Origin of the sequence: Paenibacillus sp. RS8 (assembly GCF_041956825.1) — a bacterium.
Lineage (GTDB): Bacteria > Bacillota > Bacilli > Paenibacillales > Paenibacillaceae > Paenibacillus_AQ.
Genome location: NZ_CP168131.1, coordinates 2239794 through 2355136, shown reverse-complemented (window position 1 = coordinate 2355136; position 115343 = coordinate 2239794). Strand labels below are relative to the sequence as shown.

At 45.5% G+C, this 115343-nt stretch carries 94 protein-coding genes, 3 rRNA genes and 4 riboswitches (2 of these 101 cut by a window edge); of the genes, 16 read left to right on the top strand and 81 right to left on the bottom strand.

Annotated features, from left to right (window positions below):
* The 12 genes from brxC to ACDZ28_RS11870 form a co-directional block, all read right to left on the bottom strand.
* Positions 1-1511 carry the beginning of a BREX system P-loop protein BrxC gene (gene brxC, locus ACDZ28_RS11925; protein ID WP_375104758.1) on the bottom strand. The gene continues 2110 nt to the left of window position 1, outside the view, so only the first 1511 of its 3621 coding nucleotides appear in the window; the start codon lies at positions 1509-1511; the stop codon falls past the left edge of the window.
* A 3-nt stretch (positions 1512-1514) separates the two neighbouring features.
* Positions 1515-2093, bottom strand: a complete 579-nt coding sequence (locus tag ACDZ28_RS11920; RefSeq protein ID WP_375104757.1) for a DUF1788 domain-containing protein — start codon at positions 2091-2093, stop codon at positions 1515-1517.
* Between the two features lies 1 nt (position 2094).
* The gene (locus ACDZ28_RS11915; RefSeq protein ID WP_375104756.1) at positions 2095-2697 is read right to left on the bottom strand and encodes a DUF1819 family protein; all 603 of its coding nucleotides are present in this window, start codon (positions 2695-2697) and stop codon (positions 2095-2097) included.
* A gap of 9 nt (positions 2698-2706) precedes the next feature.
* Entirely contained in the window at positions 2707-2961 is a 255-nt protein-coding gene (locus ACDZ28_RS11910; RefSeq protein ID WP_375105341.1) for a helix-turn-helix domain-containing protein, read from the bottom strand.
* A 989-nt stretch (positions 2962-3950) separates the two neighbouring features.
* Positions 3951-4196 (bottom strand): hypothetical protein, encoded by a 246-nt coding sequence (locus ACDZ28_RS11905; protein WP_375104755.1) that lies wholly within the window; start codon positions 4194-4196, stop codon positions 3951-3953.
* Positions 4197-4449: 253 nt separating this feature from the next.
* Positions 4450-4599 (bottom strand): hypothetical protein, encoded by a 150-nt coding sequence (locus ACDZ28_RS11900; protein WP_375104754.1) that lies wholly within the window; start codon positions 4597-4599, stop codon positions 4450-4452.
* 192 nt (positions 4600-4791) lie between these two features.
* A complete protein-coding gene (gene scfB, locus ACDZ28_RS11895; RefSeq protein WP_375104753.1) occupies positions 4792-6186 on the bottom strand; it encodes a thioether cross-link-forming SCIFF peptide maturase in 1395 nt (464 codons plus the stop codon).
* 122 nt (positions 6187-6308) lie between these two features.
* On the bottom strand, positions 6309-6458 hold the full coding sequence (scfA, locus tag ACDZ28_RS11890; RefSeq protein ID WP_076098734.1) for a six-cysteine ranthipeptide SCIFF: 150 nt from the start codon (positions 6456-6458) through the stop codon (positions 6309-6311).
* 475 nt (positions 6459-6933) lie between these two features.
* Entirely contained in the window at positions 6934-7503 is a 570-nt protein-coding gene (locus tag ACDZ28_RS11885; RefSeq protein ID WP_375104752.1) for a hypothetical protein, read from the bottom strand.
* 351 nt (positions 7504-7854) lie between these two features.
* Entirely contained in the window at positions 7855-10875 is a 3021-nt protein-coding gene (locus ACDZ28_RS11880) for a DUF4855 domain-containing protein (protein WP_375104751.1), read from the bottom strand.
* Positions 10876-11274: 399 nt separating this feature from the next.
* Positions 11275-12063 carry a response regulator gene (locus tag ACDZ28_RS11875; RefSeq protein ID WP_375104750.1) on the bottom strand — a complete coding sequence of 263 codons (789 nt, stop codon included), beginning with the start codon at positions 12061-12063 and terminating at the stop codon, positions 11275-11277.
* Positions 12032-13669, bottom strand: a complete 1638-nt coding sequence (locus tag ACDZ28_RS11870; protein ID WP_375104749.1) for a sensor histidine kinase — start codon at positions 13667-13669, stop codon at positions 12032-12034. The genes ACDZ28_RS11875 and ACDZ28_RS11870 overlap by 32 nt, the downstream gene beginning before the upstream one ends.
* Before the next feature lie 224 nt (positions 13670-13893).
* Here ACDZ28_RS11870 and ACDZ28_RS11865 point away from each other — a divergent pair, with 224 nt between their 5' ends.
* A complete protein-coding gene (locus ACDZ28_RS11865) occupies positions 13894-15684 on the top strand; it encodes a flavocytochrome c (protein WP_375104748.1) in 1791 nt (596 codons plus the stop codon).
* A gap of 230 nt (positions 15685-15914) precedes the next feature.
* Here ACDZ28_RS11865 and rlmD read toward each other — a convergent pair whose 3' ends face one another.
* The 4 genes from rlmD to ACDZ28_RS11845 form a co-directional block, all read right to left on the bottom strand.
* The gene (gene rlmD, locus ACDZ28_RS11860) at positions 15915-17405 is read right to left on the bottom strand and encodes a 23S rRNA (uracil(1939)-C(5))-methyltransferase RlmD (protein ID WP_375104747.1); all 1491 of its coding nucleotides are present in this window, start codon (positions 17403-17405) and stop codon (positions 15915-15917) included.
* A gap of 140 nt (positions 17406-17545) precedes the next feature.
* Positions 17546-18436 carry a diacylglycerol kinase gene (locus ACDZ28_RS11855; protein ID WP_042124069.1) on the bottom strand — a complete coding sequence of 297 codons (891 nt, stop codon included), beginning with the start codon at positions 18434-18436 and terminating at the stop codon, positions 17546-17548.
* A gap of 232 nt (positions 18437-18668) precedes the next feature.
* On the bottom strand, positions 18669-19436 hold the full coding sequence (locus ACDZ28_RS11850) for a sirohydrochlorin chelatase (RefSeq protein WP_375104746.1): 768 nt from the start codon (positions 19434-19436) through the stop codon (positions 18669-18671).
* Between the two features lie 3 nt (positions 19437-19439).
* Positions 19440-19730: a YerC/YecD family TrpR-related protein gene (locus ACDZ28_RS11845; RefSeq protein ID WP_019913624.1), complete on the bottom strand. Its 291-nt coding sequence runs from the start codon at positions 19728-19730 to the stop codon at positions 19440-19442.
* Between the two features lie 360 nt (positions 19731-20090).
* Here ACDZ28_RS11845 and ACDZ28_RS11840 point away from each other — a divergent pair, with 360 nt between their 5' ends.
* The gene (locus tag ACDZ28_RS11840; RefSeq protein WP_076120156.1) at positions 20091-20660 is read left to right on the top strand and encodes a hypothetical protein; all 570 of its coding nucleotides are present in this window, start codon (positions 20091-20093) and stop codon (positions 20658-20660) included.
* 105 nt (positions 20661-20765) lie between these two features.
* Here the strand turns inward: ACDZ28_RS11840 and corA are convergent, their stop codons facing one another.
* Entirely contained in the window at positions 20766-21725 is a 960-nt protein-coding gene (gene corA, locus ACDZ28_RS11835) for a magnesium/cobalt transporter CorA (protein ID WP_076120157.1), read from the bottom strand.
* Positions 21726-22542: 817 nt separating this feature from the next.
* Between corA and ACDZ28_RS11830 the strand changes: the two genes are divergently transcribed.
* Positions 22543-23724 (top strand): IS256 family transposase, encoded by a 1182-nt coding sequence (locus ACDZ28_RS11830; RefSeq protein WP_375102427.1) that lies wholly within the window; start codon positions 22543-22545, stop codon positions 23722-23724.
* Positions 23725-24244: 520 nt separating this feature from the next.
* Here ACDZ28_RS11830 and ACDZ28_RS11825 read toward each other — a convergent pair.
* From ACDZ28_RS11825 to ACDZ28_RS11805, 5 genes are all read right to left on the bottom strand, one after another.
* The gene (locus ACDZ28_RS11825) at positions 24245-25237 is read right to left on the bottom strand and encodes an inorganic phosphate transporter (RefSeq protein ID WP_042184776.1); all 993 of its coding nucleotides are present in this window, start codon (positions 25235-25237) and stop codon (positions 24245-24247) included.
* Between the two features lie 13 nt (positions 25238-25250).
* Complete coding sequence (locus tag ACDZ28_RS11820; protein WP_042124056.1) at positions 25251-25868, bottom strand: DUF47 domain-containing protein; 618 nt, start codon at positions 25866-25868, stop codon at positions 25251-25253.
* 202 nt (positions 25869-26070) lie between these two features.
* Positions 26071-27168, bottom strand: a complete 1098-nt coding sequence (locus ACDZ28_RS11815) for a DUF3048 domain-containing protein (RefSeq protein ID WP_375104745.1) — start codon at positions 27166-27168, stop codon at positions 26071-26073.
* 143 nt (positions 27169-27311) lie between these two features.
* Positions 27312-28088, bottom strand: coding sequence for a class III extradiol ring-cleavage dioxygenase (locus ACDZ28_RS11810; RefSeq protein WP_042124054.1), 777 nt, complete (start codon positions 28086-28088; stop codon positions 27312-27314).
* Between the two features lie 85 nt (positions 28089-28173).
* Positions 28174-29004 (bottom strand): alpha/beta hydrolase family protein, encoded by an 831-nt coding sequence (locus ACDZ28_RS11805; protein WP_375104744.1) that lies wholly within the window; start codon positions 29002-29004, stop codon positions 28174-28176.
* Positions 29005-29299: 295 nt separating this feature from the next.
* Between ACDZ28_RS11805 and ACDZ28_RS11800 the strand changes: the two genes are divergently transcribed.
* Entirely contained in the window at positions 29300-29452 is a 153-nt protein-coding gene (locus ACDZ28_RS11800; protein ID WP_375104743.1) for a hypothetical protein, read from the top strand.
* 120 nt (positions 29453-29572) lie between these two features.
* On the opposite strand, the gene ACDZ28_RS11795 is transcribed toward ACDZ28_RS11800, so the two are convergent.
* Positions 29573-29776 carry a hypothetical protein gene (locus ACDZ28_RS11795; protein ID WP_042124052.1) on the bottom strand — a complete coding sequence of 68 codons (204 nt, stop codon included), beginning with the start codon at positions 29774-29776 and terminating at the stop codon, positions 29573-29575.
* Between the two features lie 182 nt (positions 29777-29958).
* On the opposite strand from ACDZ28_RS11795, the gene ACDZ28_RS11790 reads away from it, so the two are divergent.
* Both ACDZ28_RS11790 and ACDZ28_RS11785 read left to right on the top strand, forming a co-directional pair.
* A complete protein-coding gene (locus ACDZ28_RS11790) occupies positions 29959-30621 on the top strand; it encodes a DUF1129 family protein (protein WP_375104742.1) in 663 nt (220 codons plus the stop codon).
* A gap of 47 nt (positions 30622-30668) precedes the next feature.
* Positions 30669-31610 carry a hypothetical protein gene (locus ACDZ28_RS11785; protein ID WP_375104741.1) on the top strand — a complete coding sequence of 314 codons (942 nt, stop codon included), beginning with the start codon at positions 30669-30671 and terminating at the stop codon, positions 31608-31610.
* 102 nt (positions 31611-31712) lie between these two features.
* Here ACDZ28_RS11785 and ilvA read toward each other — a convergent pair whose 3' ends face one another.
* From ilvA to ACDZ28_RS11695, 18 genes are all read right to left on the bottom strand, one after another.
* On the bottom strand, positions 31713-32975 hold the full coding sequence (gene ilvA / locus ACDZ28_RS11780) for a threonine ammonia-lyase IlvA (RefSeq protein WP_042124049.1): 1263 nt from the start codon (positions 32973-32975) through the stop codon (positions 31713-31715).
* A 194-nt stretch (positions 32976-33169) separates the two neighbouring features.
* The gene (locus ACDZ28_RS11775; protein WP_375104740.1) at positions 33170-34465 is read right to left on the bottom strand and encodes an SEC-C metal-binding domain-containing protein; all 1296 of its coding nucleotides are present in this window, start codon (positions 34463-34465) and stop codon (positions 33170-33172) included.
* A 286-nt stretch (positions 34466-34751) separates the two neighbouring features.
* Positions 34752-36017 (bottom strand): phosphoribosylamine--glycine ligase, encoded by a 1266-nt coding sequence (gene purD, locus ACDZ28_RS11770; RefSeq protein ID WP_375104739.1) that lies wholly within the window; start codon positions 36015-36017, stop codon positions 34752-34754.
* A 23-nt stretch (positions 36018-36040) separates the two neighbouring features.
* Complete coding sequence (gene purH, locus ACDZ28_RS11765) at positions 36041-37588, bottom strand: bifunctional phosphoribosylaminoimidazolecarboxamide formyltransferase/IMP cyclohydrolase (RefSeq protein ID WP_375104738.1); 1548 nt, start codon at positions 37586-37588, stop codon at positions 36041-36043.
* 161 nt (positions 37589-37749) lie between these two features.
* Positions 37750-38367, bottom strand: a complete 618-nt coding sequence (gene purN, locus ACDZ28_RS11760) for a phosphoribosylglycinamide formyltransferase (RefSeq protein WP_375104737.1) — start codon at positions 38365-38367, stop codon at positions 37750-37752.
* Positions 38367-39407 carry a phosphoribosylformylglycinamidine cyclo-ligase gene (purM, locus tag ACDZ28_RS11755; protein ID WP_375104736.1) on the bottom strand — a complete coding sequence of 347 codons (1041 nt, stop codon included), beginning with the start codon at positions 39405-39407 and terminating at the stop codon, positions 38367-38369. Before purM ends, purN begins: the two co-directional genes overlap by 1 nt.
* Before the next feature lie 357 nt (positions 39408-39764).
* On the bottom strand, positions 39765-41261 hold the full coding sequence (gene purF, locus ACDZ28_RS11750; RefSeq protein WP_042124038.1) for an amidophosphoribosyltransferase: 1497 nt from the start codon (positions 41259-41261) through the stop codon (positions 39765-39767).
* Entirely contained in the window at positions 41246-43492 is a 2247-nt protein-coding gene (gene purL / locus ACDZ28_RS11745; RefSeq protein WP_042124036.1) for a phosphoribosylformylglycinamidine synthase subunit PurL, read from the bottom strand. The genes purF and purL overlap by 16 nt, the downstream gene beginning before the upstream one ends.
* Positions 43470-44159 carry a phosphoribosylformylglycinamidine synthase subunit PurQ gene (gene purQ / locus ACDZ28_RS11740; RefSeq protein WP_042124034.1) on the bottom strand — a complete coding sequence of 230 codons (690 nt, stop codon included), beginning with the start codon at positions 44157-44159 and terminating at the stop codon, positions 43470-43472. Before purQ ends, purL begins: the two co-directional genes overlap by 23 nt.
* Before the next feature lie 5 nt (positions 44160-44164).
* Positions 44165-44410, bottom strand: a complete 246-nt coding sequence (purS, locus tag ACDZ28_RS11735) for a phosphoribosylformylglycinamidine synthase subunit PurS (protein WP_036680912.1) — start codon at positions 44408-44410, stop codon at positions 44165-44167.
* 133 nt (positions 44411-44543) lie between these two features.
* Positions 44544-45434 carry a phosphoribosylaminoimidazolesuccinocarboxamide synthase gene (locus ACDZ28_RS11730; RefSeq protein ID WP_375104735.1) on the bottom strand — a complete coding sequence of 297 codons (891 nt, stop codon included), beginning with the start codon at positions 45432-45434 and terminating at the stop codon, positions 44544-44546.
* Between the two features lie 312 nt (positions 45435-45746).
* A complete protein-coding gene (gene purB / locus ACDZ28_RS11725) occupies positions 45747-47042 on the bottom strand; it encodes an adenylosuccinate lyase (protein WP_042124027.1) in 1296 nt (431 codons plus the stop codon).
* Between the two features lie 5 nt (positions 47043-47047).
* Positions 47048-48283 (bottom strand): 5-(carboxyamino)imidazole ribonucleotide synthase, encoded by a 1236-nt coding sequence (purK, locus tag ACDZ28_RS11720; RefSeq protein ID WP_081390081.1) that lies wholly within the window; start codon positions 48281-48283, stop codon positions 47048-47050.
* Positions 48280-48765: a 5-(carboxyamino)imidazole ribonucleotide mutase gene (gene purE / locus ACDZ28_RS11715; protein WP_042184739.1), complete on the bottom strand. Its 486-nt coding sequence runs from the start codon at positions 48763-48765 to the stop codon at positions 48280-48282. The genes purK and purE overlap by 4 nt, the downstream gene beginning before the upstream one ends.
* Positions 48766-48975: 210 nt before the next feature.
* Positions 48976-49077, bottom strand: a riboswitch (purine riboswitch).
* Positions 49078-49305: 228 nt separating this feature from the next.
* The gene (locus ACDZ28_RS11710; protein ID WP_042124024.1) at positions 49306-49740 is read right to left on the bottom strand and encodes a universal stress protein; all 435 of its coding nucleotides are present in this window, start codon (positions 49738-49740) and stop codon (positions 49306-49308) included.
* 40 nt (positions 49741-49780) lie between these two features.
* Positions 49781-50044: a DUF1294 domain-containing protein gene (locus tag ACDZ28_RS11705; RefSeq protein ID WP_042124022.1), complete on the bottom strand. Its 264-nt coding sequence runs from the start codon at positions 50042-50044 to the stop codon at positions 49781-49783.
* A 112-nt stretch (positions 50045-50156) separates the two neighbouring features.
* A complete protein-coding gene (locus ACDZ28_RS11700; RefSeq protein ID WP_375104734.1) occupies positions 50157-51395 on the bottom strand; it encodes an MFS transporter in 1239 nt (412 codons plus the stop codon).
* A 139-nt stretch (positions 51396-51534) separates the two neighbouring features.
* Positions 51535-53670: a DNA topoisomerase III gene (locus ACDZ28_RS11695; protein WP_042124020.1), complete on the bottom strand. Its 2136-nt coding sequence runs from the start codon at positions 53668-53670 to the stop codon at positions 51535-51537.
* 127 nt (positions 53671-53797) lie between these two features.
* Here ACDZ28_RS11695 and tsaA point away from each other — a divergent pair, with 127 nt between their 5' ends.
* Positions 53798-54241 carry a tRNA (N6-threonylcarbamoyladenosine(37)-N6)-methyltransferase TrmO gene (gene tsaA / locus ACDZ28_RS11690; RefSeq protein ID WP_375104733.1) on the top strand — a complete coding sequence of 148 codons (444 nt, stop codon included), beginning with the start codon at positions 53798-53800 and terminating at the stop codon, positions 54239-54241.
* Between the two features lie 54 nt (positions 54242-54295).
* A complete protein-coding gene (locus ACDZ28_RS11685) occupies positions 54296-55222 on the top strand; it encodes a helix-turn-helix domain-containing protein (RefSeq protein ID WP_375104732.1) in 927 nt (308 codons plus the stop codon).
* A gap of 66 nt (positions 55223-55288) precedes the next feature.
* Here the strand turns inward: ACDZ28_RS11685 and ACDZ28_RS11680 are convergent, their stop codons facing one another.
* The 24 genes from ACDZ28_RS11680 to ACDZ28_RS11565 form a co-directional block, all read right to left on the bottom strand.
* Positions 55289-56440, bottom strand: coding sequence for a DUF4179 domain-containing protein (locus tag ACDZ28_RS11680; RefSeq protein ID WP_375105340.1), 1152 nt, complete (start codon positions 56438-56440; stop codon positions 55289-55291).
* Positions 56418-57002: an RNA polymerase sigma factor gene (locus ACDZ28_RS11675; RefSeq protein ID WP_375104731.1), complete on the bottom strand. Its 585-nt coding sequence runs from the start codon at positions 57000-57002 to the stop codon at positions 56418-56420. The genes ACDZ28_RS11680 and ACDZ28_RS11675 overlap by 23 nt, the downstream gene beginning before the upstream one ends.
* 185 nt (positions 57003-57187) lie before the next feature.
* Positions 57188-57940 carry an acyl-[acyl-carrier-protein] thioesterase gene (locus tag ACDZ28_RS11670; protein WP_375104730.1) on the bottom strand — a complete coding sequence of 251 codons (753 nt, stop codon included), beginning with the start codon at positions 57938-57940 and terminating at the stop codon, positions 57188-57190.
* A gap of 238 nt (positions 57941-58178) precedes the next feature.
* Positions 58179-58295: ribosomal RNA gene (gene rrf / locus ACDZ28_RS11665) — 5S ribosomal RNA — on the bottom strand.
* Between the two features lie 128 nt (positions 58296-58423).
* Positions 58424-61351, bottom strand: a 23S ribosomal RNA gene (locus ACDZ28_RS11660).
* A 232-nt stretch (positions 61352-61583) separates the two neighbouring features.
* Positions 61584-63141, bottom strand: a 16S ribosomal RNA gene (locus ACDZ28_RS11655).
* Together the 16S, 23S and 5S rRNA genes form the textbook arrangement of a ribosomal RNA operon.
* Positions 63142-63554: 413 nt before the next feature.
* Positions 63555-64364, bottom strand: coding sequence for a transglutaminase family protein (locus tag ACDZ28_RS11650; protein ID WP_081389696.1), 810 nt, complete (start codon positions 64362-64364; stop codon positions 63555-63557).
* A gap of 13 nt (positions 64365-64377) precedes the next feature.
* Positions 64378-64458: riboswitch (cyclic di-GMP riboswitch) on the bottom strand.
* Between the two features lie 108 nt (positions 64459-64566).
* Positions 64567-64647, bottom strand: a riboswitch (cyclic di-GMP riboswitch).
* A gap of 124 nt (positions 64648-64771) precedes the next feature.
* Positions 64772-65422 (bottom strand): class D sortase, encoded by a 651-nt coding sequence (locus tag ACDZ28_RS11645; protein WP_375104729.1) that lies wholly within the window; start codon positions 65420-65422, stop codon positions 64772-64774.
* A 34-nt stretch (positions 65423-65456) separates the two neighbouring features.
* Entirely contained in the window at positions 65457-65861 is a 405-nt protein-coding gene (locus ACDZ28_RS11640) for a GtrA family protein (RefSeq protein WP_042124006.1), read from the bottom strand.
* Positions 65851-66831 carry a glycosyltransferase family 2 protein gene (locus ACDZ28_RS11635; protein ID WP_375104728.1) on the bottom strand — a complete coding sequence of 327 codons (981 nt, stop codon included), beginning with the start codon at positions 66829-66831 and terminating at the stop codon, positions 65851-65853. The genes ACDZ28_RS11640 and ACDZ28_RS11635 overlap by 11 nt, the downstream gene beginning before the upstream one ends.
* A gap of 98 nt (positions 66832-66929) precedes the next feature.
* Positions 66930-68708 carry a phospholipid carrier-dependent glycosyltransferase gene (locus ACDZ28_RS11630; RefSeq protein WP_052414444.1) on the bottom strand — a complete coding sequence of 593 codons (1779 nt, stop codon included), beginning with the start codon at positions 68706-68708 and terminating at the stop codon, positions 66930-66932.
* Entirely contained in the window at positions 68698-70752 is a 2055-nt protein-coding gene (locus tag ACDZ28_RS11625) for a glycosyltransferase 87 family protein (RefSeq protein ID WP_375104727.1), read from the bottom strand. The genes ACDZ28_RS11630 and ACDZ28_RS11625 overlap by 11 nt, the downstream gene beginning before the upstream one ends.
* 48 nt (positions 70753-70800) lie before the next feature.
* On the bottom strand, positions 70801-72390 hold the full coding sequence (locus ACDZ28_RS11620) for a hypothetical protein (protein ID WP_375104726.1): 1590 nt from the start codon (positions 72388-72390) through the stop codon (positions 70801-70803).
* A 156-nt stretch (positions 72391-72546) separates the two neighbouring features.
* Positions 72547-73947 carry an NCS2 family permease gene (locus tag ACDZ28_RS11615; protein WP_042123999.1) on the bottom strand — a complete coding sequence of 467 codons (1401 nt, stop codon included), beginning with the start codon at positions 73945-73947 and terminating at the stop codon, positions 72547-72549.
* A 122-nt stretch (positions 73948-74069) separates the two neighbouring features.
* A riboswitch (purine riboswitch) is annotated at positions 74070-74169 on the bottom strand.
* A gap of 187 nt (positions 74170-74356) precedes the next feature.
* A complete protein-coding gene (locus ACDZ28_RS11610) occupies positions 74357-74821 on the bottom strand; it encodes a hypothetical protein (protein WP_042123997.1) in 465 nt (154 codons plus the stop codon).
* 166 nt (positions 74822-74987) lie between these two features.
* Positions 74988-75140, bottom strand: coding sequence for a type II CAAX prenyl endopeptidase Rce1 family protein (locus ACDZ28_RS11605; protein ID WP_375105339.1), 153 nt, complete (start codon positions 75138-75140; stop codon positions 74988-74990).
* A 282-nt stretch (positions 75141-75422) separates the two neighbouring features.
* A complete protein-coding gene (locus ACDZ28_RS11600; protein WP_375104725.1) occupies positions 75423-76166 on the bottom strand; it encodes a GntR family transcriptional regulator in 744 nt (247 codons plus the stop codon).
* A 128-nt stretch (positions 76167-76294) separates the two neighbouring features.
* Positions 76295-77473, bottom strand: coding sequence for a phosphopentomutase (gene deoB / locus ACDZ28_RS11595; RefSeq protein WP_339289091.1), 1179 nt, complete (start codon positions 77471-77473; stop codon positions 76295-76297).
* 14 nt (positions 77474-77487) lie between these two features.
* Positions 77488-78885: an MFS transporter gene (locus tag ACDZ28_RS11590; protein ID WP_375104724.1), complete on the bottom strand. Its 1398-nt coding sequence runs from the start codon at positions 78883-78885 to the stop codon at positions 77488-77490.
* A 158-nt stretch (positions 78886-79043) separates the two neighbouring features.
* On the bottom strand, positions 79044-79760 hold the full coding sequence (gene deoD / locus ACDZ28_RS11585; RefSeq protein ID WP_375104723.1) for a purine-nucleoside phosphorylase: 717 nt from the start codon (positions 79758-79760) through the stop codon (positions 79044-79046).
* Positions 79761-80004: 244 nt separating this feature from the next.
* On the bottom strand, positions 80005-81543 hold the full coding sequence (gene guaA / locus ACDZ28_RS11580; RefSeq protein ID WP_042123987.1) for a glutamine-hydrolyzing GMP synthase: 1539 nt from the start codon (positions 81541-81543) through the stop codon (positions 80005-80007).
* A gap of 160 nt (positions 81544-81703) precedes the next feature.
* The gene (locus tag ACDZ28_RS11575) at positions 81704-84079 is read right to left on the bottom strand and encodes a transglutaminaseTgpA domain-containing protein (protein WP_375104722.1); all 2376 of its coding nucleotides are present in this window, start codon (positions 84077-84079) and stop codon (positions 81704-81706) included.
* On the bottom strand, positions 84048-85478 hold the full coding sequence (locus ACDZ28_RS11570) for a DUF58 domain-containing protein (protein WP_339289086.1): 1431 nt from the start codon (positions 85476-85478) through the stop codon (positions 84048-84050). The genes ACDZ28_RS11575 and ACDZ28_RS11570 overlap by 32 nt, the downstream gene beginning before the upstream one ends.
* Before the next feature lie 58 nt (positions 85479-85536).
* Positions 85537-86949 carry a polysaccharide deacetylase family protein gene (locus ACDZ28_RS11565; protein ID WP_375104721.1) on the bottom strand — a complete coding sequence of 471 codons (1413 nt, stop codon included), beginning with the start codon at positions 86947-86949 and terminating at the stop codon, positions 85537-85539.
* Positions 86950-87056: 107 nt separating this feature from the next.
* On the opposite strand from ACDZ28_RS11565, the gene ACDZ28_RS11560 reads away from it, so the two are divergent.
* Positions 87057-87725, top strand: coding sequence for a DedA family protein (locus tag ACDZ28_RS11560; RefSeq protein WP_375104720.1), 669 nt, complete (start codon positions 87057-87059; stop codon positions 87723-87725).
* Here ACDZ28_RS11560 and ACDZ28_RS11555 read toward each other — a convergent pair.
* Positions 87700-88989: an MFS transporter gene (locus ACDZ28_RS11555; RefSeq protein ID WP_375104719.1), complete on the bottom strand. Its 1290-nt coding sequence runs from the start codon at positions 88987-88989 to the stop codon at positions 87700-87702. The genes ACDZ28_RS11560 and ACDZ28_RS11555 overlap by 26 nt on opposite strands.
* A gap of 148 nt (positions 88990-89137) precedes the next feature.
* Between ACDZ28_RS11555 and ACDZ28_RS11550 the strand changes: the two genes are divergently transcribed.
* Both ACDZ28_RS11550 and ACDZ28_RS11545 read left to right on the top strand, forming a co-directional pair.
* A complete protein-coding gene (locus ACDZ28_RS11550) occupies positions 89138-90088 on the top strand; it encodes a helix-turn-helix transcriptional regulator (RefSeq protein ID WP_375104718.1) in 951 nt (316 codons plus the stop codon).
* Positions 90089-90178: 90 nt separating this feature from the next.
* Entirely contained in the window at positions 90179-90490 is a 312-nt protein-coding gene (locus tag ACDZ28_RS11545; protein ID WP_076116843.1) for a zinc ribbon domain-containing protein, read from the top strand.
* A 75-nt stretch (positions 90491-90565) separates the two neighbouring features.
* Here the strand turns inward: ACDZ28_RS11545 and ACDZ28_RS11540 are convergent, their stop codons facing one another.
* The 4 genes from ACDZ28_RS11540 to bcp form a co-directional block, all read right to left on the bottom strand.
* On the bottom strand, positions 90566-92077 hold the full coding sequence (locus tag ACDZ28_RS11540) for a DHA2 family efflux MFS transporter permease subunit (RefSeq protein ID WP_042123972.1): 1512 nt from the start codon (positions 92075-92077) through the stop codon (positions 90566-90568).
* Positions 92074-92526, bottom strand: coding sequence for a MarR family winged helix-turn-helix transcriptional regulator (locus ACDZ28_RS11535; RefSeq protein ID WP_042123971.1), 453 nt, complete (start codon positions 92524-92526; stop codon positions 92074-92076). Before ACDZ28_RS11535 ends, ACDZ28_RS11540 begins: the two co-directional genes overlap by 4 nt.
* Before the next feature lie 235 nt (positions 92527-92761).
* On the bottom strand, positions 92762-97045 hold the full coding sequence (locus tag ACDZ28_RS11530; protein WP_375104717.1) for an acyl-CoA dehydratase activase-related protein: 4284 nt from the start codon (positions 97043-97045) through the stop codon (positions 92762-92764).
* A gap of 123 nt (positions 97046-97168) precedes the next feature.
* Positions 97169-97636: a thioredoxin-dependent thiol peroxidase gene (bcp, locus tag ACDZ28_RS11525; RefSeq protein ID WP_042123969.1), complete on the bottom strand. Its 468-nt coding sequence runs from the start codon at positions 97634-97636 to the stop codon at positions 97169-97171.
* Positions 97637-97741: 105 nt separating this feature from the next.
* Between bcp and ACDZ28_RS11520 the strand changes: the two genes are divergently transcribed.
* Both ACDZ28_RS11520 and ACDZ28_RS11515 read left to right on the top strand, forming a co-directional pair.
* On the top strand, positions 97742-98794 hold the full coding sequence (locus ACDZ28_RS11520; protein ID WP_042123967.1) for an LCP family protein: 1053 nt from the start codon (positions 97742-97744) through the stop codon (positions 98792-98794).
* Between the two features lie 122 nt (positions 98795-98916).
* A complete protein-coding gene (locus tag ACDZ28_RS11515; RefSeq protein ID WP_375104716.1) occupies positions 98917-100233 on the top strand; it encodes a glutamate-1-semialdehyde 2,1-aminomutase in 1317 nt (438 codons plus the stop codon).
* A gap of 72 nt (positions 100234-100305) precedes the next feature.
* On the opposite strand, the gene ACDZ28_RS11510 is transcribed toward ACDZ28_RS11515, so the two are convergent.
* The 9 genes from ACDZ28_RS11510 to ACDZ28_RS11470 all read right to left on the bottom strand — a co-directional run bounded on the left by ACDZ28_RS11510 (position 100306) and on the right by ACDZ28_RS11470 (position 108094).
* Positions 100306-100926 (bottom strand): hypothetical protein, encoded by a 621-nt coding sequence (locus ACDZ28_RS11510; RefSeq protein WP_375104715.1) that lies wholly within the window; start codon positions 100924-100926, stop codon positions 100306-100308.
* Between the two features lie 180 nt (positions 100927-101106).
* Positions 101107-101658: a peptide deformylase gene (def, locus tag ACDZ28_RS11505; RefSeq protein WP_339291225.1), complete on the bottom strand. Its 552-nt coding sequence runs from the start codon at positions 101656-101658 to the stop codon at positions 101107-101109.
* A 99-nt stretch (positions 101659-101757) separates the two neighbouring features.
* Positions 101758-103050 (bottom strand): stalk domain-containing protein, encoded by a 1293-nt coding sequence (locus ACDZ28_RS11500; RefSeq protein ID WP_042123961.1) that lies wholly within the window; start codon positions 103048-103050, stop codon positions 101758-101760.
* A 127-nt stretch (positions 103051-103177) separates the two neighbouring features.
* Positions 103178-103438, bottom strand: coding sequence for a hypothetical protein (locus tag ACDZ28_RS11495; RefSeq protein WP_042123959.1), 261 nt, complete (start codon positions 103436-103438; stop codon positions 103178-103180).
* A 15-nt stretch (positions 103439-103453) separates the two neighbouring features.
* Positions 103454-104338 carry an inositol monophosphatase family protein gene (locus tag ACDZ28_RS11490; RefSeq protein ID WP_042123958.1) on the bottom strand — a complete coding sequence of 295 codons (885 nt, stop codon included), beginning with the start codon at positions 104336-104338 and terminating at the stop codon, positions 103454-103456.
* Positions 104339-104579: 241 nt separating this feature from the next.
* Entirely contained in the window at positions 104580-105587 is a 1008-nt protein-coding gene (uvsE, locus tag ACDZ28_RS11485; protein WP_076116826.1) for a UV DNA damage repair endonuclease UvsE, read from the bottom strand.
* A complete protein-coding gene (locus ACDZ28_RS11480) occupies positions 105584-105901 on the bottom strand; it encodes a hypothetical protein (protein WP_042123954.1) in 318 nt (105 codons plus the stop codon). The genes uvsE and ACDZ28_RS11480 overlap by 4 nt, the downstream gene beginning before the upstream one ends.
* A 47-nt stretch (positions 105902-105948) precedes the next feature.
* Positions 105949-107040: a D-alanine--D-alanine ligase gene (locus tag ACDZ28_RS11475; protein ID WP_339289072.1), complete on the bottom strand. Its 1092-nt coding sequence runs from the start codon at positions 107038-107040 to the stop codon at positions 105949-105951.
* A 22-nt stretch (positions 107041-107062) separates the two neighbouring features.
* Positions 107063-108094 (bottom strand): amidase domain-containing protein, encoded by a 1032-nt coding sequence (locus ACDZ28_RS11470; protein WP_081953979.1) that lies wholly within the window; start codon positions 108092-108094, stop codon positions 107063-107065.
* Between the two features lie 270 nt (positions 108095-108364).
* Here ACDZ28_RS11470 and acnA point away from each other — a divergent pair, with 270 nt between their 5' ends.
* Complete coding sequence (gene acnA, locus ACDZ28_RS11465) at positions 108365-111106, top strand: aconitate hydratase AcnA (RefSeq protein WP_042123947.1); 2742 nt, start codon at positions 108365-108367, stop codon at positions 111104-111106.
* 480 nt (positions 111107-111586) lie between these two features.
* Here the strand turns inward: acnA and ACDZ28_RS11460 are convergent, their stop codons facing one another.
* Positions 111587-112330, bottom strand: a complete 744-nt coding sequence (locus ACDZ28_RS11460) for an IclR family transcriptional regulator (protein WP_375104714.1) — start codon at positions 112328-112330, stop codon at positions 111587-111589.
* A 273-nt stretch (positions 112331-112603) separates the two neighbouring features.
* On the opposite strand from ACDZ28_RS11460, the gene ACDZ28_RS11455 reads away from it, so the two are divergent.
* Both ACDZ28_RS11455 and ACDZ28_RS11450 read left to right on the top strand, forming a co-directional pair.
* Positions 112604-113644, top strand: a complete 1041-nt coding sequence (locus ACDZ28_RS11455) for an alpha/beta hydrolase (RefSeq protein WP_339289070.1) — start codon at positions 112604-112606, stop codon at positions 113642-113644.
* Between the two features lie 194 nt (positions 113645-113838).
* Entirely contained in the window at positions 113839-115017 is a 1179-nt protein-coding gene (locus tag ACDZ28_RS11450; protein ID WP_375104713.1) for a Fe-Mn family superoxide dismutase, read from the top strand.
* Between the two features lie 120 nt (positions 115018-115137).
* Here ACDZ28_RS11450 and folE read toward each other — a convergent pair whose 3' ends face one another.
* Positions 115138-115343, bottom strand: the 3' portion of a protein-coding gene (gene folE, locus ACDZ28_RS11445; RefSeq protein ID WP_375104712.1) for a GTP cyclohydrolase I FolE. The gene runs 388 nt beyond the window's last position; only the last 206 of its 594 coding nucleotides appear in the window; its start codon lies beyond the right edge, outside the window; the stop codon is at positions 115138-115140.

Here is a 115343-nt window from a genome sequence, read left to right as displayed (position 1 = left end):
GCGGTGATTTCGTTGACGTATTTAATCATAAACAACGTTTTCAAGACATTGACAGCAAAACAATCATTCAACTTATCCGGGTTGATGATATTATTGTCAACAGCCTTAAGAATAACGCCTTTGTGACTATGATCCAAAAACTGATGCAGGGCATCATAGAATACGTTGAAGGGAACTAGTGTCCCAGCTGGAAGATCCATTAATTTCACCGCAGATTCTTTAAACAGCGCAATCATGGAACGTTCGCCCTCGGAGAGATGTTTGCCTGAAGCACCGTGGGTTCTAATGGAGGTCAGAACACTTCCTAGCAAGTTAAACTGATACGGAACAAAAGGATACACGTTGGCAAAATCACTTTCGTCTGTATATAGTTTCTTTTCAACCCCGTCATTGAAGACAATCAGATTTTTTATAATCGTAGCTTTCTGTTCATATAGTAATTTTAGTGTCTGCTCCGCTGTTATATTTTTATCCAGAATTCTCTTCTTAATAACCTCATCTACATTGGCAGAGGAAAGGGAGAGGCGAGTATCAAACCGCCCCTGAATCTTGGAGAAGTCATTGCCTTTCGTCTGGGTAATAGAGTCAATATCCTGTTGGCTGGTCACAACAATCCAAACCTTGCCCTGGCAAGCAGTCCCTAAATCCTCAGTTACGGTTTGCAAGTTTAGCATCAACCTGGAGTCATCACCAATGTATTGACCGATCTCATCCACTAAGAAGACAACATGATGATTATTCCCCCGACGATCTATGTAGGCTTTCACTAATCGCGCAAAATTCTCGATACTAATATTGTAAGGCTCAGTGGCCCTTTCACACCAGTTGCGAGCAGCAGCCTCACTCATAAAATCCATTCCATTCAGCACGTCAACGATACTATCCTGTATAAAATCGAACTTGTGCCTTGAATCTTCCCAGACTTTACCGAAATCCTGCGCAAATAAGCTTTTGAATTCCTCGTAGCGACCTTCTTCTGCAAGCTGCCTTTCCAGATCCGCAAGAAATGGAATGGAGCCACAGAAACCCATCATTTCATTAAAAACTTTAAGAAAAACAGATATGATAGCATCCTTAGAATTCTTACCAGTCATCTCACTTTTGGAATCGATATTGAAGAGGACCACATCGGTTGGGACACTGGCAGCCAGCTTCATATCTGCGAGTACCATACTATCGTTAATTTTGTTATCCTCGATAAAATAATCAAGCGCCCTTTTTCCATCAACTTCTTTATTGTCAAGCAGGTAGGAGAGAATCTTCAGAAAGTGAGACTTACCACTCCCAAAGAAACCGGAAATCCAGACACCCATTTTATCGGTATGACCATTAATTCCTTTCCTGTAGCTGGAAAAGAAGTCCGCAAAGTAATTTTGTAGTTCCCTCGTGACAACATATTCTTCAAGCTCCTGCTTGATATTGACTTCATCGCCCTGGCCCACTTTGATAACACCTTTAATGTCCCGATCAATCGGTTTTGCGAACATATCATGTATATTCAATACGTACACTCCTCAATCTACAAGCCTGAATGCTCTGTAGTAGTTATCATCTTTGATTTCAGAAAACAGAACTAATTCCTGACCATCATATTTACCAGGAAAAAACATCACCACTGGTACGCGATCAATCGCTTGATGCAGGTTGTTCAATATTTTGTGCGACCGCAGCAATGGGTAGCACTTCCCAATTCCAGTCAGCAACACTACAGCATTCTGTGGTGTCCGTTCCTGAATGTACTGTACAATGACACTTGCATCATCGTTGATCTGCAATAAACGTCCAACTGCATTGATAATTCGCACCATACCTTTTCTTTTCTCGAATTGGAAACATTGTTCCATAAAGTCTTCCTGCTCTAATAAATCAATGATCACGTCATATAGATCAAAAACTGCAAGTTCAAAACCTTCATGCGCTTTAGAAATCCTGTTCTTCATCTCTTCGATCCGTTCTCTTACGACAAGTTCTTTCTCTGCTGGATAATCGAACACATAATAGCCAACTTCGTTTCCAAGACCTTTGTTTTGACGAAAACCCGGCGTCCTAATCATTCGCTCCGCTTCGTCCAATCTTTCTTCCAAGCTTGCCATTTCACCTTACCCCCGTAAGGGCATGAAGCATTAAATCCATGCCATTGTTCTTCAGACATTCCACCAGTTTCTGGTCCAAGATTGGTTTCAAAACTTTTCTATTGCCCACTGCACGATCTGTTAAACCGGATTCCATCAGCAGTGTTTTATAACAAGTACTCAGCCTCTTTATGGTATAGTCCGTCCATTTCGCAACCTTTTCACTTTGTATCTGCTTGTCCTTAAAGAAAATTCGGATCTCACTATCGGCTAACTCCTGGCTGCCCATAATTAGTTTCTCCCGATAAACCTCATAAACAAAATCAAAGAAAAGACTGTCCGTTTGCATAATTGCCATAAGCGTAATAATCTTTTGTGTGGAAACATCACTTTGTTCAAATAGACGATAAAAGGATGGGTCCAAGCCTTTTACACGATTGACCATTGCATTGAAAATCTGAGTAGCTCTTGCCTGCGACGGAGCAGCAAAAATATTCTCCTCCATATTTATCCTTTTAATTTCTTCAAATGAATTCCCATTATTCATCAAGTAAATTACTTTACGAAACTCGGAAAACCAGAAGGAAAGCTTCACCATTCCTGCACTATATTTTGTTCTCTTCATCTCTTCCATTCACCTAATACTCTCTCGTTTTTGTTGAAAAGAACTTCTCATTCCATGTTCAGAACTTATTACCATCTCTACGATATCCCCGAAGTCACATTCTAATGTACGACATACTTTTACCAATACCTCCATCGAAACAAACTCATTGTTTGAGAGCTTCGTTAAGGTATTTGGGCTTATTCCAGTCATTTTTCGCAAGTCTGTTTTCTTCATATTCTTGTCAATTAGCAGCTTAAATAGCTTGTTATAGCACACTTCCATCATGAACACCTCGATTACACCTATCTATAATTCCCTATAGAACACTTTAACATATTATTTCTTATATTTGTATTAAATATGTATAGAAACTTGCGATTATTACTCACACATCAGAGTGCTTGATAACAATGACGATTATATCCAGCATTTATGCATACTCAAGATAAACTAAGCCCTGTACAAAGAAACCTAATTACCAAAAATCCAAAGGAGCTGAATTCTTTTTTTAAAAATGTATTCCTAATTACTGGAAAATCAAATCCGTTCCAACTCCACAATTCCACATAAGCAGAACACAAAACCTCCAAAAGGATAACAAAATCACACCCTTTACCTCTATCAAGGAATAGTTGTTTGAAGAATTAATCCATGTGCACTAAGGCATTATTAGTTGATCTGTATGCTGGAAAAGCCTTCAGATCAACCTAGTTTTCATAATAAATAAAAGGCCCACCATGGTCTGCATTGTTAAGAAGCGTGGCGGAATCTACTACTATAACAATATACGAATTGTAAGATATGGTCATTTTATAATACATCATACAAACTATCTCTAATATTCGGCACCGTTTGGACACTCAGCTCAGATTCCAAAAAAATCACAACGAAAAAATATATAGTCTTCCCCTATCTGCTTTTTCAAGTTTGCTCACAAAAATGCTGAAGAAATCGAGAATAACCGCATCATAAAACCTGAAAAAACAAGTAGTGTCTGCCCCTTTGCGGTCATGACCGCATATGGAATGACTTTTTTCAGATCAAGCAGATAAATGCCGCTCAACTAATCAATAACAAAATTAAGACCTTCTTAGAAATACACCCTCTTTCTTTTGCCTTCCACAGCGAAAGGGATGCTTGAAATCAGGTATACAGGATTCCCTTTAATCCGCAAACTGTTGATAAGATTACGCAAACCATGTGCCGAATCCCCACACATCGAAAATAATGGTTACAGCTGCGCACAATTATTCATTTACTAATGCAACAATTTAATCATTTAACTTTGCCATTCCATATTGAGCATGTGTCGTACCGCCATCCAGATCTCCAAGGCTACTCTTTTCTGTATAATTAAATCTGCGGTCTACGCAGACAGAGGCTGATACAGAATCGTTATTCATGAAAAAAGCTTTAACCCAATCCTTGCTGTTGGGAAGCTGATCAAAACATGACCTTGCACCACTTCCCCCTCTTTCATCTTCAACCCAAACACCCTCTCCAGCTCTTTCCGACAAATTTACACTTGCAGCCCTTTTTATACACATCTGCCTTAAATTCAACAACAAACCGTTCTCCTCTTCGACGAGGAAGTCTATGACATATTTCAAATACAAGGGATTTGCAGTGGAATCTACTCCAACAACTCAATACCATTCTGCGGCGTATGCAACGACAACTCATGGATCCGTCGCCTCAACCTAGCGCATGTAGCTATAGCCGATGATTCATCACATCCTCCAACATCACACACCATTCAGAACCAGTGCTTTATCCATACCCTCTTTTTCGTCGTTCCAGCTCAGTGCAGCCATGAACCATGCTGCCGAGCACCATACTCCATGCCTCTGCAAGGGGCGGGGTGACTATGAACATCACATCGTCATTATCGATCAACGTGTATGAATATTCATCTTTCAAGATTTATTATTAATTTAACTTGAAAACCAGGGATTTTCGCATTAAAAAACCTCTCTGTCCACTAAACAGATTAGACTTGAATTCCTTTCCTACACCACCGACTAAAGACTCTAGTTCATACAAAAAAACCGAGAAAGGCACTTTATTTAAAAGTGTCTTTCTCGGTTATAGTTTATTCGTCCGTTACGTTAACTAGCTAGATTGCCCTTCCATCGCTCTAATAGATTCATCCACCTTCACCATCATGGAACATTCGACTCTTTTACGGAAGACGTCACAGCTGAAGTCATATGTTCCGACCAGAGAACCCGTCGCGTGCAGTGCATTGGCAGGACAACCACCGCTGCAGTAGAGTTTAGCCCAGCAGTCCTTGCATTCCGGCTTCGAGTAGCAGTTGCTCTCTTTGAATTGACATTGCAGCTCAGGCTTTGTGATGCCATCCCAGAGGTTCCCCATGCTATACTCTTCATCCCCTACGAACTGGTGGCAAGGAAAAAGCTCTCCCCAAGGGGTGACGGCAAGATATTCCGTTCCTGAACCACAGCCAGTGATTCTCTTCTGGATGCAAGGCCCTTCTGAGAGGTCAAGCATGTAGTGATAAAAGGTAAACCCCTTGCCTTGTTCACCGCGACCGATCATTTCCTTGGCGAGAATTTCGTACTGGTTGTATATCTCCGGCAGGTCCTCCTCGGTAAGTGCATAGGGCTCCTTTGGATCACAGATGACCGGTTCCATCGAGATTTTGTCAAAACCAAGATCTGCGATATGAAATATATCGTTGGTGAAATCGACATTGTTACGAGTGTAGGTTCCTCGAACATAGTACTCTTGGTCCCCGCGCTTACGAACGAATTCCTTGAACTTCGGAACAATATGATCGTAGCTGCCTTTTCCGTTAACCGTTTGGCGCAGCCGGTCATGAACCTCTTTTCTTCCATCCAGACTCAATACGACATTGTACATTTCCTGATTTAAAAACTCGGTGACCTCATCGTTCAGCAGCATCCCGTTCGTCGTGAAGGTGAAGCGGAACTTCTTTTTGTATTCTTGTTCTTTACTTCTTGCATAAGCTACGATCTGTTTAACCACTTTCCAAGCTAAAAGCGGTTCCCCGCCGAAAAAGTCGATGTCCAGGTTTCGATGATGACCCGAATTTTCAAGCAGGTAATCGATAGCTTTTTGTCCAACCTCATAGCTCATGATTGCCCTATCTCCGTTGTATTTCCCTTGGCTAGCGAAGCAATAGTCGCATGACAAATTACAGGTATGCGCAACATTGAGGCAGAGTGCCTTAACATAAGTTTTCCGTTTTTTTAAATCGAGCGAGAGGTTCTCATACTCATCTTTTGTAAAGAGCTGTCCATCATTTTTAAGTTCCTCGATATCCGCGATGGTTTCTCGAATGTCGCTCTCGGAAATGCTGGAATCATCTTTATATTTATCCAACAGCGTTGTCACGATTTTTTCGGCAGAAGCTTTCTCATAATCCGCTATAATTTCATATGCTAGGTCATCAACAACATGCACCGAGCCACTATAGGTATCGAGCACAATATTGTATCCGTTTAGTTTATATTGATGAATCATACTTACTAATCAAGCTCCTTTTGCACACAAGTAGAAACGGCTTTGCCATCCTTTAGGGATAGTATCCATTTCTTAAAAATAGCCGCCCATCAGCAGAGCAATGGGCGGTAACATTCCGAATCCTATCTGTTCATTGCATTTTCACACTTCTGGTTTGCAACGCCGCAGGAAGTTTTACAAGCGGACTGGCAAGATGTCTGGCATGCGCCGCATCCGCCGTGTTTTGCGGTATCCATCAGTTTGCGGGTGCTCAGTGTTACGATTCTTTTCACGATAAATAACTCCTTCTGTAATTTCTTGTGTTCACTTTCACTTAATTTCCATGGAACATCGTAGCAACATCACGTAAGTACGTCTATGATTCCCGTCACCTAGCAGAGCAGAGAGAGGTTAAACATAAGCATCAACGTTAATTTTCGTGCAGTCGTTCATGCTTGTGATCATAGGATGCGGTAGCGGGAACCAGAGTAAGTGCAATGCTAAAAAAGTGAAACAAAAAAGAGACGGCAATGATGCCCTCTCTTCAATAACATTTTTTCTCATACTTGTCCTTAAAGTCCAATAAATATAAGGATTCATCATACTGTATCCTTCCTTACCAGTAGAGCGACACTCTCCGATTCCATATGCACCCTATGCGAACATCCCTCTCATTATCATGGCTATTGTTATGGTGGGAAGAAGTCGCGTAGAATTAGGGATTTTTGTAGGGAGTGTTTCTTGAATATTCAATGAAGTTATTTATTTTTATAATGTACTACGCCTTAGTTCATAAAAATATTGTACAATTGGATGCTTTAACTTCATCTTCTCGCTCATGTTTAAAATTCGCTTTTTCCCAACTCGTCTGTCCACTAAAGCTAGAATATTCAATAAGATATCATCGCTTTCTAAGCTCTCCTCTATGGAAATAGATAAATACTTAGTAGCTACAACAATAAAGTTCGATTTACTTAATGATGTCTGTGCTGACAAAAGCTCCTTTGCAACTTCTGATATTTTTCTGCTTCTTGCAATGACTATTAGCCGATCCTCCGGGATGATCCCCTTACTATCTTTTCTAACCGCTTCAATGTCTTCATGGTTAATAGGAATTTGAAGATCGGAATCATTCTTAATCTCCTGCTCCGTCTGATACCATCTAATTGAGCTAGTTCTATCATTCATATTAAGTACGTTCTTTTTATCTACCGAAATATAACAATCCCCTGATTTATCAGGTAAATAACGGTAACTGCTCGCGCGATATTCAACCCTGCCGTATAACGCAGGACAGAGAAAACTCTCCAGTTGTTGCTTCAATTTGCTCCAGGACATGTATCCTCCTATGTTTTATGTTATAAATACCTGCTCAGGCAGTCGTTCTATTATACAATACATAATACAATCCCACTAAAACCTGAATCATATCTTGATATAAAAACAGAGGTAACTTGAAATATTTGTTTTTTTCCTAATTCCCATTCATCTAATTCTCTATTTGTCACGTCTACATAGAAACAAGCCGATTAGGTATAGACCCCGTGGTCTGGCACCTAATCGGCTTGTTATGTTACGCCTCAAACGTTTTTACTTCGGTTATTAGTCTTACTCGGACAGATAATTCTATAACCAGTACAGGAAGTTTCAGAGCGGGTCGTATTGCTGCTTGGATGAATTATTTCTCCATTACTTATCGTGACCTTTACCCGGGTTTTCTTTTGAGTATTCAAAGGTCACTTTTACAGGCTCGCTCATATAACCAGTCGATAGATACGCCTCATTGGTTCCCTTTAAATTACCCGTAAGTTTGAATGTGAATTGGAAGCTTCCCGCGACTGTACTCTTCGTCTCATCTTCGAGTTGAACCTTGCCTTTCGGATCAAGCACCTTCAACTTCACATTTGTAAGGACGCCATTCATCAGCAATCCATCAATCGTTACTTTTTTCGCTTCCTCGTCAACCTTTACTTGTATGCCCTCAATGCCCTTCACGTCTACAGCGCCCGAGAGGTTATAGACACCAAACTCGTAGATGGAATATCCGTAATCGGTTGCTCTTTTTATGCCTTGTAACTTCATGTATCTTGCCTTGACCGGGTTGAACTGAATCGTTTCTTTGCCATCATGCGCGGTAATAATTCCGTCATTTGGCATGACATTGATCCAGTTCTGCTTATCGTTCGACACAAGAAGTTTGTATTTATCGGCACGAGCATATTCCCAATCGATTCGAACCGTATCCATTTCCTTCACTTCATCGAGATCGACCAGGAACCAAGTATTGTCCACGTATTCACTCGCCCATCTTGAAGCAGGGAATCCATCAACGGCTTTAGCCGGTGCATAATTCGCATTATTGCCTTCGGTCGACGAAGCTTCTACCGTTTTATTCTGCGCCAAATTGCCTATTAGGTAATAGACGCTTTCCTTCAGCGTATTGTACGCCTCATCTTTTATCGTACCCGCCTTCTTGAATTCATCCAGCTTTGCGTTAAAGCCTTGGAGATATTTGGTGACTTGCGCTGCATCGTTCCCTTCATAGCGCATCATCATTTCCAAATAGTTGTTCAAAGAACGCACCGTTGCAGAATTCGTAAATTGCTTCGCTTTTTCGAAGCGGTCGACTAGCGCTTTCATACCAGATGCATTCGTCGTTGCTTCGATAACATATGACTTTGTCACCATACGCCCCGCGGTAACGGTAATGTTAAGCTCATGTTTGCCAAGCTTGCCTGCAAGCGGAATAAGAGTACCCGCTGTATAAAGCTTGCCGTCATACGTCGCCGTCACTTTCGTCAGACCATCATCCGTTCTAAGCTTCCATGTAAAGGATACAGATTCTGAATCGGGCAGCTTCATCCCGCTCTGGAACGGATTGCCGTTCATCTGCACGTCTACCTCGGAAGGCGGAGCCTCATTGACCTGATACGTTCCTTTAACAAATTGATACAGCCAGTCGTAAAGAACGCGTGTCGCTGGATCTTTACTTACCGCAGTGTTATAGACTGCATTGTTGCCTTGATAATACGATTTGAAGCCATCCTTCATGAGCCCAGTCTTCGCACCACTGTTCAAGTAATCAATATACCGCTCGCGGAACACGCCGTCCGTCAGCATCCGATCATCGAACTCGAGTTCATTGGACATGCCATACTGCTTTGCCAGATTCGCAGAATCCTCCAAGCGCTCGATATCCGTTGGCTCGAAGAAGTAGTTAGGTTGGATCGTCACCGCATCGAAGCCGACATCCTTCCACATGAATGCTTTATAAGCGAAGAAGTGCGGAATCCAGAAGAACTTCAGGTCCTTGCCGCTAATTTGCATGTCATGCAGGGTGCTGCTCACCGAACGAATCAGATCCGGTCCGGATTGGCTTGTGCTGATTTGCTCTTCGAACCAGTACATACCTACAAGCTCGAGGTTAGCGTAACCTCTTGCTTCCCATCTCGATTTGACTTGCTGCAGCCACCATTGAACTGCTTTTTCACGGTTCGCAAGGGCTTTCTCTTTGCCAACGGAATCATTGAAGTTCAGCGATTCTCCACCTTGTTCAACAGCTCCGAAATTAGTGATCGATTCACCTGGATCCGGAATCATGAGGACAACCTTTTCCTTCACGCCAGACTCGTTCAGCGCATCGGATACTTCCTTAGCCGCTTCGTTTAACGCATCCATATCGCCGCCTACCGCAAAGGTTTTATCCAGATACCATTTCCAATCTTCCATATAAGCCCGCCCGCCGAAATCACGACCTGGATTTGGAGAGTTAATGCCAAGATACAGGACGCCGTCGAAGAGTCGATCCTTAATCTTGCCGTCCTTATCGACATAACTAATATTCGGAATGATCCGTTCTTTCGTCCAGATGCCTAAGTCATTCGCATATTGCCCGTTATACAAAAGTCCAAGATGCTCGATACCCGCTGTCGCCTCGCCTGCCGCCAAGAATTTCGGCCTATGCGTCGGAACGGTTACGGCTCCGGCAACTTTGCCGTCTTCACCGAGGATTTCAATCTCATCCACGAAGGTCATTGCACGCGTATGCATTGTGAATGTCACTTTCACATAGCGAGCATGGGCGATCTTCGCATCTGGGCCGATCGCTTTAATGCCGTCCTTGCTGCCGTCCCACACATAGGTCTCCGTGTATTTGCCGTCATTCCACAGCTTCTGCGTGGCATTGTCTTTGAGCAGTCCCCAGTTCACCTTGTCATCGGAGACGTACATCGATACCGTGAGTGGCACGAGTACATTGTTCGTTGGCCAATCTTCGAGGAAATTGACTTTAATACCCGTGATGGATTTCTTCGCCCCCAAATCAAACACAACTTCGCGTGTCTTACCCAAATGATGTCCAACCCATGCTACGTCGGATCTATTGCTTGCCCCATATATACCATCCGTAAGTGTGTTGCCTTCATCCGGATAGGAAACTTCCGGCTCTTGCGACCACTCATAAGATAAGCCCGCTGCAAGATTGTGATATACCGCCCCATACACTGACGCAATAACACCCTCCGTACCCGCTCCCGGTAGGTCTGATGGATTCGTCACCTCGACCGGATCGGCTTCGCCCGGCGGGTTCGCCGGTGTCTGTCCCTCTGTCTGTGTAGGCGGCAGCGCCTCTTCCGCTTGCGCGATCGGCATCATGGTTACGATCATGATCGCAACCATGACGAGAGCTAACCATTGTCTACTCCTCTTCATATCGTACGAACTCCCTTCTGATTCTCGAGTCAAGAAACATCAATCTCCTAAATGGTATGCGCTTCCATTCCAGCTTACCTCGATGCTCTTTCCTCCCTTCCGAGATTCCGACACGTCATAGAAGCTAATAACATATGTCAATGTCCTTAAAGTAACATTATGAAAAGTGGCCTTTCTTTCAAATAGATAATTAATGACATTGGGTATACACTTGTTGACATGAAGGCCTTCACGTCGCGTCTTTATAGGTATAAAGATAGCGTTTACCTCCTTAGGTCCTACCTATTTTTTATCAATATCCTCTAAGCAATCCGCCAAATAAAAAAACGCAACCCCTCGAGGTTGCGTCGTGTTTATATATGGTGGCGCCTAATTGCTGTGTTCTACTAAATTGATGCCCTATCCATAACCGAACGGATGCTTTTTATACTCTAAGGGGCTTGAGCCGACTCTATTTTTGAACACACGACTAAAATAGTACTGGCTCTTATACCCTACCTTCACGGCCAGATCCCCGATTTTGATATTCGGCATTACGTCATCCAGAATCTCCTTCGCCTTCGATATCCGAAGCTCGGTGACATAGTCAAGGAATGAAGCACCGATTTCTTGCTTCATACGCTTGCTAAGATAGGTTGGGTTGATATGAAATAGAGATGCTACTCGAGTAATAGACAGCTCCGGATCCTGATAATGACTGTCAATATACTCGGTCACTTTTTGGATAAGCACTGTTCCATCCCCCGTATACCCGGGAAGCCCCAGCTCCTTATCCACCCTGCTTTCATGTGAATGCAAAGGATATTTAGCCTGAAGGTGCTCATCGATCCGATGAAGCAGCTTGTTCAGATCACTCTTCGGCACAGGTTTCAATACATAATCGAATGCTTGCAGTTGCACGGCTTGACGCGCATATTCAAAGTTATCGTAGCCGCTGATGATTACAACTAGAACCGACGGGCAGCGTTCGCGCAATATATTTATCAGATCGAGCCCATTCATATTCGGCATGTTGATGTCCACAAGACATACATGTGGAGGGGCTTCCTCCACCATATTCAATGCTTCGTTTGCACTTTTCGCTTCTCCTGCAACTTCAAAAAGATACGAACTCTCCTCAATGTATTGTCGCAAGCCTTTGCGAATGATCGTTTCATCATCGACGATGACAATCTTCCACATCTTCATTCCGCTCCCCTTCCAAAGGTATTCGAATGACCATAACGGTAATGCCATCTTCGCTCTTCACTGCAAGGCCATATGGCACCCCGTAAGCTAGTCGAATGCGATGGTTTACACTGTATAGTCCAAAGCCTGTGGCAGAACGATCATATTTATCATCAAGAAGGGCTTGATTCATCTGTTCAAGCTTCTCTTCAGGAATCATAACCCCATTATTTTTAACCTTAATGACCAAATAATCGACCTGTTTATATGCTGTGATCGAAATTTTGCACTTTTGATCCCCAAGTGGCTTAATCCCGTGATAAATCGCATTTTCCACCAACGGCTGCAGCATGAAGCGAACGACTTGGCACTGAGCAAGCTTTTCATCATATCGAAGCTCGTAGTCCAGAATCTCCTCATATCGCACGCCTTGAATATGAAGATAACTCTCGACATGGTACAACTCCTGATCAAGCAGAATGTAGGGACTGCCTGTACCAAGCCCTAATCGGAAATACGCGCTAAGCGCTTCCACCATCTCCACCACATTGTCTGCTCCATGTTCCGTTGCCATCCACTGGATCGTATCCAATGTGTTGTATAAAAAGTGCGGCTTGATCTGCTCATGAATCAGTCTGAGTTCCATCTCCTTTCGGTCCTGCTCCACAGCGTATAACTGAATAAGCATGTCATTGAAGCTTCGCCCAAGATCGCCGATCTCATCCGAGCGCGTAACATCTGCTCGTATGGTTTGGTTGCCGTTCTGCACATTTTCCATTACCTGGCGAAGCGACTGAATTGGACGAATAATGGAAGAAGCAAGCAGCATCAGAAAGACGATAAACGCACTACCGATAAGAACGCCTACCAGCAATGCAGTCCGCTGGGTTTTGATCACCGCTAGCGATAGACTTGAATTCGGTACTTCGAGTACTAGCTTCCAGCCTTCCACATTTTGAATTGGAGCTTCAAATAAACTTATGTTCTTCTTATCTGCTGCATCATCCGCTCCATCTCCTTCACCCAGCTCTCTGCAATCGATGATAAGCTGGCCTGACTGGTCATATAGCATTACATCTTGAGCAATCTCCTTCATCTTCTTGACGGAGACGGCTGCGGCAATATAAGCTACCCCATCATTCACCGATGGATTCACACGATAGAGAATGACGACGATTTCAGCTGCATTCGCTTTGGATACGATCGGATTGCTCACCACATAATTGGAATCTGAATGTAGCAGTAGTTTTCGAAAGTAGGGTCGATTTAGTATCGAAAAAGGCTTGTCCCTTGCTGACCAGGAATTTCCGTGAATATCCACCACGCGTATGGATTCGTACTCTACTTGCTTTTTCGCCTCGAACTTATCGATCTCTTGCAGCAATTCATCTCGTGTCCAATGATGGTCCGAAGCTAGAGAAGCAAGCATGTCTATCTCACCGATGCGCTGATTAAACCAATAATCGATCTGGTCGCTGCGTGCATTAACCACTTGCTGCGTTAAGTTCTTATTCAAAGGGACAACCGTATGGTTCATCTCCAAATATATTGTTACAAGCAATGCAATGAACAGCAGCAAGAAGCAGCTTCCTGCGATTAACGTAATTTTTAAGTGAATTGTTTTCATTGTAATCATAGCCCTTCACAATATCCGTTTCTTACATGCCCGAAAAAGACAAAAAAACGCTAATCTGTGCAAATACATAATGCTGTACTAAATCTATAATAGGTCTTGTGCATATTTTCACATGAAATAACATTCATGTCTAGGCTAGAGATAAAGGATTTGCCTAGCAAATCTTCCTCTCCCTAGTGTATGTAACCAATTCACAACAGAATGAAGGAGATATTATGCGAACTCACACGAAAAAGCTGTTATCTATTCTACTAGTCCTCAGTCTTATGTTCACGCTTGCTGCCTGCGGCGGTAAAGAGGCAGCACCGGCTGCAGATGCAAACGGAGTTCAAGTCTTTGAAGGAGTTGGGCAAGGTAAACATGGCGATATTAAAGTACAAGTTTCCTTATTAGATAACAAGATCACTGACATTAAGGTAACAGAGCACAAGGAAAATGAAGTACTTGCAGAGCCTGTTTATACGCAGCTCAAGCAAGATGTCATGACAACTAACAGTGCAAAAGTTGATGCCATTAGCGGATCTACGGCTACAAGCAAAGGATATCTCGAAGCCATTCAAGATGCAATTACGAAGTCTGGACTTACTCTTGTCGCTGGCGCTGCAGTCAGTGGAAGCAAAGATAAAGAAGAAGCCGAGCAAACCTATGATGTTGTCGTCATCGGTGCCGGGGGTGCTGGTTTTAGTGCGGCTATCGAAGCGAACAGCGCTGGAGCTAATGTAGTTCTGCTCGAGAAAATGCCAGCTGTTGGCGGCAACACATTGATCTCCGGTGGTGAGATGAATGCGCCTGACAACTGGGTTGAACGTGCTCTTGGCATCACTGATGACACGGCTGACTTGTTCTATGATGATACGATGAAAGGCGGAGACAACCTCGGGGATCCTAAGATGGTTCGTATTCTTGCCGACAATGCACTAGCATCTGCCGAATGGCTGCGCGATGATATCAAGGTAGAGTTCTTACCTGATCATCTGTTCCAATTTGGAGGCCATTCCAGAAAACGTGCGTTGATTCCTGTAGGTCATACAGGTGCTGAATTAATTACCAAGTTAAAAGCCAAAACAGACGCTGACCGAATCACGATCAAAACGAATATGAAAGCTGAAACCTTGCTCAAGGACGAAAGCGGCAAAGTAACCGGTGTAACTGCGACTTCGGGTACTGGCGACAAGATCACATTCCATGCGAACAAAGGCGTCATCATCGCTACCGGTGGTTTTGGATCCAATGTAGAGATGCGTAAAAAATATAACCCTAAAATGGATGAAAAATATATGTCTACCGATACACCAGGATCTACAGGTGACGGTATCGTTATGGCAGAAACGATTGGCGCCAAACTGACAAACATGGAGAGTATTCAAACGTATCCAATCTGTAATCCTGAGACAGGTGTTATTTCCCTGGTTGCAGACTCCCGCTTCGATGGTGCGATCCTGATTAACCAAGAAGGCAAGCGCTTCGTTGAGGAATTAGAACGTCGTGACGTTATTTCTAAAGCAATTCTTGCCCAAACGGGCGGATATACGTATCAATTATGGAATCAAGGCATTGAGGATATCGGTAAAACGATCGAAGTTCATCAAGACGAATACGATCAACTCGTTAAACAAGGCTTGCTCTTTAAAGCCGATACGATTGAAGAGGCGGCTGATTTCTTCAAAATTGACGTGAACAATTTGAAAGAAACAATTAATAAAGTAAATGATTATGCGAAAACAGGTAAAGACCTTGATTTCAAACATCGCGGTGGATTGAAATCTCTTGAAAAAGGCCCTTACTACATCGAAAAAGCTGTACCATCCGTTCACCATACAATGGGCGGATTGGTGATCGACGAGAAGACTCGCGTATTGAATGAAAAAGGCGAAGTCATCCCTGGGCTGTTCGCTGCAGGTGAAGTAACAGGGGTCATTCATGGTGCAAACCGTCTTGGCGGTAATGCCATCGCTGATATCTTCACCTTCGGCCGGATTGCAGGCAAACAAGTTGTGGCAGAGTAATCTTATGTTTGTGTAACTGCTCTATTAATAAGTTAGCCTTAAAAACGTGCAAGATAGTTTGTTGAGTGCAGGTTGACTGCTAACTTTCAAGCTGCACTCTATGACATAGCAAACCGCCCTGTAAGCAACTTTGCGAACAGGGCGATTTTTTATGGTGGAGCCTAAGGGCTATGCTCGTCTAACTCGCGGCTCTTTTATCGTTATCCGTTAGTGGAATTAAAATTGCCCAATTATTTAGTGTCTACTTGACAAGGGTTTCTCACCAACAAAGCCACCGATTCCACATGCACCGTATGCGGGAACATATCCACCGGAGTTACCTCCACTGTCTTATACCCGCCATCCTCGAGCACCCGCAAGTCCCTTGCCAGTGTCGACGGATTACACGATACATACACCACTCGTTCCGGCTTCATCGCCAGAATCGTCTCCAAAAGTCGTGGATCGCAGCCCTTACGCGGAGGATCAACCACGATAACATCTGCCGTAATCCCCTGCTCTTTCCAGTTAGGGATTACATCCTCAGATGCACCTACCTCAAACACTACATTATCCATACCATTCAAAGTGGCGTTCGCCCGTGCATCCTCAATCGCTTCGCGTACGATTTCTACACCGTAGACCTGCTTAGCATGCTGTGCAAGGAACAATGAAATCGTACCGATCCCACAATAAGCATCTATAACAGTCTCGTTACCCGTTAGCCCTGCATATTCCACCGTCTTACCATAGAGGACCTCAGTTTGTGCCGGGTTAACCTGATAAAAAGAACGTGCAGAAATCGCGAATTTCACATCGCCGATATAATCGTAAATAACATCGTTCCCCCAAAGGGTACGGGTTGTATCTCCAAAGATTACGTTTGTCTGCTTAGTATTCACGTTCTGGCAGATGCTTGTTACGGCTGGGGTTTCGCGGCGGATCTCTGCTATCCATTCGTCAACATTCGGAATACGGTCACCGTTAGTAACAAGGACAACCATCATCTCACCAGTACGGAAGGCTTTCTTTACTACGACATGACGCAGTAAGCCTTTGCCAGATTCTTCGTCGTAAGCAGTAATGCGAAGCTTGCGTCCGATATCTTTCACCTTGCGTACAACGTCATCATTATCTTCATGCTGAATTAAGCATGTTTCCATATCGATGATGCGGTGACTGCCGCGCGCGTAGAAACCACCCACAAGTCCGCCTTCCGTTACGCCAATTGGCACCTGAGCTTTGTTGCGGTACCGCCAAGGCTCGTCCATGCCCAGTGTTGGGCGGACGAGAATGCCCTCTGTCTGAGCCGCCTCAGCGTCTCCGCCAGCAGCCCCACCACTCACCCGGAGCTTCCCAATCCGCTCCAGGTTGTCCACCACCAGCTGCCGTTTCCACGTCAGCTGCGCGGTGTAGTCCATATGCTGCAGCTGGCAGCCGCCGCATTGGTCATAGATCTCGCAAGGCGCCGCAATGCGGGCGCTGCTCGCCTCTATTAAATTCAGCAGCTTGGCGTAGCCATACTGCTTCTTAGTCTTGAGCACCTTTGCCCGGACCTTCTCCCCGGGAAGGGCTCCCTGCACAAAAAGGGTAAAGCCTTCAACGCGGCCTACCCCTTCACCTTCATGGGTCATGCCGATGATATCGAGCATAACCTCATCATTTTTATTCACAGGCAGTCCGGCGACAGGCGCCTTGCCGACTGGGCGGCTGGTGCTGCGTCCACTGCGGTGTTTACTCATTATTTATTGTTCACTTCTTTCATTATCATCGCTGTATAAACCCAATTAAATGTCTTCGATCATTATCATCGCTGTAATCTCACAGTGTCTTCGATCAAAGATCATCGCTATATATACCTAAAATATCTGTCCATGGACCCTTAGTTATTTTCAGCAAAAATCCGCAAATGCTGTGGCAAAATCCGGAATCGCCCTGGCAGTTCTCCGCCTAGCTCGCCGTCCAAATTCAATTGGACATGCCCTGGAGAGATTACATCCATCGCATCCGTACGGAAGTATATAACCTTCTTATCGTTCAAATGCTCGCCGCGAAGGGCTAATCTGACCAAACGGACAAACTCCGCTAGGTTGCATTTTTTAACCGCAATAACATCTAACAGACCATCATCGATACGAGCGCCGGGAGCAAGCTTTTCAAAGCCACCAACAGAATTCGTGTTAGCAATCAGGAACAGCATGAACTCATCATGAATGACTTCTTGACCATTAGCACGAATGATTAGTTCCTGAGGAGAGAGGCTGACCATTTTTTCAATACCTTTTAAATAGTACGCAAGCTGCCCTATCATGGTCTTCAGCTTACTAGGAACTTCATAGGTCAGTTCGGTTAGACTACCGCCGCCTGCAATATTAATAAAATAACGGTCATTTGCCTTACCGATATCAATCGGACGTGTCTCTTGGCGAATGATCAGATCACAGGAATCTTCCCAGTTCTTTGGGATCCCCATTGCACGTGCAAAATCATTGGTAGTACCGAGCGGCAAAACGCCGAGTGGGGGAAGATTAGGCTTCTCCGCCATACCATTAATAACCTCATTTAAAGTGCCATCGCCACCGGCTGCTATGATCAAATCATAACCGCGTTCTACTGCATCTGCAGCAGCTAACATAGCATCGCCTTCTCCGGTTGTTGCATGGCAGGAGGCCTCAATGCCACCCATATCCAGCCGGTCCAAAATATCGGCGAGCCGCTTCTTCATCTCTTCCCGTCCAGAAGTGGGATTATAAATCAATCTCGCAGTTTTCATTACCGGAACGCCACCTGTTTTTATAATAGAATAACCTAATTGATTATACCTAATTCGGACCACTACAATCAATGTTAAAGGCCCTTTCATGCAAATATTCCATTATACAGCAATTCATGACACTTCATCTGACAAAAAAATATATTTATATGTATATGCAACATATCCCGTATTATCCACGGATGTGGGCACTATTTTTCATGATTAAGTGTGTTCAGGGTGAGTTGCTTTATCATTTACTTCGAATCTGTTCGAGGAGTGTCTCTACCTGTCTCTCAATCCAATGCGGAAGAAGAGGGTGCGGAAGAAGCGTTTGACCAGAATACTTATAGGTTAACCCTTTAAGTCTATTCGGAACCACATGCTTAGTGAAATAGCCTTCACTCAAAAAAAGCGGTGCCACCAGCACCTCGTGACCCTGCTCCTGCCAATACTCCACTTTGCTTCGTACACTGTCCGGACTCAGCAGACCATAGTCGGCCGCCGCTACACCACTTACCTCACGTACACGCTCCGCCAGCGAAGATATCCCCTGCTGCCAGCGTTGCCGGAAGCCATCATAGATGCTGCCATGACCCACGAGTAGAATTGTTTCACGCGCTGGTTCCGTAGACAGCACACGTAACTTGTCCCAGATCATTACAGCGATGTCCGGGTCATCGTCGATAGGATAACCATAGTGAACTCTAGCCTTCACTGAGAACAGTGCTAAATCCGTCTCACGTTCAGGCTCAGGTTTGGCGCCTAGTGCATATTCTATCTCATCGACATGTGTGCTTCCCGAGGAAACGAACAATGGGATCACAATAATATCTGTGATCCCTGCGTGTTCCAGCTCATTTATTCCATCTTGAATCAGACGGCCCTCTACCAGCTCTAAAAAAGAGACCACCACAGGAATCTTTTCACCTAGCGATAATCCACTTACGGCTTCCTCCACGATCGACACCCAAGCCTCGTCGCGAGAGCCATGACTGATAATAAGTACGCCCGGTACCATAAATTAGCGTCCCAAACGTTCCAATGTTAATTTATATCCATCATTGCCGTAGTTCAGGCAACGTTTCACACGGGAAATCGTAGCTGTGCTTGCACCCGTCTCTGCTTCGATCTGGTTGTAAGTCGAACCTTTGCCAAGCATACGCGCTACTTCCAGTCGCTGCGACAGCGATTGAATCTCGTTCACAGTGCACAGATCATCAAAGAATACGTAACATTCTTCCATATTTTTCAATGTTAAAATAGCTTCAAATAATTGGTCGATACTTTTATCGTTTAGCTTCTTCAGCTGCATAAGATTATCATCCCCTAATGTGTCTTTCTTGCTCTACTATATTGCACTGGAGCGCATTTTTCAAGCATTAACGATTTCACGCTGTAAAGAGTGAAATCGATGGACAAACGTCCACCCCTGGCGCACACTAATTATGTACTAAACTATTTTCATTTCTTCCTACATAAGAAATAGCACCTACCCTATAGTACTACATAAGCGCCGAAAATCAAGCATGTACACGCTTTTTTCACTTCTTTAGGATGATTATAGGCATTCGCCCTTTTCCGCTCCTATCCCGAGAACCCGGGCATTCGTCTATACCGTATGTTCGCCCATGACATACAGTATAGCAAACCACTAACAAAGGAATGTGATATTATGCCTGATCATTACTATAATCATTCCCGCCGGAATCAGCGTTCGCTGAGCGATTCGTATAATGCCTCTGCCTATCCCGGCCTCAGTCCATACGCGCCTTCATCCCTCCCAGCAGATAGCGGAATCCTTCCCGCTTTAGGAGCAGAAGCTGCCGCTGAAACGGCGCTAGCGCTTCCTGCTGCCGAAGCCACAACGAAAGCTAGCGGCGGACTTGCCGGATTGCTTAGCGGCTTAGGCGGTTTAGGAGGCGGTGGCGGAATTGGTGGGAATATGGACCAAATAAAAGGCATTATCGACCGAATGGGCGGCATTGACGGGATCGTAAACTCCATGGGTAAAGTACAGAAGGTGATGTCCGGCTTCCAGCAGATGGCCCCAATGGTTAAACTCTTCATGGGTAGCTTCGGCAAAGGAAAAGGAGCAGCAGGCGCCCTGGCAGCCGAAGAGGATGCCGCACTGTTCAGCCCGAGTCGACGCAAAAAAAGACGCTCTACATCTCAACGTCGCAAATCGTCCACAACCACACGCCGGCGCTCAACTCCCTCTACTGGAAAACGTCGCCGCAAATAGCGGTGACGTTTTCTGGTGTGCCTACGGCCATTGCCGGATAGGTACTATAATCTGACAAACAGCATTTCTCAGGGGAAGAGACTTGCTGTATCGTTTCTTTTATTTTTACTTAAACCATCCACTTCGCCGGAACCATCTGAACATACCAACGCCCACCACCAGCATAAACAGCAGAACGCCAAAATACCCATACTTCCATTCAAGTTCAGGCATCACTACAAAGTTCATTCCATAGATTCCGGCAATCAGCGTCAGCGGCATAAATACGGTGGTGATTACAGTTAGTGTTTTCATGATCGAATTCATCCGGTTAGAATTAAGGGAAATGTAGCTATCACGTAAATCTGCGGTCATTTCTCGATCAGCCTCAATCATATCGGACAGTTTTAACAAGTGATCGTAGATATCGCCAAAATAAATCCGTTCCTCGCCGTTACTCTGGACATGCTGCGAATTCACAATCCGGTACATCAAATCGCGCATCGGCACAATCGTCCGCCGCATTTTGAGCAGCCTTCCGCGCAAGCCAAACACTTGGCTCATTAAATCCTCCACTGACTCACTGCCGCCATTGCTCTCCAGATCCGCAAGCTCGTCCTCTAAACTGTAGAGGCATGGAAAATACTTATCTACCAGTTTGTCCATGACTGTATATGCAGCCGCCATCGGTCCGCCCGACCAGCCTTTACGACTATGTATTTCACGCTTCACCTGCTCCCAGGCTTCATTCATCTCTGTTTTTTCCTGATGATGATAGGATACGAGGTAATTTGCGCTCAAAAAAAGGTCAATCTCTTCAGCATCCAGCGTCTCTTCGTTCAGCGCATGCAACACAAAAAACTGCACTTCCTCATAATGATCCAGCTTCGGCCGCTGCAACACATGCATACAATCCTCTATCGCCAACGGATGAAAATGAAAATAGTGATCGAGCAGCAGCGTCTCCTCCACCGTAGGTGTAGCAAAGTCTGCCCATATCCATGCGTAATCCTCTCGCCGTATATCCTGCAGAGGTATGTCTGTCAGCACCTCACCTGTATGCGTCACCGCAAGTGTACGTATCATAAATGTTCCTCCGCTTCATCTTCTTCCACGCATCTATTGTACCGCAAGACGAGGAGTCTTCCAAAAACATCGAAAAACAAAATTAAGTTGGATTGCCATCGAACTTAATCAAATCATAGCGATTGATTTGTTTAATAATTAGTTTTTTTAAATTCTAACCCTCCGACTAGATTCGACAGATGCATAAAAAGCTACGCCAGACATCCGCTCATAAGCAGCTTATCCCATTTTTACTCACTTTCATCTGGATAAGCTCGACTCTGCAAACTGGAACATTTATGTACCTCTTTCCGCTCATTCGATGCTATTTCACCAATTCAGGTGCATTTATGTACCTCTTTCTGCTCTTTCGACGCTATTTCGCCAATTCTGGTGCATTTTATGTACCTCTTTCCGCTCCTTCGACGCTATTTCGCCAATTATGGTGCATTTATGTACCTCTTTCCGCTTCTCCAACGCTATTTCGCCAATTATGGTGCATTTATGTACCTCTTTCCGCTTCTCCAACGCTATTTCGCCAATTATGGTGCATTTATACACCTCTTTCTGCTCATTCGACGCTATTTCGCCAATTCAGGTGCATTTATACACCTCTTTCCGCTCCTTCGACGCTATTTCGCCAATTATGGTGCATTTATGTACCTCTTTCTGCTCATTCGACGCTATTCCGCCAATTCAGGTGTATTTATGTACCTCTTTCTGCCCATTTAGATGGCGTAAAGTAAGTTGTGTACCAAGATTTGGAGCCTAGTCAGGCAACAAAAAAGTAGGGTATTCTCGGGATTGTCGAAGTCCACTAAGAAAGGAACCCTACTCGATGACTATTCTACCCGAAAACATGTTAAATAATCTATTTGAAAATCTTGTCACCCAATTTGTAAAAGATAATCTAGAGTCCATTATGAAAGCGGAAATCCAGCAATTCATGACCAGTGAAGAAGCCGGGAACCACAACAGCCGCAACGGATACTACACCCGGGATCTACACACGAAATACGGAAATGTAGAGGATCTGGCCGTTCCTAGGGACCGTCAAGGAGCCTTCCAAACGCAGTTGTTCGAGCCCTACCAGCGGCGAGATGGATGGCTAGAGGAGGCTGTCATCCAGATGTACAAAAGTGGTATGGGAACGCGAGATGTGGCCCGGTTCATTGAAAGTATGTTCGGCAGCCACTATTCACCCACGACCGTTAGCAACATTACAGCTACGGTACTTGACGACATTCATCAGTGGCAGAAGCGCCCGTTAAACAAACGCTACTCCGTTATCTACCTGGATGGCCTATATGTGAAACTCAAGCGCAGCACCGTTAGCGGAGAAGTCGTTTATTTCGCCATGGGGATCGACGAAGACGGTCACCGCCAGATCCTTGGCTTTTACGTAGGCGGCCAGGAGAGCGCAAACGGCTGGCGCGAGGTGCTCAAAGACCTCTACGACCGTGGTGTCCAGGAAGTCTTGCTGGGCGTGTTTGATGGGCTTCCGGGACTCGATGCAGCGTTCCGTGAAACTTATCCGAAGGCGGATGTGCAGCATTGTATCGTCCACAAAGTGCGTTCGACCTTCCCGAAAATTCGGATTCAGCACAAAACGGAAGTCATTGAAGATCTGAAGACGATCTACACGGCTGCAGACCACGATCTGGCTCGGGCTGCGTTTGACACGGTGAAGGCCAAATGGGGCAAGCTCTACCCGAAAGAAATGCGGTCTTGGGAAGAACAGTTGCCAACGCTGCTGACCTTTTACAAGTATCCTGCGCTCATAAAGGAAGCCATCTACACGTCCAATCCAATTGAACGAATGAACAAGGAAATCCGAAAGCGTCTGAAACCCATGAATAGCCTCACGAATATGGATGCAGCAGAGAAAATTGTTTACCTCGACGTGATGGACTACAACGAACGCTTTAGCGAACGGGTCATTCGCGGTTTCGGCGATCTAGAAGTAAAGAAGAAACTAAATGAGATGTTTGAAGCACGATATCCACCGCAGGCAGAGTAAAACAAGTAGCTCGAATTCCCTTTTCCCTTGGGGCGGGGCCCCCGCCCCAAGGAACATCTGCACTAACTAACGAACACCCGAGAAGTTACCTTCTACTCTCTTACACAAACTTCTTGACGCTGCCCCCATTTAACGCTATTTCACCAATTAAGGTGCATTTATGTACCTCTTTCCGCCCATTCGACGCTATTCCGCCAATTATGGTGCATTTATGTACCTCTTTCCGCTCATTCGGCGCTATTTCGCCAATTCCCATACTTCTACGAGATTAATACCTTTCTCCTCTTGGAGGAGGAAAAGTCGAACGCTGGAGCTAGAGAGTCTACCTGTCTGTCTGTCTGTCTACCTTTCTTTCTTTCTTTCTTTCCATCCTTCCGTCCAGCCAGCCTTCATTCCTTCGTTCCATCCATCTATCCATCTGTCCAGCCTTCCTTCCTTCCTTCCTTCTTCCCACCACCCCACACAACAAAAAAAGATGTCCGCAGCCAAAGGCCAACTGACATCTTTTTATTAAAGGGATTTAAAAAATGATTTTGAAAATCAGACCGGCTAATACCGCACTGATAGGAATCGTGATAAACCAAGTGACCACAATACGTCCGGCTACTCCCCATTTCACGGCAGAGAAGCGTTTTGCGGAGCCAACACCCAGGATGGCTGAAGTGATCGCATGTGTCGAGCTGACTGGCAAATGCAGCAGTGTTGCCGAGAAAATAACGGAAGCCGCGGAAATATCAGCCGCGAAGCCGTTGATCGGCTCGATTTTGAAAATCTTCGTACCCATGGTCTTGATAATCTTCCAACCACCAATGGAGGTACCGAGTGCCATAGCCGTAGCCGCAGCAACCTTAACCCATAGAGGGATTACATCCATAGTCTCTTGGCGTCCTGATGTAACGAGGGCAAAGGTAATGATCCCCATCGCCTTCTGCGCATCATTCGTACCATGAGTAAACGACTGTAATGCCGCCGTCACAACCTGCATGGAACGGAAGCCCTTATTAACCGTATGTGGACTACGCTTTGCAAAAATCCATTTCAGGACTGTCATGATGATATAACCGATAACAAATGCAATAATTGGCGAGAAGATCAAGCCCTCGACAATTTCCACAAATCCGCCCCAGTTAATATGCGACGAGCCTGCACCTACATATACTGCACCAGCCAAAGCGCCGATCAGTGCATGAGAGGAGGAGGACGGAATTCCGAGCCACCAGGTGATCAAATTCCAAATAATCGCAGCAATCAGCGTGGCTATTATGATATCCAGACCATTTTCCAGCAACGTGGGGTCTGTGATACTTCCGCCAATTTTCTTAGCTACACCTGTAAACATCAAAGCTCCGACAAAGTTCATCAGTGCCGCCATAATAATAGCTGTTCGAGGTTTTAACGCACGTGTAGAGACAGAGGTAGCAATCGCGTTGGCCGTATCATGGAAACCATTAATAAAGTCAAACGCAAGCGCGAGAAATATAACAATTCCAAGAATCCATATCGATGTTTCCATATTCTAGTACCCCTTATGAGTTGCGCATGATGATCGATTCCAACATGTTGGCTACATCTTCACATTTATCTGTAGTGGTCTCGAGTCGCTCATATAATTCCTTGCGCTTAATCAGCTCAATCGGGTCCTTAACGGTTTCAAATAGAGCTTTGGTACAAATACGAAGGACTTCATCCCCTTGATTCTCAAGGTCATTCAGACGGATCGTATATTCACGAATAGCCAGCAGCTTCTTCTGGGAGAGCAAATGAACCGCTTTTTGGATTTCATAAGCACACTGACGAAGGATTTCGGCAAATTGTACAATGTATTCATCCGGGTCAAGAAGGTTGTACATATAGAAACGTGAGGCAGATGCCTCCAAGCCATCAATGACATCATCCATGCTTGTAATCAAGTCCATAATGTCGTCACGCTCAAGTGGCGTAATGAACGTCTTGTTCAATTCCTTAATTACGGTGTGCGTGTAAGTATCACATTGGGATTCGTACTTCTTCATCTCTGCAGCGAAACTATCGACATTATTCCGGAGATCAGTGATATTCTGAGCAAAATAATCTGCAGCTTGGACAATGGTATCCGCCATATTTTCCAGCGTCTCAAAGAATATGTCCTTTTTTCTCAACTTCATTGTTTTAAACCCCTTTACATAATATTACCGTGAGTACAGAGTCACCCATATGTAAAAAGCATGAAAATGAATGACAACCCTTGTTATCTTAACATATCCGTAGAAGGTATAGAAGCTATAGAAATGAACTTTTTTACACTCTATTAACACTTACCCATAATTCCGAACACAAATCTGTATAACACTGGATATTCCGACTTTCTTAGGTTGCACTATCTGCTCCACCGTATACCACATGACTGCTAAATGTAGGTGCATTAGGGACCACCAAAATATGGGTGATTCCAGGATACATCAGCGTCTCTTTACCATCCTTCACAAACCGAATGACATCACCTGGTTCACGTGACCATCTGCCCTTCGTAACCTGTCCCCTCTGAAAAAGTAGCGCTTCCCCGCCCAACTCCACATCAACTTGAAGTCTTCCCACATCATCAAGCACTTTATGATCGGATCCCATCACCATTACATTTGCAGCTTCTACCGGCTTATTGTTATTCAAATCCAAATGCGGTTTGCCATTCACGTAACGCTGATAGGTCTGAAGCTGAGTATCATATTTATAGTCAATTTTATAGCTTTTAAGTAAGAAGTTTACGCTAAACTCAGCGGCTTGCTCTCCGCCTGTCGGTATGTAATCTGGATTGTTAAAAAGATACCCCGGCACCTTCACATTTGTTTCATAACCAAGCTTCTCGGCACCTTCTCGCAGCTTCGCTGCGTTACTGTACAGATTATGAGGGGCTTTACGTGTTTTGTCCCGCCAGAAATAAGCTCCGGCACGACCGATCTCGTCCATATCCGCCTTTTTCTCTTTTTGCAAAATGGCATAAGCCGCAGGACTCCCTCCGGCATGCACCGTCACACCACCGTAGCTCTCGCCAATATCGAGCAGATAGGGACGGATACTGCGAATCGGCCCGATTTTCACTACTCCAGTATGACTTTGAAAAATACCAATCAACCGCGTTATGCCACCTTCAGCAAGGATCTCATATAAAATATCTGCTTCGCTCACCCCCGACTGCGGCCGGGCCGCTGGAGCATTATTTATCATAACGGCCAAGGGGCGTGGGAGAATGTCTTCAGATACCGGCAGGCCTGTTAACCCGGATATGAGTTCAGCAGTGGGATCCGCAGTAGGCGTTGGCTGGATCGTTTCAATAGGTGCGGGGTCTGAGGTAGGTTGCTGTGTGGGGGCAATTACATTATTTGCACTCTCTGTTCCGCAAGCGGAGAGCAATAGGGTACTCAGTACAATGGCAGATAACAGACGGGAAGAAGAGCAGTTTACTTTCATAAGCTTGTAGTTCCTCCTAAACATTTTATGTATCTTAACTGGTTTCTTCCATTTAATCACAGCCAGTCCCATTTGTCTTGATCCGCTTGCATTAAAAAAGGCACAGCCGATTTCCGGCTGCACCCTGCATGTATCTTATCCGTTTAGTCTAGCTTCCAGCAATTAAGGCTTAATGTCCCATATTGATACGCTTGAAATATCCGCTCTGCCTTCCTGCTGCCATCCGCTGTTCCCATCGCATAAAAGAGAGGTGCAAAATGCTCTCTTCCGTAAGATGGAACCGCATCTCGAACATGTGGAGCTTTTTTCTCATAAGCAAACAGTGAAGGCAAATCCCAAGATTCTAAACCCTTGGCAATCCACGCATCGAATTCAAGCGCCCACTCTTCAGGCTGATCACTTTCATTTAGCATCCGCAAATTGTGAACAAGTCCACCGCTGCCTATCAGCAGTATGCCTTCGTCACGCAGAGGGGCTAACATCCGCCCGATATTGTACTGTTCCTTCGGAGAACGTAGTGAATCGACGGATAAAGCGACTACCGGAATATCGGCTTTCGGAAACATTTTTTTCAGTATTACCCAGACTCCGTGATCGAGTCCTCGCCCCAGAACGGGCTGATGTGAAAGATTGTTACCCTTAAAGAGCTCGGAAATCCGCTTGGTCAGAGCTGGATCACCCGGGGCTGGATAGGTCAGTGTGTACATTTCTTCAGGGAATCCGTAGAAGTCATGTTGAGTCTCGTGCTTCTCATCAATGGTGAGTAGCTGTTCCGGGCTATCCCAGTGCGCTGAGAATACTACTATACCCCGTGGTGCTTCTAGTTCTTGACCAAGCCGCTCCAGAAAACGGGTATACTCGTTATCCTCCAGTGCGAGGAGCGGAGAACCGTGCGCGATAAAAAATGACGGTAATTTCATAGGATGCCAACCTCCATAACCCAGTATATGGTGTGCATCTTTATTTTACCGCTTATTTCAAGTTATTGCGAGTAAAGTCCATCACCTATATCATCCAATTTTGCCACTCTGTCTGCACATGCTCCTGCTCGTTCATCCACTCTCTTGTCCGCTTAAGCAGTTGTTGCTGTGCTGGCCCGGAAGAAAAGGTATGATCCCCTTGAAAAATGATCTCTTTATCGCAACGCCCCTCAGGGCGCGTCCAGAATAATTTCTGATAAAGGAAAGCATAATCCACGGGGATGACATCGTCAGAAGTACCATGGATTACGAGTACATCACCGCTGAATTTACTTGCCTCTTGGAAAGGCTGAAAAGCCGCCAAAGAATTAAAATATACCGGTGTGAACGAGTAGCCCACATAATCGGCTGATCCATTCTTCACCGATCGATCATACGCCTCTCGCCCTACGATCTTCACAATATCATTGAAGGGGTAGCCTACGGAGGCCCACAGCACGAGATTCTTCACACGGCGATCCCGAATACTTGTCAGAAGCGCAACCGCCCCACCCAGACTGTGGCCAATGAGCGTCACACGCTGTGGATCCACATCGGCAGAGCTGATTCCGTAATCGAGCACCGCTCTAGTCTGAGCGATCATCGACTCCATATCCTCGCCGCCGTAATTACCGCTGCTCTCGCCGCAGCCCGCATAATCAAATCGAATGACCATATATCCGTCTTGCCCCAGCTCACGAGCCGCTTTGACAAAGATCCGATCCACCCCAATCCGATTACCTACAAATCCATGGCAAATTACGGCTAATGGTAATCTGTCCTTGCAACGTGTGGAAGTTCCCTTCTCTTTACTCGGATAATGGATGCTCGCTGTCAATTCTTCGCCGTTATGCCGAATTACAATATTCCGTTCCATTGCCGTAACCTCCTATATTTGAAATTAATTTTAATTTGTTAGAATTCCGATTAACTTAGTGTTAATTATATCCTTATTATAAAGATTTCGCTCATATTGTCAACAGGAACGGGACAATTCCTAATCAAATGAGGCGTTTATTGAACATTGGTCAGCACGACAAACAGAGTATTCCGTAAGTCATGATGATGACTCCGGGACACACGCTTAGTTTTTCCCCTCTTGATCTAAACACTAATCTTCGTTGATTTAGATATCTTGTATGCGGATAAGCCACACCATGGAGGTTTGAGGTTTGAGGGTTGGGGTTGGGGTTGGGGTTGGGGTTGGGGTTGGGGTTGGGGTTGGGGTTGGGGTTGGGGTTGGGGTTGGGGTTGGAGTTGGGGTTGGGGTTGGTATAATTCCGGGTTCCGGTGTTCCAACGCCCCAACGCTACACATTTTTGTAATTCCAGCATTCCGAGATTTGAACCAAGTCCCCTCACAAAAACGCACAACAGCGATCCTCCAGTAAACGGAGGATCGCTGTTGTGGTGTTTTTTAGCGTGATGAGCTTCTAGGGTCGTCAATCAATCATAGCTGTCGTTAAACATCTCATGGGTTTCTTGACTGCCTTCCCAATCCTTAAGCAGGCCCTCGGTTGCTGGCTCTTCCGTGGAATTCCACATGCTGAATCCATCAGAGCCGCCCCAATCCCCCATTGAATGATTGGGCGTAGGCTCGAAACCGTTGCCCATGACTCTTTCCTGGTCCTTCTTGTTCTCATGTTCCATAAAGCTCCCAACCTTTCCCAAAGCTATATTGATCAAGCAACAACATTATCAGTGTTCACTCTTATAAAAGGATTATGCATAGGAAAATAGAAATGCTTGTCCTTGCGCTGACCTGTCAGGCAAACGTATACTCTAGGTTAAAGACTATACCGATTACACTACTGGAGGTTTACATCCTAATTATGAAAGTGAAAGATATGATTAAGGAAAATAACGCCCTGCGCGAGCAGATGACGCCTTTCAATCGATCCTATTTTGAAGATATGATCCTGACGTTGCGGGCTAGCCGGATAGAAGCTCTACGCACTGAAGAACTTTTACTGGATGCAGCAAAACTACTTCTGAAAGAACAAAAGAAAGGGAAAAATGCTAAGCAGGTGTTTGGTGAGAATCCGGATGATTATTTTAAAGAGATCATAGACAGCATTCCCACACGCCCGGCACGCAGCAAATGGAACTATTACTCGATGATTCCCTGCGCGGCTCTAACCTGTCTGTTCGGAATCTTCGCTATAGGCGGACTCTTTCTGCAATGGACCAATGGATCACCCGGGATGTTCGGACAGATTAGCCTCTTCACGCTCTTCGCTGTGGGTGCAGGTTCCATCATCTTGATCGAGCTTATTATGAAATGGATGACCTCCTTGTCTGAGAGTGATGCGCCTACAGCCAAACCTTTTGATATCAAGGGCCTTGGCGTCTATATCGGAATCGCCGTGGTTGCCGTATTCATTGGTCTCTACCTTGACCGTTTGTTTCCGGTCATTACATTATCTCCATGGGTAAGCTTAATAGTTTCCCTGATTGGCGCAATTGGACTAAAGTTTATATTTTTCAAAAAGTAAAAATCGTGCTCCAACCGTATTCCATCCGATAGACAGGGGGAACTTTTATGAATAAGAAGCAAGGTATTCTCTATTCTGTTCTAGCAGTAACATTGGGACTAGGTGCTACACCTATAGGAACGATTCAAGCTGAAGGCGCTGTCAGCCCTCCTGTGGGAGGCGCTAAGGCAAGTCCTCTGACTGCTAATAATGATCATGCGGAAGCTATCTATAAAGCTGCATTGCCGCTGTTGTCTTCCTCTAACAAGTTACCCGAAGCTATTAAATATTTGAACGCCAATATGTATGCGGTAGGTTCGTATCGTGCCACAATAATGACACTGAAGCTTGAGAATTTACACAAGGCGGCGCTTCCGGCGTGGGAGAGCAAATTCAATACCAGCAATGTCCAGCGGAAGCTCACCGCCATCTATAAGGCTGGCGCTAGTATGAAGACCCTTGCTGAGGCTACAGAAGATCCCGCACTGCGCACTCTACTGAAAAGTGCCAGCGAAAGCGGATATAAATTGGAGACGGCCGAGGGTACTTTTTTCCCTGTGATCGATTATGCGGCTTACCGTAAATATAAGCTTTATGTCACTAATGATATCAGTGCTTATATATCCATTATGGCCACGGAGTCTGATCTTCCTTCCTCCAAGGACAACGGGCTGGTCATTGGTTGGACCGATGTAGCTGCACGTGCATTGTCTCAAGAGCAATTCATTCAAAATTATCCGAAATCGAATCGAATTTCAGCTGTTAAATCCTTATACTCTATTTACGTTAACAATACGTTCTACGGTCAGAACAACACGCCCCTCTTCCACTATGACAATCTGGAAATGGACTTGGAGGCACAGAAAGCCTACTCTAGCATTCTGACCAAGAATAACGATACTAGCTCATTCCTACAGAAACTAGATGGCTTCATGAAATTGATGAAGGATAATAATTTTAAATTAAACGACGAAGTCGAGCAGTTCCGTAAGACTACCATGCCACTCTAATATGCTAGAAATATAAGACATTATACAAAAGGCCCGCCCCACTTTATTCTGGGACGGGCCTTTCTATGTTCATTAACGAAATAATTAAAGTGATGAAGGAAATTAAATAAGGATGTTAAAGAGATTGGAATCCTTATTGATTTCTACGTAATCGACGCCCTTCTGCTGCATCCGTTCGATGAGAGGTTCATAGGCATCTGTAGATAATAGTTCAATGCCTACAAGCGCAGGGCCGTTCTCTTTATCATGCTTCTTAATATACTCGAATCGGGTAATATCATCGTGAGGCCCAAGGATCTCACCCAAGAACTCACGCAGGGCACCTGCCCGTTGCGGGAAGTTCACCATGAAGTAGTGCTTTAAGCCTTCGTAGATCAGAGACCGCTCTTTGATCTCCTGCATACGGTCAATATCATTGTTACCACCGCTGATGATGCAGACAACCGTCTTGCCGCGGATTTGATCACGGTATTGATCAAGTGCTGCGATAGGTAAGGAGCCCGCTGGCTCAACCACTATAGCATTCTCGTTATACAGTTCCAGAATGGTGGTACAAGCTTTACCTTCAGGCACCATCACAATGTCATCCAGATGCCGGGAACAAATATCATAAGTCAGTCCGCCGACGCGCTTAACAGCCGCTCCGTCCACGAACTTGTTAATTTCTTTAAGCGTTACCACTTCTCCAAGCTTGATCGCTTCAGTCATTGAAGCGGCTCCGAGCGGTTCCACGCCAATCAACTTAGTGGATGGACTGACCGTCTTCACATAAGTGGCTATTCCTGCTGCCAGGCCGCCCCCACCAATCGTTACGAACATAAAATCGGCAGGATGGTCCAGATTCTCCATTACTTCCATCGCTATTGTTCCATTGCCTGCAATAATTCTCGGCTCATCAAACGGATGGATCAACGTCATTCCATGATCTATACAAGCTTGCAGTGCTTCATCATAAGCGTCATCGAAAGTATCACCCTTCAGAATGACCTCAACAAACTCACCGCCGAACCGCCGAACTTGCTTCACCTTCTGGTTAGGTGTGGTGCTCGGCATATAGACCTTGCCCTTAATTCCAAGTGCCTTACAGGAGTAGGCTACACCTTGTGCATGATTTCCTGCACTCGCGCAGACAATGCCTTTAGCTCTATCTTCTGCTGATAGACTACGAATCATATTATAAGCTCCACGGATTTTAAAAGAACGGACAATCTGTAAATCCTCGCGCTTCAAATATACATCGCAATCATACTTGGCCGATAGTACGGCGTCACGCTGTAGTGGAGTCCGGATGATGACCTCCCGCAGTACGTGATGAGCCCGTACGATATCTTCCATTCCTACGATTCGGTCTTCCTCTTCTCTCATAACCCTCTCGCCTCACTATCATCTAATCATTCTCTTCTTGTAACATACTCTCCCAAGGACATTTTTTCAAGCATTGTCCGCTGTACGCAATACAATATTGAAGTAAAACTTACACTTTTTTTATATTAAAAAAGAGACTATAGGAATCTCCCATAATCTCTTTAAGCTCATATACGTTCAAGATCCGAATACTACTAATCCTGTTGCTTCAGCATCCACTTCAGCAGATCAGGTAGGCTTGTCCACAAGCGTGAGTGTACAATCACATATTCGATCGCTTCGTTTGCATCGCCCATCCCTACAAAATCCGGTAAGTTGTGCGGCAATCTCTTGATTCCTAATAAATAATCCGGCACATGCTTGTTCACATTCCGCGCTACGCGGTACAACATTTTCAGTTGGGAAGTGATCCCGTTCTTCTTATATTCTAAGACCATACGGTCGTAAGCTACTGTCGCTGCAGCATCTTTTCCGAATTTCTCCAGCACTAATTCCGTCTCTGCCAGCTTATTGCTGTAGAGGTATGCTGCAGTCAGAAGGTAACGTGCACCTGTGTTATCTTCTGGGTTAAGCGCTAAAATATGTTCGAGCGTCTTAGCGGCTTCTTCCGCATTTCCGCTAAACCAGCAGGAGTCAGCGTAGCTTTTACAGATTCGAATGTATGGACGCGTCTCGTGGAGGTCCCAGAAATGTCCTTTGTTCTCAGCGAAAAAGGCTTCACCAAGCTCACGTGCACCTGCTTCCATCCCTGCTTTCAAGAAAGCGCGGGCATCGGTTTCGTTCTCTGCTTCCTCAGCCAAAATGAGATAAGCATCCGGACTGTCCGGATAAACCTCTAGCGCGGCTTCAGCTAACTGAATCCGGCGATTGGATGTATTGGTTTGCATAGCCTTTTGTAATAGAGCCTGCTCCTGATCCTTCGGACTGCCTGAGACATTCAGCAGAAGTAGTTCTTCCTCCGCTCCACCCATGCCATATTCCTCAATGTAATTAAGCATCTCTTTAACTTTTCTAGAAATAGTAGGTGTAGTAACCTCATGTTTAGTGGCAAGATCTGCTTGCGTTAGTGAGAAACCATATTCCTCAGACAAAATAAATTCAATTGCTGCGCAGAAAGAGCCCATTTTCTTCACAGCAGGCTTAGTCTTACGGGAATAACCATTCCACAGAACTAGAGCTTCCCAAATAAGCTCTCTATCATAGCTTTCTCTCATGCTCTCAATAAGGTGCAGCGCCAATTGTTCATGAGCTGGGTGCTCCCATTTTAGATCACGTGACACTTTTTTTCTGAGCGTAGCAAGAGTGATTTTTACTTCAGGTTGTGCTACGGGTTCCTGCTTCTCAGCCACAATCTCGCTAGCAGCCGCTTCTTCCTTGTTTACAAGTTGCATGATGGACTCTACTGCAGAGGTTTCTTTCCCAAGGCAGCATTTCTTATATTTTTTCCCGCTTCCGCAAGGACACATATCATTTCTTCCAATCTTACTCAAAACGAATTCCTCCTTAAATCTGTGAGTAGCCATTCGCCATAAGCGTATCGCTAGTATGCACTATAAGTATCATCATTTCCAGGCACGAGGCATCCTTTAAAAGGTTACTTCACAAAGTCTGAAGGACTCCGATTTAAAAGGGCCTTCCCATGATCGGAAAGACCCTTATCTGTATATATCCGCACATTTTCCCCCGTACGTGTAGTATTATAGCACTTCTTCTATCACTTGTCAGTCCTTTTTTAGGACTTTTAGCGCAAAAAATGCTAGATACAGTTCTTTATCCTTATACCAAAGCTTTCATAGCGATGTCGCTGCGGCTTTGTTTTCCGGAAAAAGTAATTCCTTCAGCCCTGGCGTAAGCTGCAGCACGAGCTTCAGCAATCGTAGCACCTAGGCCTACCACGCCTAGTACCCGACCCCCATTTGTCACCCAGCTTCCGTCTTCACCACGCGCCGTACCGGCATGGAAGATCAGCCCTCCTTGGCTGTCTTCAAGGCCTTCAATCGGTACACCCTTTGGATAAGGGCCTGGATATCCTCCTGAAGCAAGAACTACGCATACAGCCGCTTCGTCGCTCCATGTTATGTCGATATCTGCAAGTCTACCCTCGGTAACCGCCAAAAAGATTTCTAGCAAGTCGCTCTTGAGTCTAGGCAACACGACCTGTGTCTCAGGATCACCGAAACGAGCATTAAACTCAATCGTCTTAGGTTTTCCCTCTGGAGAAATCATTAGTCCCGCAAACAGTACACCGCTGAAGGGACGACCTTCATCCACCATGGCTTTTGCTGTCGGCTTAATGATGGTCTCGATTGCTTCTTGGATAATAGCCTCATCAATATGTGGTAAAGGCGAATAGGTACCCATTCCGCCGGTATTAGGACCTTTATCCCCATCAAATACGGGCTTATGATCCTGAGCAGCAGCCATAGGACGTACCGTCTCTCCATCGACAAAAGCCAGAATCGACATTTCCTGTCCAGCTAGAAACTCCTCAATAACAACCTGTGCGCCTGCCTCACCGAATACCTTAGTGACCATAATATCAGCGAGCGCTTGCTCTGCTTCTTCCCGAGAATAAGCAACCGTCACGCCTTTTCCTGCGGCCAGACCATCTGCCTTGATGACGATCGGCAGCGGCTGCTCCCGTAAGTAAGTTAGTGCAGCTTCATAGTCGTCAAACTTCTCATAGGCTGCTGTCGGAATATTATATTTATGCAGAAGATCCTTCATAAAGGTTTTGCTGCCTTCGATCTCCGCCGCATTCTTACGCGGACCAAACACAGGAATATCCCGTGCTTCAAAAGCATCCACAATTCCAGCAGCGAGCGGATCATCCGGTCCGATTACAACAAGACCTACTTCCTTCTCTTTTGCAAAAGCCGTGAGGCGATCGAACTCGAATACTCCGATCGGCACACATTCGGCTAACTGCGCAATCCCGGCGTTGCCGGGTGCGCAATAGATTTTACCTGCCTTGGGGCTTTGGGATAGACTCCAAATCATCGCATGCTCCCGGCCGCCGCCGCCAACCACTAAAATATCCATCCGAATATGATCCTCCCAGCGTTCTAGTGTTTGAAATGACGGACGCCTGTGAAGACCATAGCAATACCATACTCATTAGCGACCTTAATTGATTCTTCGTCTTTAATGGAGCCGCCTGGCTGAATCACAGCAGTGATACCTGCTTTTGCTGCCATTTCTAGCGTATCGCCCATTGGGAAGAAAGCGTCGGAAGCAAGTACGGCTCCCTTGGATTTTTCACCGGCTTGCTCGATTGCAATTTTTGCTGCACCCACACGGTTCATTTGTCCTGCACCTACGCCAACAGTCATATCATCAGCTGCGAGTACAATCGCATTAGACTTCACGTGCTTAACTACTTTCCATCCGAACAACAGCTGTTTCAATTCTTCTTCTGTTGGTTTACGATCCGTAACAACTTGTAGATCATCTGGGTTTACAGAGTGCACATCGCTCTCCTGTACAACCATGCCTCCATCGATCGAAGTCACTACAAAGCTGCTCTTACGTGCACTAGCCGTACTAAGATTACCGATTTTCAGTAAGCGGAGATTCTTTTTCTTTGTAAGGATTTCCAGTGCTTCTTCCGTAAAGCCTGGTGCCAAAACGATTTCGAGGAAAATATCTTTCAGAAGGTTCGCTGTGTCTGCATCAATTATGCGGTTCGCTGCTACAATTCCGCCAAAGATAGAAGTTGGATCGGCGTTGTAAGCTTTTTGATAAGCTTCGTATACACTTTCACCCACACCTACACCACAAGGGTTCATATGTTTAACCGCTACGACAGCAGGCTCTTCAAATTCCTTGACGATTTGCAGTGCTGCGTTAGCATCGTTGATATTATTGTAAGACAACTCTTTGCCGTGCAATTGCTCAGCCGCAGTGAGTGTATCCAGTGCCGCCAATGGCTTGCGATAGAACGCCGCTTTTTGATGCGGGTTCTCACCATAACGCAGATCCTGAATTTTCTCATAAGTCACGGTGTAGCGCTCTGGAAGAGGCTCGCCAGTAACGTTAGCCAAATAATCGGAAATTAAGGCATCGTAAGCCGCCGTATGACGGAACACTTTTGCCGCAAGACGTTTGCGTGTTTCTAGCGTTGTATCTCCACCTGCTCGAACCTCTTCAAGTACTGTAGTGTAGTCATTAGCATCCACCACTACACTTACAAAAGCATGGTTCTTTGCTGCAGAACGCAGCATTGTAGGTCCGCCGATATCGATATTCTCGATGGCTTCCTCGTAGGATACGTCAGGTTTTGCGATAGTTTCCGCGAACGGATACAGATTCACAACAACCAGATCGATGTAGTCCAGTCCAAGCTCCTTCATTTGACGCGTGTGCTCCTCGTTATCACGAACAGCAAGCAATCCGCTGTGTACAGCAGGGTGCAACGTTTTGACACGTCCGTCCATGATTTCCGGGAATCCTGTCACATCGGAAATCCCGATGACTGGAACACCTTCTTTAGCCAAAAGCGTGCTTGTTCCACCTGTAGAGATGATTTCTACGCCTAATGCAGACAACTCGCGGCAAAAATCCACGATACCTTGTTTATCCGATACGCTGACTAGCGCTCTTTTGATACTCACTTTGAATAGTCCTCCTTCAGGTTGTACATGCGATTTAATATGAAGAAAACCCACAACGCGACAGATAACGCCGCTTATGCAATATTTCCCGAGAAATACCCTGAAACATCTCGGTCTGTCACCAAATGTCGATCCAAAACTTCGAATGGCTGCGGTGCAGCTTACTTTTCGCGGATAATCGTCTTTCTTCCACGCAGTTCCACTTTCCCGCTGGCAAAGGCGCCAACCACTTCGGGATACAGCTCATACTCAACCTTATGAATACGTTCTGCCAATGAATCCGCCGTGTCGTTATCCTGCAGGGCTACGCTGCGCTGAGCAATAACAGGCCCGGTATCCATACCTCCATCGACAAAATGCACAGTAACACCCGTCAGCTTTACGCCATATTCCAGCGCTTGTCCGATAGCATCTTTTCCCGCAAAAGCAGGCAGCAGCGATGGATGAATGTTAATAATTCGTCCAGCATACGGCGTTAACAGCACAGGTGTAATGAGACGCATATACCCTGCCAGCACAACCAGCCCGATTTCCCGCCGCTGAAGCTCTGCTACGATCTCTGCTTCGTAGTCTTCACGGCTGGCGAAATCTTTTGGCCGCAGCAAGAGGGCGGGAATGCCCGCATCCTCCGCACGCTTAGCTACAGGTGCCTCTGGCTTGTCGGATACAAGCAACTCAATATTGCCCTCACCAAGCAAGCCCGCTCTCTGTGCATCGATTAGTGCTGCAAAATTACTGCCTTGCCCAGAAGCAAAAACAGCGATTCGACTCAATTGCATCACACTTCAGCTCCAGTAAAGGTTACTTTGTGTTCCCCTTCTGTCACTTTACCAATGATATATGCCTCTTCCCCGCTAGCTTTTAGCAGTTCAAGAGCAAGTTCTCCATCAGCAGCACTAACTACCAGAACAAGTCCAATTCCCATATTAAAAGTAGTAAACATATCACGGTTGCTTACGTTTCCTTTGTTCTGCATCAATCCGAAGATCGGCAGAATCGGCCACGATCCGTAATTAATCTCCACATCTACACCGTCAGGCAATACGCGCGGGATATTCTCAATGAATCCGCCACCCGTAATATGTGCCATACCTTTTACCGGAAGCTGCTCTAACAGTGCCAGCAAAGGCTTTACATAGATCTTAGTTGGTGCAAGAAGTACATCCACAAGCGGAGCTCCAAGCTCCGGAAGCACATCATTCAGACCATAGCCATCTTCCTCAAGCAAAAGCTTACGCACCAGCGAGAAGCCGTTGCTGTGCACGCCGCTAGATGCCAGACCGATCACTGTGTCTCCAGCAGCGATGGTTGCGCCTGTTACCAACTTCGCTTTGTCAGCTACACCAACCGTGAATCCAGCGATATCATACTCTCCCGCTGAATACATGCCCGGCATTTCAGCTGTTTCGCCGCCAATCAATGCGCAACCTGCTTGGTGACAGCCCTCTGCGATCCCTGCTACGATCGCTTCGATTTTCTCCGGCACGACTTTGTCGCAAGCCAGATAGTCGAGGAAAAAGAGCGGCTCTGCGCCTTGCACTACAATGTCGTTCACGCACATAGCCACAGCGTCGATCCCAATCGTGTCATGGCGATCTGCCGCGAACGCGATTTTGAGCTTCGTGCCTACACCATCAGTACCAGACACAAGGACTGGCTCTTCATATTTATCTTTATTGAGGCCAAACAGCGCTCCGAACCCACCGAGATCCGTCATTACTTCTGGACGGTAAGTACGTTTTACGTGTTTCTTCATGCGTTCTACCGCTTCATTACCAGCCGCAATATCCACTCCGGCGTTTTTATAAGCTTCCGACACTTGGGACACCTCATCTTTTAATTAGTTTAGAGCACGTTTGCGGGGCATCGAGGGGAGTTGGTGGTTATTGGAGTTATTACGAGGAATGTTTGGACTTCCGATCGCTGTTATGTTTGAATTTCCTGATTTAAACCGCTCATCGCGGTAGAAATCCAAACATAAAGGCGAACGCTAACGCTTCTACAGTTCCAAACTTCCTCTCCATAACTCCCTCCAACCACCGGGTTTCCCCTACTGCAAGCCGCAGTGCGCGCCTTGCACACGGACCTCAAGACCTCGGTGCATGAGCTGCGCCATGCACCTCCTAAAGCGAACACCCACACCTTTGCAAGGGGAACTTAGGGGGATGGCCCCTAACTAGCAGCTGCAGCCATCTTTCTCTTCCCCGCCAAAATCAACCTGCGTCGGGTAATCGTTATCGAAGCAGGAAAGGCATAGCCCGCCTTTATAATCATCTTTGTTGTGACCACCAATGGAAGCGATTAGGCCTTCCGGTGACAGGAATGCCAGGGAATCGGCATTGATCTCTTCGCACATTTCCGCAATGGTCTTGTAGGACGCGATGAGATCGCGGCGGTCTGGGGTATCAATGCCATAGAAGCAAGGATTCTTGAAGGGCGGCGATGTTATCCGCACATGCACTTCAACAGCTCCCGCTTCACGAAGCAGATTGACGATCCGCCGCGAAGTTGTGCCACGCACGATGGAATCATCGATCATGACGACACGTTTACCATCCACCACGCTGCGCACAGCGCTTAGCTTCATTTTCACACCTTGCTCACGCAGTTCTTGGCTCGGCTGGATGAAGGTCCGGCCTGTGTATTTATTCTTGATGAGCCCAAGCTCATAAGGAATGCCCGTCTGCTCCGCATATCCGATCGCTGCCGAGATACTCGAATCCGGTACACCGGTTACGAGGTCAGCATCTACGAAAGCTTCTAATGCCATGCGGCTACCCATCCGCTTCCGGGCGGTGTGCAGGTTAGCGCCGTTCATATCACTGTCTGGACGAGAGAAGTAAATATACTCCATCGCGCACAGCGCTTTACGTTTAGGCTCGGTAAAACGGTCCTCTAAGAGGCCGTTTTTATCGAGCACGAGCAGTTCGCCGGGTTCGATATCGCGAATCAGCTGCGCTCCGATGACTTCTAGTGCGCAAGATTCGGAAGCAAAAATATATGCATCGCCGATCCGCCCCATTACAAGCGGACGCAAACCGTGAGAATCCGAAGCAACAATTAATTTGTCATTCGTCATGAGCAGAAAAGCGAACCCGCCAACCAGTTGTTTCAGCGCATCCTTAGCCGCTTCAACAAAATCCTTAGGCGAACGTGCAATCAGATGCGCCAGCACTTCGGTATCACTTGTGGTTTGAAAGATCGATCCGCTTTGCTCTAGCTGCTTACGAATCAACGGTTCATTAACAATGTTACCGTTTGTAGCAATCGCCAAATCACCGTCACGATATTTGAATACGAGCGGCTGTGCATTGGTTAAGCGGCTGTCCCCACTGGTGGAATAACGTACATGCCCGATAGACATGTCTCCAACCAGTGAGGCAATTTTGTCCTTGTCGAATACTTCTTTTACTAACCCCATCCCGCGGTGATAGTTGAAATCACGACCATCTGCTACGCAGATGCCCGCACTTTCTTCCCCTCGGTGCTGTAAGGCGTGCAAGCCGTAATAAGACATGGACGCCGCTTCCGGGTGTCCGAAGACCCCGAAAACGCCGCATTCTTCTTTTAATGTGTCAAAAATATCTCCCGAGCCCGTTCCTTCATTGTAAAAGTCACCAGTCCACAGGATAGGAGTCTCCTGCTCTTTCCCGGTCTTTATTTCATAAGACATGGAATAGCATCCTCCCACACGAATTTCAATTCTGCTACAGCTTCATCTAATACGGATGCACCGTCCAGATTTACGCGCAGTCTGTCTCCACCTACAGTTCCGATGATTTCCACGGGTACGCCGCTGGCAGCAATCGCTGCTTTTAGCTCTTCTGCACGTTCAGGCGCTGCTGTCAGCACGATACGCGATTGGCTCTCACTGAACAATGCTACATCGGATCTAAGTCCATTAGCAGAAAGCTCAACGTTCGCACCAATGCCACCGCTGATACAGCTCTCTGCAAGTGCTACAGCAAGGCCGCCTTCGGACAAGTCATGTGCCGAACGCACCAGACCGCCGCGAATCGATTGAAGCACTGCGCTCAGCAGTTTTTTCTCAGTAGCCAAATCCAAAGCTGGAGGACGGCCTTCGGTTACACCATGAACGGCATATTGAAATTCACTACCACCAAGCTCAGCTTTTGTTACACCTAGCAGAAGGATAGAGTCTCCTTCTTGTTTGAATCCTTGAGTCGTAATATGATCTGTATCCGCTACTAAACCAACCATGCCGACAACCGGCGTTGGATAGATGGATCCCGTAGTATTTTCGTTATAAAGACTGACATTACCACCGATAACCGGAGTATCCAGCACACGACAAGCTTCAGCCATACCATCAACCGCACGTTCCATTTGCCAGAACACATCAGGTTTCTCAGGGTTTCCGAAGTTTAGGTTATCCGTAATAGCCAATGGTTCAGCACCGGAACAAACGATGTTACGTGCCGCTTCGCTGACTGCAATACGTCCGCCCACTTCAGGATCAAGATAAACGTAGCGACCGTTACAGTCCGTAGTCATCGCTAACCCTTTACGTGTACCATGAATGGTAACTACAGCCGCATCAGATCCAGGTCGAACAGCCGTGCTAGTACGCACCATATAATCATATTGGTTGTATACCCATGCTTTGCTTGCTACGGTTGGTGATCCAAGAACAGTACGCAGTGCACCGCCTAAGTCCGTAACTTCCTCGTAACGAAGCGTGTCCACCGATTCATTTTCTACATAATAAGCAGGAACCTCAGATGGTTTGTTATAGACTGGGCACTCATCCACGAGCGCTGTTACTGGCATGTCACCAACAACTTCACCGTGATGATACAGCTTCAAGCGACCGTCATCCGTAACTTTACCGACCTTACAGCAGATTACACCCCAGCGATCAAAAATCTCTTGCGCCTGAGCTTCATCCTTCGGTTCTACTACGAACAACATCCGTTCTTGCGATTCCGAAAGCATCATTTCATAAGGAGTCATGCCGTCTTCACGTTGTGGCACCTGATCCAGATACAGCTCCAGACCGTTGCCCGCTTTACTTGCCATCTCGGCACTAGAGCAGGTAAGTCCAGCCGCACCCATATCCTGAATCCCGATAACGATGCCGCTATCGATCAATTCCAGGCAAGATTCCATCACGAGTTTCTCCATAAATGGATCGCCTACTTGTACAGCTGTACGTTTAGCTTCGGACTCTTCACTTAGTTCCACAGATGCAAAAGTAGCCCCATGAATCCCATCACGTCCTGTTGGAGGTCCTACGTAGAAGACCGGGTTCCCTACACCTTTAGCGACACCGCGTTGGATTTTATCATGATCGATCAGACCGACACACATTGCGTTAACAAGCGGGTTACCGTCATAGCTATCATCGAACATGATTTCGCCGCCCACGGTTGGAATCCCGATACAGTTACCATAACCAGCAATACCAGACACGACATGCTCGAACAAATATTTCACGCGATCGCTTTCCAGCTTGCCAAAACGCAAGGAATTCAGCAATGCGATAGGTCTTGAGCCCATGGAAAAAATATCACGAATGATGCCACCTACGCCTGTTGCCGCGCCTTGAAAAGGTTCTACCGCAGAAGGGTGGTTATGACTTTCAATTTTGAATACAACCGCTTGGTTGTCTCCGATATCTACAATCCCTGCGCCTTCGCCGGGTCCCATCAGGACACGTGGTCCAGTAACCGGGAAACGTTTCAACAATGGCTTAGAGTTCTTGTATGCACAGTGTTCGGACCACATTACGCTGAATACGCCGATTTCGGTATAATTCGGCAAGCGTCCCATAAAAGACTTGATGAGCTCATATTCGCTGTCCGACACACCGAATTGGCTGTAAATTTTCTGCTCTGCGATCTGTTCTGCGGTCGGTTCCTTAACGGATACTTGCTGCGTCATGACGATCCCTCCAAGTCTTCAGTATAGATGTGAACATCCGTTTGCCATCTTCTGATCCGAGCAAGCTGTTAGCTGCACGCTCAGGGTGAGGCATCATGCCGACTACATTGCCCTGTACGTTACTAACACCCGCAATATCAGCTACAGATCCGTTTGGATTATCGCTATATGTGAACACGATCTGATTGTTAGCTTTCAGCTCTGCTAAAGTCTCTTCATCACAGTAGTAGTTTCCTTCGCCGTGAGCGATTGGGATGATGATTTCTTCATCCTTAGCATAGTCAATAGTAAATGGGGTTTCGTTATTAACAACCTTAAGCACTGTATCATGACAACGGAACTTCATGGACATGTTACGACGCAGCGCGCCCGGCAACAAACCAGCTTCAGTAAGAATTTGGAACCCATTGCAAATGCCTAGCACGAATTTCCCTTGCTCTGCTGCTTTAGCAACTTCAGCCATTACAGGAGCAAATCTTGAAATCGCGCCGCAGCGCAGGTAATCACCATATGAGAATCCGCCTGGAACCAAAATGCAATCATACGCCGACAAATCTGTCGCTGTATGCCACACATAATCGACGGGTTCGCCGAGACTGTCCTCTACCGCCTTGTAGCAATCAATATCACAGTTGGAGCCTGGGAAGACAAGTACAGCAAATTTCATGTCGTTTAGTCCTCCAATTCGTAGCGGTAATCCTCGATCACCGTGTTGGCAAGTAGCTTTTCGCACATTTCCTTGAGACGCACTTCTGCTTCAGCACGGTTGTCCGTGTCCAAAGTCAGCTCCATATATTTTCCAATACGCAAACTTTCAACCTCTTGAAAACCTACCGAATGAAGTGCTCCTTGCACTGCTACCCCTTGTGGATCGAGAACGCTCTTCTTGATGGTGACATATACCGTCGCTTTTAACATATGCTTGTAGTTCCTCCTAAATTTTTATGTGTATATACTTTCTGAAAGCTGAAACTCTACTAAAAGTAACTCTAGCTTCAAAAACAAAAACATATACTTAATTTATTCTCATGAGTAAACACACTATGTTGAGCTATAAAGACTTGCCAGTAAGACGATGATAAATGTCCAGATAACGGCGTGTAGTTTCTTCAACTACTTCTTGTGGAAGTGGATCAGGTTTACTATTTTTATCCCAGGAGGATGCAGATAGATACGTACGAACAGGCTCTTTATCCATACTATCAATTTCGATATCAAGAGCATATTTGTCCTTGGCCCAGAAGCGTGAAGCATCCGGCGTAAAAATCTCATCAATCAGAATCACCTTGCCGTCCAGCAAGCCGAATTCGAATTTGCAATCTGCAAGAATAATTCCCCGCTCAGCACAGTACTCTCTGGCAAAAGAGAACAACTGCAAGCTCTTCTCCTGCAGCTCGAGTGCCAGATCAGCACCGATTAACTCCTGCATCTTTTCAAAAGGAATATCCTCATCATGACCTACATCATTTTTAGCCGCAGGGGTAAAAATCGGCTGTGCCAGCAGCGCATTTTTGCGCAAATCTTTAGGAAGATCAATACCATTGACTTTGCCTGTTTCTTGATACTGTCTCCAGCCCCCACCGGTAATGCACCCACGCACCACACATTCGATATCGATGCGTTCCGCTTTGCGTACCACCATAACACGGTTTCTGAGTGCCTCTTTGTCCTTAACGATGTCTCCGAGCAAATCCACATCGATATGAACGACATGATTCTCCATTAGCTCTTTCGTCTTTCCGAACCAGAACGCACTCAGACGGTTAAGCACATTGCCCTTTTCAGGTACCGCGGGGTCCAGCACATAGTCAAAAGCAGATATCCGATCCGTGACGACGATCAGTACATTCTCCCCTAAATCGTACAGCTCACGAACCTTCCCTTTATAGAGCAGCGGCGCATTGATGAGTTCCACGGCTGTGGATACGGCCGACGATGTCATGACCTTTCCTCCCTTGAACTAATGATCATTAATTATTACTTGAGCGAAAGCGTCACTTACAAAGTCGAAATATCTATTGGTCAATCGGTCCACTACAAGAAATATTTGGACTTCCGATCGCTGTTATCCTCAGATTTCCTGATTTGAACCGCTTCTCGCGGTAGAAATCCGAGGATAAAGGCGAACGCTAACGCTTCTACAGTTCCAAAAATTCTCTTCGTTCCTTATTAACCATCGGTATTTCAATTCTGCACAACGCTAACCGCTCGTACTATTCCAAGCTCCTTAGTTCACCACTAACCTATCTTTTTTTTAGATAAGCTCTAGCTTGCGGAAGATGGTGTCCACATGCTTAAGGTGCCAAGAAGGGTTAAATGCATCTTCAATCTCTTCTGGGGTAAGAACGTTAGTGATTTCAGGTGTAGCTTCCACGATATCGCGGAATTGTTTTTGCTCTTCCCATGCTTGCATAGCACGCGGTTGAACGGTATCGTATGCTTGCTCACGGCTAAGACCTTTGTCGATCAGTTTAGTCAAGATCCGACCGGAGAAAGGAACGCCGAAGGTACGGTTCATGTTACGCTTCATGTTCTCTGGGAATACAGTCAGGTTCTTCACGATGTTACCGAAACGGTTCAGCATGTAGTTGAGCAGCATTGTTGCATCTGGAAGGATGATACGTTCCACGGAGGAGTGCGAAATATCGCGTTCATGCCAGAGCGGTACGTTCTCGTAAGCTGTAACCATATGTCCGCGAATGACGCGGGACAGACCGGAAATGTTCTCGCAGCCGATCGGATTACGTTTATGCGGCATAGCGGATGAACCTTTTTGACCTTTGGCAAAAGCTTCTTCCACTTCACGAATCTCACTCTTTTGCAGAGCGCGGATTTCAGTAGCGAATTTGTCTAACGATGTCGCTACCAAAGCAAGTGCAGCCATGTATTCAGCATGACGGTCACGCTGTAACGTTTGTGTAGAGATTGGAGCTGGGCTTGTGCCGAGCTTGCGGCAAACGAATTCTTCTACGAAAGGATCGATGTTCGCGTACGTACCAACGGCACCGGAGATTTTACCAAACTGCACACCGTTCGCAGCATGGCGGAAACGCTCCAGGTTACGTTTCATTTCTTCGTACCAAAGCGCCATTTTCAGACCGAAGGTGGTTGGCTCGGCATGAACGCCATGTGTACGGCCCATCATCGGTGTATCTTTGTAGGCAATAGCCTTATCTTTAAGGATCTCAATAAAATTGATGATATCCTTCTCTAGAATCTCATTCGCTTGACGAAGCAAGTAACCCAGTGCCGTATCTACCACGTCAGTAGAAGTAAGACCGTAGTGAACCCATTTGCGTTCTGCGCCAAGGCTTTCGGAAACCGCACGTGTAAATGCGATAACGTCATGACGTGTCTCTTGTTCTATTTCATCAATGCGTGCGATGTCGAATTTAGCGTCTTTACGCAGTTTAGCTGCGTCTTCGTGCGGGATAACTCCCAGCTCAGCCCATGCTTCACAAGCGCAAATTTCAACTTCCAGCCACGCTTTGAATTTATTTTCCTCCGTCCAAATAGCTCGCATCTCAGGTCTGCTGTAACGTTCGATCATATTCTTTAGTTCCTCCAAAGTTTAGATTGCTCCACCCAGGACAAGCCGTCTCCGGTATCCTTGCAGAGCAGATTGATATGGCCCATCTTGCGGCCGGTCTTACTCTCAGTCTTGCCATATATATGAAGCTTAGGTACAACACCCAGCTTATTATCTTTTTCGTCCTGTGTACAGGTCGCTTTAATGGCGCCATCCAAATGCTGACCTAGTACATTTACCATAACTACGGGTGTCAAAAGCGTTGTATCGCCCAGCGGCAGATTACAAATCGCCCGGACATGCTGCTCGAACTGTGAAGTCGCGCAAGCGTCCATGGTGTAATGCCCGGAGTTATGCGGCCTTGGTGCCAGCTCATTGACGAACAATTGCCCATCCTCTGTGACGAACATTTCTACAGCCAACAGCCCAACCGCATCAAGTCCAGCAATTAATGTCTCTGCCAATTCGCATGCTCTCCGCTGAATCTCCTCTGACACTCTTGCAGGCACAATAGACAGATGCAAAATATTATTCACATGAATATTCTCCGACGGCGGGAAGCTCTTAACCTCTCCAGATGCACTGCGTGCAGCAACGACGGATATTTCACACTTAAAAGCGACAAATTTCTCAAGCACCAGCTCCGGTACAACCGCTCCGGGTGCTACTTGCCGGAAGGCTTCTTCCAGCTCTTCCTCCTGCCGAATCACGGCTTGTCCCTTGCCGTCATAACCGCCTGTGGCTGTCTTCAGCACACAGGGAAGTCCAAGTTCAACCGCCGCCACTTTCAGCTCCGCAAGGCTATCCACCTTCCGGTACGGGGCGACGGGTACGCCTGCCGCCTCGATGGCGGCTTTTTCGCGCAGCCGATGCTGTGTCGTATACAGCAGCGCGCTGCCCTGCGGCACGTACGATTCCTCCGTCAGCAGCGCGGCAACACCCGCGTCGACGTTCTCGAACTCGTACGTGATGACGTCCGAGCGGCGCGCTAGCTCCCGCGCCGCGTCCCGGTCGTTATACGCCGCTGTAATCTGCGGCGTAACTTGACCGCTAGGCGCATCCGGCGCAGGGTCCAGCGCCACGAAGCGGTAGCCCATGGCGCTGCCAGCCAGCGCCATCATGCGCCCGAGCTGCCCGCCGCCGAGCACGCCGACGGTCGCGCCGGGCAGTAGCGTCCGGACGGTGCCCGTACCGGACGCATTAGTAGCAGCTGGCGAATTAGCGCCGCCAGCCTCCTGCAGCTTCAGCTCCTCCGGTCTCATAAGCTGTCGCTGCTTTCAAGGACTTCGTCGCGGATCGCATCCCGCCGCAGCTGCGCACGCTGCTGCACTTCTGGATCGAACGCTCCGATAATCTGTGCGGCCAGGAGGCCTGCATTAATGGCTCCTGCCTTACCAATGGCTACCGTTGCCACTGGAATGCCTCCTGGCATCTGCACGATGGAGAGAAGCGAATCCAGCCCGTTAAGCGCCTTCGACTGCACTGGCACTCCAATTACAGGCAGGATCGTCTTTGCTGCCACCATACCCGGCAAATGTGCTGCACCGCCCGCTCCTGCAATAATGACGCGAATACCCCGGCCCGCGGCTTCCTCCGCATAGCTGAACATCAAGTCCGGCGTCCGGTGCGCGGATACTACCTTCTTCTCATAAGATAATCCCAGCTCTTCAAGCACCGCACAAGCGTGCTCCATCGTGTCCCAATCCGATTTACTGCCCATGATAACAGCTACCTGTACTGACATGATTCGACCTACCTTCCAGTCACTAGTATGGATATCTTTATCTTATAAATTCGAATAAAAAAAGCCCGATGACCAGACGCATTTTGCTGCGGGAGGATCGGACTAGTAAAGAAATTAGGAAAAAATAATCCGCGTGCCTATCATTAGGCTGCATTAAGCGCGGAAAATGGCATAATGCATCATTCCGTTACCCGGACCGCATTGCCGCATTCTATCATCCTATTTCCTCGTAGTCCGGTAATTTACGGTTCCCGGGTAGAAACTTCCGGGCCATATCCCCGGTTTTATACGAGTTGCTCATGACATCAGTTTAACAATCCCCTACACAGGATGTCAACTCAAACACGAACATTTGTAAATTAGGATTACTAAACGTTCGCTTTTAGGCGAATTTAAATTCTCAACAGCCACTTATTTTGATGATAAAGACTTCTTTCCGTACACTCTTAGTTCTAACACCAGATGTTATATTAAGCATAAAACTTATACTTTCTTATATTTGAAAAAAGGAACGCCATAAGCGTCCCTTTTAACTCTATATTATTTGACCACCAGCACTGGAATGCGGGCGCTTTGTACTACATTGTGGCTCACACTTCCCAGAACAAATTCACGTATTCCGCCAAGTCCGCGACTGCCGATGACAATGATGTCCACAGCCTTTTCTTTAGCATATTTCAAAATCACTTCAGCAGGTGATCCTTGTAAAAGCTCAACCTCAGCATTCAAGCCTTCAGCCTCAAGGCGTCCCTTTACTTCTTCCGTAGTTTGTACTGCTAAATCATAATATTCTTTATTTACTGAAGCTGGCAGTGGTGCTAAAGCTTCTCCGATAAAAAATCTTGGGAATTCAAATGCGTGAACAACATGCAGCGTAGAGCCCGGAGTTACTTTTGCGAGTTCAATTGCGCGCTCCAATGCTTGATTAGAAGCCTTAGATCCATCATAGGCGAGTAAAATTTTAGAGAATAACATGTACGCCACCTCTTTTTCTAGTTTGTAATCATAAAGACTATCACCTTAAAAAATAGCTGTACAAAAAGATATTCAGCAACAGAAGTAACGGAATTCCGATCCTAAAGGACATATGTCGTGTCTTGTGGCGCTTACGATACATGGCAATCAGCACGCCTAGTGCCCCACCCATAGCTGCCAGTAGAAAAAGTGTCTTTTCAGGTACACGTTCTCGCCGTTTACGGGCTTTGATCTTGTCTTCGGACATCACTACATATCCGATTATATTAATTACCACAAACCACAACATTATAACCTTGACCATTCTCCCGGGCTCTCCTCCTTGCTACCTATCTATCTCTATTATATTCCTCTTTTTCACAAAAAACCAATCATCCTTACACGCTCTGATAACTTCGCTGTCTGCCTCTTTAGTTTCACTGCTTCGCATCCTTCATCCATATCCATGACAACACCGCAGCCAGCGCCGCCGCAATTCCGCCCAGCCAGAACCCCCCGGTCAAACCATAGTGAGCACTCATCCAGCCTGCCACGAACGGTCCCGCCGACATGCCTACCGCATAGACAGCCTGATAGAAGCCCATAGCTGTTGCACGTTTATATGGATCCACTTCTGACACCGACTTGCCTAACAACAATGGAAAAATAAGTCCCTGCATAAATCCGTTTCCTACCTGAGTCAGACAAAGCATCGCTAACGTCGGCATAGAAGGAATAAGAAGTGTAAACAATGCACTGCCCGCGAAGCCTATGATAAGCGTCCCCCTGTCCCCTAGGAGTCTTCCGAATGTCCGTGAGCCGTAGAGGGTCGCGACAGCATGCGGAATCATGAAAGCAAGCGTCAGCCAGCCCAAGCTTTCTTTGCTTGCTCCGATATTCAGGGCTTGGTTCGGAGTATATCCGAACATCGTAATGAATAGCACACAGTGTGCCAATACAGACAACAGTGAGACTCTTACCAAAAGGGGCTCCTTCATAACACCCGCCAAATCCTTGATCTGGATCGCACTTTGCCGTTTCTCCTGTTTTTGTTCAGGCAATCGCAGAGCAAGCAGCAACGCCGCAATCGCTACAATTCCACCTATCAAGAACGGGGTATTCCAGCCCCAATGCTCCACCATATAGCCACTGATCATCATACTGGTCAATTGGGCGATAACTGTAGTAAATTGCAGCATGCCCATTGCTTTTCCAGCTTCCTCTTTCGGGAAATAGCCCGCGAACATCACAGTGTACACGACCCATGCCGAAGCCGCTATACCAGATACCGCACGTGCTGCCAATGCCCAAACAGGCTGTGCTCCCCACATAAAAAGAAAACAGCTGGCTCCGCTCGCAATCAATCCCAGATAGATAAACGGCCGCCGCCGATTCAAATAATCTGAACCGATACCAATCGGCAGTCGGAACAGGATCTGCATTAACCCGTATACGCCAAGCACCATGCCTACCATAAAATACGATGCTCCCAAATGCTCCACATACGGTGAAAGCACCGGGACATAAATATAAGAAGAGAACCAGAACATAAATACAATCACAAGAAAGAAAAACCTGCTGTTACCCTGACCCTGTGGGCTATCTGCCGCTTTCACTGGATCCACTTGCTGCTCCGCTGCCACCCTAATCACCTGCTCTATGTATTTGCTTAACATTCTAATTCAAAGCCTATCCGTAGACTACAAAAACTTACGCGAATAAAAAAAGACTACTGAGCAAACTCAGCAGTCTTCATTATTACTATCCAATTTCCCTGAACAAAAGTTAGTAGCAACAACAGGTTTACCTAGCTCTCTACTTATCCTTCTTTTGCCCTTCAAGCGCTGCTTTCAGCAGTTCCCCAAGGTTAGAGCCAATGCTTTCTTGCTTACTGTATTGCTGTACCAGCTTTTGCTGTTCGCGTTTATTCACATGCTTGTGGTCCTTATCCAAAGTTTCTGTGATTCCACAGCCCAGACATTGAACGAACATACCTGCTTTACCCTCTTTAAGCTCCATTTTCTTATGGCACTGCGGACAGCGGCGATTCGATAATCTTTTCTCTCCGGCCCGGGTATAACCACAGTTATCCGCAGGACACACAAGCAACTTCCCCCGTTTGCTCTTTTTCTCGAGTAGTCTTGTACCGCATTCCGGACAATTACTGTTTGAGACATTATGCGGTTTGTATTCTGCTCCGCTTGTTTTTACACCAGTCACTAATTCTTGTGCCATACTGCGTATACCTTGCAAAAAGAGCTCCGGTTTACCTTGACCACGCGCAATTTTCTCCAGCTCAGCTTCCCAGCGCGCAGTTAGATCCGGAGTCCGTAGCTGGGTGGATACCAGTTCGATAAGCTGCTTGCCTTTTCCGGTCGGATGCAGAAGATTGCCCTGACGTTCAATGGTATCGGAGCTCACCAGCTTCTCGATAATATCCGCGCGCGTCGCCGGGGTTCCCAGTCCGTGCTTCTCCATTTGCGTCAAAAGTGAAGCTTCATTGTAACGCTTCGGTGGCTGTGTCCGTCCAGGACGCACTACACAACGGCTAATCGTGACAGTTGCCCCTTCGCGAAGCTCAGGCAGCTTTACACTGCCAGCTGCTGGCTCGTCCGATGATTCCTCGTCATCATCATTACTCATATCTCCACCGTACACTTCACGCCAGCCGGCATCTTTTACCGTCGTTCCTTTGACATGAAAGCTCTCGCCTTCCACATTGACGGTAACAGCTACCGCATCATAGCGCGCTGGGGGATAGAACAAGCTGATAAAACGCCGCACAATCAGATCATACAGCTTACGTTCCTCAGTACTCAGTCCATTTAATAATACAGTCTGCTCTGTCGGAATAATGGCATGGTGATCACTTACTTTACTATCATCCACAATTCGCTTCGTAATCGGCAGCGGTTTGCGCAGCAGTGGGCGTGCCAGCGCCGCATATGGTCCGACAGCCACACTCTCCAGTCTTTCCTTAAGTGTGCCCGTCATATCTGCAGTTAAGTAACGACTGTCCGTACGTGGGTAAGTGACTAGCTTGTGCTGCTCATATAAACGCTGGAGCACACTGGAAGTCTGCTTCGCGGAGAAGCCGAACTTCCGGTTCGCATCACGCTGCAATTCAGTCAGATCATAAGCGAGAGGATGGGGCTCGCTCTTTTCACTCTTCTGCACCTTAATAATACGACCGCTACGTCCAGTAAGCTTATCCTTCAGACTTGCTGTCTTTTCCTTTTCGAATATCCGCCCATCTCCGTTACTAGCGCGCCAAGCTGCTTGGAAATCCCCGAAATCTGCAGTTAACGTCTCAAAATCAACGGAACGGAAACCCGTTATTTCCTTTTCACGATCCATAATCATCCCTAATGTCGGTGTTTGCACCCGTCCTGCCGAGAGCGGTGAACCGAACTTGCAAGTCAAAGCTCTCGTGACATTAAGACCAATCATCCAGTCCGCCTCTGCGCGGCAACGAGCTGATTCGTATAGACGATCAAATTCCCGACCTGGGCGGAGCTTAGCGAATCCCTCTTTAATCGCCTTATCGGTCTGCGAGGATATCCATAGCCGCCGGAATGGCTTTTTCCACCCTGCCATAGTCATAATCCAGCGAGCCAGCAGCTCACCTTCACGGGCAGCGTCTGTAGCCACCACAAGCTCCTCAATATCCTGTCTTTTCATTAGATGCTGAACAGCCTTGTATTGCTGATTCGTCTCCCGAAGCACCTTCAACTTGGTCTTCTCCGGTAAAATCGGTAAATCCTCCAATGCCCAGGTTGCAAACTTTTTATTATAATCCTCAGGCTCTGCCAGGCCGACCAAATGTCCCAGCGCCCAGGTAACCACATATTTTGGACCTTCAATATAACTCTTCTGTTTATTATTACATCCCATAACTCGTGCAATCTCGCGTGCAACAGACGGCTTCTCCGCCAAAACTAATGTCTTCATAATGCTCCCCTTTCCACATCAAATTTCATTATAGCATTAAATGAATGATAGCAAATATCGTCAGGCTTTACCGGGTCACTCCGTTATACACTAAATAATATCTGATACCCGAAAGGAGTCATAGTCAATGAATGAACAAGAAAGCTATAATATAGTACCTATAGGTTGGGTTACAGGTACGCCACGTAATTTGCGACTGGAAATCAAACCGGAATTTAGCCCGGCGCTTAAAGGTTTATCTCAATTTAGTCATTGCCAAGTGCTTTGGTGGCTGCACGAGTTTGCAGATGATCAATTCCGCCAGACTACACAGATTCAACCACCTTATGACGAAACATTAACTGGAGTATTCGCTTCCCGTTCCCCTATTCGACCTAATCCAATTGGGCTTAGTGTAGCAGCAATCCTGTCTGTCAATGAAGCTTCTGGCATCGTAAAGGTGGCTGGGCTTGATGCCTATCCCGATACACCAATTCTCGACATCAAAGCCTATTTTCCTAGTGCCGATCGCGTAATGGAAGTGACCGTACCCGGTTGGGCTGCTAATTGGGGGGACTGGATGGCTGATTAATTGAAGTGGTAGTTTTGAACACCACCTCTATAAAAAGTTATGGGAGGACATCTCTTGAACAATCGTCAATTAATAATCCAAGCATTAGATCTCATCGAGGATCGTTTAACAACGCTTCTTCCTGTAGCTGTCCTCTCCAAAGAAATGGGTTACTCCCTTTATCATTTCACCCGTCTATTTCAAGCGGTCACTGGAATAGCACCAGGAGATTATATATCTAGACGCAGAATCACTGAAGCAGCATTGGATATTCTAAGAATGCCAGAGCGCTCTCTTCAGGACATCTCGCTAGATTATGACTTCAATAATTATGAGACCTTTACCCGCGCTTTCAAAAGAATGTTGCATACGACTCCTACCCTCGTCCGTAAAAGGCGTACTAAATCACAGCTCCCTTTACTACCTAGACTCTACGAACATGATCTACATCAAGCACCTATGGATAATATTATCTCCCCCCAACTCGTTGATTTGGGAGAAATCATTCTTCAGGGACCGTTAGTAAAGATAAACGATAATTACTCCGTCATCTCTAATACTTGGTCGCTGCTTTTTAGCAAGGTAACTACCATACATAAGCGCATACTTCCCGAAAAATATTATCAGCTTGGCTTCTGGCCAAACGATTATGAGGATAACGGATTTTCGATTATGTGTGCCTGCGAGCTAAAGTCTTCACCTTCCATAGCACAGAATCACATAAGCCATTCGGATACTTCATCTAAATCGGAAATTTATACAGACAGAAATCGGGCACTACCCATTCATGTATTACCACCCGCCCGATATTTGAAATTCATCCACAGAGGCCGTTCTTGTGATATCCCTTCTACTTATAAATATATTTACGGAATCTGGCTCCCAAAAACAGAATACAGAATATCCATTCCTTTTGAATTAGAATTTTATGGAGAAGGGTACATTGGCCCGGATAATGAAAAATCTGTGAGCGAAATCTACATTCCATTAGAATTTATATAAAAAAGTCCGCATCTGATAGGCAGACACGGACTTTGCTTAGTTTATTGGATTAACAGTTACTAGTCCTTATTGAATCTGAATTGTTAGCTCAAGCTCTTCATAGAAAGTTTTTATTCTTTGTCCATCAGCATCTTTCAAAAGGTTCAAATCCTTATCAAACGTACAGGTATACGGCTTGATGGTTACGTATTTCGGTATTTCTGAGAAAGCGGCATATATTTTATCTACTATAAGATGTGGTATAGCCGGATACAAATCGTATCCCCGATTGTACGGCTCAATGATGTTCCCTTGATCATCTTCGATCTGATAGAACACTTCCGTTGGACTATACTCCCCTGTTTGTTCTGGCGATACAGGAACTTCGCCCGTACTATTAATAACTATTCTAGTCGTCGCTGGTGTAATATCTAGATTCTTAACTGTATAACTAAACGTACCTCTGCTCTTCGTTTGATCTGGAGTAAGCCTTATAGCCTCCTCAGTTACTTTTTTCACGGGTACTTGAAATACAAATGGCTCTTCGATTTGAGCTACGGGTACACTTACACTTACCTCAAATTCATCCCCAAATTCCTCGGTGTTTTGAACCTCATTTAGCTCTAGTAAAAGTGTGTTCGGTTGCCCGTAGATATCACCTGTTCTTGAAGAACCAAATATCACTTCTTTCCCACTAGGGAGTTTGACTACAGGCATGCCAAGCAACCCTTTTACAGATTGATCAAAATCATTATTCCAAAAGTTCGTTATCTCAGCCATTACGAGATCATTATGAATACCTTCTCTTTCGAACCCCAAAACCAAACGTGTTCCATCATACATTACATCACTAATTTTTAGGGTTACTCCATCATGAGTAATACTAGCGTCTGGATTAGTTGTAAGTCCTTTTTCAGCAGCATTCTTTAGTCCCGAATCATCTAAATTACTAAAAATACTTCCTAGAATAGGCATCTGGCTCAGCTTGTCTGCCCAGGCGGGAGATACTAAACCAGTTCCAATAATCAACGTTCCAACTACCGCAGCTGTGCAGGCCGCAATCAACGTTTTCTTAAACAACTTGCCGTTTGTGTTCTTTTGTTGATTTCCCTGAACTTCCATCTTCTCAATTCGATTCATTATTTGTTCACTATAGCTTGTTATCGGCATTTCATGACTTCGGACAGTCTCAGCAATCTGCTGCAACCTCTGCTCATCAGTTCGATTTTGCCACTTCATCAAGTTGTATCCCTCCCTCGTAGATTTTTTCTGAAACAAGCTTCTTTCGTAACCGTTCATACCTCTTACGCAGCATTGACGGGCTACAACCCATGATCTGGCCCATTTCTTCAAAGCTATATTGCTCTACCACTTTAAGGATTAGCATGTTACTTTCTTCTGTTGAGAGATTGCTAAATAGCTGCTCTACCGGAGATTCATCGTTAAGTTCATAATAAGTCTTGGTTTGCAGTGCTGTATAAAGCTTAATCAGTCTGTTCCATCTCTTGCGTTTGCGAACCTGATCCAAGCAATGATGATAAGCCACTTTATACAGCCATGCATTAAAAGAGACTCGTTTCTCATAACGTCTGAGTTCCTGATACACTTTTACAAATATATCTTGCACAGCATCCTCTGCTTCTTCATGACTTCTCAAAATATAATAGCAATAAGTATGAATCTTTCTTTCATAGGCTTGTATTATAGTTCTATAGGCTTCGCGGTTACCCGTAAGAACCTGATCAATAGCCTCTTCAATTATTGTTTGATTCACTTGGACCCCGGGGCTGCGACGTTCCAAAGAATCACCTCCTTGTTATTGACTACAACTATATAACGAATGTGATCCCTTTAATTGTGACAGGCTCTAAAAAATATTCCAGATATGTTAAAAGCATCAACCAAAGACAAATAAAAAAGCGATTGCCCCGATTGATGCTCGGAGAAATCGCTTTTTTATAATAATATTCCAGATTTACTATTTACTTACTTAATATCTTTTAAATCTAAACAAGCTTCAAAAAATATAGTATCACTATTCTGACCACGTACATATATACCATCATCGGTTACTGCCGAACGTAAAATAGTCAGTTCATCCCCAAACTTTGCTTCTTGTAGATAAGTAATCCGGAAGCGTGTGAACTCTGCATTATCCCATTCCGCTAAACTGAGTGCATCACAACATAAATCTCCGTATCGGGCATTATTCAGATGTCCGTTGCTATCCAGCCCACTATATCTTACCTGATACCGATAAGCTTCTTCCATAGTAATATCAGTAGGGATCGTTACCTTAACAGGCATATCGCCTACTGAATCGCCATTATAGTGCTTAACCTGAACTGGAAGAGCGTTCGGTCTGAGTATCTTTCTCTTCTCAATATCTACTAAAGCCCATATAGAACGCGCTCTGGCAATCTCTATATGATCTGCATCGAAAATACGATAATCCCGTTGCCATAAAGCCCCTTTAGTGCCTTTACTCCAGGTATGTACGCTAAGCACATCATTTGGGCGAGGAATACGCTTAAAATCAAGATCTAACGTAATCATCATCCAGCCCATTCCTGCATTCAGAATTTCTTCCACACTTATCCCCAAATTACCCACCGCGAAGTCTGCCGCACATTGCATGATATCCAGAATAAAGGATAACTTACCCTGCGAACGATAATCCGTGTCGCTCGCATGTACAGAAAAATCTTCTATCCACACAAGATTGCTACTGTTGTCCATTGTTTATCCTCCTACCATGCAAAATATCCTTGCATTTACTTGAAGTATCCACATATACCACTGCTCTATCCACATAAATTGGGGACTACTTTCATTTTTGAATATATTTTATTATTTCATCCACATGTTAGTAACTTTTATTTTTTCGTTATTTACCCATGACTTATCCACATTATTTAAATTAAGCGATAAAGGGAACAAAAAAGCCATTGTTGATAAATCAACAATGGCTTCGTGTGCTTGGCAACGTCCTACTCTCCCAGGACCCTTCGGTCCAAGTACCATCGGCGCTGGAGGGCTTAACGGTCGTGTTCGGGATGGGTACGCGTGGAACCCCTCCGCTATCGCCACCAAACATGCGTCTGTGAAACAGACGCTGCCGCGTGAAATTTGCTTCATCACCAGAAGTGAGAATAAATTTCTAAGCGTGTTACAGGCTTGATGCCTGAAAACTGAATCCGAATTGAATTTGCGTTTTAAGTATAGGATAAGCCCTCGACCGATTAGTATTGGTCAGCTCCATGCATTACTGCACTTCCACCTCCAACCTATCTACCTCGTCGTCTTCAAGGGGTCTTACTAATTGGGAAATCTCATCTTGAGGGGGGCTTCACGCTTAGATGCTTTCAGCGCTTATCCCGTCCGTACGTAGCTACCCAGCCATGCTTCTGGCGAAACAACTGGTGCACCAGCGGTACGTCCATCCCGGTCCTCTCGTACTAAGGACAGCTCCTCTCAAATTTCCTGCGCCCACGACAGATAGGGACCGAACTGTCTCACGACGTTCTGAACCCAGCTCGCGTACCGCTTTAATGGGCGAACAGCCCAACCCTTGGGACCTACTTCAGCCCCAGGATGCGATGAGCCGACATCGAGGTGCCAAACCTCCCCGTCGATGTGGACTCTTGGGGGAGATAAGCCTGTTATCCCCAGGGTAGCTTTTATCCGTTGAGCGATGGCCCTTCCATGCGGTACCACCGGATCACTAAGTCCGACTTTCGTCCCTGCTCGACTTGTAGGTCTCGCAGTCAAGCTCCCTTATGCCTTTGCACTCTTCGAATGATTTCCAACCATTCTGAGGGAACCTTGGAACGCCTCCGTTACTCTTTAGGAGGCGACCGCCCCAGTCAAACTGCCCGCCTGACACGGTCCCCGTACCCGATTAGGGCACTAGGTTAGAACCTAGATACGATCAGGGTGGTATCCCAACGGCGCCTCCACCGAAGCTTGCGCTCCGATTTCTACGGCTCCCACCTATCCTGTACAGATCGTACCCAAATTCAATATCAAGCTGCAGTAAAGCTCCATGGGGTCTTTCCGTCTTGTCGCGGGTAACCTGCATCTTCACAGGTATTAAAATTTCACCGGATCTCTCGTTGAGACAGCGCCCAAGTCGTTACGCCATTCGTGCGGGTCAGAATTTACCTGACAAGGAATTTCGCTACCTTAGGACCGTTATAGTTACGGCCGCCGTTTACTGGGGCTTCGGTTCATAGCTTCGGGTTACCCCTAACCACTCCCCTTAACCTTCCAGCACCGGGCAGGCGTCAGCCCGTATACTTCGCCTTGCGGCTTCGCACAGACCTGTGTTTTTGCTAAACAGTCGCTTGGGCCTTTTCACTGCGGCCCCCTCGTGCTATTCACACTACCGGGGCACCCCTTCTCCCGAAGTTACGGGGTCATTTTGCCGAGTTCCTTAACGAGAGTTCTTCCGCGCGCCTTAGAATTCTCTTCTCGCCTACCTGTGTCGGTTTGCGGTACGGGCACCTTCTCCTGGCTAGAGGCTTTTCTTGGCAGTGTGAGATCATGACCTTCGCTACTACAATTTTCGCTCCCCATCACAGCCCAGCCTTAATGATGTGCGGATTTGCCTACACATCAGCCTCACTGCTTAGACGGACATATCCATCAGTCCGCGTCACTACCCTCCTGCGTCACCCCATCGCTCATAGCGGATTACGGTGGTACAGTAATTTCAAACTGTTGTCCTTCGACTACGCCTTTCGGCCTCGCCTTAGGTCCCGACTTACCCTGAGCGGACGAGCCTTCCTCAGGAAACCTTGGGCTTTCGGCGGATCAGATTCTCACTGATCTTTTCGTTACTCATACCGGCATTCTCACTTGTATGCTGTCCAGCGCTCCTTACGGTACACCTTCAACCCACATACAACGCTCCCCTACCCCAGATACATAGTATCTAGCCATAGCTTCGGTGGTGTGTTTAGCCCCGTTACATTTTCGGCGCAGAGTCACTCGACCAGTGAGCTATTACGCACTCTTTCAATGGTGGCTGCTTCTAAGCCAACATCCTGGTTGTCTGTGCAACTCCACATCCTTTCCCACTTAACACACACTTGGGGACCTTAGCTGATGGTCTGGGCTGTTTCCCTTTTGACAATGGATCTTAGCACTCACTGTCTGACTCCCGGCAATAAGTATATGGCATTCGGAGTTTGACTGAGCTTGGTAATCCTTGCGGACCCCGCACCCAATCAGTGCTCTACCTCCACTACTCTTATACCGAGGCTAGCCCTAAAGCTATTTCGGGGAGAACCAGCTATCTCCGAGTTCGATTGGAATTTCTCCGCTACCCCCACCTCATCCCCGCACTTTTCAACGTGCGTGGGTTCGGGCCTCCAGTGCGTGTTACCGCACCTTCACCCTGGACAGGGGTAGATCACACGGTTTCGGGTCTACGTCCACATACTCAATCGCCCTATTCAGACTCGCTTTCGCTGCGGCTCCGTCTTCTCGACTTAACCTTGCATGTTAAACGTAACTCGCCGGTTCATTCTACAAAAGGCACGCCATCACCCATGAATAGGGCTCTGACTTTTTGTAAGCACACGGTTTCAGGTTCTATTTCACTCCCCTTCCGGGGTGCTTTTCACCTTTCCCTCACGGTACTGTTTCACTATCGGTCGCCAGGTAGTATTTAGCCTTAGCAGATGGTCCTGCTGGATTCATACGGGGTTTCACGTGCCCCGCACTACTCGGGATCCGTCTCGGAGAGAACACAGTTTAGGTTACAGGGCTTTTACCTCTATCGCGGGCCTTTCCAGACCTCTTCACCTACCATATTCCTTTGTAACTCCATGTGAGACGTCCCACAACCCCTAAGAGCAAGCTCTTAGGTTTAGGCTGTTCCGCGTTCGCTCGCCGCTACTGACGGAATCACTATTGTTTTCTCTTCCTCAGGGTACTTAGATGTTTCAGTTCCCCTGGTCTGCCTCTACACACCCTATGTATTCAGGTATGAGTAACTGCGAATTACCACAGCTGGGTTTCCCCATTCGGACACCCCCGGATCAAAGCTTGCTTACAGCTCCCCGAGGCAGTTTCGTTGTTCGCCACGTCCTTCGTCGGCTCCTGGCGCCTAGGCATCCTCCGTGTGCTCTTATTAGCTTAACCTTGATTTTTCCTAAGAAAAATCTCACTAATAACATTCACTTGTTTACACAAGTTGCTAAAAGATGTTCTAAAACGCAAATTCGTTTCGGTATCCAGTTTTCAAGGATCAAGTCTTACTGAGAGCTTAAACTCTCAAAACTGAGCAACGAGTGAGTAACAGGCCTAAACCTGAGATTGTGGAAGTTTAACTTCCGATTTGAATGTCTTCATTGCAGAAGACGATTCTCCATAGAAAGGAGGTGATCCAGCCGCACCTTCCGATACGGCTACCTTGTTACGACTTCACCCCAATCATCTACCCCACCTTCGGCGGCTGGCTCCCTTGCGGGTTACCCCACCGACTTCGGGTGTTGTAAACTCTCGTGGTGTGACGGGCGGTGTGTACAAGACCCGGGAACGTATTCACCGCGGCATGCTGATCCGCGATTACTAGCAATTCCGACTTCATGTAGGCGAGTTGCAGCCTGCAATCCGAACTGAGACCGGCTTTGATGGGATTGGCTCCACCTCGCGGCTTCGCTTCCCGTTGTACCGGCCATTGTAGTACGTGTGTAGCCCAGGTCATAAGGGGCATGATGATTTGACGTCATCCCCACCTTCCTCCGGTTTGTCACCGGCAGTCACTCTAGAGTGCCCAACATTACTTGCTGGCAACTAAAGTTAAGGGTTGCGCTCGTTGCGGGACTTAACCCAACATCTCACGACACGAGCTGACGACAACCATGCACCACCTGTCTCCTCTGTCCCGAAGGCCGCTGCTATCTCTAGCAGATTCAGAGGGATGTCAAGACCTGGTAAGGTTCTTCGCGTTGCTTCGAATTAAACCACATACTCCACTGCTTGTGCGGGTCCCCGTCAATTCCTTTGAGTTTCAGTCTTGCGACCGTACTCCCCAGGCGGAGTGCTTACTGTGTTAACTTCGGCACCAAGGGTATCGAAACCCCTAACACCTAGCACTCATCGTTTACGGCGTGGACTACCAGGGTATCTAATCCTGTTTGCTCCCCACGCTTTCGCGCCTCAGCGTCAGTTACAGCCCAGAAAGTCGCCTTCGCCACTGGTGTTCCTCCACATATCTACGCATTTCACCGCTACACGTGGAATTCCACTTTCCTCTTCTGTACTCAAGTCACCCAGTTTCCAGTGCGACCTTAGGTTGAGCCCAAGGTTTAAACACCAGACTTAAATGACCGCCTGCGCGCGCTTTACGCCCAATAATTCCGGACAACGCTTGCCCCCTACGTATTACCGCGGCTGCTGGCACGTAGTTAGCCGGGGCTTTCTTCTCAGGTACCGTCACTCCGGTAGCAGTTACTCTACCGGACGTTCTTCCCTGGCAACAGAGCTTTACGATCCGAAAACCTTCATCACTCACGCGGCGTTGCTCCGTCAGACTTTCGTCCATTGCGGAAGATTCCCTACTGCTGCCTCCCGTAGGAGTCTGGGCCGTGTCTCAGTCCCAGTGTGGCCGTTCACCCTCTCAGGTCGGCTACGCATCGTCGCCTTGGTGGGCCGTTACCCCACCAACTAGCTAATGCGCCGCAGGCCCATCCCTCAGTGACAGATTGCTCCGTCTTTCATTCTTCCTTCAGGAGAAAAAAGAAATTATCCGGTATTAGCTACCGTTTCCGGTAGTTATCCCAGTCTAAGGGGCAGGTTGCCTACGTGTTACTCACCCGTCCGCCGCTAAGTTATTTTGAAAGCAAGCTTTCAAAATAACTCCGCTCGACTTGCATGTATTAGGCACGCCGCCAGCGTTCGTCCTGAGCCAGGATCAAACTCTCCAATTAGTATTGAAAAGAGCGATATGCTCATTTTGAAACATCTGACGAGAAAATTAATTCTCACGATGAAATTTCAAAAGCGTAAAATACGCTGTGAAACTCATCAGTTTTGGATTTCACTTTCGTGATTTCCTACTCACTCGTTGTTCAGTTTTCAAAGATCAAGTTCTCGTTGGCGCCGTTTAATGTCTCAGCAGCAACTCTTATAATATATCACGTTATTCTCAGTAATGCAAGCTTTATTTTTCGAAAGCCGTTTATATAACTCTCTCAAACATTGCCTGTACGCTGTCTAACAACGCTTAACTATAATAACCTATCTACTCATAGAAAAGCAACCCCTAATAGAAAAATTAACAACTAGCTTAATAATTAAGCTAGTTGTTTATTTAATAGAGTTATGATTCTAGCGTTTCAAATTAATAGTATTTTGCTGCAGTATACTTACTTGAAGCCTTAATAAAATCCGTATTCTTCTTACTCTTCGCTGCCGATGCATCTACCGTGGTATCAATAGTAACCCATTTCCCATCCATTAATACTTCATTCCATGCATGGTATTGCGTAACGTAGCTAGTATTCCCCATCACCAATTTAGCAGGCACATCTACACTACGCAGCATTGCGGCAAAAAGAGAAGCATAGTCATAGCAGATTCCCTTTTTAGTATTCAAAGTGTTGTTAATGTTCGGAATGTAATCTGTTGTTACATTATTAGCAAGAGAATAATCATATTGCACATTAGCAACTACATAGTTATAGATTGCTTTAACTTTCTCTTCATCTGTTGTTTTACCTTTTGTAAGCTCTTTAGCCTTAACGATTGCTTTATCAGAAGAACTCCATTTCACATTCTGTACAGAGCCCAAATATACGGAATTTGAGTCGTTCATAGTTAAATCTACTACTTCAGAATAGAGAGCCTTATATTTATTACCCGTTGTATTCTCAAGAACAGAAACTTTATAAGTCCCATTCCCTTGTTGCAAAGGGAAGTCTTCAGCTTGTCCAGAAGCATATAAATTGTATGTATAGCTACTGTTATCTTTTGTGATCATCAGCTTAACTCTTTTATCTTTTGGAATATCGTAGTTAATACCGATTACACCCTGAGCCAATTTGGATGTATTCAACCAGTTTGAATCTGCACTTGCAGCTTGAGCTGTGCTTACTGGAACCGAAGTAATCAGCACGAACAGCGCCACCATCATAAAATAAACCTTTTTCACGGATAAAACTCCTTTCGGTAGCTGGCTGCCATCCTTTCGGGAAGGCCCTTTAGCTTTGCGTCCCTACCTTTCGATAGGTTTGCCGTTATCGTATAAGCTCTATCTGTTCTAATTTCGCTAGACAAATTAACAGAATCAGTCCAAGTAGAAATATGAATCTTAGGTTCTTATATATTTTATAAAAACAAAAAAAGCCTCTTCATTCGGTAACTGGCTGCCATCCTTACGGGAAGGCCCTTTAGCTTTGCGTCCCTACCTTTCGATAGGTTTGCCGTTTATCGTGTTTAGCTTTTATAGTCTTATACTACCATATTTATCCTCGTAAACAAGAACAAAATTGCTAGTTTTACTATTATTTTATAGTTATCTCTCTGTATTTCAGTTCTCTTGTCATTTCTCATCAACTATTAGGTAAGCTTAGCATGAACAATCAAACGATGTGTAGGATCTACTAGTGGGTCACACGTAATTAGAGTAAGAATCTTATCCTTGTTATTCCCGTCAAGAACAGACACATCACTGGGAAGTACAACAGAAATATCATAAACCTCGTAATTATATACCTGATCGCTCGTTTTTACCGTGATTACATCCCCAACCACAACTTCATTCAATCTGTTAAACAATCTGCCCGTAGTTCTAGCTCTATGAGCAGCTATTGCGGCGTTCCCGATTTCTCCAAGCGGGGCCGTTTCTTTCATATGCGCCGCAGCATGCTTCATATTTGCTTTTGTTGCTCCTTCTAATACTGGCAGCTTCAGATCAATCTTATCAATCTCTATTAATGCGATAACTTTGCCGCCCACTTCAATCTCCGGTTCTGGCTTTTCTGTTTCTTGAGGCTGTGCCTGTGCATCTAGAACGGATTCCTCTGCTAGTAGCTGAGTGACCTCGGCATATCTACTCTTCAGATCAGGTGGTGGAGTGCTTTCGATGGTGCTCAGTTCAGCCGTTTCTAATAGCTTCTCCTGCTGCCAGTCGTTATACCATTCGTTAGCTTTTGGATAGAGCATGATAAGGATCCCAGCCAGTATGAGCACATACGAGAATTTACGCATGATTTTCACCTCCGTGGATTGGTTCTACTGCACTTTAGAATACCCATTTACGACTTCCGAAGAAGTTAATGATCACCGTCACAAACGTTACTAATACCTTAGAGATCAACACTTGAATGCCTAGTTTGTCAGTCAACAGATGCATTAGCAACAGCGATATTCCGAGCACTACCAGATTCAGTATGATAAACTTCAGCAACTGAGCCTTATCAAAGCCCTCTTTACTGCCACGATTGTGATCCTTGAAGGTAACTTTTTTATTCAAAATAAAGCTGTTCGCTGTCCCTGCACTATAAGAAATCACCTGTGCCAACGCATATACCATTCCAAGTGAGTTCAGTAATGTGAAGATTACGAAATCAATTAGGGTATTCACCAAACCTACGGCATTAAATTTAAGAAACTGTATAAATGCAGCGCGTAAGTTCTTATCTGACATTATTGTAGTCCTTCCGGCGATCCACTTGTTCCTCGTTAGGATATCCTTTAGTCTCACTTACAATATATAGCGGTCTATCCTTAGACTCGTCATAAATCCGTCCGATATATTCTCCAATTACACCTAACAGCATCAGAACGATACCATTAAAGAGCAAATTGACGCCTACAATGGAAGCCCAACCTGGAACCGTCCATGATGTGAAGAAGATTCTTTGAAATAAGACGAAGAATAAATAGAGAAAGCTAGAAAAGGATAGAAAAAATCCAACATACGTAGCAATTTTAAGTGGTTTATGGGAAAAGGAAGTGATACCATCTAGCGCAAAACGAATCATTTTCTTGAGCGGATACTTGGTTTCACCTGCATAACGCTCTTCCCGCTCATACTCCACCATCGTCTGCTTAAAGCCGACCCAGCTTACCAAACCTCTGACATACCGATTTTTTTCCTTGAGCCCCCGTAAGACATCACATACTTTACGATCAATAAGACGGAAATCGCCTGTATCCGTAGGAATGTCCACACTTGTCATGCTGCTGAGCAGCCGATAAAACAGCTTCGCCGTTATCTTCTTGAACATCGTCTCCCCACGGCGCTTCAGCCGCTTCGCATACACAACATCATAGCCCTCTTTCCACTTCTCGATCATTTGCAAAATGACCTCAGGCGGATCTTGAAGGTCAGCGTCAATAACAACGACCGCTTGACCTTCAGCATAGTCCATGCCAGCTGTAATCGCTACCTGATGTCCGAAATTACGCGAGAAGTCAATTAGCTTGACGCATTCATCTCGATCACTGATCTCCCGAATCATCTGGGCCGAACGATCACGACTTCCGTCATTAACGAAGACTAGCTCATAAGTATCGCCGCATTCGTCCATTACTTTTTTCAAACGTTCGTAAGTAACGCTAATTACTTGCTCCTCATTGAACATGGGTACAATTACACTATATCTGGCTTTCACCTTTATTCCTCCTACAAGCTTTATGGAGCGTTACATCTTCCTATTCTTCCTAATAACGCTGTAAGCATAAACTTATTGTTATAGATTCTTTTTAGAGCTTAGAAAACCCAAGAAGGGAACCAACGCAGCATGTTCTTCACGTAATCACCGCTAACCTGCATCCCTGATAGGACTGGGTAGAACGCGACAAAGAGCAGTAACGCAACAGCCACATAAGCATAACGAACGTAACGAGCCTCAGGAAATTTACTATCTAGTAACTTCATTATATATACAATACCAAGAATCATAAAAGGTACCATAGCAAAATAATGGTAGATAAAGGTTTCTCTCGGGACAAGCATCCACGGAACATATTGTGAGAAAAAGGCGATCCAGATCATATACAGGTTTTTATCTTTGCGTTTCAGCGTAATCCACAGCGTTGCTAGCATTGCAAAAATACCCGTCCACCAGATAAGCGGATTCCCCATAGTCACTATACTGCTGACCTGACCTTCCGGCAATCCTTCACTGCCACTGAAGAACCAGACAGGTCTCTTCATAAATGGCCATTGCCACCAGGAGGATGCAAAAGGATGTGTAGCTACAAGCTGACTGTGGTAGTTGTACATATTCTTTTGAGAATCAATCAAACCTTTAATAGTAAAGCCCTCTGCTGATGCAGATAAACCCGGAACAAAAGATAAACTATAAATAATGACCGGAATGATTACAAAGAACGCAACACAACTAGCTAAAGTAATGATGGTATTCTTCCAGAACGAATTTACAGCTTCACGACAGGTACCTAACAGTTCCTTGTCTTTGATCTTCCCTTCCGCGAGCAACCTCCCCGAAGCTTGGTATTCTCTGTAACGCTCGAAAAGAGAGATAGCTAGCATAATCGCCAGCCCGGCTCCTCCGTACAGTACAATCCACTTGGAGGCGACACCAATTCCGAAGAATAAACCTGACCAGAATAACGGAATCAAAGTTTTTCTTAAAGGTTGCCTGAAGAAATTCATAGTGTAATACCGCTGCATGAAATAAAACATCAGCATGATGAAGAATACTCCGTATACATCGATCGTAGAGATTCTTGTTTGCGTGAAATGCATGAAGTCCAGTGCGAACAATCCTGCCGCAAGTGCTGCGTATTTACTCTTTTTAAACAGACGCAGTGCCATCACATAAATGAGAGGCAGCATGGCAATCCCGAACAATGTTCCAATAATACGCCAACCGAATGGATTGACTCCGAACAATTCCATCCCTACTGCGATCAACAGTTTGCCGAGTGGTGGATGCGTGTTTTCGTAAGGCACAATCCCATGTGTATATTCATAAGCTGTCCGTGCATGGTAGATCTCGTCAAAATAAGTGCTGTTCATAAAGTTTGAATATTCTGGGATGATTGACTGCTCATCAAAAAGATTGGCAGGCTCTCCTCTTTTAGCGACTGCATTAGCATCCGGTGTTACACCGGCAATGGGAAGAGGGACTCTTTCTCCCCCCTGCTCATAAAAGGCCATTTCATTTAAAGTGAAGCCCGGAGAGGTGACGGTAAACTTCACGTATCTTGCTGCAACGTTCAGAGGTTGGCTTTTCCAGATGAAGACATTTCCAACGTCCTCATTTACATCTAGAGGATTGCTCCAGACATCAGGAGTTTCACTGAACTCAAGCTTAAACTTACCGGTACCTACGCCACCGAATATATTCACACGTTCCAATTGTTTACTCTGCCCTAGATCTACATAGAAGCTTTCACCGCTAGCAGCCGGCTCCCACAATGTTTCCGGAGATTTAGTAGATCCAAGATTGTATAAAGCAATCGCCGCGTAAACGGCAGTAATAGCAAGTATACATATCCAATCTATACGCTTAAACTTCATCGTTCAATCTCCCTCCTCTCTGTTGCGGTTTTATTTGCTTGACGATTTTAAGATCTTCTTCGTATTTTTCTTCAAGAGTTGGTGGTGCTGGAAGAGGTTGCACTCCCCCGCGAACATACACATCGTAACCGATGTAGAGCATGTATAGAAGTAAGGTTAGGTTAGCTATAGACGTGACCAGTACGATTCCATCTGCACCTGGGTTTACACCTGCATTTAGATGGGTCAACGTATAAGCTACATTGATATACTGCGTTAAGCTGAATCCAAGGAATAAGGATAGAAAACGGCGATCCCGACTTGCTATATAAGTGAACATACAGAGAATAACAGCAGGGAACATATAACGTTCATGCATTTTGGTGCCAAGCACAAAGACCACTACAATGAGCGCCATACCGATAAAATAGGATTTGGATAGATCTAAGCGATCCTTTTTAAAGGAGAAAAACGCTGCTACAGCCACTGCCACTAAAATAAATATGAAGCCCCATACACGGTAAGTGATGCCCAGCCAGGTTAGGTCAAGGGATGACCACATGGGGTCAGTCAGTGCATATAAATTAAATGCATTCACTGAAGAATAAGGATAGGAAGATAAAGTACTCTTATACAGATTAATAAGGCCAACTAAACCACCGTTATTCCAGAAAAATGGTGCCGCGAGCAATCCGAATATCCCTAATCCGTACAAAGCTCCAAATCCAAGCTGCTTCCAAGCGCGGTGATGATAGAAAGCAAACATCAATACCGGTGTAAAGATTAACGCTTGTGGTTTAATTAAAGTTGCTAATGCAAACATAATCGCGGATTGAACAAACTTTTTGTTCGCAGCCCCATGAATACTGAGCAACAGGAAAATCAAAAAGAACGAATCTGCTTGTCCCCACGCCGCTGAATTAACAAGTACCGCCGGATTAAATAAGAATAATAGCGTTAAGCCAAAAGCGATCCCCGTGCCAAGTTTTTTGCGAGACATTTGATATATGAAGTAACCCAGCACCAAATCAGAAATAATCGCCGGTAGTTTGAACAGCAAATTCTCTCCGCCCGAGCCATGCGCAAAGCCAAATACACCGCGAATAAGACTAAGCAGGGACAAAATGTACAAATAACCAGGTGGATAATCCGCAAAATACCCTTCTTCATAAAACTTACCTGGACCTAAATCAACCATACGCTGGCCCCAAGCTATAAAGGTATTCATATCATTCTGGTAGCCTTGAGCAGTAAGACCGATCCAAATCCTTAGTATAAAGGCAATCCCGATGGCAATGCTCAGCCATTTGGAATAGACATTCTCAGGTTGCTTCATAAGCTTCTCACTGCGGAATACCTTGGTATAAAGCACTGCAAAAAACACACTGAAAAGCGCTGAAATCAGCAGCATCTTAGTTGGAGATACTTTATGTGGGGTGTCTGCTTTTTTATCACCAGCATCCTGGCTAACAGCTGCACTATCTAGTGAAATGACGTTGGCTCCTTCGGGAGCTGCGTCTAATTTCTCTACAGACAAATCATCAAAATAAGCCTTACCTTGAATTAAGCTAGAGTAGCCTCCCAAACTTGCACCTATGCCGAATTCCTTCTGCTTAGGTCCTGTCTGACCTATGTATTCAAGATACTGCCACTCTCCTGCCGTATCCGTTACGCTGGGATAACCCCCACCTACTCCAACGGCAAGTATATTGGCACCCATTCCCTCGCCTGCGGTACTTACTACTTTGATCCATCCAGAGATTTTATAATAACTATCCGGTGTTGCTTTAATCGTCTGCACCCATTTCAAATGATTGGGTTCGATATTCTCAATGACTGCTGCTTTACTACCGGAATGAACCTCGTCCGATTGGATGGAAAGTATGCCGGAGTTGTCTCCTGAAATCCACATATCCTTAGTCCAGTTAGAAGGAGCATCCTCTCCCCCCTCCTCAAAGCCAGGGTTCTGCAATAGATTCCCCTCTGCATAAATGCTTGTTACAGGAAGCAAAAACAATAACAGCATCAATACAGTCATTGCGGCCGTACGTGTACTCTTGATCATCGTTCCAACCTCACCTCGTCCTATATTCTTAGTCCAGACTTTACTGCTCTATAAATCGCCGCCCGTGATCACTACCGTATAATTAGCAAATCTCTTAATCTTGTAGTTCTCACTCAGAGCAGGAATAGTATCACCGTTCCAATAAATATAAGCAGCATTCTCTCCTGGAACTATCATCGGACTCCCTAACACGAACACATATCTTCCAAAAGTATATACTTTCTGAAAGGCTGCTCCCGGATTAGTATACTTGACCGTTGCCAAGAAATCATTCGGATTGATTTTCTCATAAAAAAGTGCATAAATATAGGGCATATTAACCTTATCTGTAACATAAACCTTTCCTTCACTCTCTTCCGACGCATACTGTATGGCCTCGCCGATTGAATTATAGAAGGCAGGTCCGACTCTGTCCGGAAAATCATTAAAGTATGCGCTGCAAAATAACACAAAGCACAAGCAGAACCCTGCTATAGAAACAACCCCAAGCCCTTTAATCTTCTGTCTTACCCACATAAATCCTGCAACAAGCAGTAAAATGATTGGGTAAAAAATAACGTTAATACGGTTAATATTTACATTCGTCACGCAAGCCATCAGCACAGAAACTAATAACCAGATCAGAATGATAGCCTGTCCCCGTCCTTCATGTTCGCGCTTAGGTAGTGCTTTTAGCATTACAACAAGACCAATAAGGACAAAAGGAAGCGCAATGGGATACGCATATCCGTAAGGTGAGATCGAATTCCATAGCAGACCATCATTTCCACTAATCATAAGCTTAATAAATTCTCGAAAATGACCTGCTGCGGTATGAAATAAGTCTCCGCTGAATACGGATGATACCTGTTCCATACGTGGTGTAGTCAATCTAGGGATCGTAAACAACGGAGTTTCTATACTCTGCAGCTTCAAGCGATTAATCATCACAAATAGCAATATAGGCAGAGCTATAATTATAAACAATATTCCGTTCCATAGAATCGCCCGAAGTTTCAGGGCTCTTATATAGAATAGAAGAATCGCAGTGGCTATAGCAAACACAGGAACAAAAAAATACGCCGTTCCATAAGCATAAAGAGAGAGCCCTAATAGAATAGTACAGGCATAGGAGCATCTAGGGCTTTTGAGTGTTTTCAATAAAAAATAAACGGAAAACAGGATCAGAGTAGGAAACAAATTGGACTCTAGAGCCCATCTAGACATCATAATATGCCATGGATTAATCGCGATAAAGAACATCGCTGCATTACCTGCTACTCTGAAAGTAAATAACTGTTTAGCCACAAGATAGAACACAATCATGCCAAGCAGTCCCATAATTAGACTGACAGCCCTCACAGACATAGGTGTTAACCCAAACAACCAAATAAAAGGCATGGATAAGTAGGCGTAGAGCGCATTTTGCCCGCTTCCCCAAGCAATCAAATGGACCGGCAGATGAACACCGTTCCGGTCTATCCCATAATGAAGAATTGAATAAGCGTCATACCCTATTGAAGCCTCATCCTGATTTAAACCTGGAGGTATAGAACCTATGTAAAGAATACGAATTACCGCTCCTAATAAGAATAACAAGAGTGGCCATGGATTTTTTTTAATATATAAATATGCTCCATTTAATCTACTAGCCAACATGCATCACCTCTTCAACAATATAATCTATATCTTAGATGATGAAAAGGCATGAACAATGACTACCCTATTCCGATAAAAAACCAATTAAAGAATAAAAAAACAGCCCCTTCAATAATGAAGGAGCTCTAGATGAATATCAGAAATGCTATATATATGCTAGCCTTCACTACCTAGGAATACATAACGGAGAATAATTAGGATCGCAAGCACCCACATCATCCAGTGAATATCGTATTTCTTCTTACCTGCTAGGTTAGCAACAGAAGCAAGGATTACATAAGTTACGATACCAAAGGAAATACCGTTAGCAATATTATAAGTGAATGGCATGATAACAAGCGTTAGGAACGCTGGAATCGCAACAACCATATCTTGAAAATCAATTTGACGGATGGATTGTGCCATCAGCACACCTACGACGATCAGTGCTGCAGCTGTAGCAGATCCAGGGATAAGAGCAACTACTGGTGCAAGGAACAATGCAAGCAAGAAACATACACCCGTTGTTACGGCTGTCAGACCTGTACGTCCACCCTCAGCAACACCTGCTGCGCTTTCTACAAATGCAGTAGTAGTAGAAGTACCCAGTGCGGCACCACCTGCTACAGCAACTGCATCAACAAACATTGCATTACCTACACGTCTATTACCTTCTTCAGGGTTATCCATAATACCTGCGCGTTGAGCCGTACCTACAAGCGTACCAAATGTATCAAACAACTCTACAAAGGTGAAAGTTGCGATTGCCGAAACGATACCTGTGTGCAGGATACCATCCCAGTCAAACTGGAAGAAGTTCAATTGTGTGAAGTCAGGAACCCAAGGTGTTGCCGGACTGGACAATGCGCTGAAATCAACTACGCCCATCAACATACCAGCGACAGTTGTTCCCAAGATACCGAACAAAATCGCACCTTTAACGTTCAGTACCATCAAGATGGAGATTAGAAGAAGTCCGATAATGACCAATTGGACATTGGAATTCTCTAGGCTACCCATATGAATGATTGTTTCAAAGGAAAGAACGTCGGTGAAAGTGTTAGCAGGAATGTCTTTACCCGCTTCAACACCAATCGTCATCAGTCCACTGTTCTTTAGACCAAGGATCGTGATGAACATCCCGATACCTACTGTAATTGCGTGCTTCAAGCTGTCAGGAATTGCTGTTAGTAAGATCTGCCGTACTCGAGTTACCGTTAGCAAGATAAAGATCAAACCGGAAATAAATACGGCTGTCAGACCCATTTGCCAAGTGAATGGATGCTCTGATGTGGCAGATGATAAAATTACGGAAGCAAAATATGCGTTAAGTCCCATACCCGGTGCCAATGCCACTGGAAAGTTTATGAACACGCCCATTGCGATGGTGAAAATACCTGCTGCCAGCGCCGTCGCTAGAAATACAGAGTACCAGCCCATATCAATACGGCCAAATGCTGTTAAAGTACTCGGATTAACCGACAAGATGTAAGCCATTGCCATGAACGTGGTCAAGCCCGCCATGATTTCTGTACGAACTGTGGTGCCGTTCTCTTTCAACTTGAAAAACCGATTCAAATTGTTCTCCCCCTAAGGTATGTTGTGTCTGACAGCAACAAAAAGCCGGTATCTGATAGACACCGGCTCGAAAAAAAGAGTAGCACCCGTGACCATAGTCCTAAATTCAGGACGATGCGGATTGCTCTGCTCTTCTTAATCGTAGCCAGGTCATTACGGTGACCTCGTAGAAACTTCCAGGCCAATTCCCGGAAATATACGAAAGAATTATGTTGTTGTGCTCTATCATTTTAGGTGGACATCATATAAGTTGTCAATGATAAAAAGCGAACATTTTCGACTTTATTTTTTCCATTGTTCGTAAATCATACATTTCCAAGGTTTTATCCAGTCTCAAATCCCTTCTAGTTGTGCAGCTTATTAACTATCCAATCACGTTTTATATGGTTATATTTACCTATAATTCTAGTTACTGATTTTCAGTGTGCTTATAACTATGCCAAGAATTAGCTAAATGTCCTATCGCTAAACAAACGACTGCAACACTTAGCCAGATGGATCTCCCCCAAATCGCTGCTAATCCAAATGCACATACAGGGAGAACTGCCATCGGGATCGGAATAAATCCTAAAGGGTCCCATAATATTTTGAACTGCCGCCCCTTAACGAGATATCGAATCCAAAGACCATAATAAGCAGCGATCAACATAACAATTAAAGCTGCTATAATGCCGAAGTCTACCTGTTGAAAGTTATCCTTTGAGATCACAAGAATACTGATACAACCCAATTGCCCTACTCTCTCCAAAATGGTAAAGACTGGTCCAGCATCTCGCACACCAGCTGGAACATTTTCAGGCGGAAACTTAATCATTAGAAAACTAGGGGCAAGTATGATTAATGCGATTAGTGTGCCGAGAAATGAGAATCCCATACGAATTTCTCCCTATGATATATTTTTTCCATTTTATCACATTCATTTAGAACAGCTATATAGTGTCGATCACATGATTTTAAATAAAAAAAACTACAACCCCTTATGTTATAAGGAGTTGCAGGTGATTTATGAGGTTTATCTTAAGCGATTTTGTTAGTCCTAATTAATGATGCATTGAGCTAATAAATGCTAAACCAAAGGGTGTCCAGTCATTCATTACATGCACTATAAACGATGTCCAAATGTTTTTAGTCTTAAGGTACGGATATAACAACACGATTCGAGCAATACCGATACCTATAACAGCTTGAACAATGTTCCAATTAAAAGAAGAAGGAACAAAACTTGCTCAATCATCAATCGATGTACTACACCAATTCGACCAACCACGTCAAGCAAAATTTATGGAATCTATATTATCGCAGGTCTTACAATCGACAACCTGAATTTTGAGCACTTTTAGAAAAACCTAGCCTTTCCCAGGTTATGAAAAATAGAATTAATTACACAATCATTATTTCGTTGATATTTGGTTTTTGCAGCCTAGTTACGTAAAAAGTCGAAATCCTGAAATACAGGAATTCGACTTTTTTCTTGATTAACTCTTAGTAATATTCAGTTTAATATTCGAGAACTGCTGCGGAATGTAAAATTTATTATACATTAACGGATAATCTGGTTCTGTTTTGTCGTAAAGGGTTTCTAGTAGTAAAAAGCACTCGTTCTGACCTATTAATTTTTCCTTCGAATCCGCTAAATTAACGGTATGCGTAAATTTTATTTCAATATTTCCATGGTTAGCATCTACATAGGCCTGGTTCTCTAAAAAGTTCAGCATTTTCTCTTTATTATCAAGATCCAAGGATAAACTTTCTACCGTTTCCATAGGTATAAAAGTAAATGCATAAGCCAGTAATTCGCCTTCCGTTCTATACAAACGCTCTAAAGCTACAACGGTAGATGAATCTCTTCTTAATACATGTTTGGTATGTTCCGTTTGCGGGTCTATCCGATAATGCAAATCGATTTGGTCAAAAATACTTATATGGCATTTATGCATAGGGTTGCTTAGTCTCTCTAATTGAATATCCTCTTGTTTATAAGAGGATTCAAGTACAAAGTTTCCCTTACCGCGTACATTTCTTACTAATCCATCATCTTGTAAAAGAACTAAAGCTTGTCGTAAAGTCGCACGACTAACCCCTAGTTTTCTTGCTAAATCAGGTTCTGAAGGAAGCTGGCTGCCTGCGAGGTATTCTCCTTTCGAAATTTGAAGAAGAAGCTCATCATATACATTGATATAAAGCGGCCGTTTCAACTTATCTAGTTTGTGTGTATTCATTCATCAGGTGTCCTTTTCTCCTCATTATGACACATCATTTTTCAGGCGACAAGGAATGCCCTCTTCTACTTCATTAACAACGTATAAACCTCCAAAAAAGATTCTTGGAGGTTTATCTGTGATATCAATTAGTTAAGAAATTGCAAGAAAGACTCACCGTGGTCTGGCATATGAACATCAAAATTATCTGCTATCGTCGCACCAATATCAGCAAATGTATCATGCTCAGGTAGCGCACCGCTGTCGCTTAACTGCTTGGAATAGACTAGCACAGGAATAAATTCACGCGTATGGTCTGTTCCAGGGAAGGTTGGATCATTCCCATGATCAGCCGTAATAATTAGCAAATCATCTTCACGGATGGAATCTAGTACTTCGTCTAGTCGCTTATCGAATTCCTCTAATGCTCTTCCATACCCTTCTGGGTCACGACGATGACCGTATAAAGCATCGAAATCAACTAAATTTAAGAAGCTCATTCCAGTAAAATCTTTTTTAATGACATCAAGCAGTTTATCCATACCATCCATATTATCTTTCGTACGAATGGATTCTGTAACTCCCTCACCATCGAAAATATCATTGATTTTACCAATAGCGATGACATCATAGCCTCCGTCTTGCAAGCTATTCATGACGGTTTTCTGAAATGGTTTTAAGGCGTAGTCATGACGATTGGAGGTTCTCGTAAAGTTCCCAGGCTCACCTACATAAGGTCTCGCGATAATACGACCAATTAAATAGGCAGGGTCTTTCGTGATTTCCCGAACCTTTTCACAGATATCATATAACTCTTCTAATGGGATGATTTCTTCATGAGCAGCAATTTGTAAAACCGGGTCAGCAGAGGTATAAACGATCAGATCCCCTGTTTTCATTTGATGCTCGCCATATTCATCAAGAATAGCCGTTCCACTTGCAGGCTTATTCGCTACTACTTTTCGACCAGTTATATCCTCGATCTGTTTAATCAGTTCATCAGGGAATCCATTTGGATACACATTAAAGGGTTGATCAATATTTAAACCCATGATCTCCCAATGCCCTGTCATTGTATCTTTCCCGACAGACTTTTCTTGTAATTTAGTATAATAAGCAAGTGGTTTCTCTGCTTTCGGAACACCCAGGATTTCTTCAATATTGGACAGTCCCAATTTGGCTAGGTTAGGTAGATTTAATCCATTCATATGTTCTGCAATGTGTAATAGAGTATGGGAACCAGCATCGTTAAATTGATCCGCATCTTTTCCTTCTCCAATACCTACTGAATCCATGACGATCAAATGTACACGTTTAAATTTCTTCATTCTACTCTCATCCCTTATCTAGTAATTTGAGTATGCCCCTTTGATTTCCGACCCAATAAAATCCCAAATAAAATGATTGCTATTCCTGCAATGGCTGCAAGAATGACGACGATACTACTATAATTCAATGCTGTTGGTTCTTCTGTTACAAAACGTAAAAATCCGAATTGCAAATCCTTCTTGTCGATTAATAAGGCTGAATAAGTGAATCCCACGGACATCGCGATATTGATACATAGATTATAAAATCCTAATGCAGTCCCCGACTTTTCAGTTGGCACATCTCTAAGACTAATATCGATAAGCGGTGCATATAGAAGTGCAAAGCTGCAAGAAAATATAATAAGAGATACAACAAATACAGCAATGGACAATTCGATAAAGAAGACACCTAGTAATAAGCTGACAATAATCAAACTAATGGCTAAGTAGACACATTGCTTAGAATTCAACGTTTTTCCTATTTTACCTGATAAAGCCCCGACACCCGCCGCTAGTAAACATGCTGGTATGAACAGTAAGGAAACCGTATCCAAATGGATATCATAGACAGAGGTTAACAAGAACGACAATGTGTTCAGTGCATAGGCAGCGTATAGAGAGTTAAGAATAAAGGCCACCATTAACGCAAATAGAAATTGTTTGTTTTTAAAGAAATCAATCGTAATAAAAGCATTCTTATTTTTACTGATGTAGAGTAAGAATACAATGACCGATACCACGAAGAGTATAAAAAGTATCCAATTGAAAGAAGACATATACAGCATGATTGAAGTGGCTATCACTGCGATGATGATGAGCCCTAGAAAATCTACGTTATTTTTCTTGGTTTCTTCTTTGGGCAAATATTTAAGAATAAACGGTAACAGCAACAGACTTAGTAGAGGAATCAGAAACAAGTTCTGCCAGGCTAGATAAGTAGCAACAAACCCACCCGTCAATGTTCCAATAACTGTTGCGATCTGAAAGCTACTTGTACTAAATCCCATATACTTTTTCTGCTCTGCTTCGGTTGCATACTTAGTAATGAATACTAAATACAGAGTTTCCGTTGCCCCTAAACCGGCAGCTTGGATAATTCTCGAAAAAACGATTAACCAATAATTCGTATGTGTAATATAACCAAGTAAAGATCCTACACAGATTAATAAAATACCCACCGTTAATAAATTACGTATACTGATTGAGTCTGATAAAGATGAATAAACAACTGCACCAATTCCAATCACTAAGCCCGCAAGCGTTACTTGCCAGCTTACCGTACTTGCTGAAACCCCAAAATATTCTACCAAATCTGGAGAGATGATCTTAAAAGAGTTATCGATTACAATTGAAAAAATCATTAAAAGCAATATAACCGGAACAACTTTACTTAAATTAACGATCGGTTTATTTCCCACTGAATGATTCATAATATACCTCCAATATCTCATGCTGTAAAAAAAAAGGTTGAATGATATCGTTTACATTAGTTGCAATCTGCGTAGCTATGGAAAGCTTCCTTCACTTCACAACTATGGTGAGTGAAGGAAGCTTTTCTGTCCTTTACTTTCACATAGAAGGAGGTCATTTACGCTAATTCTAATGCGATCTCCATCATTTTAGTAAAGGCAGTTTGACGTTCCTCCGGAGTGGTCTTTGCTCCCGTAATAAGATGATCACTCACTGTTAGAATGCATAGCGCATTTACACGTGCTTGGATAGCGTTCCAATAGAGGGCTACAGATTCCATTTCAACGCCCAAAACCCCTACATCTTGCCACTTTTTATTAGCTGTCTGATCCGCATTATAAAATATTTCACTGGATAAAATATTACCAATATGAACTTTTTGGCCTTTATCATCTGCAATTTTCTTAGCTTTCTCCAAGAGTTCAAAAGAAGCCGTTAGCGGATATTGTCCAGGTAAATTAAATTGATGGCCGTAATTGGAGTCCGTTGCAGCTCCCATACCGAAAATAACATCGTATAGCTCAATGTTTTCTTGCATTGCACCACAGGTACCGATTCTGATTAAATTCTTAACTCCAAATACATTAATTAATTCCCAAGAATAAATCCCCATGCTCGCTGGACCCATTCCTGTACCCATTACAGAGATCTTCTTGCCTTTGTAAGTACCGGTATATCCTAACATTCCTCTTACTTCGTTAAAGCACTGGTAATCTTCTAAAAAGGTTTCTGCAATAAACTTAGCTCTTAAAGGGTCTCCAGGTAACAGAATCGATTCAGCAATTTCTACTCCGTTCGGTTTAATATGAGGTGTCTCTTTGGTAGTAGTCATCATTATCATTTGCTCCTTTAGTAGAAAAATATACGTTTTTTTGCCTTGTCTATTTTTTAGACAAGTTCAATTTATCATAACTTTTCGACTGATGCAAGCCCTTTCAATAAAACGTATTCATTACAGATTTGTGAAAAATGGAGCCACCAGAACAACCTTTTACTTGATAAATAAAAAAAGCTCTCCTTTATTTGCTAAATAACGCAAATAAAAGAGAGCTTTTCTGAAATCTATGGTTGAACCGGTCCTATTCCCACTCGATTGTTGCAGGTGGTTTCGAAGTAATGTCATACACTACGCGGTTTACGTTCTCCACTTCGTTGACGATACGTACGGAGATTTTCTCAAGAATATCCCAAGGAATACGTGCCCAGTCAGCAGTCATACCATCGATGGAAGTTACTGCACGCACGCCTACTGTATAGGAATAAGTACGAGCATCCCCCATAACACCCACGCTCTTCATGTTAGGCAGGGCAGTGAAGTATTGCCAAATTTCACGGTCTAATCCCGCTTTAGCAATTTCCTCTTGCAGAATGTAGTCAGAGTCGCGAACGATAGTAAGCTTGTCCTCTGTTACTTCACCCAAGACACGAATTGCAAGACCTGGACCAGGGAAAGGTTGGCGCCAAACGATAGCACGTGGCATTCCCAGTTCTTCACCTAGTTTACGAACCTCATCCTTAAACAAGGTATTTAGTGGCTCGATCAAGCTGAATTTCATGTCTTCCGGCAAACCGCCCACATTGTGGTGGGATTTAATCGTTTGTGCCGTAGCTGTTCCGCTCTCAACGATATCTGTATACAGTGTACCTTGTGCAAGGAATGCGAAATCTCCGAGCTTAGCAGACTCTTCGTCGAAGCAGTAGATAAACTCATTACCGATGATTTTACGTTTTTGTTCAGGATCTTCAACACCTGCAAGCTTGCTCATGAAGCGTTCGCGTGCATCGATTTTCACGACATGAATATCGAATTTGCCTACGAAGGTCTCCATAACGCTTTCGGCTTCACCTTTACGCAAAAGACCATGATCAATAAACATACAAGTCAATTGGTCACCGATCGCACGATGAATAAGCATTGCAACTACGGAAGAATCTACGCCACCGCTAAGTGCGCAGAGTACTTTCTTGTCTCCAACTTGGTTACGGATATCTTGGATGGCTTCGTCAATAAACGATTCCATTGTCCATTTGCCGTCGCAACCGCAAATTTGATACAAGAAGTTCGAAATCATCTCATTACCATGAACTGAGTGGCGAACTTCTGGATGGAATTGAACGGCGAACAATTTACGTTCATCATTACTCATTGCCGCGATTGGAGCACTTTCAGTTCCTGCATCCAGCTTGAATCCTGTTGGAAGTTCAACCACATGGTCACCATGGCTCATCCATACCGTTTGGCGGCTCTCTAGCCCAGCCACTAATGCAGTACCTTCTTCAAAGTCAATGTCAGCTTTACCATATTCACGTTTAGCGGAGCGTTCCACTTTACCGTCAAGCTGGTGAGCCATTAGTTGCATACCATAGCAAATACCGAAAATTGGTACTCCTAAATCATAGATTGCTGGGTCCACATGTGGAGCATCTTCAGCATATACACTGCTAGGACCGCCAGAGAAGACAATCCCTTTAGGTGCAAGTGCTTTGATCTTGTCTACTGGCGTATTGTACGGCAAAAGTTCGCTGTATACTCCTAGATCCCGAATTCTGCGCGCGATAAGTTGGTTGTATTGTCCCCCGAAATCGAGAACGACGATAATTTCATTTGGCTTATTCATTACGAGCCTCCCTTGATTATTGGATTCATTATACTCATGGTTAATTCTCATCGTCAAGGAAAGGAGAACACACTTCTCATAATAGGAGCAAGCTAAACTTCATGAAGAACATTCCTTTCCATGGAAGGAATTGTATAGCAGCGCCAACTGTTTTGAACGATTAAGTTAACCGAAAGGTGATGATCAGGCATTCGCGTATAAATGCGGATGCATCAGGAGTACACCCGCTGTTCTCTGCGGAAGATGCTGGAGCCGCAGAAGTTACAGAGACTGCAGGCATTGGAGACATTGCAGAGATTGTAGAGATTTCGTTCGCGGGATAGGCCGCGACGAACGCTGAAGGCGCGGGCGCGTACGCCAGGGTCTCCCACTGGCGTACGAACTGCCGGACGGCTTCGCTTAGTCCGGCATCGTAAATCTGCAGGGAGTCCACATACTCCCTGCCAGTAACACCGGGCGGCGGCGGTCCAAACCGCTCCGCCAGCCCGTGCCAAGCTAGAGAGGCAGCGCGCAGCTGCCTCTCGCGGCTCATGCTGCTGGCGCTGCGCGCTGCCAGCAGCAGAGCCAGGCTACGCCGCCAGCGCCAAGCGGCGGCGACGGGAAGCAGCGCCGCAGCAGCGAGCGGCGCTGGAGAGTTCCCGCCCGCCAGCGGCAGGGCGGGCAGGCCCGTGCTTCGCGCAACTTGCGGCGCGAGCGAGGCTGCCGCAGGCAGCGCCGGCGCGGCAAAGCCGGCGGCAAGTGCAGGGCCAGGCGTTGGGTCGAACGGGACCCAACCGGCGCCGGCGAAATAGACCTCCACCCAAGCATGGGCATCGCCCTGGGTGACCAAATACTTCGCCGGCATGGTGTCGTCCTGCAAGGTACCTGGTCCATAGCCTTGGACATAACGAGCAGGAATTCCAGCACTGCGCAGCAAAACGGTCATTGTTGTTGCAAAATGTACACAGTAGCCTTGTTTCGTCTCAAATAAAAATTGATCGACAAAATCAGATCCGGATGGTGGAACCGTTGTATTCAACGTATAGGAATATCCATGTTGTAAGTAATCCTTAATGGCCGTTACGGAGTCATAGCGGTTACCTGATGAATCTGTAAGCTTCTCCGCCAGATCTCTAACGCGTACGGGTAACAAATCTGGCAATTGCAAATACTTGCCCTTGATTTCCTGTGGATCGTCACTGCTTAAACTACGAAGCAGCACCGGATCACTCTCAGGAAGTAAGGATTCCACTGTATATTCTGTGATTCGTGCAGAGCCTATCGAATCAGGCAGACGAAAACTATCTCTGTCCATATTAGACAGAATATATCCCAGTTTACTGCCGCCCAAGAGTCCAACCGACTCAACATCTGTTATTATCCCCGCATTGAATAAAGGAATTCCTCCTGAAGAAGGGGTGGCAAATTGTATCCGCTGTTGAAGTGTTCGTTTCCTCTTTTCGATGCTTAGCTCCGATGAATGCTTCTTTGAAATGCCGGACAGATTAAGCGGCATAAACTCTTCGCCTCCCCTAATCCATCGGCGACCATCATAGTAAGCAATACTTTCACCTCTCCAGTAAGTACGCTCGCTAGTAATAGCCGTAAAGACAGGTTCAGTACTGCGGGATAACGGGGCCCCGAGTTCACCGTCATTCGTACTATACCCTGTGGTTCCTGAAGAATTAGACGCCTTATCCTCTGGCAAATGCCCTGAAGCCCAATTCTGCAGCTTCTGAAATGTCGATTGCAGCGTAAGCTCGCTGGTTGGTCTCGCCCCCAATAATTGCCCACCGAACCATGCTGTTGTCATCACGACGATTGCTGCCGCCAAAGTCAGTGCTCCCCAACGTGCATAAGGCAATGAAGTTGGCCCCTCACGCTCTCGAAGACGCAGCAAACCACTCATCGCATGCATCCAAAAAATTAAACCCATCGAGATCACAATATCCATCGTGGTATTCACATCAAAGCCGATATCCAAGACCAGCAAGTAAATAATTGTAACCGCTGTGAATAGTGCCGTACTCCCTCGGAAGAGTGCAAGCTGCTGTACTGAGGATACCAAAAGCCCCCAACCTACAATCAATATTAAAAGCCTGCTAATTTCACTTAGCTGAGAGACATGTCCAGAGAGAAGCAGCATGAGATCATTCGGAATTTCGTCCGCATAAATCCCTAGCCATCCTATGCCTTCGCCTCCACTGCATAAGTAAAGCCACGCTGAAGCAATGATAAGAAATTGGATACTAAGCAGTAGCCACCCAGGAATCTGAAGTATTCCCCATAGCAGCAGTACTGCCGCTAATACCATTAGAACTTGCAGCATCTTCGAGGTATCTTCTAATAAAGCAGACCTATATAAAGGGAGTAACCATTCAATAAATAGCCCCATAATAGCCAAAGAGAACAGCAAACGATAGTACAGAGGTACCTTTCTCTGCTTACCGGCATAACTGTTCTCCATTTGCCCCACATTGAAATGAAAGCTATTTATAGACAGTTCCGTATCACCTGGTATTCCGTTACCGTAGCGTTGGTTTTCCGGATGATTCATGGAACTCTACCTCCCTGAACCTGAATGCTGGCATAGCATCATCCAGACAAAACATTCGTGCTCCGAGCCGAGCCAAACTATCCCCGACAGTCCCCCTCACAGACTGTCTAATCTCCACTCCTTTAGCTTCTCCATTCATCGGTGCCGACTGGTCCCAGGCATAATAAAGTTCAACCTTCACACCCTGCATCAAGAACTTGGCAATCACCTTGGCCGATTCTTCTTCTAATCGTCCTGTAATGATGGCTACACTCATCCCCGGAATCCAACCTTTGGAAGCATCCTCTAATAACTTCGACAGGTTTCTAGTTCCATCTGAAGTAATTTCAGTCAGAACATCCAGCACTCTCCCTGGGATTTTACCCAGTCCCTCATGCCTAGCCATACCTTCCGGCCAACCGCCGCTGAACAACTGAACATAAGCGCCCGAACGCTCAGCGGAGAGCATCAGCCCCATCGCTGTAGACACCGCTTTCTCAAATGCCGGAGGCGATTCATCTCGGCTTCCACGGGGTTTAAGAGCCTCTGTAGGAACCTCATAGCTGAGCGGGTCATTGGCCAACACGATACAGGTCATTTTTGCCTTTTCCCGCTCCGGAACTTTGCTCTGCAGCGCTCCCAATCGTGCGCTATTCTTCCAATGAATTCGGCTAAGCGGATCTCCGGGCTCATAATCTCTTGATTCCAAAGCCTCATCACTGATGCTTCTTCCACGTCTGGAATACATGGTATCTCCTGTCATAAAACCGCTATCCGGCACAGTTCCACCAAAGGATAAAGGAGCTGGCAGCACCTTAAAGCTCTGTCCCCCACCCGGTTCAGATCTCCCCGTGAACCAACCTGGGAAGTCCCCCCAAGTTATTCTACAGCCCAGCAAATGATGATTACCGCGGGATATATTTTCAATGGTGTATGTGTATACAAAAGAACGTTTGAATCCAGGAAATAGCAGCTTTTGATGATGGCTGTCGCCCCAATAATCAGCTATAGTCATCCAAGGAAGAGGCAAACGAGAAGAAAAACTCAGCTCCACTTTCACTTGAAGTGTATTTCCGGCCATCGGCCTTGCAGGAGCAATCGTACGAATTATCTTTATAGCCCGCGGACCGGAGAGCTGAAGCATAAGTCCACCCAGCATAATAACTCCAATAACAATCAGGAGAAACAGCAAGGACGATCCTCCGCGCCAAGCATATAAAGCACCTATAATTCCAGCCACAGTTAGCATCCTTAACCATTCAACCAAAGCACTACGGCTACGGGGATAAGAGAAGCTTTTGACACTTCCGGCATCTTTCTTCTGTTGATCAATTAATGATGAAGAGGACAATGGAACACCCATCCTTTGGTCATAGACTTGTTCCCAGATCAGGAACTTATTACTATCTATTCTTCCCATGAAAAAGGGTGCCCAGACATTGGTTTTTTCTTTTTACTAGACAGCCTCCACGCTTCTTTCAGAGTGTTTTTACTCGGCGTTCCAATTCAGTCACACTTATATTAATCGGAGGTTGACCTGCTATCTCCAGCAGGTCTCGTAGCGATACCCAGATCGATCCACCAATCATTTCCACCCTCGCGTTAATGGTCTGTTGTACGTTATCTGGAAGGTTTAGAATCAACTGCTTGTTCTTCACATCGGCAATGATCTCTTTCCCGTTCCAATCTATTTCTCCACTTCGACTGTTCCCATCCCAGGTAACTTTTCCTCCAAGCCGCTCAATTACAGCACGAAGCGGAACCTCATACTGTCCATTTCGCACGGAATATTCTCCTTGTTTCAGCTTCGTCTCCAGCTTTCCAACCTCCAGAACCAGTGGCTTTCCCGGTGAAAACAGCTCTGCATTCGGCGTGATGTTTGATGCGATCCAAGCTTCTGAGGGCTTTGATCTCCCCAAATTACTGGCCTTTGAAGAGACTCTGAATTGTACGGGCTCCACCGTATCATCCAACAGGCCAAAGCCGTATCCAGCCGCTTTATAACGTGCAATAATGTCAGGCAGCGCCTTGACGCTCTCTTGGTGACCGCCCCCATCATGCAGCAGCAGAATAACTTGCGAAGACTTCATATCCATTGTTGATTCCTTCAAAATTTCTGAGGCTGGTACACCTTTTCGTTTAGAATCGCCGCTATCCACCGTCCAATCCATCACCCTATAACCTGCTTGCTTCAATAAATTGAAGTAGGTATGATCAAAATGATCATAGGTTCCTCCTGGGGCGCGAATGAGCTGCGGACGAACCCCTGTAATCCCCTGAACAATTTGTTCAGTCTGTTTAATTTGACTCCAAAATTCAGTGAATCCACTATATAAATCATGGTAATTATGATTATAGGTATGATTGCCAATAGCATGACCTTGTTCCCATATGGAATCGATAAGTTCTGGATGACTTTTCGCTTGATTACCAAGCACGAAAAAGGTTGCCTTCACATCTTCCTGTCGTAAAATTTCAAGAACATTGAAGGTGTTCTCGCTAGGTCCGTCGTCAAATGTAATATAGACCATCTTTTCAGCTTTTTTCACAGCCGTCATTGCAGAATTCGTCGTTGAAGCTTTGGATATTTTCACTACCCCACTTGGTTGCGGGCTTGGAGTCACAGTAAGAGCTGCACTTGAAGAGGAATCAACTTTCGGAGATGCAGAAGCGAGTGGTTCTGTTGCCGAGGGCAGTTCTTGCATCGCCGCTGCGGTAAGCTTATTCTTAACAGATATAGACTCTGCGCTAGCGGGCTGCAAGGATCGGAGCTCCCATGGATTCAAGTTTTTTCCTATGCTCCATCCAAGCATTACGATGAATATTACAACCATAACGAGCAATCCGCTTTTCAACTTTCGGCGGCTGTGTGTGCTTTTATTACCTTTCATCTTCTCTACCTCCAGCATTCTATTGGCTAAAAAGCCATTTGGTAGATTGTATGAAGACAAGCTGTAAAATAGAATAAGGCAACTGCCTCTTGGAGAGTGACAATCTAATGGAAATGCTGAGCTTTATACAAGAATTATTCACCAAATATGGATATAGCGTATTATTCTTTGGATTATTTCTCGAATTCGTTGCCTTACCCTTTCCAGGAGAAACCACTATGGCGTTTGCCGGTTTCCTTTCCTATACCGGAAGGCTTGATTTCTTTACGCTAATTGTCGTTGCTTTTGCAGGCACTACTGTTGGGATGACCCTTACCTATTTTGTCGGATTAAAAGCCGGTATGCCCTTTATCCAGCGATATGGAAAATGGTTTCTATTCTCCCCTACTAAGCTAGAGAAAACACAGAAATGGTTTGAGAGATACGGCAGCTTTCTTATTTTTATCGGTTATTTCATTCCAGGCGTACGTCACTTTACCGGCTACTTTGCTGGTATTATCGCGCTTCCCTTCCGTAAATTCGCCCTATATGCTTATAGTGGAGCCGTATTCTGGGTATTGATATTCCTTAGCATCGGAAAGGTGTTTGGTCCACAGTGGATGGGCATCTTCCATTTGTTCGAGACCTATGCGCTTTGGATTATATCTGGTGGTGCAATAATAGCAGCTCTTGTGATTATTTATCGCTACCGTAAAAGCATTCATGCCCGCCTCTTCCCTAGCAAAGCTGCCACTAGGATTCAAGCTCAGATTAAAAAACCTTCCAAGGAGCGGTGAATTCACCGCTCTTTTTACTGCGTATCCATGCGTACCCTGCCAGCAATATAGCAATTCCAGAAAACCCTGCTCCCCCAGCAAAGCCCAGCGTCCGAGGTTCTACCCATTCTAATAACCACCCTGCGAGCAGCATAGATAATCCAATCAGTGTATTTCCTACTGCTGACAGCAGTCCAAACATTATAGGCTGCATAGTAGACGGCGTTTCTCGCATAACCAGTGTATCCAGGCAGGCATTCCCCGTCCCTCCGGCAAAAGATAACAGGATATATAACATAAACGCGATCATAAAATGATTGCTACTACTGATGCTCATCAGCAGTAATCCTTCAATCATGAGCCCGCCAATCGCAACAATCAGCAGCCCTCTTTTTACATATCGTCCGGCAAAAAAACTGAGACTAAGCCCGATACCCAGCGCCGCATAAAAAGCCCCCACACCCATATCTCCGGTTTGAAATTCCTGAACTGCATATATACTAATCAGCACATTATCTAGGCCATTCAGCATCGGAACAAGCAACTCATACCCGAAAATAACCTGTAACGTGATACTCCCACCGATTATAATCCCGAGCGCACGCATTCGACTTATCTTCTGCGAGCGCTCCGCTTTAGCTATAAATCCATTAGGATAATCTAGCTCTTTCTTATCATCATTTCCCCTACTAGTATTCTGCGGAAAATGGATGCCGTAAATTAAGATCGCTGCGACCAGAAAAGATAAAGCATTCATCACGAATGCTGCCTCTGGCCCGAACCACATCGAAACCACACCCCCACTAAATGCACCCAAAATAAGTACACAGCCGCTCATAAGCTGCTCCAGTCCGTTAACCGTCAGCAGAGAATCTTTGGTCACCATCAAAGGGATTGTAGATTTACGAACAGGACTGTAGATCGCCTCTCCCGCCGCCAGTAAAAAATTCGCCGAATATAGCAGCCATAGCTTATCCACTCCATCCACCCACAAAAAAGCTAGTGCAACAGGAACCCTTAATATGTCTGTAGTGATCATGATGTATTGACGAGGAAATTTACTGCCAAGTACACCCCCAAGCGGTGCCAGAAACAAATAAGGAAGCAGCCGCACACCTAGCGATATTCCCACCGCCATCCCTGATCCCGTTAACTGCAGAACCAACGCCAGCACGGCAACACTAGTAAAACGATCACCGATTCCATTGATTAATCCGGCTGTGAATAGACGCGAATATCCCTTCTGACCTTTGAAAATCGCAATAGCTGATTGGTTACCCATCATTGTAAACCTCACTTTATCTATTTAAATAAATATCTAATTAGATGATAATCGAATTATTATATTATGACAATGCTTTATTCCCAAGGATTTGCTAAGATGTAGTACATCATTACATAACGAAATTATCCGAAAAGGAGGGCTCTACCTTTTGAAAATCGATCGATTGCTCTCTATCGTCATTCTGCTTATGAACCGACGTCTTATTCAGGCAAAAGAGCTCGCCGACATGTTCGAAGTGTCCGTGCGCACCATTTACCGTGATATTGAAAGTATTAATGGAGCTGGAATCCCTATCGTTACCTATCAGGGAGCAGGTGGTGGCATTGGTCTTATGGAAGGCTACCGGTTAGACCGCAATGTATTGACTGACCGCGAGCTGGCTGATATTTTCACGGCGCTGCAAAGCGTCTCCTCTTATGGCGGAACTGAACATACTCTGCTCATGGAGAAGATCAGTAGTGTAATCCCGCCCTCACAGTCCGCCGCTTTCCGAAGTAAGACGACCCAGCTTATCATCGATTTATCTCCTTGGGGACTTCAGTCTGTCCTAGAAGAAAAAATTGCGATTCTGAAAGAAGCGTTGGAAGAAAACATGACGGTAGACTTTGATTATGTGAATGCCGAAGGGCAAGCCAGCCAGCGTTCTGTCGAGCCTTATACTTTAGTCTTAAAAGGACAAGCGTGGTACTTGTATGGTTATTGCCTGCAACGTCAGGATTTCAGATTATTTAAGCTCCTGCGTATGAAGGGGCTTGTTAAAGAGAATCGGGAATTCATAAGAAAAGATATGGATATGCGCGAGTTACCCTGGAGCACTGACTATCAGAGAGTAACTTCAGCAGCAGCAATGTCGCCAATCCTTCTGCATTTTACAGCTGAAGGTAAACATCTCGCGGAAGATCGCTTTGACTCCACAGAGCTTCAGCCGGACGGACACGGTGGATATAACGTAACTATCCATTATCCCGAGGACGGATGGCTCTATTCCTTCTTGCTCAGCTTCGGAACGTCTTTAGAAGTATTAGAGCCGAAGCATATTCGTCATAAGCTCGGGGAGTTGGCTCTTGGGGTTGCCAAAAAATATACAACCTTACTTTAAACCTGACGGTATGTGGTCAGATTCACAGTTCTATAATGTACTTAAAGCGAGTGCTCATAAGCTTCGCAAACTTTTAAAGGAGTGCTGTATATGGAACAAGAACAAGCAGGGCAAGTGCAAGATGAGCCGAAATTTTGTCAAAGCTGTGGGATGCCTATGCCTACGGAGGATTTACTTGGAACGAACAAGGATGGTCAAAAAATCGAAGATTATTGTGTTTACTGCTACGAGGATGGCGCATTCAAACAGCCTGACGTTACGCTGCAAGAAATGTCTGATATTTGTACAGGCTACTTGGTTCAAGAAGGAATGGACGAGGCTGTTGCCCGTAAATTACTCTCCGAACAGCTGCCTCATCTGAAACGGTGGAGAGGCGCAGCCAGCGCTCCTACAACGAACTAATAACCAGCACAAAAAGGAGCATCCAAGGGAACCTTTACGGTTCATGGACACTCCTTTTTCTTTTGGGCTCAGTGTTTATTGATTTACCTGCTGTATCTTCTCTTCTTCCGTCTTCAGGAAGTCGGGCTCAGGTGAAGTCTTCTTGATAAAGAAGGCTAATACCAAAGCAATCACAGTGATCCATGTAGCAACGGCAAAGGCATGTGTAACCCCGCTAATCGTTGCCTCTTGTGTGAGCTTAAGCATCGCAGCCTTATCACTTTGCGAGACAGCTCCGCTCATTAGGGTATCTGTAATTGTGCTCTTGGTCTTATTAGTCATTAGACTGACGAACAACGCCATCCCTAATGCCCCCCCAACCGTCCGCAACGTATTAGACATGGCCGTACCATGTGAGCTTAAACGCTGTGGAAGCTGGTTAAGTCCCGCAGTTACAATTGGCATAGATAACATCGACATTCCTAACATCCGTACCGTGTAATTAATAATCATATGGGTATACGTTGTACTGTCCGTAAGCCTACTAAATTCCCAAGTAGTAACGACAGTGATGAGAAGACCAATTACAGACAGCCATTTCGCACCTATTTTATCAAATATAATCCCTGTGATCGGAGACATAATTCCCATTAGTATAGCCCCCGGCAGCAGCATAAGTCCGGACTCCATCGGCGTAAACCCACGGATCGTCTGTAAATAAATCGGCAGCAGAATCATACCTGCGTATAACGCCATTGTAATAATGATATTGATTAATGTGGTTAGTGAATACATATTGTATCTGAAAATCCGGAATTCAAGCAGTGGAGTATCTGTAGTAAGCTCTCTCCATACGAATAAAGCTAAAGCAACCACACCTAAAATGAGGCAGACAATAACCGTCGTGCTTCCCCAACCGTCAGTTCCGGCATCACTAAAGCCGTACAATAACCCCCCAAAACCAAGCGTAGATAGTATGACACCCGGCTTATCCAGCTTTGGAGAGGTTGTTTCTCCTACGTTCTGCATCGTCTTCATCCCCAGCAGGGTCGATAATACAGCAAGTGGAAGAATAATAAAGAACAGCACACGCCAGGAATAGTTCTGAACTACCCAGCCCGATAAGGTCGGACCCACAGCTGGTGCAAAAATCATAGCGACTGCCATCAGGCCCATCGCTTTGCCCCGTTCTTCAATCGGGAAGATCCGGAGGAACACAATGTTCATTAGCGGCATCAAAATCCCGGCACCAACAGCCTGAATGACTCTGCCGACCATGATCATTTCAAAGCCTGTTCCAATAGCGCACACAAGTGTACCTATAGAAAAAAGTGACATCGCAGTAATGAATAATTGGCGGGTCGTAAACTTTTCCACCAGAAATGCACTGATCGGAATAAGCACCCCGTTTACGAGCATAAATCCAGTTGTTAGCCACTGTGCCGTAGTGGTGGCGATTTTTAAATCGTCCATTATGCTTGGCAGCGCAACATTAAGAAGCGTTTGGTTCAACAGCGCTACAAATGCACCTATTAATAGCGCCGCAATGATTGGGCCTCTACGAATATGCTTTGTTGCTGCTGCAGCGTTAGCAGTAGTAGTACTCATAAATTCTTGTTGTCTCTCCCTTGCTCTAATATCTGAATGATTTCGCTATGAATCCTAAGTAACTCTCCTGCATCCTCAGCAGGCACATTTGACAGTGGAAGCAAATACTTTCTAAGTGATTGTTTGCTTCTCTCTCTGATCTCATTCCCTTTCTCAGTAATCGCCAATTTGTATATACGTCGATCCACCTCGGAACGATGTCTTGTAATCAACTCAGCTTTCACCATCCGGTCCACAACTCCGCTTGCTGCGCTATTCCCTAAATGCAATAACTCCGCAAGATCAGTGATTCCAATATCAGGATGTTCGGATATTTTGCGTAGAACCATTAACTGGGTAGGCGTAATATTCAGCTCTTCGGCATCTTTCCAAAGCAACTGCTGAAAAGCATGACTAATGCGGCGAAAAGAGGAGAATATATCATCTAATTGTTGCTCCTTGTCCTCCAAATCTCCACCTCCATAAAATAATTAGTTAAAGTATCAAATAGTTCGTATGCGTACTATTTTACGCCTTAACTAAATTTCAGTCAACTATTTACTGTAACTTTCTGAAAACCCATTATTATCTTGCAGAAAGAACGCAAAGATAAGGTCAAGCTGTTAAAATACAAAAAAAGCGGACCAAGTGAATTCTTGGTCCGCTTTTTATATACGGTTCGTCTATATCCTTGACTTTTTATACTCAGGACAAACTGTATGAACCTTCAAGCAGGTTCTGCTGCAACGGTTTAAGTGATTGTTCTAAATCCGATACAGCCTGCCCCTCCTGACTGCTGGCAATCGACATCATCAGCTTGATCCGATTCGCTTGGTTAACCACGCTAACTCCAGCATCATAATCAATGGCAATGATATTTGCACCTGGATATAACTCCTTAAGCCCCTTAATCATCCCGCGCCCGGTAATATGGTTGGGCAAGCAGGCAAACGGCTGAATACAAGCAATATTATTCACGCCATTATCCATCAAATCCATCATTTCCGCGGTCAGGAACCATCCCTCACCCATCTGATTTCCTACAGATACCAGTCTGCTGGCCTTCTCAGCAAGACCATAAATATTCTCCCGTCCTTTAGCCAGTCCCGCATCCTCAAGCGCAAGCTTCATCGGCTTACGATAAATCTCCAGATAGGAAATTAACATCGGATTAATATATCCCAACCGTTTACTTTTGCCGAACTGCTCGGCTTTGTAGATCGGATTGTACACACAGTAAAAGATAAAGTCCAAGAAGTCCGGCATTACCGCTTCTCCACCCTCCGCCTCAATCATCTCAATGATGCGGTTGTTGGCATCCGGGTGAAATTTAATTAGGATTTCACCAACAATGCCCACTCTTGGTTTAGTAACACCTGTAACGGGCAGCTTACAGAAGTCTGCAACGATTTCACGAATCAGACGTTTGTATTCTCGGAACGAGAAGGTGACTAAGCTGACCTTACAGCGCTCCATCCCCTTGCGGAATAAACGTTCAGCACTCCCTGGAACAACCTCATACGGTCTAAAGTGATTTAGCAGTCGCATCATAAGATCACCATAGCAAGCTGCGGCTATCAACCGATTTGCCAGCTTAAGACTGATACGAAAGCCCGGCTGGTTCTCCATTCCAGAAGCATTGAGTGAAATCACAGGAATTTGTTCAAGGTCTGAATCTTTTAAAGCTTTGCGGAGCAAAGAAATATAATTGGTCGCGCGGCAGCCTCCGCCCGTCTGTGACATGATTACAGCGGTACGATTTGGATCATAGTCCCCGCTCTTCAATGCTGACAGAATTTGCCCTATTGTTACGATTGCGGGATAACATGCGTCATTGTTGACGTATCTTAGACCTTCTTCTGTCTCTTCAGGTCCAGTAGTCTCAAGGATCTTGAGACGATATCCCGCATCCCGGAAAACCTGCTCAAACAATTCAAAATGAATGGGCGACATTTGCGGCGCAAGGATCGTATACGTTTCTTTCATTTCCTTCGTAAAGGCTACATTAGCCTGTACTTTAGGTGCCTTCTGTGGCAACACCTTGCCTTTTTCACGCTCGCGCATCGCTGCCAGCAGTGAACGTAGTCGAATGCGAGCTGCGCCAAGGTTGCTAATCTCATCGATTTTGATCAGCGTATATACTTTGTTATGCCTTTCCATAATATCTTGTACGGCATCACATGTAATCGCATCAATCCCGCAACCGAAGGAAGTCAATTGAACAAGCTCCAGATCGGTTCGGACTGCTGCAAGCCGGGCTGCGCGGTACATCCGAGCATGATAGGTCCACTGATTAACAACCGCCACTTCCCCTTCACTTCGGTCCAAATGGCAGACGGAATCTTCTGTCAGCACGGCGAGTCCCATACCGGTAATCATATCCGCTATACCGTGATTAATTTCAGGATCCGCATGATAAGGATGACCACAGAGAAGTATTCCCTTGTTCCCAGTGCTGGCGAGATACGCAAGTGTCTCTTCACCCTTGGTACGCACATCACTTTTAGCGCGATCAGCTTCTGCAAGTCCTGCCTGTACAGCAGACGTAATCTCTTCTTTCGGAATCCCAGTAAATGTCTTCACGAGTCCCTTGGTCAGTGCAGTTCTATCGTCAAAGGTCAGAAACGGGCTGACCAGCGTAATTCCCTTCTCCCTAAGCCCATCCATATTGTTGCGAATAACCTCAGGATAAGAGGCGACCACCGGACAATTGAAATGATTATCCGCTGCTTCATCCTCCTTCTTCTCATACACCACCGCAGGATAAAAAATAAAATCTACATTTTTACCAATCAAGCTCTGCACATGTCCGTGCGCCATCTTTGCTGGATAACAGATCGATTCTGAAGGAATCGTATCCATACCACTTTCGTAAAGCTTCTTGCTTGATTTAGGAGAGAGAAGCACCCGATAGCCAAGTTTGGTGAAAAATGTGTGCCAGAACGGGTAATTCTCGAACATATTCATCGTACGTGGAATGCCGACTGTGCCCCGTGCTGCGTCTGCCTCCGGTAATGCCTCATAGTCGAAAAAGCGCTCATACTTATATTGCATCAAATTTGGCAGTACATTCTTCTCTTTCCGGCCTCCTGCACCACGCTCGCAGCGATTACCTGTAACGTAGAAGCTCTTATCCGGGAACCGACTGATCGTTAAAGCGCAGTTATTCCCACAGCGGCCACAACGGCCTGAAGATACCTCGTACTTAAAGTTGGCAATTTCCTCCGGTCCAAGCAACGTACTTTTTCCGTCAGCCCCTGCTTGCTCACGAGCAATCAGCGCACACCCGTACGCACCCATCACTCCAGCAATATCCGGTCTAACTACGGTTCTCCCCGTTAGGCGCTCAAAAGCACGCAATACAGCTTCGTTATAGAAGGTGCCGCCCTGAACAATAATATTTCGCCCGAGATCCTCAGGATTGCGAATTTTAATTACTTTTTGCAATGCATTCTTAATCACAGAATAGGCAAGACCTGCCGAAAGATCCGCCAGTGAAGCACCTTCCTTCTGAACCTGCTTCACTTTAGAATTCATGAATACTGTACAGCGCGAACCCAAATTAACCGGTTTGGTCGCTTCCAGAGCTGACTTGGCGAACGCCTCGATGCCTAAGCCTAGCGCAGAAGCAAAGCTCTCAAGAAAAGAGCCGCAGCCTGCCGAACAGGCTTCATTGAGCATCAGACTGTCGATCGCACCGCCGCGGATCTTGATGCATTTCATGTCCTGTCCGCCGATATCCAAAATAAAGTCTACCTCCGGCATGAACTTAGAAGCGGCCTTGTAATGAGCAACCGTCTCCACTTCACCACCGTCCGTCCATAAAGCGGATTTGATTAAACCCTCTCCGTAACCTGTCACATAAGAGCCTGCAATATAACAGCCTTTAGGCAGAACCCGATACATTTCTTTCAGTGCCTCACTGACAGAATACAAGGGGTTCCCTTTATTACTTCCATAAAAGGTATATAGAATTTCGTCAGCGGAGCCGGTCAATACAAGTTTGGTTGTTGTTGAACCAGCATCGATCCCCAAATAGCAAGGGCCGCGATACACCGCCAAGTCTGATCTGGCAGCAGAGGCTTTACCGTGGCGTAGACGGAACGCAGCAAGCTCATCAGGATTCTCAAAAAGCGGCGGTAATTCTGCATCCATAGCCCGATCCGCTGAAAAATCCACGGCAGCTATTCGCGCGAGCCAACCTGAGAGCGGCAAAGCTGTCCGATTCGCTTCGGAAAGAGCAGAGCCAATTGCTACGAAATACTGCGACCGGTCAGGGAATAAAATATCCGATTGCGCAAGCTCAAGGGTCTCCGCGAAACGCTGACGCAGGGCTGGCAAGAAGGTTAGCGGGCCGCCAAGGAAAGCCACCCGTCCACGAATCGGGCGTCCGCAGGCGAGGCCACTGATCGTCTGATTGACGATACTCTGAAAGATCGAGGCCGCTACATCCTCTCGACGAGCCCCTTCGTTCAGTAGCGGCTGTACATCGCTTTTGGCAAAGACCCCGCAGCGTGAAGCTATGGGATAGATTCGCTCATGCTTTTCCGCCAATGCGTTTAAGCCCGCCGGGTCGGTCTGCAGCAGCGATGCCATCTGATCGATAAAGGCTCCCGTCCCACCCGCGCAAGCCGTATTCATACGCTGCTCAATGCCACCTCGAAGGTAAATGATCTTGGCATCTTCGCCACCCAGTTCAATCGCCGTATCACATTCTGGAATTAGCTCGCCAATCGCCTTCGTACAGGCAATCACCTCCTGAACGAACGGAACCCCTCCCAGCTTGGATAAAGATAAGCCAGAGGAACCGCTTACAGTAAGGGTTGCTTCTCTCTCTGGAAATCTGATCTGTACATCAGACAGAAGAGAGAGAGCTGCTTTTTTTATATCGCTATAATGTCTAACATAGTCCTGATAAACAACAGTATTACGTTCTATGACAACCAATTTAGCAGTAGTTGATCCGATATCAAGGCCAATACGCAGCATTATCACTACACCACCTCGTCTTGCTCCAAATTTGAAGCAATTATGAGGAAACTATATCATGACAACACCTTATGAAAGCTGTTAAAAATGTAACAGACTTTTACAAAAAGTTATTAACAAACTTTATGATTTGGAAATCCCTGCTATGGTAGATGCTACATGCCCTTTCACTCGTACTTTCCGCCATTCTTCGACTAAGATCCCCTGCTCATCAATCAAAAAAGTAGAACGTACAATGCCCATGAATTCTCTTCCATAAAGCTTCTTAAGCTGCCATACACCGAACATTTCACTGACCTTATGATCCTCATCAGACAACAGTGGAAAGGGTAGACTATTCTTCTCCGTAAACCTTATATGCGAGGCCAAGGGATCTGGGCTGATGCCTAAAACAACCGCACCAAGCGCAGTAATCTGATCATGAGCGTCACGGAATTCGCAGGCCTCCTGCGTACAGGCTGGTGTCATATTTTTAGGATAAAAATATAAAATGACCTTTCGGCCCAGGTACTCATTTAAACTAACCTCTTGCCCACTGGAGGACGGAAGGGTGAAATTCGGTACTTTTTGTCCAATAGCTACTACGTTCAAGTTATATCCACTCCTTCTTGATATTGGAGGATCGAGCATGAATTGCGCGTATCCCCAAAAGAAATTATAATGTAGAGAATGTGAATGCGAAAGGAAGAACGAGAAATGCCACCTAGAAAGAAAAGGCACGCAAAGACTAATAAGTCAAAAAAGAAACCGCTGCTTTGGACCCTGGCCATTATACTCCTACTTATTATCGGTGGAACCATTTATTACTTCACTTCCATTGTCAATGAGCTTGGCAGCATGTCGAACACCGAGAATTCACCATTCAAGAATGCTGAAACCGTTGATGTTGACACTCCAGAACCTCCAAAGTGGGAAGGTACAGAGCCTGTTAATATACTACTAATGGGCGTGGATGCCCGCGGTGTCAAGAAGGGGGAAATTCCTCGTTCCGATACAATGCTCGTCGCCTCACTTGATCCCGTGAAGAAGAAAATCAGCGTATTCTCAATTCTTAGAGACACTTACGTTCCGATTCCAGATCACGGCGAAAAACGTATTAATTCAGCTATCATTTATGGACCTAACACGGCGATGCAGACTGTAAGCGATCTGCTCGGCATCCCGATTCAATATTATGTCTACACGGACTTCCAAGGATTCATCAAGCTAGTAGATGCCGTTGGTGGTGTAGATTATGAAGTCGAGAAAGATATGGTGTACAAGACCATTGCAGATGGTCCCGAGTATGACATTGATCTTAAAAAAGGATATCAGCATCTCGACGGTAATAAAGCTCTGCAATATGTACGTTTCCGACATGACGCTACCTCCGACTTCACTCGGACCGAGCGCCAGCGTGCATTTCTCAAGGTTGTGGCTGACAAGCTGATCAAGACCACATCCATAATCAAGCTACCGAATATCCTGTCTCAAGTTACGCCTTATATCGAAACCAATTTGACAGTAAATGATATGTGGAAGCTTGCAACCGTCGGGTATGATAGTACCATGGGCGGTAGTGAGCAAATTCCGCCAATGGATCTGCTCAAAGAGGAAACTACAAGTGACGGATCGCAGGTTATAGGCATTCGCAGTGAGAAGAAATTAAAGGAATTTGTTCAGGATACCTTAAATGGCCCTGAGCCAACGCCTACACCTTCAACTTCACCAGGGACTACTTCAAGTAGTAACACTAGCGGAACCCAATAAAGATCTGACAAGCAACGTTCACAAGTAGACACTACAGGCAATGGTATAATACGGGCGGACAGCGGAAACACCGTTGTTCGCCCGTTGCCATGAGCACCAACAATCGAAAGGATGATCACATTATGAATCGTTCCACATCTGAGCAACTTTATCACGAAGCCCTTCAACATATCGTTGGAGGTGTAAATAGCCCTTCCCGCTCTTTTAAAGCTGTTGGAGGCGGAGCACCTGTATTTATGAAGCGTGCCAGTGGATCTCACTTCTGGGATGTAGATGGCAATGAATATATCGACTATCTTCAAGCCTATGGACCGATCATTACCGGCCATGCTCACCCACATATAACGAAGGCAATTACCACTGCAGCTGAGAATGGTGTTCTTTACGGAACCCCAACAGAGCTCGAAATTAAGCTTGCTAAAATGCTTAAAGAAGCTATTCCATCTATGGATAAAGTCCGGTTTGTCAATTCCGGCACAGAAGCGGTTATGACTACCATTCGTGTCGCTCGTGCTTATACAAAGCGCAGCAAAATCGTAAAATTCGCTGGCTGTTATCACGGCCACTCTGATCTAGTGCTTGTTGCAGCAGGATCCGGGCCTTCTACGCTTGGTATTCCAGATAGTGCCGGCGTTCCAAGCAGTATTGCACAGGAAGTAATCACTGTTCCTTTTAATGATCTGGAAAGCCTGCAAGAGGCACTGGAGAAATGGGGCGAGGATGTCGCCGCTGTAATGGTTGAACCGATCGTCGGTAATTTCGGTATGGTTATGCCGAAGCCTGGATTCCTCGAAGGGCTCTGCAAGCTGGCTCATGATAACGGCTCACTCGTTATTTATGACGAAGTTATTACTGCCTTCCGCTTCCACTATGGTTCCACTCAGACCTATGCAGGACTGGATAACCATGAAGACATTACTCCTGACCTGACAGCACTCGGCAAAATCATCGGCGGCGGCCTACCAATCGGAGCGTACGGCGGTCGTAAGCATGTGATGGAACAAGTAGCACCGCTAGGACCGGCATACCAAGCGGGAACAATGGCGGGTAATCCTGCTTCAATCTCCGCAGGGATCGCCTGTCTGGAGGTGCTGAGCGCAGAAGGCGTATACGATGAGATGGAGCGGCTTGCGATCCGTCTTGTCGATGGACTTCAGGAATCTGCTGACCGTCATGGCATTCCACTGACAATCAACCGCATCCGTGGTTCATTCTCCACTCATTTCTGTAAGCATCCGGTTACCAATTACGATGAGGCACAAGATACAGATGGCGAATTGTTCGCCAGCTTCTTCCGTCACATGTTGAACCGTGGGATTAACCTTGCCCCTTCGAAATATGAAGCTTGGTTCCTAACGACAGCACATACCGATGCGGATATCGATGCTACACTGATTGCAGCTGAAGCGTCATTCGCCGCTATGGCATCTGAGAAATAAGAAGTAATTTACGGCCACAAAACATACAGAAACCTACCACCAAATTCTGGTGGTAGGTTTTTTGCATAGGTACTATTCGAAATCGACTTGCTTGTCCAATATAATTTCCGTCATAGCAGGTCCAAACATTCGGTCAACTCCAGGTATTAAGGAAAATTGGACCGTGTCCAGATCTGTTGGCAGCGGCGGTGAGACCAAAAACTGCATTTGTGTATGAGCGCCCCCTCCGTGACCTCCATGCGGCTGGATTTCATAGACTGCCTCACTGATAATCTCCAATGTTAAAGCGGCTCTAAGATGAATGTGCTCCACCGTTTCTTTTAAATACTTAATCTCCACAGTAACTATACTAAGCGTTTCATACTGCATAGCATGTGTAAGTGTATATTCGCAATCTTCGAAGACTATCCGCTTCACAATTGGAAGTACACCAAGTAGCAAGCCGGGCTCTTCCCAATATTTCCGTCTGGGTACAGCCTCATTCAGACTGTGTATATACTGTACAATCTGAGAAGTGTCCATCTCGAATCTGGTTGACCACTCCTCAAGAAGCTCACTCTCTGGGGAAAACCGTTTTTTGCCTGTTATAGCTTTACGTTCCTGAATCAGAGTCAAAATCTGCTCATCAATCTTTTTAACCTCATCATTATATTCGTTGACCATGCCTCTTATTGGCATTCTCCCCCAAGCCATTCAATAACCTCCTTCTGATCTTAAATTTAATTCTTATCTATTCGCTATAATGTTACCTTCCGTGGATTAATTTGTAAAATAATTGAAATCATACAATCCTGCAGATGACAAAAAAGCGTGCGTTCCTCAGCTATAAGCCGTAAGACCGCACACTTTTTTAAATCAAAATTATTCTCCTACTTACTCGTACAAGTTACGGATCTCCACTCCCTGAGGAAGCTTGAATGGATTCTCCTTGTTAATTCGATCATAGAACATGATCCCATCGAGATGATCAATCTCATGCTGGATGATGATGGCTTGGTAGCCCTTAAATTTAAGGACCACTTCTTTACCCTCAAGATTATATCCCTTAACCTTCACAGATTCGTATCTCGGTACAAATCCATGCACTGGTCGATCAACGGACAGACATCCCTCACTCTCCGGTAAGTACACCATGGTTAGTGAGTGACTGATGATTTTAGGGTTAACCCAAGCATGCTCTACGATCTTTCCTCTCTCGTCCGTAGAATACATCACGAACATACGCTTCGTAAGTCCGATTTGATTCGCCGACAGGCCTACACCAGAGCGTAAATTGTATTCTTCGGAAATTTCCGGGTCCTGACTGTTCTTTAGAAACTGAAGCATACACTGCAGAGTCTCACGATCCTCCTCCTGCAAAGGAAGCTCCACTGGCCCAGCTACGGTACGAAGTACGGGATGACCTTCCCGTACAATATCATCCATAGTGATGATATATTCAGCACTGAATTTTGAACTAGACAATATTCCATCCACCTTTGCCTTACGGGCTTAATTTAAGTACTTATAATATAGTATGCAGATTTATGGATTAATGAAAGCAGTTCGCAGTTTGCTACTATAATTCACATCGAATCCAAGTCCGGTCGCCAATGCGGCAAGGGGAAGATAAGTTTTATCTTCTTTGCCTACCTTTTGCAGAAAAGCAGGGGTATCAATGGCTACATTCTGTCCATTCACCTTAATGAATTTACTGCCAATCGTGATTACGACAGTCCGTCCACCATATTCGATAGTTGCGCTAGAGGTCTTATTATCCCACTTTCCGTTAGCGCCTACGGCATTCAGAATATCTTTAAGCGCCAAGAAGTTCTGACCATTCTTAAGGATAGGTTTATTCGGTGTATTTAACTCTACACCCTTTACTACAATCGACATCGGTACAGTATCCGTAGCCATTGCTGCTACAGTAGGAATGCGGTATTCCCCCCATTGTAATTCAGCAAATACTTTTGCAATGGTCTCGTATCCGAGCTGCGTAGGGTGAAAATCCGCTTGTCCTGCCCCAATAATATGTGTGAGTGAGCCTTCTGAGCCGGCAAACTTTGCCGCCACATGAGCTACTAATACCTTTGCTCCTGGTTGATTTACGCTTGCGGCCACACGATCTGCCGAATCCGTAAATTGGGCTGCTGCGGTCATCAATTTGGTGTACATTGCACCAAGAGCAATCTTAGGAGCAGGCTGATATTGGTCAGCCAGTATAATTGTTGCTTGAGGATTTATCGCACGAATATTCTCAAGAGTCGCCTTCACATTCGTATTATAATCCGCTAGCTTCTGCTCCAGCTGAGATTCGAAATCTGTATCTGTCAGTTCCTTAACCTGTAAGAAAAGACGGCTTACATCATTCCCCCCAATTGTAATCGTAATCAGATCGGCTTCCTTGAGCTCTGATGCGATCTGCGGGGTTAACTTAGCGAACTGGTCTATCCGTGGATCTGGCAGACCTGACTGAATACCTTCAGCGGTAATCGCTGAGCCGTCCTTGATGGCTCCTGTGTAATTAAGTAGTCCAGCAGTGGTCAGTCCAAGAATACCATAATTGGTAAGCTCGCTTCTGCCATGATACCACCCCTGCTCCAGTAGCCGCTCCGCATAGCCGTAAGGCTTAGTATTCACATCCGTCATTCCCGGCTCGTATCCGGCAGTAATCGAATCGCCAAGAGCTACGATGCGAAAGACATCCTGACTTGCGTTTTGTGTTGCAGACGTGTCAGCCGCATTTGCCGATCCGGCACCTACACCAATTAGCACAGATAACAAAAGCATACCGCTTGTGCCAGCTGCTAAAATTCTTCTCCACTTGCTTAGCATCGTATCCCTCCCAAAATGTTCTAATTCTCATTCTACCATCCCTGATAGCAACGCAAAAGAGCGGCCTCCCATATTCGGGAAACCGCCCTGCAAATCACTATTCTATTCACAACTGGAAACCAATGTATTATTCTTTATCTGAATTCTCTTGTGAATTCAGATTCTTCCCGGCGCGCTCCAAATATTTATCATAACGATCGTCCAGTTCATGTCCAATCTTACGATAACGAAGCGTCTCCTCCACAATAGGATCCATTGTGGTCTGGATACGAATTTCATACTTCGGAGAGATTTCACGGATTTCTTTAGCAGTACGGTCACCCTGTTCCATCTCACCATCTACCAACATTTCACTTAGCTTGCGTTCCAGATCATCCTTCTCGCTCATGATGCATCGTCCTCCCTAAAGCTTATATCCTGTTGCTTCAGCATTCTTCAGTGACGAAACCAAATATTCGTGAATATGACCATTACTTGCTACTAAATGACGAGTGCCAATATCGTATGGACGACCAAGCGTATCCGTGATTCTGCCCCCTGATTCAAGGACTAGCAGCACTCCTGCAGCACAATCCCAAGGGCTTAAGCCTACTTCCCAGTATCCATCTACTCGACCCGCTGCTACATAAGCCAAATGTAGAGCAGCCGAACCTCCTGCACGAATACCACGAATCTGTGGAAGAACGCTCTGCAGTCCCGCCATATTCACAGGTTGTGCAAATTCACGGTCCGGCGGAAAGCCCATAGCAATCAAGCTGTCTCCAAAAACGTTCTCCGTAGAAACTGCCGTAGGAACACCATGCATATAGGCTCCCTTACCTTTTTCAGCTACGAACATCTCATCACGAATCGGATCGTAAATTACACCAACCGTTAATTCTCCACGAATCACCAAAGCAATAGAAACACAGTAAAAAGGAAATCCGTGTACAAAATTAGTCGTACCATCTACAGGATCTACAATCCACAGATATTCATGCTCACGAGCTTCTTCCAATGCAGCGGTTGCTGCTGCTGCACCCGGGGATACACCTTCTTCACCGAGGATCGCATGATCTGGAAAATGCGTCAGAATCAACCTGCGGATCATCTGTTCAACGCCTTTATCTACTTCCGTAACCAGATCTTGTGCCGATGTCTTCGTATTAAGCTCCTTCACCAGGCCCTGTCTGCTCTTTATCCATTCTCCTGCTTTGGCAGCAGCATTAATAGCTACCGCCGTATGTCCCTTGCTCGATACTACATAGGGTTCACGTTCGTTCTTACCCTCTGGTTTTAAAGGACTCATATCTTCACTCCGCTTCCTTGAACATAATCGCCATTGGCATGAAATTTAAAGCAATCCTTTTCACAATACCGTGCAATACGCCAAAACGTTCTCAAAGTTCCGCCATAAGGGATACCCAATTGGTAGTATGATCCCTTGAATGTTATTCATAATAAAGTTTCATTCAACGTACCCTATTTCAAGTTACATATCAAGTCATGATAGGACCCGTATTCGGGACCTATCGCCTTATTTTCATTGTTTAAGGTTCGATATTCACACTTGCCCCATTTAATACGGAAATTCCGTTACCGGCATCAGCCAGCTCCTTCATTGCTTCCATCAATCCAAATAACGCACCATCTTTTAGTTTCGCCTCAATCATAACATCGACAGCAGGAGTATCTGCGGCAATACGCTTTAAAAAGGCTACTAATGGCGCGGGTTCTACGCCGTCTGCATGACTGCGTGGGTCAGACGGACTGCGCGGACTAGAGACATGAATCTTAGGCGGCAAAAGCTCTCCCGCTGGAACATCCTTCAGTGAAAGCTCGCTCCGCCATGTCTGTTGAATGTCAGGCCATAGCTCCCAAGGGAGCTCTCCTTCATTATTCACCCATTGATGGTGAATATCCAGCACCATCGGCAGACCTACATTCTGACAAACCGCTAGTGTCTCCGGGGCTGTGAAGGTCTTATCATCATTCTCCAGCGTAATACGCTCCTGCAGCGCTGCTGGCAGCTCGCAGAAATGCTTCTCGAACCGCTTGGCTGCCACCGGCTTGTCCCCATAGGCTCCGCCAATATGAATATTATTCTTCGCCATGGCAGGAAGTCCCATGGCATTTAGCATGTCCGTATGGTGCTGCAAATCCCGGATTGAACTTACAAGCACCTCAGGACGGGGTGTACTAAGCACTGTAAAGTGATCTGGATGAAAGGACACCCGCATCCCATGTTTTTTCACATATTGCCCCACTTCCGCGAATTCCTCTGCGAGCGCAGCAAACGGATTCCAATCCTGTAAATCAGGATGCGTCGCCAGAGGAATTAACTTGGAAGTGAGACGGTACACAAAGATGTCCGAACCCACATTATGCTTCATTAGTCGCAGCGTATTGTGCAGATTCATCCGAGCGAGGTTCTCCAAGCGCCGAAGTGCCGCTTCACGGTCATCCAGCTTCTTGAAGGAGGCCATCGTCATAGTCTTGGATGGTGAGCAGTCTTTGATAACGGTGGACATCGCTACATATCCAAAACGGACAATCATCCCTGCGCTCCAAAAAACATTTCATCTGCTAGTGCAGTCTGCACTTTGGACTCTTCTTCATTCAATTTACGCACGAGTTCCATTTCGACCGCTGTAACCTCATGCCCCTGAAAATTAATCTCTGCAATCGAGGCAGAGATTTTGACAATCGCTACAGCTACATTCTCAGGTGTGTAGGCAATCACCTTCTGACCCGTCGGATACACGCGAAAGCCCTGCTTCACCATTTTGGTACGACCGTACTCCAGCAACTCATAGAGCTCTTGTTCATTCTTGAACTTACAGACGGAATTGAATTCAGTTTGAAAACCCATATTTCTTCGCCCCTTTCCAGTCGGGATGAACCCGCTAGCAGCTTCAATTACTCGTTGTCATACTTAAGACCTTGTTTGAAATTATAGCGCTCTAAAGCTAACTCAATCATACGGTCTAACAGAGCTCTATAAGATACACCTGTCTCACGCCACAATAGCGGATACATGCTGTAAGGTGTGAAGCCAGGCATAGTGTTCACTTCGTTTATTAGAATTTTACCATCCGATCTCCGCAGGAAGAAGTCCGCCCGAGTAATACCACTACCCTCAATGGCTCTAAAAGCGGTTATCGCGGACTCCCGCAGACGATCGGCAACTTCAGAATCTACTGGCGCAGGAATCATCATTTGCGATTTGCCGTCCGTATACTTAGCTGCGTAGTCATAATATTCTCCAGAAGAAACGATTTCACCCGGGACAGAGGCCTCTGGCTCATCATTTCCGAGCACCCCGACCTCTACCTCACGAGCATCCACGAATTCCTCAATAATGACTTTGGTGTCATAACGGAAGGCAAAATCTATAGCTTTTATAAGACTTTCCTTATCAGAAGCCTTAGAAATACCTACACTTGAGCCCAAATTTGCAGGCTTAACGAATACTGGATACCCCAGTTTATCCTCTACACCCACAATCAACTCATGACTTTTTCTTTTCCAAGCGCTGATGTTAAAATAACAATATTCACACTGGTCCAGACCGGCATCAGCGAACAGCTTCTTCATGACAACCTTATCCATACCTGCCGAAGAGGCAAGAACACCAGCCCCGATGTAAGGAATATTCGCCATTTCGAACAACCCTTGAATCGTTCCGTCCTCACCATACGTGCCATGCAGCAGCGGGAACATGACGTCCACCGTTTTTTCAGCACCGGACAGTCCACTAAATACTACATTCAGGGCTGTGCCCATATCTTCAGTTGCATCTGAAAGCTTGAGCTGCTCTACCTCACTATAAGGTGCCGATAATGTCTCTCCGACTTTCCATAAACCCTGTTTTGAAATGTAAAAAGGGATAATCTCATATTTATCGTAATCAAATGAGTTCATCACGGCAAAAGCCGTCTGTAGCGATACCTCATGTTCTCCGGATTTGCCCCCGTACACTAGCCCTACGGTTAGTTTTGCATTCCCCATACCTTTATTACCTCTTTCTGTCTTATAAATAGTCGTTAATATGAAAAAAACGGTATTTCGTTTGATCCGTCCAAGCGTAGGAATCACGATAGTCCCAGAAGCGATGACGGCTGCTAACTGTACGTGCATTCACAAGCGGCATGCCACCAGCATCAAAGGCTGTGACGATCGTGCTGTGCTGATATTGCCCGTTGCCATCCCAGTCATATTGAATGATATCGCCAAGCATCAATTGCTCCGGCCGCTCCATCACTTCCGCACGCAAGCCATTGCTCCGGCTAACGCTCAAATAGCGCTGCAGACTGTCTGATACAGCCCAGCTATAACTCCACCATTCTTGTTTCCCTTGGTAGCCTTTGTACCACCAACCCGTTTCTCTTTTACCAGTATAGTTGATAGGTGCTCCCCCTGCAAAGAGGCATTGGGAGACATAATTCGTACAATCCACCTCAAATGTTTCGAACTCTGGATTACCGTCTTTCCACCAACGGTCGGCATAAGCCACCGCTTCTTCACGGTTGTAGCGAACCTCTCTTGAGCCCGGGATCTCCCCCAGAATATTCCGGTTCAGAAGAGGCTGTGATGGCAACGGAGCTGGTAAAGCTTCACCCCACTTGGACAATCTGCCAGATAACTCTACCTCTGCTCTATGAACCGTATTTCTTTCGGGAATGGTTCGTTCTATAGCAGCGATTTCCCAGCCCCCTCCGTCTCGTACAAAGGTCAACCGCTCCAGCTCAACCCTATCCTCGCGGTGGTTAACGCCTCCTTTTTCATAATAAAGTGCACTATGCAGCGTAACCTCTGCTACCACCTCAGTCGGAGTCTGCCGGACGGTCCGTAAAGTCTTTACACCTGTTTCCCCCCGTAGCGGAGTGATCCCACGAGCGTTATACCATTCAGCGATTCGGCGTGAACGTTCCCCTTGCTCCACCAAAAAGCGTGGATCCTTAACGGACACGGAAACGGTTTGCGATGAGGACTTAGGTTCCACCCTGGCCTTATTCACTTGATCTACATATACATATAGACTTTGCTTCCATTGTTGCTCCATTATACTCGCACCCCTTCATTCCCTTTTAACTGCTGCTCTATGTATATGAAAGGAAACAGGCCGCTATACAGATCGCTTCAATTTACATGGCAAGGCATACGCTTTGCTTATAGCTCTCGTTTTTGGGGTAACTCTAAATGGTTTTAGAGATGCGATATTAGGGCTTTATATATAGGAAAAAAAACTTTACTCCCCTCTTTGTAACCGTTATAATTAAATAACATGCAATGTGAAATTGAGTTTCAATAGATGAAACAAGGAGGCGCACATATGCCAAGCAAGGATCATTTCTCGTTGGCCCGTACCCTAGAATCAGGTGGCAAATCTTATCGCTATTATGATCTTAACTCCCTTGAGGAACAAGGATTGGGCTCTATCTCTTCCCTTCCTTTTTCAATCAAAGTATTACTTGAAGCAGCTGTTCGTCAGTTTGACGGACGGGCAATTACAGAAGAACACGTGAAACAATTGGCTGATTGGTCAGGTGACATTGACCGCAATAAAGAAATTCCGTTTATCCCTGCTCGTATCGTACTTCAGGACTTTACCGGTGTACCGGTAGTCGTAGATCTGGCAGCTATGCGTGATACCGTAAAGAAAGCCGGAGGAGATCCTAAACAGATCAACCCGCTCGTTCCCGTTGACCTTGTAATTGACCACTCTGTTATGGTTGATGCTTTCGGTACGGCAGATGCTTTGGAATACAATATGAACGTGGAGTTTGAGCGTAACGAGGAACGCTACCGTTTCCTTCGCTGGGCACAGACCGCTTTCAATAACTTCCGTGCAGTTCCTCCAGCTACCGGTATCGTGCATCAGGTGAATTTGGAGTATTTGGCTTCCGTAGCCACTACTAAAACTATCGATGGTGAAACTGTCGTTTATCCAGATTCCCTTGTTGGAACGGACTCCCACACTACGATGATCAACGGACTTGGTGTTGTAGGCTGGGGTGTTGGCGGTATTGAAGCTGAAGCAGGTATGCTCGGACAACCGCTCTATTTTGTTACACCAGATGTAGTGGGCTTCAAGCTTACAGGCAGCCTTATCGAAGGGGCTACAGCAACAGACTTGGCACTGACAGTAACTGAAATGTTGCGTAAAAAAGGCGTAGTCGGCAAATTCGTCGAATTCTACGGTCCTGGTCTTGCTAACATCAGTCTTGCTGACCGGGCAACAGTTGCTAACATGGCGCCAGAATACGGAGCAACGATCGGTTTCTTCCCTGTAGATGAAGAGACACTTGCTTATTTGCGCAGCACAGGTCGTCCGGATGATTTGGTAGAGCTCGTTGAATCTTATTACAAAGCACAAGGGATGTTCCGCACTTCGGATACACCAGATCCTGAGTTCAGCGATGTAATTGAACTTGACCTAGCTTCTGTCGTTCCAAGCTTGGCTGGACCAAAACGTCCGCAAGACCGGATTGAGCTTACCCACATGAAAGAAAATTTTGAAGGTATTATCCGTACACCTGTAGACAAAGGCGGTTATGGCCTCAGCGATGAGAAAATCGCCCAAGTTGTAGAAATAGAGCATAAGAATGGTACCACTAGCAAGCTCAGTACAGGCGCAGTCGTAATCGCAGCTATTACAAGCTGTACGAATACTTCTAACCCTAGCGTTATGCTTGGAGCAGGTCTTTTGGCGAAAAAAGCGGTGGAACGTGGACTGACCAAACCAGCATACGTTAAGAGCAGCTTGACTCCAGGATCATTGGTAGTTACTGAATATTTGGAAAAAGCAGACCTGCTGAAGCCACTTGAAGCACTGGGCTTCTACTTGGCGGGATATGGCTGTGCTACTTGTATCGGTAACTCCGGTCCACTGCCTGAAGAGGTTAGCCAAGCCATTACTGATAACGATATGACCGTCGCTGCTGTAATCTCCGGTAACCGTAACTTTGAAGGCCGTGTACATGCTCAGGTCAAAGCCAACTACTTGGCTTCACCACCGCTCGTAGTTGCTTATGCACTGGCTGGTACGGTAAATATCGATTTGCAGACTGAACCGCTCGGATTTGATCCACAAGGTGAGCCAGTATTCCTGAAAGATATTTGGCCTACGACTGCTGAAATTCGTGAAGCGATTGGTCTTTCCCTTAGCCCAGAGATGTTCCGCCGTAAATACGAGAATGTATTCACTGCTAACGAACGCTGGAATTCGATCCCTGTTCCGCAAGGCGAGTTGTATGAGTGGGATGATAATTCCACGTATATTCAGAACCCGCCATTCTTTGAGCATCTGGCAGACGGTCTGGGAGACATCAAAGATATCAAGGACGCACGCGTTCTAGCGCTGCTAGCTGATTCCGTGACCACCGACCATATCTCACCTGCAGGTAATATCTCTACTTCTGGTCCTGCCGGCGAATATTTGCGCGATCATGGTGTTGAACGCGCAGACTTCAACTCCTACGGCTCACGCCGCGGAAATCATGAAGTCATGATGCGTGGTACATTCGCTAATATTCGGATTCGTAATGCAGTAGCTCCAGGTACAGAAGGCGGAGTTACAACCTTCCTGCCAAGCGATGAAGTCATGTCCATCTATGACGCTTCCATGCTGTATCAGGACGCTGGACAGAATCTCATCGTTATCGCCGGTAAAGAATACGGCACAGGAAGCTCACGTGACTGGGCTGCCAAGGGCACGCTTCTGTTGGGTGTTAAAGCTGTTATCGCTGAGAGCTTTGAGCGGATTCACCGCAGCAATCTGGTTGGTATGGGTGTGCTTCCACTGCAATTCCAGGAAGGACACGGCTGGAGCAGCTTGGGACTGACCGGACGCGAGACCTTCAATATTACTGGACTTGATAACGAGGTGCTGCCAGGACAAGAACTCACTGTCACCGCAACCCGCGAAGACGGTACTCAGTTCGATTTCCCTGTCACAGCACGTCTCGACAGCACGGTTGATATTGATTACTATCGCAATGGTGGTATTCTACAAACTGTGCTTCGTCAAATGCTGGCAGATGCCACAGATTCTTCGGCTGTGTCGGTAGAATAGATTTAATAAAGGACTGTCTCATGGTCAGGAATGACCATGAGACAGTCCTTTTTTTTGGGTGCCCCAGTAGCCGATTGTTGGCTGCTGGGGCCTCTTTGTTGTGTGAGGCCCTTTCCTGAGTCTGGTGGGCTAAGGGGGTGATTAGGATCTTCTGAGTCTGAAAGGCTCCGGCGTTGTAGGTTTCATGCTTAATAATGCAAGTCGAGCGGAGTCACTTTGGAAGCTTGCTTTCAAAGTGACTTAGCGGCGGAGGGGTGAATAACCGCACGGGTCACAGACATTCCGGCTCTGGCATTGTGACGTTAGGCTTTGCCATATATCCCAGCATAATTACTCAAGGATTGCCAAAAGTAGCACTGAGTCGCTTAGTCTTCATTTACCCGTTATTAGCTAAAGCAAGCTGCCCTTCCAAAAAACAAACAGCGATCCTCCAGTAACGGAGTGATCGCTGCTCTACTTCATAATACATGCATATTCTTCTTATGGAATCATCATACCCATTTCACTTGCTGCTTCCTTTAAGATGGCGGCATACTCCACTAACGTATCCCTAGACAGACGGCTGACCGGCCCTGACAGCGATAACGCCGCAATCACATTTCCACTACGGCCTGTGACAGGTACCGCCACAGCGGCCGCACCAGACTCACGTTCTTCGAAACTCGTGGCATACCCCAGCCGGATGATCTCATTAAGCTGCTCTTTATATACTTCCTTCTCAACGTAATCCGGCCACTCCGAGCTCTCCAGCAGTTCTCTCAACACCTCAGGTGGTGCATATGCTGCCAGCACTTTACTCGACGCTCCTACAGATAATGGCAGCCTCGCACCGATCTGTGCGACTCGACGAATTGCCTGCTGGCTCTGTACTGCCTGAATACGCACGCGTTCAATACCATCCCGTAAGTAAAGACTGACCGTCTCACCGAGTCGATCTCTCAGCCGTTCCATAGATGGTAGTAATACCGCTGCCGACTCGTCATAGGCAGGCAGATGTGTGGACAACTCCCAAATTCGTATACCCAGTCTATATTTTTCTGTCGCCGGATTGCGAATGAGAAATCCCTTTTCCTCGAGTGTTGCCAGCAATCTGTGGACTGTACTCTTATGTAAATCAATCTTTGATGCGATCTCTGTCAACCCTAAATCACTATCCTGCGTAAAACAAAGTAATATGTCGAGCGCACGTTCTACCGCGCGTACCGTTAACTTTCGGTCCTCCACAGTAATCCCCCCTCGTGTTTCATCAAATGAAACGCGGTTACATTATTATTAATTCTATCTTAGTGCAAAACTCTACGGAAAGTCCAGTATATTCACTGAGCCGGAAAAGACTGGCCCGCACTTTACAGTTATATTACAAAAGGGTCCAATTCATTGACTTTGTAAGGGCTTAAACATACGATAAACATATTAATATATTACTGATGCTTTAGAATCATTTTCGACAAATTATCCTAGGCACTAGTACTCACATCATACTTAGGAGGGGACCTTATGGATCTGACAACCAGCCAAACCGGCACGTCAGTCTCCCGTCGTCCTAAACTACCTAAACAGGGCAGTTCATCACGACTTTCGCTGCGGATGATACGTGTTAAGCATATTATCGTTGCATTGTTATTATCTATATTTTTCTTTTTAGTATTTTGTTTTGTCTCACTTCATGGCTACATCGCCTGGGTGCTGTCCAATCCAACGGTTGCTCCTCTGTACTCCAATCCTATGATTGCCAAGGGTCTCGCCTACGAGGATGTTACCTTTCCGGCTAAGGACGGCAGTCGCATGATGAGCGGTTGGTATATCCCAGCCAAGGACGCCACTAAAACTATCATATTCAGTCATGGCTATGGTGCCAACCGCGAAGAGTCTTGGGTACCCATGTACGATCTCGCTCACTATGCACACAGTCTGAATTTCAATGTCGTAATGTTTGATTACGGCTTTGCTGCCCAAGGGAACAAGGATATTGCAACCGGTGGCAAAAAAGAATCTCAGCAGCTTCTAGGCGCCATTGATTTCGCTAAGGAACGCGGGGCACAAGAGCTCGTTGTTTGGGGCTTCTCTATGGGTGCTGGCACAGCACTGCAAGCAGGATTAGTATCTGAGGATATCGACGCGATGATTCTGGACAGTACCTTTTTGCTAGAACCAGACACGCTGTATCATAATATTAAGCAGAATATCGACCTACCGCGCCAGCCTTCTCTGGCGATCATGGAAATGCTGTTCCCGGTACTGAACGGTACAGGATTAGATCAAATTCCTTATGCAAAGGTTAAATCCAAAGACTATCCTTTCCCTATCCTGTTCATGCATGGAACCAAAGACGATAAAGCTCCTTATCCTATTGCCGAAGAACTGGCAGCGAACCAGAACAATCCTTTCTCTGATTCTTGGATCATTGAAGGTAGTCATCACGAGCTATTGTTCCGCGAGCATCCCCGTGAGTATTTACGGCGGGTCTCCGCTTTCTTAGGGAATGTTCATCTAGCTAAAAGTACTAAGGGTGATCAGCCAGCGATGGCAAGTAATTAACTAAACGATAATAACCAATCGAACAGCCTCTTCCAGGGACAGAAAGAAGTGTCCCCCAAGGAAGAGGCTGTTTTCGTCTCCAGAATAGAAGAAGCCCGAGGAGCGACAGCACTCGAGATGTATGTTCTTCATAACCTTCCAAGACCGTTCATATAATGGACTGATGAAGACATATCACGGGAGGTTTTCTTGGCATGCTATATGTATACGGGCCGATGCTGCCAGTACGTATTTTGGAAGAAATCGTATTTTGGAAGACACAAGAGAAAGAGCATACTGAAGTCATCAAAGCGATCGTGCCAAAATTAGAGGAGCCTTATGTGAAACTCCTCGATGAATGGGCCGTTGTTTTCGGTGCAACTGAGCAGGCGGCACAGCAGCTATTGAATGCCGCTCTCTCTGCTTCTCCACCGCCACAGGCGGAACTCACTGCAGAAACTGAGAAACTGCTACATATCTCCTGCAATCAATCCCAAGAATTCGTTCGGCAGCTCTTTGCCATCATGGAGAGTAGCGCAGCGGTCAAAGCTGTCCCCCTTGCAACTACTGTGATTCTGCATATTATTCGCGAATCAGAATACTTCCTAGCCGTACTGCAGACACTCAGCTCGCCCGGAAAGCTTTCACAAGTCATGCGCGATTACACAGAAGATTATGTCGTAAACATCGATACAGACAATACCCTGCGGAATGATGGATTCACTACTTTTACTGACACTGTGCCTGATATCCGCGATAAAAACGACGCGGTACCCATTGGCGGCCATACACTACCTCCCTTGCCTTACGCCTATAATGCACTAGAACCTTATATTGACGAAAAGACGATGAGAATTCATCACGATAAGCACCATCAAAGTTATGTAGACGGATTAAACAAGGCAGAAGTTAAACTAGCGGATTCCCGTAAGAACGGGGACTTCGATCTCGTTAAGCATTGGGAGCGAGAGTTAGCCTTTAATGGTGCAGGCCATTATCTCCACACGATCTTTTGGAACGTGATGTCTCCACAAGGAGGCGGACGCCCAACAGGAGCTTTACTAGAAGCTATAGATCAAAGCTTTGGAAGTTATGACAGCTTTAAGAAGCAGTTCACCGAGGCCGCGAATAAAGTAGAAGGTGGCGGATGGGCCATTCTCGTCTGGAGCCCGCGCAGCCATAGACTAGAGATTCTTACTGCAGAAAAACATCAGAATTTATCGCAATGGGACGTTGTTCCACTCTTAGCCTTGGATGTATGGGAACACGCCTACTATTTGAAGCATCAGAATAATCGTGCGGATTATATTAACGATTGGTGGAAGGTCGTCAACTGGCCATATGTGTCAGAACGTTATGCTGCCGCTAGTAAACTGGCATGGAAGCCTTATTGATCTTATTCCACTTTGTAGGGAAGATAAAGTTTATTCCCATTTACTGACCCAAAAGGACCCATCGTTCACAAAAAGTGAATGATGGGTCCTTCTAATTCGAGGTATAAACACCTCTATATACTATTCTTTAATCAAGTTTAGAAACTCCGCACGAGCGGCGGCGTCCTCCCGGAAGACCCCTCTAGTAGACATGGTTACCGTCTTGCTCCCCGGCTTCTTTACTCCGCGTGCACACATACAAAGATGTTCACCTTCCACAACGACCATAACTCCGTGAGGGCTTAATACCTCCGTCATAATATCCGCAATTTGAGTCGTAATACGTT

What these genes read in the sequence shown, in the direction of transcription:
- ACDZ28_RS11920 (WP_375104757.1), bottom strand. Translation starts at nt 2,093, where the DNA reads ATGGCAAGCTTGGAAGAAAGATTGGACGAAGCGGAGCGAATGATTAGG.
- ACDZ28_RS11915 (WP_375104756.1), bottom strand. Translation starts at nt 2,697, where the DNA reads ATGAAGAGAACAAAATATAGTGCAGGAATGGTGAAGCTTTCCTTCTGG.
- ACDZ28_RS11910 (WP_375105341.1), bottom strand. Translation starts at nt 2,961, where the DNA reads ATGGAAGTGTGCTATAACAAGCTATTTAAGCTGCTAATTGACAAGAAT.
- scfB (WP_375104753.1), bottom strand. Translation starts at nt 6,186, where the DNA reads ATGATTCATCAATATAAACTAAACGGATACAATATTGTGCTCGATACC.
- ACDZ28_RS11885 (WP_375104752.1), bottom strand. Translation starts at nt 7,503, where the DNA reads ATGTCCTGGAGCAAATTGAAGCAACAACTGGAGAGTTTTCTCTGTCCT.
- ACDZ28_RS11880 (WP_375104751.1), bottom strand. Translation starts at nt 10,875, where the DNA reads ATGAAGAGGAGTAGACAATGGTTAGCTCTCGTCATGGTTGCGATCATG.
- ACDZ28_RS11875 (WP_375104750.1), bottom strand. Translation starts at nt 12,063, where the DNA reads ATGAAGATGTGGAAGATTGTCATCGTCGATGATGAAACGATCATTCGC.
- ACDZ28_RS11870 (WP_375104749.1), bottom strand. Translation starts at nt 13,669, where the DNA reads ATGAAAACAATTCACTTAAAAATTACGTTAATCGCAGGAAGCTGCTTC.
- ACDZ28_RS11865 (WP_375104748.1), top strand. Translation starts at nt 13,894, where the DNA reads ATGCGAACTCACACGAAAAAGCTGTTATCTATTCTACTAGTCCTCAGT.
- rlmD (WP_375104747.1), bottom strand. Translation starts at nt 17,405, where the DNA reads ATGAGTAAACACCGCAGTGGACGCAGCACCAGCCGCCCAGTCGGCAAG.
- ACDZ28_RS11855 (WP_042124069.1), bottom strand. Translation starts at nt 18,436, where the DNA reads ATGAAAACTGCGAGATTGATTTATAATCCCACTTCTGGACGGGAAGAG.
- ACDZ28_RS11850 (WP_375104746.1), bottom strand. Translation starts at nt 19,436, where the DNA reads ATGGTACCGGGCGTACTTATTATCAGTCATGGCTCTCGCGACGAGGCT.
- ACDZ28_RS11845 (WP_019913624.1), bottom strand. Translation starts at nt 19,730, where the DNA reads ATGCAGCTGAAGAAGCTAAACGATAAAAGTATCGACCAATTATTTGAA.
- ACDZ28_RS11840 (WP_076120156.1), top strand. Translation starts at nt 20,091, where the DNA reads ATGCCTGATCATTACTATAATCATTCCCGCCGGAATCAGCGTTCGCTG.
- corA (WP_076120157.1), bottom strand. Translation starts at nt 21,725, where the DNA reads ATGATACGTACACTTGCGGTGACGCATACAGGTGAGGTGCTGACAGAC.
- ACDZ28_RS11830 (WP_375102427.1), top strand. Translation starts at nt 22,543, where the DNA reads ATGACTATTCTACCCGAAAACATGTTAAATAATCTATTTGAAAATCTT.
- ACDZ28_RS11825 (WP_042184776.1), bottom strand. Translation starts at nt 25,237, where the DNA reads ATGGAAACATCGATATGGATTCTTGGAATTGTTATATTTCTCGCGCTT.
- ACDZ28_RS11820 (WP_042124056.1), bottom strand. Translation starts at nt 25,868, where the DNA reads ATGAAGTTGAGAAAAAAGGACATATTCTTTGAGACGCTGGAAAATATG.
- ACDZ28_RS11815 (WP_375104745.1), bottom strand. Translation starts at nt 27,168, where the DNA reads ATGAAAGTAAACTGCTCTTCTTCCCGTCTGTTATCTGCCATTGTACTG.
- ACDZ28_RS11810 (WP_042124054.1), bottom strand. Translation starts at nt 28,088, where the DNA reads ATGAAATTACCGTCATTTTTTATCGCGCACGGTTCTCCGCTCCTCGCA.
- ACDZ28_RS11805 (WP_375104744.1), bottom strand. Translation starts at nt 29,004, where the DNA reads ATGGAACGGAATATTGTAATTCGGCATAACGGCGAAGAATTGACAGCG.
- ACDZ28_RS11795 (WP_042124052.1), bottom strand. Translation starts at nt 29,776, where the DNA reads ATGGAACATGAGAACAAGAAGGACCAGGAAAGAGTCATGGGCAACGGT.
- ACDZ28_RS11790 (WP_375104742.1), top strand. Translation starts at nt 29,959, where the DNA reads ATGAAAGTGAAAGATATGATTAAGGAAAATAACGCCCTGCGCGAGCAG.
- ACDZ28_RS11785 (WP_375104741.1), top strand. Translation starts at nt 30,669, where the DNA reads ATGAATAAGAAGCAAGGTATTCTCTATTCTGTTCTAGCAGTAACATTG.
- ilvA (WP_042124049.1), bottom strand. Translation starts at nt 32,975, where the DNA reads ATGAGAGAAGAGGAAGACCGAATCGTAGGAATGGAAGATATCGTACGG.
- purD (WP_375104739.1), bottom strand. Translation starts at nt 36,017, where the DNA reads ATGGATATTTTAGTGGTTGGCGGCGGCGGCCGGGAGCATGCGATGATT.
- purN (WP_375104737.1), bottom strand. Translation starts at nt 38,367, where the DNA reads ATGCAATTGAGTCGAATCGCTGTTTTTGCTTCTGGGCAAGGCAGTAAT.
- purF (WP_042124038.1), bottom strand. Translation starts at nt 41,261, where the DNA reads ATGTCTTATGAAATAAAGACCGGGAAAGAGCAGGAGACTCCTATCCTG.
- purL (WP_042124036.1), bottom strand. Translation starts at nt 43,492, where the DNA reads ATGACGCAGCAAGTATCCGTTAAGGAACCGACCGCAGAACAGATCGCA.
- purQ (WP_042124034.1), bottom strand. Translation starts at nt 44,159, where the DNA reads ATGAAATTTGCTGTACTTGTCTTCCCAGGCTCCAACTGTGATATTGAT.
- purS (WP_036680912.1), bottom strand. Translation starts at nt 44,410, where the DNA reads ATGTTAAAAGCGACGGTATATGTCACCATCAAGAAGAGCGTTCTCGAT.
- ACDZ28_RS11730 (WP_375104735.1), bottom strand. Translation starts at nt 45,434, where the DNA reads ATGACATCGTCGGCCGTATCCACAGCCGTGGAACTCATCAATGCGCCG.
- purB (WP_042124027.1), bottom strand. Translation starts at nt 47,042, where the DNA reads ATGATCGAACGTTACAGCAGACCTGAGATGCGAGCTATTTGGACGGAG.
- purK (WP_081390081.1), bottom strand. Translation starts at nt 48,283, where the DNA reads ATGAGACCGGAGGAGCTGAAGCTGCAGGAGGCTGGCGGCGCTAATTCG.
- purE (WP_042184739.1), bottom strand. Translation starts at nt 48,765, where the DNA reads ATGTCAGTACAGGTAGCTGTTATCATGGGCAGTAAATCGGATTGGGAC.
- ACDZ28_RS11710 (WP_042124024.1), bottom strand. Translation starts at nt 49,740, where the DNA reads ATGTTATTCTCTAAAATTTTACTCGCCTATGATGGATCTAAGGCTTCT.
- ACDZ28_RS11705 (WP_042124022.1), bottom strand. Translation starts at nt 50,044, where the DNA reads ATGGTCAAGGTTATAATGTTGTGGTTTGTGGTAATTAATATAATCGGA.
- ACDZ28_RS11700 (WP_375104734.1), bottom strand. Translation starts at nt 51,395, where the DNA reads ATGTTAAGCAAATACATAGAGCAGGTGATTAGGGTGGCAGCGGAGCAG.
- ACDZ28_RS11695 (WP_042124020.1), bottom strand. Translation starts at nt 53,670, where the DNA reads ATGAAGACATTAGTTTTGGCGGAGAAGCCGTCTGTTGCACGCGAGATT.
- tsaA (WP_375104733.1), top strand. Translation starts at nt 53,798, where the DNA reads ATGAATGAACAAGAAAGCTATAATATAGTACCTATAGGTTGGGTTACA.
- ACDZ28_RS11680 (WP_375105340.1), bottom strand. Translation starts at nt 56,440, where the DNA reads ATGAAGTGGCAAAATCGAACTGATGAGCAGAGGTTGCAGCAGATTGCT.
- ACDZ28_RS11670 (WP_375104730.1), bottom strand. Translation starts at nt 57,940, where the DNA reads ATGGACAACAGTAGCAATCTTGTGTGGATAGAAGATTTTTCTGTACAT.
- ACDZ28_RS11645 (WP_375104729.1), bottom strand. Translation starts at nt 65,422, where the DNA reads ATGCGTAAATTCTCGTATGTGCTCATACTGGCTGGGATCCTTATCATG.
- ACDZ28_RS11640 (WP_042124006.1), bottom strand. Translation starts at nt 65,861, where the DNA reads ATGTCAGATAAGAACTTACGCGCTGCATTTATACAGTTTCTTAAATTT.
- ACDZ28_RS11630 (WP_052414444.1), bottom strand. Translation starts at nt 68,708, where the DNA reads ATGAAGTTTAAGCGTATAGATTGGATATGTATACTTGCTATTACTGCC.
- ACDZ28_RS11625 (WP_375104727.1), bottom strand. Translation starts at nt 70,752, where the DNA reads ATGATCAAGAGTACACGTACGGCCGCAATGACTGTATTGATGCTGTTA.
- ACDZ28_RS11620 (WP_375104726.1), bottom strand. Translation starts at nt 72,390, where the DNA reads ATGTTGGCTAGTAGATTAAATGGAGCATATTTATATATTAAAAAAAAT.
- ACDZ28_RS11610 (WP_042123997.1), bottom strand. Translation starts at nt 74,821, where the DNA reads ATGGGATTCTCATTTCTCGGCACACTAATCGCATTAATCATACTTGCC.
- ACDZ28_RS11600 (WP_375104725.1), bottom strand. Translation starts at nt 76,166, where the DNA reads ATGAATACACACAAACTAGATAAGTTGAAACGGCCGCTTTATATCAAT.
- deoB (WP_339289091.1), bottom strand. Translation starts at nt 77,473, where the DNA reads ATGAAGAAATTTAAACGTGTACATTTGATCGTCATGGATTCAGTAGGT.
- ACDZ28_RS11590 (WP_375104724.1), bottom strand. Translation starts at nt 78,885, where the DNA reads ATGAATCATTCAGTGGGAAATAAACCGATCGTTAATTTAAGTAAAGTT.
- deoD (WP_375104723.1), bottom strand. Translation starts at nt 79,760, where the DNA reads ATGATGACTACTACCAAAGAGACACCTCATATTAAACCGAACGGAGTA.
- guaA (WP_042123987.1), bottom strand. Translation starts at nt 81,543, where the DNA reads ATGAATAAGCCAAATGAAATTATCGTCGTTCTCGATTTCGGGGGACAA.
- ACDZ28_RS11575 (WP_375104722.1), bottom strand. Translation starts at nt 84,079, where the DNA reads ATGAATCATCCGGAAAACCAACGCTACGGTAACGGAATACCAGGTGAT.
- ACDZ28_RS11570 (WP_339289086.1), bottom strand. Translation starts at nt 85,478, where the DNA reads ATGGGAAGAATAGATAGTAATAAGTTCCTGATCTGGGAACAAGTCTAT.
- ACDZ28_RS11565 (WP_375104721.1), bottom strand. Translation starts at nt 86,949, where the DNA reads ATGAAAGGTAATAAAAGCACACACAGCCGCCGAAAGTTGAAAAGCGGA.
- ACDZ28_RS11560 (WP_375104720.1), top strand. Translation starts at nt 87,057, where the DNA reads ATGGAAATGCTGAGCTTTATACAAGAATTATTCACCAAATATGGATAT.
- ACDZ28_RS11555 (WP_375104719.1), bottom strand. Translation starts at nt 88,989, where the DNA reads ATGATGGGTAACCAATCAGCTATTGCGATTTTCAAAGGTCAGAAGGGA.
- ACDZ28_RS11545 (WP_076116843.1), top strand. Translation starts at nt 90,179, where the DNA reads ATGGAACAAGAACAAGCAGGGCAAGTGCAAGATGAGCCGAAATTTTGT.
- ACDZ28_RS11540 (WP_042123972.1), bottom strand. Translation starts at nt 92,077, where the DNA reads ATGAGTACTACTACTGCTAACGCTGCAGCAGCAACAAAGCATATTCGT.
- ACDZ28_RS11530 (WP_375104717.1), bottom strand. Translation starts at nt 97,045, where the DNA reads ATGCTGCGTATTGGCCTTGATATCGGATCAACTACTGCTAAATTGGTT.
- ACDZ28_RS11520 (WP_042123967.1), top strand. Translation starts at nt 97,742, where the DNA reads ATGCCACCTAGAAAGAAAAGGCACGCAAAGACTAATAAGTCAAAAAAG.
- ACDZ28_RS11515 (WP_375104716.1), top strand. Translation starts at nt 98,917, where the DNA reads ATGAATCGTTCCACATCTGAGCAACTTTATCACGAAGCCCTTCAACAT.
- ACDZ28_RS11510 (WP_375104715.1), bottom strand. Translation starts at nt 100,926, where the DNA reads ATGGCTTGGGGGAGAATGCCAATAAGAGGCATGGTCAACGAATATAAT.
- def (WP_339291225.1), bottom strand. Translation starts at nt 101,658, where the DNA reads ATGGATGATATTGTACGGGAAGGTCATCCCGTACTTCGTACCGTAGCT.
- ACDZ28_RS11500 (WP_042123961.1), bottom strand. Translation starts at nt 103,050, where the DNA reads ATGCTAAGCAAGTGGAGAAGAATTTTAGCAGCTGGCACAAGCGGTATG.
- ACDZ28_RS11495 (WP_042123959.1), bottom strand. Translation starts at nt 103,438, where the DNA reads ATGAGCGAGAAGGATGATCTGGAACGCAAGCTAAGTGAAATGTTGGTA.
- ACDZ28_RS11490 (WP_042123958.1), bottom strand. Translation starts at nt 104,338, where the DNA reads ATGAGTCCTTTAAAACCAGAGGGTAAGAACGAACGTGAACCCTATGTA.
- uvsE (WP_076116826.1), bottom strand. Translation starts at nt 105,587, where the DNA reads ATGATTGTCCGTTTTGGATATGTAGCGATGTCCACCGTTATCAAAGAC.
- ACDZ28_RS11480 (WP_042123954.1), bottom strand. Translation starts at nt 105,901, where the DNA reads ATGGGTTTTCAAACTGAATTCAATTCCGTCTGTAAGTTCAAGAATGAA.
- ACDZ28_RS11475 (WP_339289072.1), bottom strand. Translation starts at nt 107,040, where the DNA reads ATGGGGAATGCAAAACTAACCGTAGGGCTAGTGTACGGGGGCAAATCC.
- ACDZ28_RS11470 (WP_081953979.1), bottom strand. Translation starts at nt 108,094, where the DNA reads ATGGAGCAACAATGGAAGCAAAGTCTATATGTATATGTAGATCAAGTG.
- acnA (WP_042123947.1), top strand. Translation starts at nt 108,365, where the DNA reads ATGCCAAGCAAGGATCATTTCTCGTTGGCCCGTACCCTAGAATCAGGT.
- ACDZ28_RS11455 (WP_339289070.1), top strand. Translation starts at nt 112,604, where the DNA reads ATGGATCTGACAACCAGCCAAACCGGCACGTCAGTCTCCCGTCGTCCT.
- ACDZ28_RS11450 (WP_375104713.1), top strand. Translation starts at nt 113,839, where the DNA reads ATGCTATATGTATACGGGCCGATGCTGCCAGTACGTATTTTGGAAGAA.